Source organism: Pantoea sp. CFCC18177, assembly GCF_059412425.1.
This window is the reverse complement of sequence record NZ_JBNBPL010000009.1, coordinates 114,061-220,359: the sequence shown is the minus strand read 5'-3', so window position 1 is coordinate 220,359 and position 106,299 is coordinate 114,061. Positions and strand designations below refer to the sequence as shown.

Annotated in this window: 104 protein-coding genes, 1 tRNA gene, 1 pseudogene and 1 riboswitch; of the genes and pseudogenes, 36 read left to right on the top strand and 70 right to left on the bottom strand. The window is 52.9% G+C overall.

Annotation, left to right across the window (positions count from 1 at the left end):
• Window positions 1–108: 108 nt before the first annotated feature.
• Window positions 109–873: a transporter substrate-binding domain-containing protein gene (locus tag ACPUC8_RS12215; RefSeq protein WP_039328592.1), complete on the bottom strand. Its 765-nt coding sequence runs from the start codon at window positions 871–873 to the stop codon at window positions 109–111.
• Window positions 874–1,036: 163 nt separating this feature from the next.
• Between ACPUC8_RS12215 and ACPUC8_RS12210 the strand changes: the two genes are divergently transcribed.
• Complete coding sequence (locus ACPUC8_RS12210) at window positions 1,037–1,618, top strand: NAD(P)H-dependent oxidoreductase (RefSeq protein ID WP_039328590.1); 582 nt, start codon at window positions 1,037–1,039, stop codon at window positions 1,616–1,618.
• A gap of 31 nt (window positions 1,619–1,649) precedes the next feature.
• Window positions 1,650–1,958: a putative quinol monooxygenase gene (locus ACPUC8_RS12205; protein WP_039328588.1), complete on the top strand. Its 309-nt coding sequence runs from the start codon at window positions 1,650–1,652 to the stop codon at window positions 1,956–1,958.
• A 36-nt stretch (window positions 1,959–1,994) separates the two neighbouring features.
• Here the strand turns inward: ACPUC8_RS12205 and ACPUC8_RS12200 are convergent, their stop codons facing one another.
• The 3 genes from ACPUC8_RS12200 to ACPUC8_RS12190 form a co-directional block, all read right to left on the bottom strand.
• Window positions 1,995–2,894, bottom strand: a complete 900-nt coding sequence (locus ACPUC8_RS12200; protein WP_494926406.1) for a LysR substrate-binding domain-containing protein — start codon at window positions 2,892–2,894, stop codon at window positions 1,995–1,997.
• A 114-nt stretch (window positions 2,895–3,008) separates the two neighbouring features.
• Window positions 3,009–4,478, bottom strand: coding sequence for an amidase (locus tag ACPUC8_RS12195; protein WP_039328587.1), 1,470 nt, complete (start codon window positions 4,476–4,478; stop codon window positions 3,009–3,011).
• Between the two features lie 27 nt (window positions 4,479–4,505).
• Window positions 4,506–5,813 carry an MFS transporter gene (locus tag ACPUC8_RS12190; RefSeq protein WP_494926405.1) on the bottom strand — a complete coding sequence of 436 codons (1,308 nt, stop codon included), beginning with the start codon at window positions 5,811–5,813 and terminating at the stop codon, window positions 4,506–4,508.
• Between the two features lie 538 nt (window positions 5,814–6,351).
• Between ACPUC8_RS12190 and ACPUC8_RS12185 the strand changes: the two genes are divergently transcribed.
• On the top strand, window positions 6,352–7,251 hold the full coding sequence (locus tag ACPUC8_RS12185) for a LysR family transcriptional regulator (RefSeq protein ID WP_058968795.1): 900 nt from the start codon (window positions 6,352–6,354) through the stop codon (window positions 7,249–7,251).
• 39 nt (window positions 7,252–7,290) lie between these two features.
• On the opposite strand, the gene parE is transcribed toward ACPUC8_RS12185, so the two are convergent.
• The 5 genes from parE to nudF are packed head-to-tail and all read right to left on the bottom strand — an operon-like array spanning window position 7,291 to window position 11,734.
• Window positions 7,291–9,186, bottom strand: a complete 1,896-nt coding sequence (gene parE / locus ACPUC8_RS12180) for a DNA topoisomerase IV subunit B (RefSeq protein ID WP_039328580.1) — start codon at window positions 9,184–9,186, stop codon at window positions 7,291–7,293.
• Window positions 9,187–9,233: 47 nt separating this feature from the next.
• Complete coding sequence (yqiA, locus tag ACPUC8_RS12175) at window positions 9,234–9,815, bottom strand: esterase YqiA (protein WP_039328578.1); 582 nt, start codon at window positions 9,813–9,815, stop codon at window positions 9,234–9,236.
• A gap of 3 nt (window positions 9,816–9,818) precedes the next feature.
• Window positions 9,819–10,646 carry a 3',5'-cyclic-AMP phosphodiesterase gene (gene cpdA / locus ACPUC8_RS12170; protein WP_039328576.1) on the bottom strand — a complete coding sequence of 276 codons (828 nt, stop codon included), beginning with the start codon at window positions 10,644–10,646 and terminating at the stop codon, window positions 9,819–9,821.
• Window positions 10,647–10,676: 30 nt separating this feature from the next.
• Window positions 10,677–11,102 carry a DUF1249 family protein gene (locus ACPUC8_RS12165; protein ID WP_039328574.1) on the bottom strand — a complete coding sequence of 142 codons (426 nt, stop codon included), beginning with the start codon at window positions 11,100–11,102 and terminating at the stop codon, window positions 10,677–10,679.
• Complete coding sequence (gene nudF, locus ACPUC8_RS12160) at window positions 11,099–11,734, bottom strand: ADP-ribose diphosphatase (protein ID WP_039328573.1); 636 nt, start codon at window positions 11,732–11,734, stop codon at window positions 11,099–11,101. Before nudF ends, ACPUC8_RS12165 begins: the two co-directional genes overlap by 4 nt.
• A gap of 212 nt (window positions 11,735–11,946) precedes the next feature.
• On the opposite strand from nudF, the gene tolC reads away from it, so the two are divergent.
• From tolC to ACPUC8_RS12145, 3 genes are all read left to right on the top strand, one after another.
• Complete coding sequence (gene tolC, locus ACPUC8_RS12155) at window positions 11,947–13,419, top strand: outer membrane channel protein TolC (RefSeq protein WP_039328571.1); 1,473 nt, start codon at window positions 11,947–11,949, stop codon at window positions 13,417–13,419.
• A 267-nt stretch (window positions 13,420–13,686) separates the two neighbouring features.
• A complete protein-coding gene (locus ACPUC8_RS12150; RefSeq protein WP_058968804.1) occupies window positions 13,687–14,379 on the top strand; it encodes a DUF1190 family protein in 693 nt (230 codons plus the stop codon).
• Between the two features lie 8 nt (window positions 14,380–14,387).
• Window positions 14,388–15,551, top strand: a complete 1,164-nt coding sequence (locus tag ACPUC8_RS12145; RefSeq protein WP_494926404.1) for a glutathionylspermidine synthase family protein — start codon at window positions 14,388–14,390, stop codon at window positions 15,549–15,551.
• 37 nt (window positions 15,552–15,588) lie between these two features.
• Here the strand turns inward: ACPUC8_RS12145 and ygiD are convergent, their stop codons facing one another.
• Together ygiD and ribB are read right to left on the bottom strand one after the other, a co-directional pair.
• The gene (gene ygiD / locus ACPUC8_RS12140; RefSeq protein ID WP_039328566.1) at window positions 15,589–16,374 is read right to left on the bottom strand and encodes a 4,5-DOPA-extradiol-dioxygenase; all 786 of its coding nucleotides are present in this window, start codon (window positions 16,372–16,374) and stop codon (window positions 15,589–15,591) included.
• A gap of 314 nt (window positions 16,375–16,688) precedes the next feature.
• A complete protein-coding gene (gene ribB / locus ACPUC8_RS12135; RefSeq protein ID WP_039328563.1) occupies window positions 16,689–17,345 on the bottom strand; it encodes a 3,4-dihydroxy-2-butanone-4-phosphate synthase in 657 nt (218 codons plus the stop codon).
• A 110-nt stretch (window positions 17,346–17,455) separates the two neighbouring features.
• Window positions 17,456–17,605, bottom strand: a riboswitch (FMN riboswitch).
• Window positions 17,606–17,776: 171 nt separating this feature from the next.
• Between ribB and ubiK the strand changes: the two genes are divergently transcribed.
• On the top strand, window positions 17,777–18,082 hold the full coding sequence (gene ubiK, locus ACPUC8_RS12130) for a ubiquinone biosynthesis accessory factor UbiK (RefSeq protein ID WP_034828368.1): 306 nt from the start codon (window positions 17,777–17,779) through the stop codon (window positions 18,080–18,082).
• 197 nt (window positions 18,083–18,279) lie between these two features.
• On the opposite strand, the gene hldE is transcribed toward ubiK, so the two are convergent.
• The 3 genes from hldE to ACPUC8_RS12115 all read right to left on the bottom strand — a co-directional run bounded on the left by hldE (window position 18,280) and on the right by ACPUC8_RS12115 (window position 24,085).
• Window positions 18,280–19,704 carry a bifunctional D-glycero-beta-D-manno-heptose-7-phosphate kinase/D-glycero-beta-D-manno-heptose 1-phosphate adenylyltransferase HldE gene (hldE, locus tag ACPUC8_RS12125; RefSeq protein WP_039328559.1) on the bottom strand — a complete coding sequence of 475 codons (1,425 nt, stop codon included), beginning with the start codon at window positions 19,702–19,704 and terminating at the stop codon, window positions 18,280–18,282.
• A gap of 183 nt (window positions 19,705–19,887) precedes the next feature.
• Window positions 19,888–22,743: a bifunctional [glutamate--ammonia ligase]-adenylyl-L-tyrosine phosphorylase/[glutamate--ammonia-ligase] adenylyltransferase gene (gene glnE / locus ACPUC8_RS12120; RefSeq protein WP_039328557.1), complete on the bottom strand. Its 2,856-nt coding sequence runs from the start codon at window positions 22,741–22,743 to the stop codon at window positions 19,888–19,890.
• Between the two features lie 31 nt (window positions 22,744–22,774).
• Window positions 22,775–24,085 carry a CYTH domain-containing protein gene (locus tag ACPUC8_RS12115; protein WP_039328555.1) on the bottom strand — a complete coding sequence of 437 codons (1,311 nt, stop codon included), beginning with the start codon at window positions 24,083–24,085 and terminating at the stop codon, window positions 22,775–22,777.
• Between the two features lie 204 nt (window positions 24,086–24,289).
• Here ACPUC8_RS12115 and ACPUC8_RS12110 point away from each other — a divergent pair, with 204 nt between their 5' ends.
• Both ACPUC8_RS12110 and ACPUC8_RS12105 read left to right on the top strand, forming a co-directional pair.
• A complete protein-coding gene (locus tag ACPUC8_RS12110; protein WP_039328553.1) occupies window positions 24,290–24,913 on the top strand; it encodes a TIGR04211 family SH3 domain-containing protein in 624 nt (207 codons plus the stop codon).
• Window positions 24,914–25,054: 141 nt separating this feature from the next.
• Window positions 25,055–26,287, top strand: coding sequence for a multifunctional CCA addition/repair protein (locus ACPUC8_RS12105; protein WP_494926403.1), 1,233 nt, complete (start codon window positions 25,055–25,057; stop codon window positions 26,285–26,287).
• Window positions 26,288–26,304: 17 nt separating this feature from the next.
• Here ACPUC8_RS12105 and bacA read toward each other — a convergent pair whose 3' ends face one another.
• Complete coding sequence (gene bacA, locus ACPUC8_RS12100) at window positions 26,305–27,123, bottom strand: undecaprenyl-diphosphate phosphatase (RefSeq protein ID WP_038644661.1); 819 nt, start codon at window positions 27,121–27,123, stop codon at window positions 26,305–26,307.
• 191 nt (window positions 27,124–27,314) lie between these two features.
• On the bottom strand, window positions 27,315–27,674 hold the full coding sequence (gene folB, locus ACPUC8_RS12095; RefSeq protein ID WP_034828354.1) for a bifunctional dihydroneopterin aldolase/7,8-dihydroneopterin epimerase: 360 nt from the start codon (window positions 27,672–27,674) through the stop codon (window positions 27,315–27,317).
• Between the two features lie 107 nt (window positions 27,675–27,781).
• On the opposite strand from folB, the gene plsY reads away from it, so the two are divergent.
• Window positions 27,782–28,381, top strand: coding sequence for a glycerol-3-phosphate 1-O-acyltransferase PlsY (gene plsY / locus ACPUC8_RS12090; RefSeq protein WP_039328547.1), 600 nt, complete (start codon window positions 27,782–27,784; stop codon window positions 28,379–28,381).
• Between the two features lie 30 nt (window positions 28,382–28,411).
• Here plsY and tsaD read toward each other — a convergent pair whose 3' ends face one another.
• Window positions 28,412–29,425, bottom strand: coding sequence for a tRNA (adenosine(37)-N6)-threonylcarbamoyltransferase complex transferase subunit TsaD (tsaD, locus tag ACPUC8_RS12085; RefSeq protein WP_039328546.1), 1,014 nt, complete (start codon window positions 29,423–29,425; stop codon window positions 28,412–28,414).
• Window positions 29,426–29,704: 279 nt separating this feature from the next.
• On the opposite strand from tsaD, the gene rpsU reads away from it, so the two are divergent.
• The 3 genes from rpsU (at window position 29,705) to rpoD (ending at window position 33,989) form a co-directional block, all read left to right on the top strand.
• Window positions 29,705–29,920, top strand: coding sequence for a 30S ribosomal protein S21 (gene rpsU, locus ACPUC8_RS12080; protein WP_001144069.1), 216 nt, complete (start codon window positions 29,705–29,707; stop codon window positions 29,918–29,920).
• A gap of 118 nt (window positions 29,921–30,038) precedes the next feature.
• The gene (dnaG, locus tag ACPUC8_RS12075; protein ID WP_039328544.1) at window positions 30,039–31,784 is read left to right on the top strand and encodes a DNA primase; all 1,746 of its coding nucleotides are present in this window, start codon (window positions 30,039–30,041) and stop codon (window positions 31,782–31,784) included.
• 360 nt (window positions 31,785–32,144) lie between these two features.
• A complete protein-coding gene (gene rpoD / locus ACPUC8_RS12070) occupies window positions 32,145–33,989 on the top strand; it encodes an RNA polymerase sigma factor RpoD (RefSeq protein WP_039328543.1) in 1,845 nt (614 codons plus the stop codon).
• Between the two features lie 48 nt (window positions 33,990–34,037).
• On the opposite strand, the gene ACPUC8_RS12065 is transcribed toward rpoD, so the two are convergent.
• The 3 genes from ACPUC8_RS12065 to ACPUC8_RS12055 form a co-directional block, all read right to left on the bottom strand.
• Complete coding sequence (locus ACPUC8_RS12065) at window positions 34,038–34,796, bottom strand: substrate-binding domain-containing protein (protein ID WP_494926402.1); 759 nt, start codon at window positions 34,794–34,796, stop codon at window positions 34,038–34,040.
• An 87-nt stretch (window positions 34,797–34,883) separates the two neighbouring features.
• The gene (mug, locus tag ACPUC8_RS12060; protein ID WP_494926401.1) at window positions 34,884–35,399 is read right to left on the bottom strand and encodes a G/U mismatch-specific DNA glycosylase; all 516 of its coding nucleotides are present in this window, start codon (window positions 35,397–35,399) and stop codon (window positions 34,884–34,886) included.
• Window positions 35,396–35,983, bottom strand: a complete 588-nt coding sequence (locus tag ACPUC8_RS12055) for a TetR/AcrR family transcriptional regulator (RefSeq protein ID WP_494926400.1) — start codon at window positions 35,981–35,983, stop codon at window positions 35,396–35,398. The genes mug and ACPUC8_RS12055 overlap by 4 nt, the downstream gene beginning before the upstream one ends.
• A 135-nt stretch (window positions 35,984–36,118) precedes the next feature.
• Between ACPUC8_RS12055 and ACPUC8_RS12050 the strand changes: the two genes are divergently transcribed.
• The 3 genes from ACPUC8_RS12050 (at window position 36,119) to ACPUC8_RS12040 (ending at window position 37,740) form a co-directional block, all read left to right on the top strand.
• Entirely contained in the window at window positions 36,119–36,901 is a 783-nt protein-coding gene (locus ACPUC8_RS12050; RefSeq protein WP_494926399.1) for an SDR family NAD(P)-dependent oxidoreductase, read from the top strand.
• 198 nt (window positions 36,902–37,099) lie between these two features.
• Window positions 37,100–37,175: transfer RNA gene (locus ACPUC8_RS12045), tRNA-Ile, on the top strand.
• Between the two features lie 157 nt (window positions 37,176–37,332).
• Window positions 37,333–37,740, top strand: coding sequence for a hypothetical protein (locus ACPUC8_RS12040; RefSeq protein WP_494926398.1), 408 nt, complete (start codon window positions 37,333–37,335; stop codon window positions 37,738–37,740).
• Between the two features lie 48 nt (window positions 37,741–37,788).
• Here the strand turns inward: ACPUC8_RS12040 and ACPUC8_RS12035 are convergent, their stop codons facing one another.
• The 15 genes from ACPUC8_RS12035 to ACPUC8_RS11965 form a co-directional block, all read right to left on the bottom strand.
• The gene (locus ACPUC8_RS12035) at window positions 37,789–38,016 is read right to left on the bottom strand and encodes an ogr/Delta-like zinc finger family protein (RefSeq protein ID WP_071845589.1); all 228 of its coding nucleotides are present in this window, start codon (window positions 38,014–38,016) and stop codon (window positions 37,789–37,791) included.
• A gap of 68 nt (window positions 38,017–38,084) precedes the next feature.
• A complete protein-coding gene (locus ACPUC8_RS12030) occupies window positions 38,085–39,272 on the bottom strand; it encodes a phage late control D family protein (RefSeq protein ID WP_494926397.1) in 1,188 nt (395 codons plus the stop codon).
• Window positions 39,269–39,796 carry a phage tail protein gene (locus ACPUC8_RS12025; protein ID WP_494926396.1) on the bottom strand — a complete coding sequence of 176 codons (528 nt, stop codon included), beginning with the start codon at window positions 39,794–39,796 and terminating at the stop codon, window positions 39,269–39,271. The genes ACPUC8_RS12030 and ACPUC8_RS12025 overlap by 4 nt, the downstream gene beginning before the upstream one ends.
• 3 nt (window positions 39,797–39,799) lie before the next feature.
• The gene (locus tag ACPUC8_RS12020; protein ID WP_494926395.1) at window positions 39,800–42,262 is read right to left on the bottom strand and encodes a phage tail tape measure protein; all 2,463 of its coding nucleotides are present in this window, start codon (window positions 42,260–42,262) and stop codon (window positions 39,800–39,802) included.
• Window positions 42,252–42,377 carry a GpE family phage tail protein gene (locus tag ACPUC8_RS12015; RefSeq protein ID WP_494926394.1) on the bottom strand — a complete coding sequence of 42 codons (126 nt, stop codon included), beginning with the start codon at window positions 42,375–42,377 and terminating at the stop codon, window positions 42,252–42,254. The genes ACPUC8_RS12020 and ACPUC8_RS12015 overlap by 11 nt, the downstream gene beginning before the upstream one ends.
• 32 nt (window positions 42,378–42,409) lie before the next feature.
• Entirely contained in the window at window positions 42,410–42,688 is a 279-nt protein-coding gene (locus tag ACPUC8_RS12010) for a phage tail assembly protein (protein ID WP_039335354.1), read from the bottom strand.
• Window positions 42,689–42,752: 64 nt separating this feature from the next.
• Window positions 42,753–43,262: a phage major tail tube protein gene (locus tag ACPUC8_RS12005; protein WP_494926393.1), complete on the bottom strand. Its 510-nt coding sequence runs from the start codon at window positions 43,260–43,262 to the stop codon at window positions 42,753–42,755.
• Between the two features lie 12 nt (window positions 43,263–43,274).
• The gene (locus ACPUC8_RS12000) at window positions 43,275–44,444 is read right to left on the bottom strand and encodes a phage tail sheath protein (RefSeq protein WP_494926392.1); all 1,170 of its coding nucleotides are present in this window, start codon (window positions 44,442–44,444) and stop codon (window positions 43,275–43,277) included.
• A 137-nt stretch (window positions 44,445–44,581) separates the two neighbouring features.
• Window positions 44,582–44,872: a hypothetical protein gene (locus ACPUC8_RS11995; protein ID WP_494926391.1), complete on the bottom strand. Its 291-nt coding sequence runs from the start codon at window positions 44,870–44,872 to the stop codon at window positions 44,582–44,584.
• Entirely contained in the window at window positions 44,872–45,525 is a 654-nt protein-coding gene (locus ACPUC8_RS11990; protein ID WP_494926390.1) for a tail fiber assembly protein, read from the bottom strand. Before ACPUC8_RS11990 ends, ACPUC8_RS11995 begins: the two co-directional genes overlap by 1 nt.
• The gene (locus ACPUC8_RS11985) at window positions 45,525–47,546 is read right to left on the bottom strand and encodes a phage tail-collar fiber domain-containing protein (RefSeq protein WP_494926389.1); all 2,022 of its coding nucleotides are present in this window, start codon (window positions 47,544–47,546) and stop codon (window positions 45,525–45,527) included. Before ACPUC8_RS11985 ends, ACPUC8_RS11990 begins: the two co-directional genes overlap by 1 nt.
• Complete coding sequence (locus ACPUC8_RS11980) at window positions 47,543–48,151, bottom strand: phage tail protein I (protein WP_494926388.1); 609 nt, start codon at window positions 48,149–48,151, stop codon at window positions 47,543–47,545. Before ACPUC8_RS11980 ends, ACPUC8_RS11985 begins: the two co-directional genes overlap by 4 nt.
• Window positions 48,144–49,052: a baseplate assembly protein gene (locus ACPUC8_RS11975; protein ID WP_494926387.1), complete on the bottom strand. Its 909-nt coding sequence runs from the start codon at window positions 49,050–49,052 to the stop codon at window positions 48,144–48,146. The genes ACPUC8_RS11980 and ACPUC8_RS11975 overlap by 8 nt, the downstream gene beginning before the upstream one ends.
• A 4-nt stretch (window positions 49,053–49,056) precedes the next feature.
• Window positions 49,057–49,407: a GPW/gp25 family protein gene (locus tag ACPUC8_RS11970; RefSeq protein ID WP_494926386.1), complete on the bottom strand. Its 351-nt coding sequence runs from the start codon at window positions 49,405–49,407 to the stop codon at window positions 49,057–49,059.
• Complete coding sequence (locus ACPUC8_RS11965; protein ID WP_494926385.1) at window positions 49,404–49,994, bottom strand: phage baseplate assembly protein V; 591 nt, start codon at window positions 49,992–49,994, stop codon at window positions 49,404–49,406. Before ACPUC8_RS11965 ends, ACPUC8_RS11970 begins: the two co-directional genes overlap by 4 nt.
• Before the next feature lie 88 nt (window positions 49,995–50,082).
• Between ACPUC8_RS11965 and ACPUC8_RS11960 the strand changes: the two genes are divergently transcribed.
• Window positions 50,083–51,198 carry a hypothetical protein gene (locus tag ACPUC8_RS11960; protein WP_494926384.1) on the top strand — a complete coding sequence of 372 codons (1,116 nt, stop codon included), beginning with the start codon at window positions 50,083–50,085 and terminating at the stop codon, window positions 51,196–51,198.
• A gap of 5 nt (window positions 51,199–51,203) precedes the next feature.
• Here the strand turns inward: ACPUC8_RS11960 and ACPUC8_RS11955 are convergent, their stop codons facing one another.
• The 12 genes from ACPUC8_RS11955 to ACPUC8_RS11900 form a co-directional block, all read right to left on the bottom strand.
• Window positions 51,204–51,653: a phage virion morphogenesis protein gene (locus ACPUC8_RS11955; RefSeq protein WP_494926383.1), complete on the bottom strand. Its 450-nt coding sequence runs from the start codon at window positions 51,651–51,653 to the stop codon at window positions 51,204–51,206.
• Window positions 51,650–52,117 carry a phage tail protein gene (locus ACPUC8_RS11950; RefSeq protein WP_494926382.1) on the bottom strand — a complete coding sequence of 156 codons (468 nt, stop codon included), beginning with the start codon at window positions 52,115–52,117 and terminating at the stop codon, window positions 51,650–51,652. Before ACPUC8_RS11950 ends, ACPUC8_RS11955 begins: the two co-directional genes overlap by 4 nt.
• Window positions 52,050–52,322 (bottom strand): Rz1-like lysis system protein LysC, encoded by a 273-nt coding sequence (gene lysC, locus ACPUC8_RS11945; RefSeq protein WP_494926381.1) that lies wholly within the window; start codon window positions 52,320–52,322, stop codon window positions 52,050–52,052. The genes ACPUC8_RS11950 and lysC overlap by 68 nt, the downstream gene beginning before the upstream one ends.
• Window positions 52,219–52,641, bottom strand: coding sequence for an Rz-like lysis system protein LysB (gene lysB, locus ACPUC8_RS11940; RefSeq protein ID WP_494926380.1), 423 nt, complete (start codon window positions 52,639–52,641; stop codon window positions 52,219–52,221). The genes lysC and lysB overlap by 104 nt, the downstream gene beginning before the upstream one ends.
• Entirely contained in the window at window positions 52,638–53,021 is a 384-nt protein-coding gene (locus ACPUC8_RS11935) for a hypothetical protein (protein ID WP_494926379.1), read from the bottom strand. Before ACPUC8_RS11935 ends, lysB begins: the two co-directional genes overlap by 4 nt.
• Before the next feature lie 3 nt (window positions 53,022–53,024).
• Window positions 53,025–53,534, bottom strand: a complete 510-nt coding sequence (locus ACPUC8_RS11930; RefSeq protein WP_494926378.1) for a lysozyme — start codon at window positions 53,532–53,534, stop codon at window positions 53,025–53,027.
• Entirely contained in the window at window positions 53,515–53,727 is a 213-nt protein-coding gene (locus ACPUC8_RS11925; protein ID WP_038644610.1) for a hypothetical protein, read from the bottom strand. Before ACPUC8_RS11925 ends, ACPUC8_RS11930 begins: the two co-directional genes overlap by 20 nt.
• Window positions 53,728–53,730: 3 nt before the next feature.
• Window positions 53,731–53,928 carry a tail protein X gene (locus ACPUC8_RS11920; protein ID WP_494926410.1) on the bottom strand — a complete coding sequence of 66 codons (198 nt, stop codon included), beginning with the start codon at window positions 53,926–53,928 and terminating at the stop codon, window positions 53,731–53,733.
• Between the two features lie 5 nt (window positions 53,929–53,933).
• Window positions 53,934–54,401, bottom strand: a complete 468-nt coding sequence (locus ACPUC8_RS11915; protein ID WP_494926377.1) for a head completion/stabilization protein — start codon at window positions 54,399–54,401, stop codon at window positions 53,934–53,936.
• Window positions 54,402–54,491: 90 nt separating this feature from the next.
• Complete coding sequence (locus tag ACPUC8_RS11910) at window positions 54,492–55,160, bottom strand: phage terminase small subunit (protein WP_494926376.1); 669 nt, start codon at window positions 55,158–55,160, stop codon at window positions 54,492–54,494.
• 3 nt (window positions 55,161–55,163) lie between these two features.
• A complete protein-coding gene (locus ACPUC8_RS11905; protein WP_494926375.1) occupies window positions 55,164–56,234 on the bottom strand; it encodes a phage major capsid protein, P2 family in 1,071 nt (356 codons plus the stop codon).
• Window positions 56,235–56,281: 47 nt separating this feature from the next.
• On the bottom strand, window positions 56,282–57,136 hold the full coding sequence (locus tag ACPUC8_RS11900; protein ID WP_494926374.1) for a GPO family capsid scaffolding protein: 855 nt from the start codon (window positions 57,134–57,136) through the stop codon (window positions 56,282–56,284).
• Between the two features lie 145 nt (window positions 57,137–57,281).
• Here ACPUC8_RS11900 and ACPUC8_RS11895 point away from each other — a divergent pair, with 145 nt between their 5' ends.
• The 3 genes from ACPUC8_RS11895 (at window position 57,282) to ACPUC8_RS11885 (ending at window position 61,768) form a co-directional block, all read left to right on the top strand.
• Window positions 57,282–59,045 (top strand): terminase ATPase subunit family protein, encoded by a 1,764-nt coding sequence (locus ACPUC8_RS11895; RefSeq protein ID WP_494926373.1) that lies wholly within the window; start codon window positions 57,282–57,284, stop codon window positions 59,043–59,045.
• Complete coding sequence (locus tag ACPUC8_RS11890; protein WP_494926372.1) at window positions 59,045–60,082, top strand: phage portal protein; 1,038 nt, start codon at window positions 59,045–59,047, stop codon at window positions 60,080–60,082. Before ACPUC8_RS11895 ends, ACPUC8_RS11890 begins: the two co-directional genes overlap by 1 nt.
• A 78-nt stretch (window positions 60,083–60,160) precedes the next feature.
• Complete coding sequence (locus ACPUC8_RS11885) at window positions 60,161–61,768, top strand: hypothetical protein (RefSeq protein WP_494926371.1); 1,608 nt, start codon at window positions 60,161–60,163, stop codon at window positions 61,766–61,768.
• Window positions 61,769–62,284: 516 nt separating this feature from the next.
• On the opposite strand, the gene ACPUC8_RS11880 is transcribed toward ACPUC8_RS11885, so the two are convergent.
• The 12 genes from ACPUC8_RS11880 to ACPUC8_RS11825 all read right to left on the bottom strand — a co-directional run bounded on the left by ACPUC8_RS11880 (window position 62,285) and on the right by ACPUC8_RS11825 (window position 70,417).
• Entirely contained in the window at window positions 62,285–63,376 is a 1,092-nt protein-coding gene (locus tag ACPUC8_RS11880) for a hypothetical protein (RefSeq protein ID WP_494926370.1), read from the bottom strand.
• A complete protein-coding gene (locus tag ACPUC8_RS11875; protein WP_494926369.1) occupies window positions 63,373–63,888 on the bottom strand; it encodes a hypothetical protein in 516 nt (171 codons plus the stop codon). Before ACPUC8_RS11875 ends, ACPUC8_RS11880 begins: the two co-directional genes overlap by 4 nt.
• Before the next feature lie 458 nt (window positions 63,889–64,346).
• Entirely contained in the window at window positions 64,347–64,538 is a 192-nt protein-coding gene (locus ACPUC8_RS11870) for a hypothetical protein (protein WP_494926368.1), read from the bottom strand.
• A gap of 201 nt (window positions 64,539–64,739) precedes the next feature.
• A complete protein-coding gene (locus tag ACPUC8_RS11865) occupies window positions 64,740–67,004 on the bottom strand; it encodes a replication endonuclease (protein ID WP_494926367.1) in 2,265 nt (754 codons plus the stop codon).
• Window positions 67,001–67,753 carry a hypothetical protein gene (locus ACPUC8_RS11860; protein ID WP_494926366.1) on the bottom strand — a complete coding sequence of 251 codons (753 nt, stop codon included), beginning with the start codon at window positions 67,751–67,753 and terminating at the stop codon, window positions 67,001–67,003. The genes ACPUC8_RS11865 and ACPUC8_RS11860 overlap by 4 nt, the downstream gene beginning before the upstream one ends.
• Window positions 67,750–68,613, bottom strand: coding sequence for a DNA adenine methylase (locus tag ACPUC8_RS11855; protein WP_494926365.1), 864 nt, complete (start codon window positions 68,611–68,613; stop codon window positions 67,750–67,752). The genes ACPUC8_RS11860 and ACPUC8_RS11855 overlap by 4 nt, the downstream gene beginning before the upstream one ends.
• Window positions 68,610–68,837, bottom strand: a complete 228-nt coding sequence (locus ACPUC8_RS11850) for a TraR/DksA family transcriptional regulator (protein WP_494926364.1) — start codon at window positions 68,835–68,837, stop codon at window positions 68,610–68,612. The genes ACPUC8_RS11855 and ACPUC8_RS11850 overlap by 4 nt, the downstream gene beginning before the upstream one ends.
• Window positions 68,837–69,067 (bottom strand): DUF2732 family protein, encoded by a 231-nt coding sequence (locus ACPUC8_RS11845; protein ID WP_494926363.1) that lies wholly within the window; start codon window positions 69,065–69,067, stop codon window positions 68,837–68,839. The genes ACPUC8_RS11850 and ACPUC8_RS11845 overlap by 1 nt, the downstream gene beginning before the upstream one ends.
• Window positions 69,068–69,136: 69 nt before the next feature.
• Complete coding sequence (locus tag ACPUC8_RS11840; protein ID WP_494926362.1) at window positions 69,137–69,475, bottom strand: DUF5347 family protein; 339 nt, start codon at window positions 69,473–69,475, stop codon at window positions 69,137–69,139.
• Window positions 69,439–69,615 (bottom strand): phage filamentation protein Fil family protein, encoded by a 177-nt coding sequence (locus ACPUC8_RS11835; protein WP_494926361.1) that lies wholly within the window; start codon window positions 69,613–69,615, stop codon window positions 69,439–69,441. The genes ACPUC8_RS11840 and ACPUC8_RS11835 overlap by 37 nt, the downstream gene beginning before the upstream one ends.
• Before the next feature lie 10 nt (window positions 69,616–69,625).
• Window positions 69,626–70,135, bottom strand: coding sequence for a phage regulatory CII family protein (locus ACPUC8_RS11830; RefSeq protein WP_494926360.1), 510 nt, complete (start codon window positions 70,133–70,135; stop codon window positions 69,626–69,628).
• A 30-nt stretch (window positions 70,136–70,165) separates the two neighbouring features.
• Window positions 70,166–70,417 (bottom strand): hypothetical protein, encoded by a 252-nt coding sequence (locus ACPUC8_RS11825; RefSeq protein ID WP_400458261.1) that lies wholly within the window; start codon window positions 70,415–70,417, stop codon window positions 70,166–70,168.
• Between the two features lie 135 nt (window positions 70,418–70,552).
• Here ACPUC8_RS11825 and ACPUC8_RS11820 point away from each other — a divergent pair, with 135 nt between their 5' ends.
• Complete coding sequence (locus ACPUC8_RS11820) at window positions 70,553–71,164, top strand: phage repressor protein CI (RefSeq protein WP_494926359.1); 612 nt, start codon at window positions 70,553–70,555, stop codon at window positions 71,162–71,164.
• On the top strand, window positions 71,161–72,180 hold the full coding sequence (locus tag ACPUC8_RS11815; protein ID WP_494926358.1) for a phage integrase: 1,020 nt from the start codon (window positions 71,161–71,163) through the stop codon (window positions 72,178–72,180). The genes ACPUC8_RS11820 and ACPUC8_RS11815 overlap by 4 nt, the downstream gene beginning before the upstream one ends.
• Window positions 72,181–72,484: 304 nt before the next feature.
• Here the strand turns inward: ACPUC8_RS11815 and ACPUC8_RS11810 are convergent, their stop codons facing one another.
• The 3 genes from ACPUC8_RS11810 to ACPUC8_RS11800 form a co-directional block, all read right to left on the bottom strand.
• Window positions 72,485–72,823 (bottom strand): contact-dependent growth inhibition system immunity protein, encoded by a 339-nt coding sequence (locus ACPUC8_RS11810; RefSeq protein ID WP_494926357.1) that lies wholly within the window; start codon window positions 72,821–72,823, stop codon window positions 72,485–72,487.
• A gap of 8 nt (window positions 72,824–72,831) precedes the next feature.
• Window positions 72,832–73,647 carry an RNase A-like domain-containing protein gene (locus ACPUC8_RS11805; protein ID WP_494926356.1) on the bottom strand — a complete coding sequence of 272 codons (816 nt, stop codon included), beginning with the start codon at window positions 73,645–73,647 and terminating at the stop codon, window positions 72,832–72,834.
• Window positions 73,648–74,361: 714 nt separating this feature from the next.
• The gene (locus ACPUC8_RS11800; RefSeq protein ID WP_058968944.1) at window positions 74,362–75,066 is read right to left on the bottom strand and encodes an MgtC/SapB family protein; all 705 of its coding nucleotides are present in this window, start codon (window positions 75,064–75,066) and stop codon (window positions 74,362–74,364) included.
• Window positions 75,067–75,914: 848 nt separating this feature from the next.
• Here ACPUC8_RS11800 and ACPUC8_RS11795 point away from each other — a divergent pair.
• From ACPUC8_RS11795 to ddlA, 12 genes are all read left to right on the top strand, one after another.
• A complete protein-coding gene (locus tag ACPUC8_RS11795; protein WP_058968856.1) occupies window positions 75,915–76,655 on the top strand; it encodes a hypothetical protein in 741 nt (246 codons plus the stop codon).
• Window positions 76,656–76,746: 91 nt separating this feature from the next.
• Window positions 76,747–77,229, top strand: a complete 483-nt coding sequence (locus ACPUC8_RS11790) for a hypothetical protein (protein ID WP_058968858.1) — start codon at window positions 76,747–76,749, stop codon at window positions 77,227–77,229.
• Window positions 77,230–77,314: 85 nt separating this feature from the next.
• Window positions 77,315–78,454: a tellurite resistance domain protein gene (locus ACPUC8_RS11785; protein ID WP_058968860.1), complete on the top strand. Its 1,140-nt coding sequence runs from the start codon at window positions 77,315–77,317 to the stop codon at window positions 78,452–78,454.
• Between the two features lie 49 nt (window positions 78,455–78,503).
• Window positions 78,504–79,994 (top strand): SrfA family protein, encoded by a 1,491-nt coding sequence (locus ACPUC8_RS11780; RefSeq protein ID WP_494926355.1) that lies wholly within the window; start codon window positions 78,504–78,506, stop codon window positions 79,992–79,994.
• Between the two features lie 17 nt (window positions 79,995–80,011).
• Window positions 80,012–83,080 (top strand): virulence factor SrfB, encoded by a 3,069-nt coding sequence (locus ACPUC8_RS11775; RefSeq protein WP_494926354.1) that lies wholly within the window; start codon window positions 80,012–80,014, stop codon window positions 83,078–83,080.
• Entirely contained in the window at window positions 83,080–85,773 is a 2,694-nt protein-coding gene (locus tag ACPUC8_RS11770) for a putative virulence factor (RefSeq protein WP_494926353.1), read from the top strand. The genes ACPUC8_RS11775 and ACPUC8_RS11770 overlap by 1 nt, the downstream gene beginning before the upstream one ends.
• Window positions 85,767–86,753 (top strand): hypothetical protein, encoded by a 987-nt coding sequence (locus ACPUC8_RS11765; RefSeq protein ID WP_494926352.1) that lies wholly within the window; start codon window positions 85,767–85,769, stop codon window positions 86,751–86,753. Before ACPUC8_RS11770 ends, ACPUC8_RS11765 begins: the two co-directional genes overlap by 7 nt.
• Window positions 86,750–88,711, top strand: coding sequence for a vWA domain-containing protein (locus ACPUC8_RS11760; RefSeq protein ID WP_058968879.1), 1,962 nt, complete (start codon window positions 86,750–86,752; stop codon window positions 88,709–88,711). The genes ACPUC8_RS11765 and ACPUC8_RS11760 overlap by 4 nt, the downstream gene beginning before the upstream one ends.
• Window positions 88,711–89,439, top strand: a complete 729-nt coding sequence (locus ACPUC8_RS11755) for an ABC transporter ATP-binding protein (protein WP_494926351.1) — start codon at window positions 88,711–88,713, stop codon at window positions 89,437–89,439. The genes ACPUC8_RS11760 and ACPUC8_RS11755 overlap by 1 nt, the downstream gene beginning before the upstream one ends.
• Window positions 89,429–90,643, top strand: a complete 1,215-nt coding sequence (locus ACPUC8_RS11750; RefSeq protein ID WP_494926350.1) for an ABC transporter permease — start codon at window positions 89,429–89,431, stop codon at window positions 90,641–90,643. The genes ACPUC8_RS11755 and ACPUC8_RS11750 overlap by 11 nt, the downstream gene beginning before the upstream one ends.
• A gap of 34 nt (window positions 90,644–90,677) precedes the next feature.
• Window positions 90,678–92,264 (top strand): SUMF1/EgtB/PvdO family nonheme iron enzyme, encoded by a 1,587-nt coding sequence (locus ACPUC8_RS11745; RefSeq protein WP_494926349.1) that lies wholly within the window; start codon window positions 90,678–90,680, stop codon window positions 92,262–92,264.
• Window positions 92,265–92,357: 93 nt separating this feature from the next.
• Window positions 92,358–93,452 (top strand): D-alanine--D-alanine ligase, encoded by a 1,095-nt coding sequence (gene ddlA / locus ACPUC8_RS11740; protein WP_494926348.1) that lies wholly within the window; start codon window positions 92,358–92,360, stop codon window positions 93,450–93,452.
• Between the two features lie 450 nt (window positions 93,453–93,902).
• On the opposite strand, the gene ACPUC8_RS11735 is transcribed toward ddlA, so the two are convergent.
• From ACPUC8_RS11735 to ACPUC8_RS11720, 4 genes and pseudogenes are all read right to left on the bottom strand, one after another.
• Window positions 93,903–95,327 carry a GGDEF domain-containing protein gene (locus ACPUC8_RS11735; protein WP_039328501.1) on the bottom strand — a complete coding sequence of 475 codons (1,425 nt, stop codon included), beginning with the start codon at window positions 95,325–95,327 and terminating at the stop codon, window positions 93,903–93,905.
• 229 nt (window positions 95,328–95,556) lie between these two features.
• Window positions 95,557–97,032, bottom strand: a complete 1,476-nt coding sequence (locus ACPUC8_RS11730; protein WP_494926347.1) for a SulP family inorganic anion transporter — start codon at window positions 97,030–97,032, stop codon at window positions 95,557–95,559.
• A gap of 44 nt (window positions 97,033–97,076) precedes the next feature.
• Window positions 97,077–97,199, bottom strand: a pseudogene (locus ACPUC8_RS11725) (carbonic anhydrase); the annotation flags it as partial.
• A gap of 587 nt (window positions 97,200–97,786) precedes the next feature.
• Window positions 97,787–98,596 (bottom strand): 5'-nucleotidase, lipoprotein e(P4) family, encoded by an 810-nt coding sequence (locus ACPUC8_RS11720; protein ID WP_039328497.1) that lies wholly within the window; start codon window positions 98,594–98,596, stop codon window positions 97,787–97,789.
• A 109-nt stretch (window positions 98,597–98,705) separates the two neighbouring features.
• Here ACPUC8_RS11720 and ACPUC8_RS11715 point away from each other — a divergent pair, with 109 nt between their 5' ends.
• Window positions 98,706–99,416, top strand: a complete 711-nt coding sequence (locus ACPUC8_RS11715) for a purine nucleoside phosphorylase YfiH/LACC1 family protein (RefSeq protein ID WP_494926346.1) — start codon at window positions 98,706–98,708, stop codon at window positions 99,414–99,416.
• Window positions 99,417–99,445: 29 nt separating this feature from the next.
• On the opposite strand, the gene ACPUC8_RS11710 is transcribed toward ACPUC8_RS11715, so the two are convergent.
• The 3 genes from ACPUC8_RS11710 to idnD form a co-directional block, all read right to left on the bottom strand.
• Window positions 99,446–100,765 (bottom strand): gluconate:H+ symporter, encoded by a 1,320-nt coding sequence (locus ACPUC8_RS11710; protein ID WP_039328493.1) that lies wholly within the window; start codon window positions 100,763–100,765, stop codon window positions 99,446–99,448.
• Between the two features lie 79 nt (window positions 100,766–100,844).
• Window positions 100,845–101,609 (bottom strand): gluconate 5-dehydrogenase, encoded by a 765-nt coding sequence (gene idnO / locus ACPUC8_RS11705; protein ID WP_039328492.1) that lies wholly within the window; start codon window positions 101,607–101,609, stop codon window positions 100,845–100,847.
• A 9-nt stretch (window positions 101,610–101,618) separates the two neighbouring features.
• Window positions 101,619–102,650, bottom strand: coding sequence for an L-idonate 5-dehydrogenase (gene idnD, locus ACPUC8_RS11700; protein ID WP_494926345.1), 1,032 nt, complete (start codon window positions 102,648–102,650; stop codon window positions 101,619–101,621).
• A 471-nt stretch (window positions 102,651–103,121) separates the two neighbouring features.
• Here idnD and ACPUC8_RS11695 point away from each other — a divergent pair, with 471 nt between their 5' ends.
• On the top strand, window positions 103,122–105,125 hold the full coding sequence (locus ACPUC8_RS11695; RefSeq protein ID WP_494926344.1) for an FAD-dependent oxidoreductase: 2,004 nt from the start codon (window positions 103,122–103,124) through the stop codon (window positions 105,123–105,125).
• Here ACPUC8_RS11695 and rlmG read toward each other — a convergent pair whose 3' ends face one another.
• On the bottom strand, window positions 105,126–106,244 hold the full coding sequence (rlmG, locus tag ACPUC8_RS11690) for a 23S rRNA (guanine(1835)-N(2))-methyltransferase RlmG (RefSeq protein WP_039328489.1): 1,119 nt from the start codon (window positions 106,242–106,244) through the stop codon (window positions 105,126–105,128).
• Window positions 106,245–106,299 lie beyond the last annotated feature (55 nt).

Genomic DNA, 106,299 nt, shown 5'->3' with positions numbered 1-106,299 from the left:
GGGTCGCCCCCATCTCACCAGCAACTTCCCGATGATCAGTCGGGGATCATAGCACCCGGAGGAGAATGATCGAGATATAAGGGTCGCCATTTATGGCGACCTCGTTGTTTACTTGATCACACCCAACCACTGCTGCGCAATCTGCGCATATTCACCGGTCGCGGTGCTGAGATGCAGCCACTGATCGACATACAGCTTCCAGCTCATATCATCACGCGGGATCATATAAGCCTTCTCACCATACTGCATGGGCTTGTCCGGATTGATGGCGCACAGCGTCGGATAGTGCTTCATCTGGAACAGGGCTTCTGACGCATCGGTGATCATCACATCGGCTTTTTTATCCACCAGCTGCTGGAAAATGCCCACGTTGTCGGCCAGTTGCAGCGTCGAGTGTGGCAAATGGCTGTGCACAAAGGCTTCATTGGTGCCGCCAGCCGGTTCAATCACGCGGACGCTGGGTTGGTTAATCTGCTCAACGGTCTGGTATTTGTCTTTGTCATCGCAGCGTACCAGCGGGATTTTTCCATCCACACCCAACGGTTCGGCGAACCAGGCAATCTGCTGGCGCTTCAGCGTGACGGACACCCCACCGAGGGCGATATCGCACTGCTTCGCGACAAAATCGTCGCTCATGGTTTTCCACGTGGTGGGCACCCACTGCACTTTGGCCCCTAAGCTTGCCGCCAGTGACTGCGCCATGCTGATATCCAGCCCCTCATACTGACCGTCGCTGCGCAGATAGCTATAGGGTTTGTAGTCACCGGTGGTACAGACTTTCAGGGTTTTACTGCTACGAATTTCATCGAGGTGAGACTGCGCCGAAGCCGTGCCTGTCACCAGAAGTAATGCACTCAGTATCGCGGTTTTCATGGATTCTTCTTTATTGTGTTGATGTTGGTTTGCCTGCGGATTGTTTCATGAAGCGCCGCATTATTGCTTTATTAGCAAAAGTCTTGTGATCAATCACGCATTTTTCTGCTTCGCCTGCGCGCGTAGAGTGTGCGCCATTAACGGATAACGGAGCGAATCATCCATGAGCAACATTTTAATTATCGATGGCGGTAAAACTTTCGCCCACTCAAAAGGCGAGCTGAACCACACGCTGACGGACGTCGCCGCCAGCCAGTTGCGTGACCTCGGCCATAACGTTGTGGTGACGGTGGCTGACAGCGATTACAACGTGGCAGAAGAAGTGCAGAAATATCTCGACAGTGACGTGGTGATCTACCAGATGCCAGGCTGGTGGATGGGCGAACCCTGGACCGTGAAAAAGTACATCGATGATGTGTTTACCGAAGGCCACGGCGCACTGTATGCCAGCGATGGCCGCAGCCGCAGCGATGCCAGTAAAAAATACGGCTCAGGCGGCCTGATTCAGGGCAAAAAATATATGCTGTCGCTGACCTGGAACGCCCCGTTGGAAGCCTTTACCGATCCCGAGCAGTTCTTTGAAGGTGTCGGCGTTGACGGCCTGTACCTGCACTTCCACAAAGCCAATCAGTTCCTCGGTATGGAAGGCCTGCCCACCTTTATCTGTAACGATGTGATCAAAATGCCAGACGTGCCACGCGATATTGAGCGTTATCGGACTCATCTCAGCCAAATCTTTGCTTAACTTTAAGCACACCGGGAAAAGAGGAAGCGCTATGTTAACTGTCGTTGCAGAGATTTGTATCAAGCCAGGCCGTCGTCATGTGGTGCTGGAAGCCATCAACAAACTGATCCCTACCGTGCTGGAAGAGGAAGGTTGCCATCAGTACGATGCGCTGGTCGATCACCAGGCGCAGGTGCCGTGGAAGCACAATTCACCGGACTCGATCTTTATGCTGGAACAGTGGGAATCGTTGCGCCATCTGGAGCAACATCAACAGATGCCGCATATGGATGCGCATCGCGCCCTGATTAAAGATGATGTGGTGGATGTGAAGATCCTGGTGCTGGAGCCGGTTCGCTGATCCGCTCGCGCCTCTGCCCTGGCAGAGGCTTTTTTATTACAGTAGTTGGTTTTGCTCAATCTTCTCGCGCAGAAAATCAAGAAAACAGGTAATGCGTGAAGTGAGAGACTGATTACGGTAATACACCGCATGGATCGGCAGACGCAACTCACGCGTGTCACTCTCCAGTACCTGCACCAAATCACCGCGCGCACGATCCTCACGGGTGACAAAATCGGATAAGCGCGCAATGCCCTGCCCCGCTAACGCCAGTTGTCTCAGCGTCTCTCCGCTGGAAGCTAACAGCGTGGGTTTGACCTGTAAAAACTCCCCCTCCCGCTGCCACACCGGCCAGACATTGTGCGCATCTAACTGACTAAAACCGAGCCGCTGGTGGGCAGACAGTGCCTCCACATTGACCGGCGTGCCATGCTGTTGCAGATAGCCTGGACTGGCGACTAAGCGCGTCGCACTGCTGCCCAGCACGCGGGCGCGCAGCGTCGAATCACGCAGTTCCCCAACGCGAATCGCAATATCGGTCTGCTGTTCCAGCAGATCGATCATGATGTCGTCAGTGTTTAACTCCAACTGGATTTGCGGAAAACGCTGCCGAAACTCCGCCACCAGCGGCACAATCACATGCAGCATAAAGGGAGCGTTAGCATTCACCCGCAAGCGGCCAGAAGGGATATCGCGGCGTTGGGCAATCTGCTCTTCTGCCAGCTCCACCGATGAGAGGATCTGCCGCGCATGATCGAGGAAGATCAGCCCCTCCTCAGTCAGCGCCAGCCGCCGGGTGGTGCGATGCAGTAAGGTGGTTTGCAGCTTGGATTCCAGGCGGCTGAGCGCCCGACTGATGCCAGAACTGGTTTGTTCGAGATGATCGGCGGCTGCGGTGATCGATCCCGTATCCACCACCGCCACCCAGGCGCGTAACTCTTCCAGCGTGATTTTCAAAATTCCTGTCCTCAGAGCTATACCCAGCTTGGCATGCGCAACATTTGTCTGCGGCAGCATAGCACAATGCTTCGACTGCCACGGCCAGCGACGGGTTAAACACGGAGGACAGGCTCAACGTAAAACAGAAACAGCGGGAATGGACTGGCGATTGAAGCGTCCGCCCACAGCACGTTCAAGCTGTGCCGCCAACTGCAACAGTGCGCCATCATTTTCCTGACGCGTCTGGAAATGCATGCCAAGAGGAATACCGGATTCCTGCCAGGCCAAAGGAATCGAGATACCCGGCGTGCCCGTCAAGCTGGCCAACGGTGTGTAGGAGAACAATTCCCATAAGCCATAAAACCAGTCCAGAACATCTGGGTTGTCACTCAGAGTCAGATAACGTTTGTCTCCCAGCAAAGGTGTGGGGCCGGAGAAAGTAGGGGTCAAAATCATGTCCCACTCCTGATAAAACTGGCCAAGTTTGCGTGATGTGGTGTTGAACACATCCTGCATCAGCCAGCGCTGGTGGTAGGACATCTCGCGCCCTTTCTGCCAGATTTTGATGTTGATGGGCTCAAACTGATCCTCTGGCGGGGCTTGCAGACCTCTTTTCTCCAGCAAACGCTGAATAGATTCTGCGAAGTTGCTGATATAGCAGGTCGTTTGCGCCTCAAATGCAGCGGCAAAATCGATGTCAGGCGTCACCCACTCCACCTGATGCCCTAGCTCCTGCAATAGCCGCACCGTTTGTTCTAACTGCTGCACAAAGTGTGGAGCAGCATGATAATCGCCCCACTGATGTGAGACGGCAATTTTCAGCGGGGCGGGATCGCGCTGAATCAGGTCACCATAAGGGATATCGGGCTGCCAGTAAGGCATAAACTCACCGGGCGCGCCGCCACGGCAGCGGTCAATAAACAGCGCGGAGTCACGCACCGAGCGGCTTACGCAGCCCTGTGTCGACACATAGCCAGTTATATCTGACAGACCCGGCGCGATGGAAAACACCCCGCGCGTGCTTTTCAAACCAATCAAGCCATGTGAACCTGCCGGAATGCGAATCGATCCCCCGCCGTCAGTCGCATGCGCTAACGGCAACACACCTGCCGCCACGGATGACGCCGCTCCCGCCGAGGAACCAAAGGTGGTGTAATCGGTATTCCACGGGTTACGAACAACATAGATATCGGGATTTTCTGCCGAACCCGCCACACCAAACTCAGGCGTTGCTGAACGGCCAATCAGGTTCAACCCTGCGGCACGAATTTTTTCGGTGAGAAACGCATCCTCAGTTGCGCGGTTGCCCTGCATAAATTTCGAGCCCTGCTCTTGCAGCCGCCCTTTCAGCGTGGGGCCAAGATCTTTGATCAACATTGGCACGCCGCAAAACGGGCCATCAAGGTTCGTATTGTCGGCAGGATGGGCGATGGCATCATCAAACATCTCAACCACGGAACTGATGTGCGGATTCACTTTTTCGACGGCCGCTTTGGCCTGTGAAGCCAGCTCCTGTGCAGATACCTCGCCGCGTTTGACCAGGATGGCCAAGTCAGTGGCATCACAATCGACCCACTCTTCCCAACTCATGATGGTATTCATGTTGTTAGCTCCTTTCGCGTCTCTTAATCAGGTTTTCACCGTCACGGGGGTGGCATGACGCTGGCGTTCACGAATCAACAGCACCGAAGCAATACACAAGAGATTGGCGGCAATCAGGTAGTAACCCGGTGACACCGGATTGCCCGTGGCCTTAATCAGCCAGGAGAAGATGATTTGTGCCGTACCGCCAAACAGCGTAATGCCAAAGGCATAAGCGATGGAGAAACCGGTAGAACGCACATAGCGTGGGAAGTTTTCACACAGCACCACCAACACGCCAGAACCACTGATGCACTGCAAGGCGGCGAACACCGCAATCACACTGAAAAATACCGTATCGCTTCGCCAGGTGTTGATGAGTTCCAGACCCGGGAGCAGCAAGATGAGCAGTAACACGCGCGGCGCGATGATGGTGATCTTGCGGCCAAAGCGATCGGCCATCCAACCGCCAACCAGCGAGAAAATCACCACGCACACGCCTATCAACATGGTCGAGGCCATTGCCGTGCTGGAGGCAAAGTGCAACTCATTCAGCGCGTATGTGGTCATGTAATTGAGAAAATATTGGGTGATGGTGCTGCCTGACAGCATGAAGATACCGAGCAGGATCAAGCCACGATAATTTTTAACGACTTCAGACAGCAGGCTACCCGTGGTCTTGGTCACTGCGGTGTTGTCGCTGTTAAAGGTTTCGCGCAGATTGCGGCGCAGATAGAGCGCGATAGGCAGAATAATCAAACCAAAGGCGAAGGGAATGCGCCAGCCCCAACTGGCCAGTTGTTCCGGCGTCAGCAGTTGTGTCAGCAGATAGCCAATCAACCCAGCGGTAATGCCCGCGAGGCCCTGCGCCACAATCTGCCAGCTGGCGAAAAAGGCGCGCTTGCCGTGCGGTGCCGCTTCCATAATAAAGGTGGTCGCTGGGCCCGCTTCTCCCCCCCATGCCAGCCCCTGCAACAGGCGCACCAGAACCAGTAAAATCGGGGCGGCAATCCCGAGGGTTTCATAGCCCGGCAAAATAACCAATCCCCCGGTGCCGATCGTCATAAATACCATGGTCAGCAACATCGCGGGTTTACGCCCCACGCGGTCTGCGTAGCTGCCAATAAAGATCGCCCCCAGTGGCCGCACCACAAAACCGATGCCGAAGATGGAAACGGATAATAGCAAACTCAAAAAGGGATCGTGTGAAGGGAAAAACGCATTGCCAATTAACACAGCAAATGTCGCGTAGGCACTGAAATCAAAAAACTCGACCGCCGCACCCAGCACGACGGCCAACACTTCTTTTGGCGTTGCTCTTTTTTCACCCGTGTGGGTTTGAATATGATTCGACATTTCAGGCCATCCTCAATGTTGTACTCAAGCCAGCCACCAGAATTCCTTTGAGAACAAATTATCTCGCTCCCAAATGAAAGAATATTAATTACGGTCAGTAGGATGTGATGAGGTATTAACGTCGCCCTGTGCCATCACGGTTAATGCTTTAGGACTCATCTTGGTTACAGAGATATAACAAAGCGCAGAGGGCGCCACTATCACCAATCTGCGCTTTTAGTGTCTACTTAATGTGAGCACTGTTGCGGCTCTCTCATGCATAAGCAAAAAGTATCATAAACGCCATCCCTATGATTTATAGTATTTTCCAATCAACCCCTTCTGCAACACCGCTTTATCTGGCATCAGAAAAAAAACCATTTCGGCACTAAATGTGTGCACCAGATCAATATTCGACATTATTGGTGCAGAAAAAACAAAATCTATAGCGTTGATAAAAAACCATTTTTCTTATTTGAGAGCTAATGAAATGACATTTGCACAATAACAACGCCAGTGCGCCTGATTATGGAGCACCGCAAAGTGAATAAGAGGGAATATGCAGCTCAGAGCACTGAAATATTTTAGTCAAGTGGCGAAGTCAGCCTCACTCCGCGAAGCTGCCGATAAGCTGTTTGTCACCCCCACAGCGGTGACACGACAGATTGAATTACTGGAACATCATTATGGTGCCTCACTGATTGAGCGCAGCCCACGCGGAATAAAACTGACGCGTGAAGGGGAATACCTGGCGCAAGCCGTGCAGGCAACGCTGCGAGAATTAGAAGGGGTGAAAGAGAAAATCGCTTCATCACAAAGCATCGTGTCTGGCTGTATTCGCATCTGTTCAGCTGAAAGCCTGATTGCGCCTTTTATTGCTCCTACGATTAATGACTTCCAGCGGCTACATCCCGGCGTCTGTTTCGATATTGACGTCGGCAGTGCACCGCATATTGCCGAGGCGTTAATTACCGATAAAGCGGACGTTGCCCTGACTTTTTACATGCCCGTCAGTGCCGAATTGCAGGTGACGCACTCCTGTTCGCTCAAACACAAGATATTGATGGCACCCAGCCATCGTCTTTCCAGTAAGAACGTGCTGACACTGCGGGACATCGCACAACATCCTCTCGCCATTCCGCCCTCGAATTTTTCCGTCAGGCAGTTGCTGGAGTCGGCAGCCAAGCGAGAAAATCTGGTTTTGGATATGCGCTTCGTGACCAATTCGATTGAAGTACAGAAACGACTGGCGATGTTGGGTATGGCCCTGCTGATATTACCGCAGCTCAATGTGGGCGATATCAGCGATCAGGAAAAGCTCATCGCGGTCGCGCTGAGTGATAGCGTAATGGGAACGGTAAAAGTGGATCTGGGCTTGCCAAGACAGCGCACGCTATCAATGGCGACAAAGATTTTTCATGAGATGCTGGCGAAGCGGATTAATGCACAAAACGCTTAACAGGCGCTTGCCATCATGGTGATGGCAAGCGCACAGCAATTAAGCTTCCAGGTCGGCGAGGTCGCCTTTTTCCTGCAGCCAGTTACGACGATCTTCCGAACGTTTCTTCGCCAGCAGCATGTCCATGACACGCAGCGTTTGCTCTACATCGTCATCGCTGACCGTCAGTTGGACTAACCGGCGCGTGTTGGGATCGAGTGTGGTTTCACGCAGCTGCAACGGGTTCATTTCACCCAGACCTTTGAAGCGCTGAACGTTAGGCTTGCCCTTTTTACGCTTCAGCTGCTCCAGCACACCCTCTTTCTCATCTTCGTCCAGTGCGTAAAAGACTTCTTTACCGAGATCGATGCGATAAAGCGGCGGCATAGCGACGTAAACGTGACCATGTTGTACCAGCGTACGGAAGTGCTTCACAAACAGCGCGCATAACAAGGTGGCAATATGCAGGCCATCGGAGTCCGCATCCGCAAGAATACAGATCTTGCCGTATCGCAGTTGGCTCAGATCTTCACTGTCTGGATCGATACCGATCGCCACAGAAATATCGTGCACTTCCTGCGATGCCAGCACTTCATCGGACGACACTTCCCAGGTATTCAGGATCTTACCTTTGAGCGGCATGATCGCCTGATATTCACGATCGCGCGCCTGTTTGGCCGACCCACCCGCGGAATCCCCTTCCACCAGGAACAGTTCGGTTCGGTTCAGATCCTGCGCGGTACAGTCCGCCAGTTTGCCCGGCAGCGCTGGGCCGCTGGTCAGCTTTTTACGCACCACTTTCTTGGCGGCGCGCATGCGGCGCTGTGCGCTGGAGATCGCCAGCTCGGCCAGCATTTCTGCAGCCTGCACGTTCTGGTTCAGCCACAGGCTGAAGGCATCTTTAACCACCGCAGAAACAAAGGCCGCGCACTGGCGTGAAGACAGGCGCTCTTTGGTCTGACCGGCAAACTGCGGGTCCTGCATTTTCACCGACAAGACGTAGGCGCATCGATCCCAGATATCTTCCGCCGACAGTTTCACACCGCGTGGCAGAATGTTGCGGAATTCGCAGAACTCGCGCATCGCATCCAGCAGGCCCTGGCGTAAACCATTAACGTGGGTACCGCCTTGCATGGTGGGGATCAGGTTGACGTAGCTTTCCGTCAGCAGTTCACCACCTTCCGGCAGCCACAGCAGCGCCCAATCCACCGCTTCCACATCACCGGCAAAGCTACCGACAAAAGGCTTCTCTGGCAGCGTGGGCAGACCGTTGACCGCTTCGCCCAAATAATCGGTGAGGCCATCTTGGTAGAGCCAGGTCTGCTCGGTATCGTTGACTTTATCTTTGAAGACAATTTCCACGCCCGGACAGAGCACGGCTTTGGCTTTCAGCACATGTGTCAGACGAGAAACGGAAAAGCGTGGGCTGTCGAAGAAACTTTCATCTGGCCAGAAATGGACACGCGTGCCGGTGTTGCGCTTGCCTACCGTACCGGTAACGGTGAGATCCTGCACTTTATCGCCATTTTCAAAGGCGATGTCATACACTTCGCCATTACGACGCACCGTGACTTCTACGCGTTTTGACAGGGCGTTCACCACCGAGATCCCTACGCCGTGCAGGCCGCCTGAGAACTGGTAGTTTTTGTTGGAGAATTTACCGCCCGCATGTAAACGGCAGAGGATCAGCTCAACGGCGGGTACGCCTTCTTCTGGGTGGATATCCACCGGCATGCCACGGCCGTCGTCGATCACTTCCAGCGACTGGTCAGCATGAAGAATCACTTCCACGCGTTTAGCGTGACCGGCCAGCGCCTCATCGACGCTGTTATCGATCACTTCTTGTCCTAAATGGTTAGGACGCGTGGTATCGGTATACATCCCCGGACGACGACGCACCGGTTCAAGGCCGGTTAAGACCTCAATCGCATCGGCATTATAGCTTGATTGGCTCATCGTAACTGTCTGATTAGCAATATGAAAATGGGCCCATCCCGCAGCAATCAGGGAGCATTTAATCCCAGGAAATCAATCATCTGCGCAAAATGGCGTTCGAATCCGATATAGGCATGATTACCGCCTTCTTCGACCGTCTGGCGGCACGCGCTGTAATATTCCAGCGCCTGGCGGTAGTCGAGCACCTCATCGCCAGTTTGTTGCAGCAACCAGAGTAAATCGGGCGCTTCAAGCGGGTCAATCTGCATCACTTTCAGATCGTAAATGTGGCGAGACTCTAACACATATTGCTGGCCAGTGTAGGGATTCCGGTTTTCGCCGAGATAATCCACCAGCAGTTCAAACGGCCGCACGGCAGGATTGACCACGACCGCAGGCAACATAAAACATTGCGATAGCCAGGTGGCGAAGTAACCGCCGAGAGAGGATCCCACTAACCCCAGCGGTTCACCTGCATACTGCATCACCAACTCTTCCAGCATGCTGGCCGCTTCTGCCGGAAACGTGGGCAGTTGCGGCACCAGCACATTGAGGTGGGGATGGTGCTCATGTACCCACTGTTGCAGTTGCGTGGCTTTAGCCGATTGCGGTGAACTGTTGAATCCATGCAGATAGATCAGCGCCGCCATCGTTTAGTAGCCCTCGGAATCAAGGTCAGGGCGGAACATATCACTTTGCAGACGGTTCACTTCGGTTTCCAGCAAGCCATCCGCTTTCAGCGTTAACCAGCGCCAGCCCGGCGCGACATTATCAATGGTGAAGCTGGTGCAGTGCGGTTTGAACTGCACGCAGGTCGACGGTGAAGCCAGCACGCGGCGACCATGCCAGTCGAGATCCAGCTCCTGATGAATGTGACCACAAACCAGGTTTCGTGCACGCGGGAAGTGTTGCAACACCGCTTCTAACTGATGCGGATTACGCAGGCTATGCTGATCCAGCCAGGTGCATCCTGATGCCAGCGGATGATGGTGCAACAGCACCAGCGTGTGACGCTCCGGATGTTTGCGCAGCGCGATGTCCAGCCATTCCAGCTGGTATTCACTTAGCATGCCATGCGGTACGCCAAACACCTGGCTATCCAGCAACACCAACTGCCAGTGCTCCCCCAGCAAAACATGTTTGTCAGAGGCGATACCCGCTTCGGCCAGCGTATCGACCATGGCAGGTTGAAAATCGTGATTTCCCGGCAGCCAGACGCACGGCTTCGGCAGGCGTGTAATACCCGCTACGAAGTGTTGATAAGCTTCGACGGTGTGATCCTGGGCGAGATCGCCAGTGGCGATAATCAGATCGTAATCGTGCTGTTGCGCCGTGATGGCGTCCAGCACCGCATCAAAACTCGACCAGGTATTTACCCCAAGCAGCGATTGATGTTTTCCTGCAAAAAGATGGGTATCCGTGATTTGTAAAATCCTGATATCGGCCCCATTTGCCGCAGGAAGAGTGAGCAGGCTATCCAAAGCGTTTCCTTTATCTCCACGCCATTGTTATCAGCAAACCGGCACGGCCACAGCACCGTGCGCCAGACAATATCGCAACCAATCGGCAAGAAACTGGTTAATCTGATGTTTTTCATCGCGCTGATGCAGTTTTTTATTAGGATAATCATAGCGCGCTTTGAAACGATAGATCTGCTGAGTGGAACACACTTCAGCGACCATCGCGTCATGGTAGAGCCGCACCGACATCGATGGCAGGCTCCAGTAACTGACCGTAGGGGCCACCTGGCGAACCTCCACCAGCGTGGTATAACGCGTCGACTCTTGGATGGTGAGCTGATAACTGGCGCCGTTCACCTGATAGATCACCGACGCGCCTGCCTCGTCATTTCGCGGCAGCAGGCGACGCAACTGGGCGAAATTGGTTTCGCACAGACGCATCATTTCGGGAAAGTCAGGGGTATAGCGCTGTTTCATTTTAGCTTCCACTCTTGTCGTAGTTTCTCATGGTGCAACGCCAGCCATTGCAGGGCGATGACAGATGCCGCGTTATCAATAATCCCCTCTTCCACCCAACGGTAAGCCTGTTCACGGCTCACCACATGGACAAGAATATCCTCATTCTCTTCCTCCAGCCCGTGATTTCCTTCTGCCAGGCTGGCATCCACTTCGCCCACCAGCACCGACAAACGTTCAGACGTTCCGCCTGGGCTGGCTAAGTAATTCACTATCGGTTTAATGCGCCCCACCTTGAGGCCAGCTTCTTCTACCGCCTCACGACGCGCGACATCTTCTGGGGTTTCGCCCGGTTCAATGATACCGGCCACCATCTCCAGCAGCCAGGGCGTTCGGCTGGAATCAAAAGCCGGGATACGGATCTGTTCGATCAATACCACTTCATCGCGTTTGGGATCATAGGGTAACAGCACGGCGGCATGTCCGCGCTCAAAAACTTCGCGCACCACTTCACCACTCATATCGCCGTTAAAGCGGCGGTGACGGAAACGGTAGCTGACGATGGAAAAAAAACCATCGTAACGTGTTTCACGTGCAATAATTTCTACATCGTTTTTTGTGAAAGTCACAGGGGATTTTTTTTCACCCGCCATCATCTGGCTCCTTATGCAGATTGGGATGGAGCGAAGAAAAGCCAACCCTTGTGCTCCGTCCGAGTGGTTCTTTCTGAATTATTTACGTAAATTAGGGGAAGAAGGCACGTTCAGCCAACTTATCTCTGACGCCGCCTCTGTAGAATCGGCGATTATTTTTTGGCTTACCTGCAGCACTACCAGTGCAATTTGCTGCAACAAAAGGAATGCAAATGAAAAAACTGCTCCCACTTTTTATTGGGTTGAGCCTGGGCGGATTTAGCCTTGCCAGCCAGGCAGAAAACCTGTTGCAGGTTTACCAGCAGGCGCGCCTTAGCAACCCGGATCTGCGTGCTTCAGCCGCTGACCGCGATGCAGCCTTTGAGAAAATTAACGAAGCGCGTAGTCCTTTATTACCACAGCTGGGTTTAGGCGCAGATTACACCTATAACAACGGTTACCGTGACAGCAGCGGTCTCCATTCCAACACGACCAGCGCTTCTCTGCAATTAACTCAAACTATTTTCGACATGTCGAAATGGCGCGCTCTGTCGTTGCAGGAAAAAACAGCCGGGATTCAGGACGTCACCTATCAGGTTGCCCAACAGGATTTGATCCTGAACACTGCAACCGCGTATTTCAACGTGTTGAAGGCGATTGATACCCTTTCTTACACAGAAGCGCAGAAACAGTCTATCTACCGTGAACTGGATCAAACCACTCAGCGTTTTAACGTTGGACTGGTTGCCATCACCGATGTTCAGAACGCCCGAGCGCAATATGACAGCGTGCTGGCCAACGAAGTGACGGCGCGTAACAACCTCGATAACGCGGTGGAATCTCTGCGCCAGATCACCGGCATGGATTATCTGGCACTGGCATCACTGAACATCGATCGCTTCAAAACTGCCCGTCCAGATGCAGTAGCAACACTGCTGAAGCAGGCTGAAAGCCGTAACCTCAATCTGTTATCTGCTCGTTTGAGCCAGGATCTGGCGCGTGAACAGATTCGTTCTGCTGAATCTGGCCATATGCCAACGCTGGATCTGACCGCTTCAACGGGCATGTCTAACAGCAAATATGGCGGCAGCCGTGCGAATCAGAGTTCAGGTACCACCGATTCCATCACAGGATCCAACCAGGTTGGTCTGAGCTTCTCACTGCCGCTGTACAGCGGTGGTTCGGTGACCTCTCAGGTGAAGCAGGCGCAATATAACTTTGTCGCCGCCAGCGAACAGCTGGAAGGTGCGCACCGCAGCGCCATCCAGACCGTGCGTTCATCCTTCAATAACGTTAACGCCTCTATCAGTAGCATCGATGCTTACAAACAGGCCGTTGTGTCTGCCCAGAGCTCACTGGATGCGATGGAAGCCGGATACCAGGTCGGTACGCGTACTATCGTGGATGTGTTGGATGCAACCACCACACTGTTCAACGCCAAACAGCAGCTCTCTGATGCACGTTACAGCTATCTGATTAACCAGCTGAATATTAAATATGCGCTGGGTACGCTGAACGAGCAGGATTTGCAGGTGCTGAACAGCTCGCTGGGCAAAGAAGTGACCACCGCACCTGAAGTGGTTGCTCCGGAAAACAGCCAGCAGGCTTCACGCGTGGATAATGGTCCAAAAGCCACCACCGCTTCAGCCGCAGCGAAAACCCGTCCGGCAGCCGCTCACAGCAGTGGAAATCCATTCGGTAATTAATCTGTTAAGGGGTCGCTTACGGCCCCTTTCGCATTCAAACGTATATACACGTCATCATTCAAGCTACAGCGGCGTTGGCTGCTCTCGCTCACCCGAATCACTTACTTTTGTAAGCTCATCGGGACTCCCTCGTTTGCCGCCTTGCTGCACCGTAAATAATTTAGTGTATAACAACGTAAAGATCCCCCAGCCATCCGGCTTCTCGCTTCATTTTCCACCACTCATCACCTATCCTAAGCCACACCTTTGGGCACAGGATGAAACAAAATGAAACGGACTAAAAATATTCGTCATGCCGCTTTTCGTAAAAGCTGGCAGGCACGCCACCTAACGCCGGTTGCACTCGCGGTGACCGCAGTGTTTATGCTGGCTGGCTGCGAACAGAGCGATGAAACAGTCTCGCTGTATCAAAATGCGGATGATTGTGCGAAAGCCAATCCAAGCCAGAGCGCACAATGCACCACGGCGTATAACAACGCGGTGAAAGAAGCTGAACGTACCGCACCGAAATACGCTACTCGTGAAGATTGCGTGGCGGAATTTGGTGAGAACCAATGCCAGCAGACGCCAGCTCAGGCTGGCGTTGGCACCACCGCCAACAATGCTGAAGCACAGCAGAGCGGTAGCTTCTGGATGCCACTGATGGCCGGTTACATGATGGGCCGTATGATGGGCGGTGGCGCAGGCTTCGCGCAGCAGCCGCTGTTCTCACCGAAAACACCGAACAGCCCAGCCAACGGTCAGTTTGTTGATGCCTCAGGCAAAAACTACGGTGCTGCCACTTCAGGCCGTACCATGAACGTGCCGAAAACCGCCATGGCACCGAAACCCGCTACCACCTCCACGATTACCCGTGGTGGCTTTGGTGAAACGGTCGCGAAGCAAAACACCATGCAGCGCAGTAATGCTACCAGCACCAACCGCAGCAGCACCGGCAGTAGCCGTTCGATGGGAGGCTAAGCCGCAGTATGCAACGCATTGCCATCAGCGAACGCCCGGACTGGCGTGAAAAGGCCAACGAATACGGTTTCCAGTTTCACACCATGTACGGCGAGCCTTACTGGTGTGAAGAGGCTTACTACCAGTTCACGCTGGCGCAAGTTGAGCAGTTAGAAGAGACCACCGCCGAACTGCATCAAATGTGCCTGCAGGCCGTCGAGAAAGTGGTGAACAGTGATGAACTGCTCGCCCGCTTCTGCATCCCGAAACATACCTGGGATTTCGTACGTGATTCCTGGAAATTGCGCCAGCCTTCGCTCTACTCGCGCCTGGATTTAGCCTGGGATGGCAAAGGCGATGCCAAGCTGCTGGAGAATAACGCCGATACGCCCACCTCGCTGTATGAGGCGGCGTTTTTCCAGTGGATCTGGCTGGAAGATCAGGTGCGTGCAGGCAACCTGCCGCAAGGCAGTGACCAGTTCAACAGCCTGCAGGAAAAGCTGATTGAGCGCTTCGCTGTGCTGCATCAAGAGCATGGTTTTAACCTGCTGCACTTCGCCTGCTGCCAGGACACCGAAGAAGATCGTGCTACGGTGCAATATATGCAGGATTGTGCCACCGAAGCGGGCCTGCCAAACGAGTTCCTCTACATCGATGAGATTGGGTTGGGTGAGAGAGGTCAGTTCACCGATCCGCAGGATCAAGTGATCAGCAACCTGTTCAAACTCTATCCGTGGGAGTTCATGCTGCGCGAAGTGTTCTCCACTAAGCTCGCCGATGCGGGTGTGCGCTGGTTAGAGCCTGCGTGGAAGAGCATCATCTCAAATAAAGCGCTGCTGCCCCTGCTGTGGGAGATGTTCCCGAATCATCCTAACTTGCTGCCCGCCTATTTTGCTGATGACAAGAATGCCCCGCAGATGGACAAGTACGTGGTGAAACCGCTGTTTTCTCGTGAGGGTGCCAACATCCGCATCATCGAGAATGGTCAGGAAATCGCGCGTGCTGACGGCCCGTATGGCGAAGAAGGGATGATTATTCAGCAGTTCCATCCGCTGCCTAAATTTGGCGATAGCTACACGCTGATTGGTAGCTGGCTGATTGATGATCAACCTGCCGGTATCGGTATTCGTGAAGATCGCGCCCTGATCACTCAGGATCTGTCTCGCTTCTACCCGCACACCTTTATCGAATGATCGCTGAGCCGCCCGAAACATTCGGGCGGCCAGCGCGTTAACCGATCTGCACAGACATCATACTGATCGCGCCCATCTCCATTCCTTCGATCGGAATCGTAATAGACTCATCATCGGCACGCGCGCCGAGGATATACAGCAACGGCAGATAGTGCTCGGGTGTGGGGTTCGACAGCTCTGCGCCTTCGTGCTGCAGGTAATTCACCAATGGGTGATCTGCTACAGCGCCTTCAAAATTCAGGTTCTCACGCACAAATTCATTGAAGCTCTCGGCCCACGGATAGGCTGTCGCAGCGCCCTGCCAACGCAGCATACGCAAATTGTGCACCACGTTGCCGCTGGCAACGATCATCACACCTTCATCACGCAGCGTTGCCAGTTTGCGACCCAACTCGAAGTGCCACTCAGCTGGTTGGGTACCATCAATACTCAACTGCACCACTGGGATATCCGCGTCCGGGTACATTTTAGTTAAGACGCCCCATGAGCCGTGATCAAATCCCCAATCGTGATCGGCATGCACGTCAATTGGTGCCAGCATATCGATCACTTCTTGTGCCAGTTCGGGTGAACCTGGCGCTGGATAACGCACATCAAACAGAGCCTGTGGGAACCCCCCGAAATCGTGAATGGTGCGTGGATTATTCATCGCCGTTACCGAGGTACCGCGAGTGTACCAGTGCGCCGACACCGCCAGGATGGCACGCGGACGCGGCAAAGTTTCACCCAAATGCTGCCATGCGCGGGTATAAGGGTTGTCTTCCAGTACGTTCATCGGGCTGCCGTGACCTAAAAACAGTGCGGGCATACGGTTGTGGCTCATGAGGGTTCCTCTGACGAAGTGTCGCTTTATTAATCGCTACGATACGCGCTTTCGTGCCGGTAATAACGTTGATAACGGTGATGATGTCTGTCAGGGAATTTGAATAAGAATTTAGGGTGGGATGATGATGGACGGCGCAATTCATTGCGTATCTGTCAGCAGCATTGCCGCTTTAGACACGCACGATAAATCACGCCGCTACGGTTATTTGCCCGTCAGGGCGGCCTTGAAGGCCGCGCCCTACAGTCCGAGTCAAGGACGGGCGCACCCGCTCTTCGTTGGGGCGCGCCCGGCGGCGGCGGCCTCGACAAGGTTTAGCTTGCCTGGCGTGTCTCGCGCTCGCGGCGGTAAGCCACCAGGTCTTCGATGGTCACGACCGGCATATTGTGTTGCTTAGCAAACACAATGGCTTCCGGCGCATGCGCCATGCTGCCGTCGTCGTTGGTGAGTTCACACAGCACGCCAGCGGATTTGAATCCCGCCAGTGTGACCAGATCGATCGTGGCTTCCGTGTGACCACCACGAGAAAGCACACCGCCTTCGCGGGCGCGCAGTGGGAAGACGTGGCCTGGACGATTGAGATCGCTTGGTTTAGCACCATCGGCAATCGCAGCGCGAATGGTGGTGATACGGTCTGCTGCAGATACGCCGGTTGTCACACCGGTAGCCGCTTCGATGGTCACGGTGAAGCCGGTGCCATAAGAGCTGGTGTTGGTTTCGACCATCATGGGCAGATCCAACTGCTGGCGGCGTTCTTCAGTAATGCACAGGCAGACAATGCCGCTGCCGTGGCGAATGGTTAGCGCCATCTGCTCTACGGTCATGGTTTCGGCGGCAAAGATCATATCGCCTTCGTTTTCACGATTTTCATCGTCAAGCACCATTACACCGCGAGCGTTACGCAGCGCATCGATGGCGCGTTCTACACGCTGTTCAGGCGTGCCAAATTCAGAAAGAAGCGTCTGATTCATGGTAAAAAACCTTATAAAAAATATATGAGTTACCAGAACCAGGGCGTGCTTAGGAGTGCGCAAAAAAACACATGGCAAAAACGTGACGCGGGCATAAGCCCGGCTGATGTCGTTACCCTCTCCCATCCGGACTCTAACCGTCGGCCCCGGAATTACACCGGATCTGCTGACCTTTCACTGTAAAGCAAAAGCGCTCGCGGGCTTTCAGCCGAAGCTGATTTACCGCCGGTGGGGAATTTCGCCCCGCCCTGAGAATAAGCGAGGTCACTATAACGCCAATCATCTGGACGGGCAATCGCCAAAAGTGCAAATGCTTTTGCATTTCCTGCGTTGCGCAATTCAGGTTTAACCTTTTCGGTTCAGGCATTACACTTACCCTTTGTTGAGTAGGAACACGCGCTGTTATCAGCCACCGCAACCAGGAAATCACCATGATCGACACGAAAAAAATTGAACAACTGGCTCGCCAGGTACATGAAGCTATGCCGAAAGGCATTCGCGACTTTGGCGACGATGTCGAAAAGAAAATTCGTCAGGTATTGCAGGCGCAATTAACCCGCATGGATCTGGTTAATCGGGAAGAATTTGATGTGCAGACGCAGGTGTTACTGCGCACGCGTGAGAAGCTGGCCGCACTGGAACAGCGCCTGGCAAAACTGGAGAGTGAGAGCCCTGCCGCTCCGGCTCCTGCGGTGGTGACACCGGATCCAGCGGGTAAAATCGATACACCACAGTGATGTTGCGGCGTGCCTTAGCACGCGCGCAATAGCATCGGCCGGCCTGAATGCCCTAATGCCGCTTAGGGCATTTTCACACCGGTGCGCATAAATGCACACCCTACGTAACCGCGCACGATCATCGCAGGGTTGCCATTTATGGCGACCAATATGCGCCTGAATGACAAAAATCAGGCCTTAAGGTCGCCCCGACAGCATCAATGGCTGCGGATGGTTTTGATGATATTGGTGGTAGAGATACCGTCTTCAAAGTTAAGCACACGCACATCGCCGCCGTTGGCCCACACTTCTTTGCTGCCCGCGATATCTTCCGGTTTGTAATCCCCCCCTTTCACCAGCAGATCGGGGAGCACTTCAGCGATCAAACGCTGCGGCGTGTCCTCTTCAAACAACACCACCCAGTCCACTGCTTCCAGCGCGCCCAGCACGATCATGCGGTTTTCCTGTGGGTTAACCGGACGTGTTTCTCCTTTCAAACGTTTGGTGGAGGCATCACTGTTCACTGCAACGATCAAACGATCGCCCAGCTTGCGCGCATTCGCCAGATAGGAAACGTGGCCTGCGTGCAGGATGTCGAACACGCCATTAGTCATCACGACTTTTTCACCACGCTGACGCGCCTGGGCAACGGCCGCTTTAAGCTCAGATTCCGTCATCACGCCAAATCCGCTGTCCGGACGCGCGTGAATGGCATTTTCCAGCTCAACGGTGCTGACAGTCGAGGTGCCCAGCTTACCGACAACCACACCGGCTGCCGCATTGGCGAGGAAGCAGGCTTCTTCAAGGCTATCGCCCGCCGCCAGCACCGCGGCCAACACGCCAATCACCGTATCGCCCGCACCGGTGACGTCATACACTTCCTGCGCTTGTGTTGGCAGGTGTAATGGCGCTTTACCCGGTTGCAGCAATGTCATGCCGTTCTCTGAACGAGTAACCAACAGAGCAGAGAGGTCGTAGTCAGCGATTAACTGCATGCCACGGCTGACAATCTCTTCGACCGTTTTACACTTACCGACCACCGCCTCGAACTCAGACAGATTTGGAGTCAGTAAGGTTGCGCCACGATAGCGTTCAAAGTCGGTGCCTTTCGGGTCGATCAGCACCGGAACCTTGGCTTCACGTGCCAGCTGAATCATGGTTTCGACGCTGCTTAACGCGCCTTTGGCGTAGTCTGATAGCACCAGCGCACCGGCCTGCGCCAGCGACTGACGCATACGATCGTGGATCGGCTGTGGATCAACCTGTTCGAAACCTTCTTCGAAATCGAGGCGGATTAACTGCTGGTTACGTGATAACACACGCAGCTTAGTAATCGTCGGGTGGCTTTTCACCGCAACGAAATCGCAGTCAACCTTCACCTTCTGCAGCGTTTCACTCAGTACGCGTGCTGCGTCGTCTTCACCGGTCAGGCCAATCAAACGCGATACCGCACCCAGTGCAGCGATGTTCATGGCCACGTTTGCCGCGCCGCCCGGACGTTCTTCAATGGTGTCCACTTTCACCACCGGCACCGGAGCCTCAGGTGAAATACGGCTTGTAGGACCATACCAGTAGCGATCTAACATCACATCGCCGACAACCAGCACAGCGGCTTTGCCAAAAGCAGGCAGCGTTACTTTCATTCCAAAGACTCCAGACTTCGTACTTCAGTCAAAATATTGCGCGGATAGTAGCATAAAGCCAGCATACTTCGAGCCACTGGTGCGATGGCAACGCCTGTTTACCCCAGCCTTGTAAGCTCCTGGGGATTCACACACTTGCCGCCTGACTACAGCTCAAATTATCTCGGGTTAGCTTGTGAACGACTACTCCGCGCCATCAGATTCGGTGGCGGCCAGCCAACGCTGCCAGCTGTGATGAACAGCAGCGCGTTCGGCGGCAAAGGACTCTGGCGCAACATGCCCCGGAAGCTCCTGCAATGCCAAATGGTGCAGGGCATCTCGCAGTGCCATGTAGGCATGGGTAAGCGCCTGCGCTTCTTCTGCCTGCATGATGTCCTGACGCGCCATCAATTCAAAAATGCGCACATTGTCCGACCAGCGCGTCAACGCAGGCTGTTCGGCCGCGTAGCCTAAGACAAGATATTGCGCGATGAATTCAATATCGGTTATCCCGCCTTCATCGGTCTTAATTTCCCAGCGCCCTTTGTGCTTGTTGCTGAGATGCGCACGCATCTTCTCGCGCATCTCGCGCACTTCTTTTTGCAACGTACTGCGCTCACGCGGCAGGCAGAGAATGCCACGGCGGATCTCATTGAAGCGGTCGCACAGTGTGGTCTCACCAAACACAATCCGGGCGCGCACCAGCGCCTGATGTTCCCAGGTCCAGGCTTCATTGCGCTGATATTCATCGAAGGCGGAAAAGGTACTGACCAGCATTCCCGCTGCGCCAGAGGGACGCAGACGTGCATCGACTTCATACAAAATACCGGACGAGGTGCGCGTGCTAAACAGATGCATCACGCGCTGAGCCAGACGCAGGTAGAACTGGCGGCCATCGATGACGCGTTCGCCATCGGTTTCCGCATCATCCGGGCAGTCGTGCAGGAACACCAAATCCAGATCGGAACTGTAACCTAATTCCCAGCCGCCCAGTTTACCGTAGCCGACCACGGCAAAACCACGCTCGTTGTCACTGGTGAGATGCGAAGGGCGGCCATAACGCTGCACCATCATTTGCCAGGCTTGCTGTACCACTGACTCAATGATGGCTTCAGCGAGCCAGGTTAAGTGATCGCTCACTTTCATCACCGGCAGCGTTTCTGCGATATCAGCCGCGGCGATGCGCAGATGTTGCGCCTGCTTAAACTGACGCAGTGCTTCCAGCTGTTGCTCTTCATCATCGGTGGGAATACGCAGCAGATACTGACGCAGTTCATCACGATAGGCATCGGTCGCGGTGGGTTGATACAGCGTGGCGGGATCGAGTAATTCATCCAGCAGCAGCGGATAGCGCGCCAGCTGGCTGGCGATCATCGGCGAGGCGGCGCACAAGCGGATAAGATGACGCAACGCGCCATGATACTCCGTCAGCAGTTCCAGATAGGTACTGCGGGTTAAAACGCCCAGCAGCAGCGGTGTCAGACGTCCTAACACCACATCTGCATCTTCGCGCGGACACACTTCACTGAGCAAACGCGGCATCAGTTGATCAAGTGCGAGGCGGCCACGCGGGCCAATGGTGCGACGACCCACGTCCTGACGGAAGCTGTTCAGCGCGTTAAACAGCGCGTGGCGTTGCGCTTCATCCAACTGCGGCACCACAGGAATTAAATCACTCTCTTCCAGCGTGTCCTGCCACAAGCCGGCAAATTCCGCCAGCTGCGGTTGGTCGTCGACGTCTGGCGCATCATCGCCAATCAGTTCATCAAAGATACGGCGCACACCCGCCATTTGCTGCTCAAGTTGCTGCATCAGTGCATCCCAGTCCGCTGCCCCCATCGCCCACGCCAGGCGTTGACGGTCGAGTGGGTTTTCCGGCAGCGTTTGCGTCTGCTCGTCGTTGATGCTTTGCAGCAGGTTTTCCAGGCGACGTAGGAATAGATAAGCGTTATGCAAATGCTCGACCTGCTGTGAGGTCAATAATGCCAGTTCACCAATCGCCTTCAGCGTAGGTAACAGGGACCGGAGTTGTAGTGAGCGCTCACGTCCACCACGAATCAACTGGAACACCTGCACGATAAACTCGGTTTCGCGAATACCGCCTGCCCCGAGTTTGATGTTGTCTTTCAGGCCACGACGACGCACTTCACGCGCGATCATGCCTTTCATGTTACGCAGCGACTGAATCACGCTGAAATCGATGTAGCGGCGATAAACGAAGGGACGCAGCATTTGCTGCAGCTCCTGGCTCCAGTGGCCGTGATCGTCGCCCATCAGCCGCGCTTTCACCATCGCGTAGCGTTCCCAGTCGCGGCCTTGTTCCTGGTAATAATCTTCAAGTGCAGCAAAGCTCAGCACCAGTGGGCCGCTGTCACCAAAGGGGCGCAGGCGCATATCCACGCGATAAACAAAGCCATCCACGGTGGGCTGATCCAGCACTTTAATCAGGCGTTGGCCCATGCGAGTAAAGAACTGCGCGTTGTCGAGTTCACGCCGTCCACCCTGCGTTACGCCGTTTTCCGGCCAGGCAAAGATCAGATCGATATCAGAGGAGAAGTTGAGTTCGCCGCCACCCAGCTTGCCCATGCCCAGTATCAGCATCGGCTGCGCTTCGCCGGCGTCATTGGTCGGGGTGCCAAAATCGCGGCTGCAGTCCTGCCATACCCAGTCACGTGCGGTAGCGATAAGAATCTCCGCCAGGGTGCTGAGTTGCGTCAGGCTCTGTTCAGTATTGGCGTGTTGCAGCGCCTGCATCCATGCAATACGCACCAGCATATGACGACGGAACAGACGCAGTTCGCGCATCAGCGAGGCTTCATTCTCCACCGATTGCAGCGCACCCTTCAGCCAGGTCGAATAATTCTGCCACTCATCCGCCACCGGTGGTTGCTGCTGAAGTTGTTGCCACCATTCCGGGTGCTGCTGCAGGTTATCAACAATAAAGTCACTAAAGGTCAGCGCACCCGCCTGTTCTGGCGTAAAGGCCGAAGGCGGCACATTAAGGCGCTCGGCCACGATAGCTAACTGCGCCTGCATCAGCGCCGGTAACGGTAACAACATCTTCCCTCCCTGATGAGATAGTGCGTCGGGCTTAGCGTTTCACTCCGCTATTCAGCCAGAACGGCGCAGGCCGAATGGCCAGGTTAACCAGTTGCATCAAGCCGCGCTCCTGATGAGTGTTAATGGCATGCTGTAACTCTTGCCAACCCGCCAACCAGACACTCACCTCTTCCGCTGGATAAGCACCAGCCAGCAGATGCACGGCCAACAGCTGGCGATTCAAGCGCGTAGACTTGTCCTGAAATTCATTAAACAGCTGCACATCAACAAAGGTTTCACGCAGATCGGCGGCGATGCGGCTGAGCATAATGTCGCTGAAACGTTTGAACGACCCCTGCAGTTTGCTTTTGCTCTTATCATCCAGCCAGTTATGCCATTGTGACTCTACCAGCCAGTGAGTAAGTGCTAACTGGGCGGCAACGGAAACGGGAGAAAAACAGGCGCTTTCCGCATCAATATCAGCCTCTGCCAGCAACTCATCAAGGTGAGTCAGTTTTTGACGCAGATCGCTGTTGGCCTTACGCGGCACCAAAGCACCAAATAAAGAGAACGCCTGACGCAGTGTCTCCAGTGCTTCAACCACAGAATCTTTGGCATCGTGATTTCCGCTCAGCCACACTTCTTCGTGGTACTGCCACTGATTCAGTGCCGCTGTCATGGCGTTCACCATGCCCTGCTCCACTGTCGCTTTGGCGGCGATTTTTTGCAGCGCCAGCGCACGCAGTGGTCGCTCCGGATTGCCTTGCGCCAGCTGATAGCCGCGTGCGGCTTTGCTTAAACTGCCAAGGCGCAGGCCACCGGTGGAGATCAAGCTTTCAGCAAATTTCAGCATGTCCGCGCGCTGGCCACTCTTTAACTCCAGCTCAACTTCATACAGCGGTTCGCTTAACTCACCTGCAGCGACTTCACCGCGATCAAAAGCGACTTCGATTTCGCTGTCACCATACTGAACCAGCCAGACTTCACGCTGGAAATGGGTGCTGAAGAGCGGCTGTAAACGCTGCTGTAATGCCGCGATATCCGTGCCTTGCGGCCAGATTTCGCTTGGCAATTGGGCGATATCCAACTGCGGCTCGCTGAGATCAACGTTATATTCCGGGCGCTGATGCAGACCGCCAACCGTTTTACCGGCGGCTTTCAGCGTCATTTCGTAGCGCTGGTCAACACCACGAATGCGCAGGCCCATATCCCAACGACGCAATTGATTGTCATCGGTTTCATAATAGATGTTGGTCAATTCGCGTGCGGCGAAGTGCTGATGCGGCCATGCGGCAAGGATTTCCCCGAGTTTTTCGGCGGCTTGCGGTGTGGCAATGAACTTTAGTTCGATTTCAATGGTCATAATTTTTTATTCAATACGCTGCTGGCACTTACGAGTTTAATCTGGCGAAGAGTAATGCACCGGAAGCACGCTGTCTCTGCTTTCTTGTGCTTTTTAGACCCTTTTCGCACCGGATTGAGACCAGGATAGTTCTCATTCAGATTTTTGAGAAGCGTCCCCAGACTGTGCCAGTAATTTTACGCCATTAAGAAAAAACGATATCGAATGAAAAAAATCACACTTGCTGCCCTTTCTTTGCTGGCTTTTAGCGCCATCGCCCCCGTTCATGCTGCTGATGAAAAGCGTTATATCTCCGATGAATTATCCACTTGGGTACGCAGCGGTCCGGGCGATCAATATCGCCTGATTGGCAAGCTGAATGCCGGAGAGGAAGTCACCCTGTTGCAGGTCAACAACGATTCCCAATATGGCCAGATTCGCGATGCCGAAGGCAAAACTAACTGGATTCCGCTGTCACAGCTCAGCGCTCAACCTAGCCTGCGCACCCGCGTGCCGCAGCTTGAGCAGCAGGTCAAAGATCTGACGGATAAACTGGCGAATATCGACAATAGCTGGAACCAGCGCACCTCTGAAATGCAGAACAAGGTGGCGAACAGCGATGGCACCATTGATGGCCTGAAAGCCGAAAATCAGAAACTGAAAAATGAGCTGATCGTAGCGCAGAAGAAAGTCAGTGCCGCGAACGTCCAGTTAGATGACAAACAGCGCACCATCATCATGCAGTGGTTTATGTATGGCGGCGGCGTGCTGGGTGTCGGTCTGCTGCTGGGTCTTTTGCTGCCGCACATGCTGCCGCGCCGTAAGAAAAACGATCGCTGGATGAACTAAACCACCACGCCGATTTGTTCTTTTATTTCAGGGGATCGTAAGATGCCCCTTTTGGCATGCCCGATTTTTGGCCAAAGTATGCAACAATAACGCAACATGCGTGCCTGGCGCGCAGATTATCATTGCCTCTGGAGTGGTTGAGTGAAGACGTTTCTGGTCGGTGGCGCGGTGCGTGATGCCTTACTGCGCTTGCCGGTAAAAGATCGAGACTGGGTGGTGGTGGGAGCCACGCCCGAGAATATGCTCGAACAGGGTTATCAGCAGGTTGGCCGGGATTTTCCGGTTTTTTTGCATCCGCGTAGCCGTGAAGAGTATGCGCTAGCGCGCACCGAGCGCAAAAGCGGTAATGGCTACACTGGCTTTGTCACGCAATTCGCCCCGGACGTCACGCTGGAGCAGGATTTGCAGCGCCGCGACCTCACCATCAATGCTATTGCTCAAGCTGACGATGGCGCCTTGATTGACCCCTATAACGGTCAACAGGATTTAGCCCATCGCACTCTGCGCCATGTCTCTGCTGCCTTTAATGAAGATCCGTTGCGTGTACTGCGCGTGGCGCGTTTTGCCGCTCGCTTTGCCCATCTCAATTTCCGCGTGGCAGATGAAACCCAATTATTGATGCGTGAAATGGCCGAGAGCGGCGAACTGGCGCATCTCACCGCAGAGCGCGTCTGGAAAGAGACCGAAAAAGCGCTGTTGACCCGCAATCCGCAAGTCTATTTCCAGGTGCTGCGAGACTGTGGCGCACTTCAGGTGCTGTTCCCGGAACTGGATAATCTGTATGGCATTCCCGCGCCGATTAAATGGCATCCGGAAATTGATACCGGTGTGCATGCGTTGATGACGCTGACGATGTCCGCCGCACTTTCAGACGAGTTGGACGTACGCTTTGCCACCCTGTTCCACGATGTTGGTAAGGCGCTGACTCCGCCGGAAAAATGGCCGAGCCATCATGGCCATGGTTTAGCCGGTGTACCGCTGGTTGAAGCACTGTGTCAGCGTTTGCGCGTGCCGAATCAGGTACGCGATCTGGCGCTGATCGTGACCGAATTCCACGATGTGGTTCACACCATTGAGCGTCAGTCGGCGGGATCGTTGATTGCATTGTTTGATCGTATCGATGCGTGGCGTAAACCCGACCGCGTTGAGAAAATGGCGCTGACCAGTGAAGCCGATGCGCGCGGTCGTGCCGGGTTGGAGAGCATGGCGTATCCGCAAGGTGATTATTTGCGCCAGGCCTTTGCCTTGGCTCAATCGGTGCCAACTAAAGAAGTAGTGGCTGCAGGTTTTAAAGGGCCAGCCGTGCGTGAAGAGTTGACGCGTCGTCGTGTGATAGCCGTGCAGGAAGGGTTGATTAACGAGCGGCCAGCATAACTGGCCGCTCGCCGCGCTTACATGAAGATGGCGTAAACCGCCGCCGCAACAATAAAGCGATAGATAGCGAACGACACAAACGAGATACGCTTAATCAGTTCCAGGAACACTTTGATCGCCAGCAATGCAACGATAAAGGCGGTCACGAAGCCGACAGCGAACATGGGGAAGTCCTGCATCGTCAGGAAGCCCATGCTCTTGTAGAGATCCAATCCGGTGGCACCAATCATCATCGGTACGGCAAGGATGAACGAGAACTCTGAGGCAGCATAGCGGCTCACGCCCATCAGCATACCGCCTGAAATGGTCGCGCCCGAGCGCGAGAAGCCCGGCCACAGCGCCAGACACTGGAAGCAGCCAATCATAAACGCCTGACGATAGGTGATGTCATCGATACCTACCGCTTTTGGCTGTTTCGGCTTGAAGTATTCCGCCACCAGCAGCAGCACGCCACCCACCACCAAGGCATACATCACGTTGATTGGGTTAAACAGACTTTTGATTTGATCGTGCAATACCAGCCCAATCACCACCGCCGGAACCATGCCTAACAGGATATGGATCAGCGTCAGTTTGCCGGTTCCGGTACCTTCATGTGGCTCTTTACCGAAGTGAATACCAATCAATCCGAACAGGCGACGCCAGAACATCACCACCACCGCCAGAATTGAACCCAGCTGAATCACCACTTCAAAGGTTTCGGCTTTGTCGCCCTCGAAGCCAAGCAGATGGCCAACAATGATCATATGGCCAGTAGAAGAGACCGGCAGGAATTCCGTGAGGCCTTCCACAACCCCCAGGATTGCAGCGACCCATAGCTGATGAATATCTGCCATCAAAATTTTTCCTCTATCCGTTTTAAACAGTAAAAAGGCGGTCGCAAGGTGCTACCGCCTGAAATTATGCCCGCGCCACGCTGAAGGAAACCTTAAGAAAATCGGTCACTTCGCGCCCGTTAGCGCAACGGCCTCAAGTGAGACACACCATAATTTGGTTTGGTTTCATTGTGATGGCAATCACGGAGAGTTTATTTAGGAATAGTCCCGCGCTCGATACGCACGCCAACGGTCGCGGCTTGGGCAACGGCACCCGGTTTACCGACCTTGATACGCACTCCGGGAGTTTTGAAACGGTTCATCAACAGATCGGCAATTTCTTCCGCCACGCGTTCCACTAAGGCAAAGCGCTGGCCCTGCAAATGATTGAGGATCACTTCCGTGACATCGGCGTAGCTCAAACAGTCATTCACATCGTCGCTAACCGCCGCACGGCGGTTGTCCCACGCCATTTCGACATCGAGCACCAGCTTCTGCTGCATGCCCTGTTCCCAATCGTAAACGCCAATGGTGGTGAACACGGTGAGTTGTTCTATAAATACGATATCCATGATGTCAGTCTCTGTTTTTGGCTATGCCGGATACCACTTCCGGCGGATTATGCGTATTATCCACGCTTATCGAGAACAAAACGACCCAAAAGGAACGGTACGAGGCTATGAGTGCTATCGCGCTTGGTATGATTATTTTCGCGTATCTTTGCGGTTCGATTTCCAGTGCGATACTGGTTTGTAAACTCGCGCGTTTACCCGATCCGCGTACTGCCGGTTCCGGCAACCCTGGTGCCACCAACGTATTGCGCATTGGCGGCAAAGTCCCTGCAGCCGCAGTACTGATATTTGATGTAGCTAAGGGTATGCTGCCGGTATGGATTGCCTACCTGCTGCACGTCACACCGATGTATCTGGGCCTGACAGCCATAGCCGCCTGCCTCGGCCATATCTATCCGGTATTTTTCCGTTTTCGCGGTGGAAAAGGCGTCGCAACAGCGTTTGGCGCGATTGCGCCGATTGGCTGGGATTTAACGGGGTTGATGACCGGCACCTGGCTTTTAACCGTGTTGTTAAGCGGCTATTCATCACTTGGCGCGATTGTCAGCGCACTGATTGCCCCTTTCTACGTCTGGTGGTTCAAACCGCAGTTCACCTTCCCGGTTTCGATGCTGTCCTGTTTGATATTGTTACGTCACCACGACAACATCCAGCGCCTGTGGCGCGGCCAGGAAAATAAGATTTGGAAGCGGAAGAAGAAGAAATAAAAAAACCGGCGCGATGCCGGTTTTTTCGTTTTAGATGGCGGGTAATTCTGCCAGCGGCCAGCGCGGCCGCACGGTAACGCCGAGTTCACCACGTGTGCCGCCTTTCAGCCGCACCATGCCGGCATAGGCAATCATCGCGCCGTTATCGGTGCAAAACTCCGGACGGGCATAGAACACCTCGCCACCACGCTTTTGCATCATCTCGGCCATGCGTTCACGCAGCGTACGGTTGGCACTCACACCACCGGCAATCACCAGGCGTTTAAACCCGGTCTGCTCCAGCGCGCGTTTGCACTTGATCATCAGCGTATCCACCACCGCATCTTCAAACGCCCGGGCGATATCTGCGCGAGCCTGTTCGTCGCTGTTATGCTCACGAATGGTGTTCGCGGCAAAGGTTTTCAGACCCGAGAAGCTGAAATCCAGCCCTGGGCGATCGGTCATCGGGCGTGGGAACTTAAAACGGCCCGGTGTTCCTTGCTGCGCCATGCGTGAGAGCATGGGACCGCCGGGATAATCCAGACCGAGCAGTTTGGCGGTTTTATCGAAGGCTTCACCGGCGGCGTCGTCAATCGATTCGCCCAGTAAGGTGTATTCACCCACACCGGTAACGCTAATCAACTGCGTGTGACCGCCGGAAACCAGCAGCGCGACAAACGGGAATTCTGGCGGATTCTCTTCCAGCATCGGCGCTAACAAATGGCCTTCCATGTGATGGACAGGCACCGCCGGCACGTTCCAGGCAAACGCCAGCGCACGGCCAATGGTGGCGCCCACCAGCAATGCGCCCACCAGACCTGGGCCTGCGGTATAGGCTACTGCATCAATGTCTTTCGCTGCCAGTCCGGCCTCTTTAAGCGCGGCCTGAATCAGCGGCACGGTTTTACGCACATGGTCACGCGATGCCAGTTCGGGCACCACACCGCCGTAATCGGCGTGCAGTTTCACCTGGCTATATAGTTGATTCGCCAAAAGACCGGACGCATCGTCATAGATCGCGATGCCGGTTTCATCGCAGGACGTTTCAATACCCAGAACTCGCATAGCTTTTATCACCCTCTTCTTGCGGCGCGCAGTGTAGCACAGGCAAATCACACGCCGGAGCAGTTTGCCAGGAAAAAGTGTTTTTCTGTCGCACAAAGAGTGCGCTATACTCCACGGCCTGAAAAAACCGGCAGCCGCGATGACACATGTCTCTGTTGGTTCTAAATTGTTCATGGTGCTTTACAAGTCAGCCGCGGCTGAAGTAAAATGCTGCACCATTTTAAAAGTGCTGGCGCCGCAGTCAGCAGCAAAACCGAATTTTATCGAGGTAAGAGTTACATGCCGGTAATTAAAGTACGTGAAAACGAGCCTTTCGACGTAGCACTGCGTCGCTTCAAGCGTTCTTGCGAGAAAGCAGGCGTTCTGGCTGAAGTTCGTCGTCGTGAGTTTTATGAAAAACCAACGACTGAACGTAAGCGCGCTAAAGCGTCAGCTGTTAAGCGTCACGCCAAGAAACTGGCTCGCGAAAACGCACGCCGCACTCGTCTGTACTAATTTCTTTCGGAAGTTCGCTTCCGCCGCGTGTTAAACGCAGACAGAGTCAAGTAAGAGGCCGTGCTTTCCGAAAGGAAGCGCGGCTTGTTGCCGTTTATGAGCTGAAAAACCGGGGCTTATGGCTGGACGAATTCCACGCGTATTTATCAATGACTTACTGGCACGCACGGACATCGTGGATCTTATCGATGCCCGCGTTAAGCTCAAGAAGCAGGGTAAGAACTATCACGCGTGCTGTCCTTTTCATAACGAGAAAACCCCCTCTTTCACCGTAAGTGGTGAGAAGCAGTTCTATTACTGCTTCGGCTGTGGCGCCAAAGGGAACGCCATCGATTTCCTGATGAATCACGATCGTCTGGATTTCGTTGAGAGCGTTGAGGAGCTGGCTACGCAACACGGCTTAGAAGTGCCGTATGAAGCGGGTAATGGCCCTAGCCCAATGGAACGCCATCAGCGTCAAAGCCTTTATCAGCTGTTAGAAGGCCTTGACGGTTTCTATCAGCAAAGCCTGCGTAACCCGCAAGCGACATCTGCACAAAATTATCTCGCCACGCGCGGTCTCAGCCAGCAAGTGATCGACCACTTCGCTATTGGTTATGCACCCGCAGGATGGGATAACGCACTGAAACGGTTTGGTCAGCAAAAAGAAGACCGCGAATCCTTGATGGAAGCGGGCATGCTGGTCAGTAACGATTCAGGCCGGACTTACGATCGTTTTCGCGATCGCGTGATGTTCCCGATTCGCGATAAGCGTGGGCGCGTCATTGGCTTTGGTGGACGCGTACTGGGCAACGACACGCCTAAGTATCTCAACTCCCCTGAAACCCCGATTTTCCATAAAGGCCGTCAGTTGTATGGCCTGTATGAAGCATTAAAAAATCACCCGCAACCGGCGCGTTTACTGGTGGTGGAAGGCTATATGGACGTGGTGGCGTTGGCGCAATTCGGCATCGATTATGCCGTTGCTTCACTCGGCACCTCGACCACGGCGGAACACATTCAGTTGCTGTTCCGTTCGACCGACACAGTGATTTGTTGTTATGACGGCGACCGTGCCGGGCGCGAAGCCGCATGGCGGGCACTGGAAACCGCATTGCCTTACATGAATGACGGTCGTCAGCTACGCTTTATGTTTTTGCCTGATGGCGAGGATCCGGACACGCTGGTGCGAAAAGAGGGTAAAGACGCCTTCGAAGCGCGGATGGAGCAGGCACTGCCGCTCTCCACGTTTTTATTCGACAGCCTGATGCCGCAGGTCGATCTGAGCACGCGCGATGGTAAAACCAAGCTGGCCACGCTGGCGCTGCCATTGATTAGCCAGATCCCAGGTGAAACGTTGCGCATTTATATGCGTCAAACGTTGGGTAATAAACTCGGCATTCTTGACGATAACCAGTTAGACAAGCTGATGCCGAAGCTGGCAGAAAGCGGCGCGGCACCAACGGCACCACCGTTGAAGCGCACCACCATGCGCGTATTGATCGCGTTACTGGTGCAGAATCCGCAATTTGCCGCCATCGTCCCTACGCTGGACGGGCTTGAGCAGTCAAAGATGGCGGGTTTACCGCTGTTTGTGGAGTTAGTCAGTCGTTGTACGGAGAATCCTGGCCTGACGACCGGACAGCTACTAGAGTTATATCGCGGGACAGAATTTAGCCAGCCCCTTGAAACGCTGGCAACCTGGAACCACATGATAGTGGATGAAGAGGCGGAAGCCGTCTTCCATGATTCACTGGCGAGCATTTATGACTCTGCCCTTGAACAGCGCCTCGAAGCGCTTATCGCGCGTGACCGAACCGAAGGCCTGAGCGCCGCCGAACGCCGCGAGTTCTGGGCATTAAGCCAGGCATTAGCGAAAAAATAAGATTTATACCAGACCAGAACGCCGAAGGCTGTTAAAGCCCCGTTTTGGTTTGTTCGTTCGGTCTACGCAGTTAGCGCACCGGAGCGAGAGGCGTTAACGTCGCAGCCAGTTTTAACGCTGCCAGCGCACAGCAACCGGAGCGTACTGAAGTACGTGAGGATTGCGAGCACTGCCAGAGTTAAAAATGGCAAGTAAGTTAGCCTCGAAAGAAAGAATTCAAGCGGCTTAAGTGCCGATTTATGAAGGGCTGAAGCCCTGGCCGCGTTGAAGGCAGCGGCAAAAACACAACGCCTTCACTGTTATAGTTGGCTCGCTGCCGACCGACACCAATCTAATTAACAGAAGTGTGGATACCGTCTTATGGAGCAAAACCCGCAGTCACAGCTTAAGCTGCTTGTCACCCGTGGTAAGGAGCAGGGCTATCTGACCTATGCTGAGGTCAATGACCATCTGCCGGAAGATATCGTCGACTCCGACCAGATCGAAGACATCATCCAGATGATTAACGACATGGGTATTCAGGTTGTTGAAGAAGCGCCTGATGCCGATGATCTGATGCTGAATGAAAACAGTTCCGATACTGACGAAGATGCCGCAGAAGCTGCCGCTCAGGTGCTGTCCAGCGTTGAGTCTGAAATTGGCCGTACCACCGACCCGGTGCGCATGTACATGCGTGAAATGGGTACCGTTGAACTGCTGACGCGCGAAGGCGAAATCGACATCGCTAAGCGCATCGAAGACGGTATCAACCAGGTACAGTGCTCCGTTGCTGAATATCCGGAAGCCATCAACTATCTGCTCGATCAGTACGATCGCGTAGAAGCAGGCGAAGCGCGCCTGTCTGATATCATTACCGGCTTTGTTGATCCTAATGCCGAAGAAGATATCGCGCCAACTGCCACCCACGTGGGTTCTGAGTTGTCTGAAGAAGATCGTGATGACGACGAAGACGAAGACGAAGATGGCGATGACGACAGCTCTGACGACGATAACTCTATCGATCCAGAGCTGGCGCGCGAGAAATTCAACGACCTGCGCGTACAGTACGAAACCGCCCGTACTGTAATCAAAGCCAAAGGCCGCAGCCACGCTGATGCCATTGCAGAAATCAATAATCTGTCTGAAGTGTTCAAACAGTTCCGCCTGGTGCCGAAGCAGTTCGACTACCTGGTGAACAGTATGCGAGTGATGATGGAGCGCGTGCGTACGCAAGAGCGCCTGATCATGAAGCTGTGTATTGAACTGTGCAAAATGCCGAAGAAGAACTTCATCACTCTGTTTACCGGTAATGAAACCAACCCAAGCTGGTTCAAAGCCGCGCTGGCGATGAATAAGCCGTGGTCTGAAAAACTGCTGGAAGTTGAAGACGACGTTACGCGTTCACTGCAGAAATTGCAGCAGATTGAAGAAGAAACTGGCCTGACTATCGAGCAGGTTAAAGACATCAACCGTCGTATGTCGATCGGCGAAGCGAAAGCGCGTCGTGCGAAGAAAGAGATGGTTGAAGCAAACTTACGTCTGGTTATTTCGATCGCGAAGAAATACACCAACCGTGGTCTGCAGTTCCTCGATCTGATTCAGGAAGGTAACATCGGCCTGATGAAAGCGGTTGATAAGTTTGAATACCGTCGTGGTTATAAGTTCTCAACTTATGCGACCTGGTGGATCCGTCAGGCTATCACCCGTTCTATCGCTGACCAGGCGCGTACCATCCGTATTCCGGTGCATATGATTGAGACCATCAACAAGCTCAACCGTATTTCGCGCCAGATGCTGCAAGAGATGGGCCGTGAGCCGACGCCGGAAGAGCTGGCCGAGCGTATGCTGATGCCAGAAGATAAAATCCGTAAGGTGCTGAAAATCGCTAAAGAGCCGATCTCTATGGAGACGCCGATTGGTGATGATGAAGATTCACATCTGGGCGATTTTATCGAAGACACCACGCTGGAGCTGCCGCTGGATTCTGCGACCTCAGAGAGCCTGCGTTCAGCCACCCACGACGTGTTGGCAGGCCTGACCGCGCGTGAAGCGAAAGTTCTGCGTATGCGTTTCGGTATCGATATGAACACCGACCACACGCTGGAAGAGGTAGGCAAACAGTTTGACGTTACCCGTGAGCGTATTCGTCAGATCGAAGCCAAGGCGCTGCGTAAGCTGCGTCACCCAAGCCGCTCTGAAGTGCTGCGTAGCTTCCTTGACGATTAATCCTCGTTGAGACGAAAAACCCCGGCTTGCCGGGGTTTTTTATTGCCTTCAAAACGGCGTCAGCCCTTTCTCCTGCATCATTTTGCGCGCCTTGTCGCTCTGCAGATACTTCACGAACTGCGCTGCCGCCTTGGGTTGCTGCGTACTGCGGGTAATCACTGCGCCGTACAGGGTGTCCTGCTGCACCGCAGGCGGGATCAATCCTACGATGGTGATGCCTTTTACCGCCTGCAATTCACTGTTCTGCTGGAAGCCCAGCTCCGCTTTGCCCTGCGCCACCGCCTCGCCTACCGGTGTGGCTGGAATCACCGACACTTTACTCGCCGTCTTCGGCCCTAAGGCCAGTTTGTCCAGCATCTTACTTTGAATGTATTTGCCGCTGGCGCTGTCCGACACCGCAATGCTGGAGGCTTCAGTTAACACCTGTTTAAACTTGGCCACCGTGCTGATATCCGGCGGCGTCATGCCCTGCTTCACCGCCATCGCGATATAGGAGTGCGCCAGCACCTGATGGCTTTTACCCTCGACCCATTTCGCCTGCTCCAGCGGTTTGATGGCGTAATCGACCATCACCAGCACATCGGCATTGTCTTTACGTTTTAATCGATTGGGGATTGCCTGCGGCGTATCACCCATCGACGGTGCCGCTTCCAGCTGCAGGGTATTGCCGGTTTGCTGCTGATATTCCTGTTTTAAGCTCTCAATCACCGGGTACATGCCACCGGAGCTAAACACTTTTAACGTCTCTGCCTGCGCGCCCTGTTGCGCCAGCACCACGAGCGCCGCCAGCGCGAATATGCGTTTCATCATCCCTCTCCTTTTTGCCATAAAGAGTTGGGTTTAGTCAGAAACAGCAGATTGAACAACAACAGAGCCACGCTAAGTGGAGCCAGCTCACGCGTTAATCTGTAACCAATCATGAAGTTGGCGATAGGCCGCCGCCATTTCATCCAGCGAGGCGCGGTTCAAACCGCTGGGATTAGGCAGCACCCACAGGCTGGTTTCGCCCAACGTCTGTGGTTGCTCGCCCCACTCCACCTTGCGCTGACGAAATGCTTTCTGGAACGCATCCTTACCCAATACGGCCAGTGCGTGCGGTTGATAGCGTAAGATCTTCTCCTGCAGACGCGCCCCACCATCACGCAGCTCATCACCTGCCAGTTCGTTGGCCTGAATCGTCGGGCGTTCAACCAGCATGGTGATGCCACAGCCGGTTTCCAGTAGCCGCTGCTCCTGCTCTGGCTTCAACAACTCACGGGTAAATCCCGCCAGATGGATCACTTTCCAGAAACGATTGCCCGGATGGGCAAAGTGAAAGCCGGTATGCGCCGAGGATTTCCCCGGATTAATGCCGCAGAACAGTACCTCTAAATCAGGTGCAATGATGTCCTGAATATCGTGTTCACTCATATGCTCTCCAGTCCTGCCCGTTGTTTCACCGCACGACGACTGATCGCCAGCATCGTGCGGGCTTCCTCGTTATCCGGACAGGCTCGTGCCAGTGCCACGGCACCGACCATCTCAGCCAGTATGCTACTTGCCACTTCATCAGCCTGTGGATGCTTTAATTCACGCAGTGCCTGAGCCAGCCGTTGCTTCACGGCATCACGACGCTGCGAAAACAGCGTGCGCGTCTCGATGGGCAGATGGGCGATCTCACTGACCAACGCCGGCATCGGACAGCCCTCACCCGGCGTATTGCGATGATGCTCAGAGAGATAGTTGTCGATCAACTGCGTCAAACGCTCCGCCGGATCTTCCAGACTGACGATGGCCGCGAAACGCTGCGCCGAATCGGCAAACATCTCAGCTATCACCGCTTCAACCAGCGCTTCACGCGAGGCAAAGTGCGCATAAAACCCGCCGTGGGTCAGACCGGCGCGCTTCATCAGTGCCGCCACGCCAATGCCTTCGGTGCCGCATTCACGCATCACCACTGCGGCTTCATCCAGTATGCGCTGCCGCGTACGCGCTTTGTGGCTCAGCTTTTCCATCGTTCTCCGTCCTGCTCATCGTTGATGCCAATCAGTGTAATTATTACGATCATCATATTCCAGCTTGACGATAAATATGATGAACGTCATATTAAGTTTATCAAATATGACAACCATCATTTACAGGAACCGACCATGACACAACAACTGGCTTTGATTACCGGCGCGTCCAGCGGCATTGGCGCAACTTACGCAAAACAGCTGGCCACACGCGGTAGCAATCTGATTCTGGTGGCGCGCGATGCAGCACGTCTTGACGCACTGGCCGCATCACTTCGTGAAGCGCATGGCGTGGAGGTGAACGTGCTGGCGGCGGATCTCACTCAAACAGATGATCTGGCGAAAGTGGCGCGTGAGCTGCGCGAGAACCGCGACATCACGATGCTGGTGAACAATGCGGGAATGGTGGTGGAAGGTGAATTTACCGACGCCGACATCCAACCGATTCAAACCATGCTGTCTCTCAACATCATCACGCTGACCGAACTGGCCCACAGTGCGGCGCAGGGCTTCCGTGCACGCGGACAAGGCACCATCGTGAACATCGCGTCTGTGGTTGCGCTGGTGCATGAGATGATGAATGGCGCCTACAACGCCAGTAAAGCTTATGTGCTGTCGCTGACGCGCAATATGGATCGCGAGTTGGCGGGCAGCGGCGTGGTGCTGCAAGCGGTATTGCCAGGCTTCACGCGCACCGAGATCTTTGATCGTGCGGGGAAATCGATTAATGAGATCCCCGCCGAGAAGATGATGGAAGTTGAGGATCTGGTCGCCGCTGCGCTGCGTGGGCTGGATGCTGGTGAGCTGATTACCATCCCATCTGTGGAAGACATGGGCCTGTGGCAGAAGCTGGATGAAGCGCGTGGCGCGATGATTCCGTTTATCTCGCTGGATAAGCCTGCTTCACGTTATTTGTAAGAGTTAGGGTTTATGGGCAAGGCGCGTGGTGCGTCTTGTCTCAAAAACAGAACGGGGTTGGGTGGTTTGGGTGATCATTCGTTGTGGGAAGGGATTTTTGTTTGGAGATCAAGGACTCATGCATTGTTCTAATTTTCACCAACCGATTGGCGAACGCTGGATCACCTATCCGAGATACTTTATAATCCCCGCTCCGCTGGCCCCTTAGCTCAGTGGTTAGAGCAGGCGACTCATAATCGCTTGGTCGCTGGTTCAAACCCAGCAGGGGCCACCAAATTTAATCTTTATAAACAGTAAGTTAAGCCACCTTTCACGGTGGTTTTTTTGTTTGTGTGTTTTGCGGTGGCGATGAAATGGCGATGGATTTTTAACGCTACCCTCTTCAGGTCTGACGATAATTTCCCGGCTACCACACCTTAGAAGGATTCTAAATGAAACACTTGCCCATTATTTTGCTCTGCTCAACCTTGTTATTTGCATCCTCTGTTATGGCTAAGCTATCAGACACAGCCGTTCTTAAAGACAAACTAAAACCCTGGCAACCCATCGAAGTAGCACTGACCGGCGAGCAGATTACAATCGTCACACCCGGTGGAACTATCAACTCTGATATTTATTCATCTATCATCCATAGCGGGGTGTGCACTCCTATCTGGACAAAAGACGTTCCAGCGAACTACCTCAAGAGCGTCAAACAAATAAATGTTATCAATAAGTTTAAATCGGTTGGCTACTCGTTTGAAAACCCCCTTGTGGTATGTAAAGAGATGGGCAACCTCATGGACAAGCCCGCAACAGCTCTCATGCTAGGTAATACTCACAGCTACAATGGCAAATAGCAGCAATAAAAAACCCCGCTTAGCGGGGTTCTTTATGATTAATTCAAATTAATGAAGTAGTGATGGTTGGCTTTCATGCCCACCATTACTGGCAAATATTGGCACTCGGTTTACCTGCCCCGGCGTAACAATAATCATCGCCAGTGTCTCGTGAGTTTTGAACGAGCAACTGCAATTAATATTCTGACACTGGTGATAGCGTTCTTTAGTTTCTTTCGATATGTATCTGCTGCTTTTAGCGTGCGCGGCGGTCTGGCAAAGCGGACAATGCATCATAGGTGGCGTCTCCCTGTTGGCTTGTAGGTTTAATACGCCAAATTCACATAAAGAGCAACAAAATTCACTTATTGTGAATCATCATTATCTGAATCTTCCCCCTCGACCTCGGCCTGATACTCAACATCAGAAAGCAGCACCTCAAAATCAAGCTGCGTTGTGTAGCCCCCATTCGACAGGCTGTGCGTTACTTTGCTGATAAGCCACGGCTGTGCATCGATCACGGATTTGAATCCGCTCAATTTTACAGGTGTCTCTGGATACAGATCAGCCCGGCCCATTGCCAGCGTTAGCGAAAACTCAGCCACCCCGCGCTGTAACTTTTCCCACTTAGCTTTCGCAGCGCGCATCGCGGTTGCCTTACTGGAGTAAACCGTCGTCAGCGTAAACACGTTGTCTTCACTGCCTGCCAGATAATCACCCTCCCTTGCCTCTGGCGTTTTTACAACTTTTGCTTTGGTCTTTTTCACCGCCGGATGCTCAAGCGCACGCAGGTGACGCTCTTTTGGCTTGCGCTGTAACTTTACCTTTTTGGGTTTTGGATCTTTGGTGTGCAACCAACCTGCCGAAACGCCGGTATATGCCCCACGGTCTGCAATGCTGAAGCTGTGCCGGTCGCCGTCTTTGCGCGTGATAGTCATTTGCGGGATAGGCTTGCCGCTAATAGTTACGCCGTTCCCCGGATTGATGAATAACAGCCTGCCCGCTTTTACCGCCGCCACTGCGCCGTAAAGGGTGGCGAGCCGCGTAAGGAACTTCGCATCCGTTTCCTGCGTCTGGTCGATATGAGACACGGCAATCCCGGCAAATCCCTCTGCCAGCATGGGCTGTAGTTTGTTACGCGCCGCCACCTGCGTGACGATATCGCCAAGGGTAGTATCGTGATAGGACATCTCTCGGCGGGAATTAAGTGTGCCGCGAAAATCAGCGCTACGGGCACGTATGGTCATCGTATCAGGCGCTCCGTGGTGCTCTACTTCATCAACAGTGAAACTACCCTTGCCGATCAGTGCCTGGCCTACCCACCCAAGGAATAATGAAACCTCCGCGCCGCGAACCGGCATTGCCAGCTTGCCGTCGGAATCGTCCAGCTCAATATCAAGCTGATCGGCCTCAAAGCCTCGGTTATCTGTCAGCGTGAGCGAGATAAGCCGGTCCTTGATGTTGGTTGTCACGTCCTGAGAATTCACCTTCAACAAAAAATCAGGCGTCAGTCTGGCGCCCATCTGCACGGGTAGCCCGATGATGCCGGTCATCCTAATAACCCTCCCGCTGAAGAAATAATGCTACCCGCTGCTGACTTCACGCTGTCGATTGCTGAGGTGATTTGACCTGGCAGATTGCTCACGCCGCTGATTAACCCGCTGGCCTGTTTATTGAGATCACCAAACATTGACGTCAGTGATTCATCTACCCGCTTAAGGCTCAGAGTAAACATGATTTTGCTGGCTGCACCGTTTGGGAAAAACTCGCTGTGCGTATTCGAAATGTTCTCAATAACGTACATGCCGTAAATCATCCCGCTTCCACCAATCAAGGGCCACGCCATCCCCTGATCAGCCAACAGACGAACAGTCATCAGGGAAATTGCACCGCCCGTTATCTCAGGGCGCAACTCCCCTGACAGCGTGATTTTTTCATCACCCGGCCCGATAAACTGCGCCGCCGGTCGCATGCCAAACCGGTTATTCGAGGGCCAGCGGTAATCGATATTTTGCTGCAGTTCGCCATAAGGCAGCGTCTGTCGCATAAACGGCATCATGCCGTAAATCATCATCATCGGTTAATCCTCCCAGCCCATTTTGCTGCGGTTTTGCGCCTGGCGATTACGCTGCTCTTTCGCCTGATGTTGTGCCATCAGTGCCAGCGCATCGTCTTTAGTCATCCCCTCATGCATGTTGATTTCGTACTGATAGGTGTTCTGACTGCGGTCAACCATACCGCCGCCCGTTGATGGCGCTGTAACAGGTCGATAAGGCGCGCCACCTGTTGCAAGGCTGTATTGCAGCCCGCCCGTATCCACACCTGCGCCCCCCGTTGCTATAGGATCAGGGGACGGAACCTTGTCTTTTAGTCCATCTGACTTGGTATCGATGATGCCGAGCTTTTCCAATACCCAATCTATTCCGCTTCGCAACTGGTCCAGTGCCTGCCCCGGTATCTTCAGCGCTTCCGCAAGCATGTTGCCAAACTTCTTGCCCATGTCACCGGCTGCAGCCAGCTCAGTTTGAGTTGATTTTACAGGCTCCAGTAGTTTGCCGAACCAGTCCCACAACTCTTTGATTTTGTCACCCACTGCGGAAAAGATTGGCGTGAGTGAACTAAAAGCGTTGCCAATTGGCCCCATCGCAGCGGTAAACCCTTCTGCGAAACCACTGATAAAGGCGCTGATTGGCTCCCAATATTTCCGCACCAGTAGAGCACCGGCCACAATTGCTGCCGCCACGGCTACGACTGGCAGTGTTATAGCACCCAGCGCCGTAACAATCGCGCCACCTGCGATGCTGAACGCAGAGCCAAGCAGCCCCGCCCCGGCAATCAACGCATTAACGCCAGCAATAACGGGCCATGCAACCAAACCGACAGCACCTAATACACCAATGATAATTAGACCGGCGGCGGCAATTTTGCCCATCCCGCTCGCCAATACAGGGTTAGCTTTTATCCAGTTATCGATAGTTAGTAGAAAGGCCGCTGTACCCTGAGTCAGTTTCCGTAATCCGCTATCCTGCTGGTCAAAGAGATCGGTGCCGATAGCCTCATAGGCCGACTGCAGCTCTTTCAGGTCACCGCCGAGATTGTCCTGCATAACTTCAACCAATTCAGCGGTCTTTCCATCAGATGCTTTGAACGTCGCTGTAAGTCGGTCAAGCTTACCTGAATAAGCGGCAGACATAAGAACCGCCGCAGATGAACTGGCCTCTTCACCGAAGATAGTTTTCATATACTCAGCGCGCTGCCCGGTGCCGAGCTTATTACGGTCAAAACTCGCCTGCATTTCCTTCAGGATGGCAAAGATCGGGCGGGTATTACCTTTGCTGTCAGAAGTTTTTATTCCCAGCTCGGTGATAGCTTTGTAAGCCTGGCCAGTTGGTGCCTGCAATCGACTGAGCACAGCACGGCTACCCGTACCAGCCATTGAGCCGGTAATTTTGGCATCATGCAGCGCACCCACCATGGCGGCAGTTTCTTCAATGCTTACTCCAGCATTTTTAGCAACCGGCGCGGCGTAGGTAAGCGCATCACTCATCCCGTCAAAATCTGCAGCAGTTTTATTCATAGTCATCGAAAGGACGTCGCCTATATGTGCGACCTTGTCATTTGATAACTCAAACGCTGACTTCATTCCCATCAGTAGCCCGGCGTTTTCTTCCATGGTGCGCTTATTCGCCAGCGCCATGTTAAGTGTTACTGGCGTAGCCGCCTGAATAGCCGCAGCATCTCCACCACTTTTGGCGATGATGATCTGCGCGCCCGCAGCGTCGTCTGAAGACGCTGCAGTGGTGTCACCCAACTGACGAGCCTGCAAACGCAGTGCGGTCATTTCCGCCGAGTCTTTTGCCAGCCCCAGAACCGCCTGCAATTCTGAGTTCTTCTGCGCGAAATCAAAGCCGGGCGTCAGTAACGTTTTCGCCGCCATCACGCCAACAGTCGCAGTACCGATACCGGCAGCACCTGCGTTACGCACCTTAGCCGACAACTCCTGCCCGCGACGGTAACGCTCACTGGTCTGGTTGAGCCGTTCCTGTTGCATGTTCAGGCGCTGCAGCTCCTGCTTTTGGCGGCTCAGGCTGACGGTTGCCATTGCCGAGGCAGATTTAAGCCGCTGCTGCTCAGTGCTCAGGCTGCGCGTGGAAATGCCCGCCTGGGTCAGCGCCTCGCGCTGCTGCTGCACTGACAGGCGCAGTGCGTTGGATTTGGTCTGTAGTTCAGATGCGGCCTGCCGCGCCTTCTCCAGTGCACGGGCCTGCTGCGTGGTGGGTCGCTCGGTGTTTTTGAAGGCCACCGCCAGCGATTCTGCTTCGGTTTTGGCCTCTTTCAGTTTCTGACTGGTGACGGCGAGCTGCGCACTCGTCTTGCGGAAACCGTCAATTTTTGCCGACTGCGCATCCAGCTCTTTGATACTGGTCTGCGTCTGGCGGATTTCAGCGGTAAGCCCTTTAGTGGCTTTTTCGACGGTTTTAAACGGGCGCGTCGCTTTGTCTACCGCGTTCAGCAGCACCTGCACTTTGAGGTTATTGCTCATCGGGGTCTACTCCGCTACGGATTAAGGCTTTATGCCGCCAGTTAATCAACTCAACCAGCGGCATGTCGTACATCTCAGAAGGGGGCCAGTGAAAGATGGCGGCGATATCAGCCATCAGGTCGTTAACCGTCAGGCCTTTGGGCCACTCTATTCGTCCGACTTCGAGGATAAAAAACCAATCACCTTGCCCGCCAGCGCAATCAGGTCAACCGGATCGAGGCTGTTGCACTCGGCTTTGGTCAGCGACGGCATGGTGATGCGCGGCAGTACGACGATCAGCGAATCCACGTCAGAACCGGCGATATCGGACAGGCGCACGCCACGCAGTGAACCCGCGTTTGGCTTCATCAGCTCAACCTGTTTAATCTCGGTTTCGCCACGCTTGATCGGGAATTCCAGCACAACAATATTTTCATTCAGTTCCATAGCTGCTTATCTCTGTTCACTGTAGTCAGGGGATAACCAGCGCCGGTCGGCGCTGGCGTCAGGTTTATACGAGGCCGATGTTTTTGCGGCGTTCTGCCAGACGGTCAACACCATCGACGATTTCGACCATGTTCACGGTGTCGATTTCAATCAGCGCTTTGCCGTTAAACGTCAGCTTGTAGTACGTGTTCTTGCTGGTGATTTTGACTTCGGTGTCTTCACTCGGCTTTGATTCGCCAAAGTCGAAGGTCTGGTGCTTACCGCGCACCTCCACCTCTACCGCAATCTCTTCGCCGGTATCGTCACGCTGATAAGAGCCAGTGAAGCGCAGCGGGATGTCGGATGCGCCCCACTGCTTGAGCACCAACTCATCCATGCCGCCGATACTCCACTCAATATCAAGGGCGTCATCTTCCAGACCGTTGTCGATATGCGCAGCGCCGCTCATGCCGCCCGCACGGAACGGGTCAAGCTTGCGGGACAGCTTCGGCAGGGTGACGGCTGTCACCACGCCCTGATAGCTGTTGGCGTCGTTGAAAAGGTTCATCGCCTTTAGTTTGCGTGGCATTGCCATTTATCCGGCTCCTTAGCTGTTTACGGATGCGGCGAAGTTCGCCAGATAGCTGTCGGTAATACGCTGGCGTAACGTCAGGTCTTCCAGCGGTGGAACCGGCGTGTAGTCGTAATCGATAAAGAGTTTGCCCGCCTTGAGGGTGTCTTTATCGTTGGCGCTTTCGTCATACCAGGCTGATGCGCCAATTAGATAACCCGCGCTGCACAGCTCGCGAAACTTCGCGTTGATACCCGCGATAATTTCTTTGACCAGTACCGGCGTCAGCGGCTTATCGTTCGCCCACATGTGGGCTTCCGCCATCGTGTCAGCCAGCACCTGTGCGGTGCGGGTGTAGTTCTCAAACTGGAACAGCGGATCATCACTGCAGGTGCGGTTGCCCCAGAAGCGGAAACCGTCCTTGCGGATAAGCGTGGTAACGTCCGCTTCGTTGAGCAGGTCTGCGTCGGTGCCAACCTGCTGCAAATCCCAGAACACCGACGCCGAAATGCCAGTTACGCCGTTTACGCCAACGTTCGACAGGGTTTTATGCCAGCCGGTGTCGTTGTCGATTTTGGCGCGCAGGCCCAGTGCACGCGCGGTGGCGTAAGCGGTATCGGATGCATTGGTGGTGGTATTCCACGCGAGGAAGTCAGGCCAGATCACCATCAGCTCACGCTGGCTGAAGTTCTGACGATACAGGCGGGCTTCGGAAATGGTTTTACACTCCCACGCCGACACGTAGGCGAAGGCGCGCAACTGCTGCGCAATGCTGGCAAGCGCGGTTGATACTTCCAGCGAGTCGAGGCCGGGCACACCAAGGATACGGGGTTTCACATCGAGCTGAGTCTGCGCCGCTAGCAGCGCTTTCATGCCGGTGTACTGCCCGTTTGCATCGGTGCCGCCGATGATATTGGAAATGGTTTCGGCATCGTCTGCGCCTTCCGCCACGCGCACCACGACGGTGACGGGTTTTGACTGGTCAGCGATTGCCTGCAGGGATGAAGCGAGCGTGCCTTTCACGCCTGCCTTACCGACTGCGCCCTGCACGTTGGTGATAAGTACCGGCGTATTCAGCGGGAACGTAGCCGCGTCCGCATCTTCGGCGGTGCAGACCATGCCGACAATCGCGGTTGATACGGTGGAGATAGTGCGCGTGCCGTCGTTGATTTCGACGACGCGGACACCGTGATGATAATCTGCCATCTGTTGCACTCCTGGTTAAAGGTGTGCTCAGGGTGTCAGGTCAGTAAGGCAGGTGCATGCGGTTGCGGTTTGCTCATGGATCAGCGGACAAAAGAAAAGCCCCGCAGGGCTTATCTCAGTATGGTCATGGGATAACGCTAGGTCATTACCGCCACGTAAACCAGTGCGCAGGCAATCACAGGCACAAGCATATCCAGCAGGCTCGGGATATCCCACGCCCTCGATGCAAACCCTCCCCACCACGGCATATTCTCGCGGCGTCCGTTTCCGAACTCAGCGATCCAGCGATATTCGGCCTGCGTCTGCTCGCGGGCAATGAACCACAGACAGCCCAGCATCGCGCCGCTGTGCCAGTCTCCAAATAACAGACCAAAAATGCACTGTACCGCGACGGCGGCGCAGGCGTGGAACACTGGCGACAAATCCATTACACGGCCTCCGCATCTGGCCCAGCAGGCCACGTGATATCAGGAGCGGCTGACGTGTCCACCGCCTGCAGAGCCTGAATGTAGGTCATCCACTCAGTCAACGCGGCCTTGTCCGCATCGGTGATAATGCCAAGCATCAACTGCGTTTGCCATGCCTGCGAAGTGCTGTTGGCAACAGCAACGCGGCTGGCCTTTTCAGCATCAGCATTTTTAACCAGAGCCGCTTGCTGCGCGGCTTTATCGGTCACCCATTTTTTACCGTTCCACGCATCAAACGCGGTGGCGGGTTTGAGCAGCGTAGTGCCTGCCGGATACTCACCGGCCTGGCTGATTACCGTCGCGGTGCCGTTTTCAGTGCTGTATACCGTTTCACCGCGATGGTCTTCAACCAGTTGCCAGCCGCCATTAAAGATCAGGGCTTTGCCCTGCTCAGCATCGGGCGGTGCAATGCAGGTTGAATTAGCAGGGATACCAACACCAACTGAAACATACTCCTCGCTTGAGCCGGTAAACTCGCCTGTGGTGAGATCGTAACAGTGTACGGTCAATAAACCGGTTTCTTTCGCCAGCCCTGTTTCGTCCAGGCTGGTATAGATAATTACTGGCTCGGTGGGCAATACTTCCGTCGAAGTCTCTTCTTTTACGTCGGTCATTATGCTGCCCTCACGATATAGTTAAATGCAATGTTACGGGGACGGGTTTCGGTGGCAGTGTTGCCTGAAGCTCCGCTGGTTGTCACCGTCTGGGTATTATCAACGCTATAAGTTGAATCAAGGCTACCGCGATCGCTGTCCGTTGTTCTCAGCGGAACCGCCACAGTATGAGTGTGTTGCTGCAGGGCATGGCCCTGTGCACTCAGAAGCTCTCGACTGCTATCAACGCCGCGTCCGTCATCCCAGCCGCGAACAAACTCGCCACGAAGATCGGGCAATTTGAGGGACGGGTAAGCCTTCGCCAACTCCGGGTAAGTCGTCGCACTGAATGACGCGCCGTTGCATTTAAGCCAGCCCGACGGCGGTGTTTCTGCAGGCCAAGGCATAGGGATACCCACCGGCACGAGAAAGTTAGCGACTGAATCCGCACGGACTAACTCAACCCAGCCTGACCAGCCATTCTGGGCGGTATAAGTTCGGATAAAGCGGGTATTTGCTGTTGTGGCATGAGCAACCTGACGCACCACCCCGCCGCCGCCAGTCGCTGTGACGTCCAGCATACAGTAAGCATTACCTACTGGCCCATTACTCAGCTGTCCGTAGTAAATACCGCTTTCGGTCAGCGTATTAGCATCTGTTTGTGTGGTTAATTCGTTAGGACGCAATGTAATTTGTGTCCATGCCGTCCAGGATGAAACACCATTACTGACTGAGCCATAACGCACCCAGCGACGGTTAGTTGATGCTGCCGGGGCCTGTGCTGTAGCGAACTCCTGAACAAAACGCACATTGTTATAGTTAAGCTGAGTCAATATGCCAATGGCTCCCGGATATGGATTGTTGGGCGCATCACCGGCTACCGGATAAACTCCAGCCTCGGTTACATTGTTGAGATCGGTCGTGAGGACCGACAACAGACCCAGCGCACCAACTTCCTTAGCTGTCGGCGGTGTGGATTCGTCATACACCCTGCGCCATCCATAAGGGTTAACGGCTGTTGCACCAAATGAAAATTTACCTTCACCGCCAGACGCCGTTCGGATAAACATGGCTCCGCTCTGAAACATAATCTGCGTCAGTGAAGTACCCGCATCCCATACGCGGCGAATATTCAGCAGCGTTGCGGTGTACCCAACCGCACCCAGCGGGCCATCCTCCATCGTGCCTGATATGCTCACAAATTGTGTTTTCGAAGTGACCGAGGTGTCATCCAGCCGGGTAATGCCGGTATCCATTGAAAAGGCTTTGCCCGCTGCACCAAGGTTGCCCAGCAGGGTTTTACGCGTGGTGTCATTCAGTCCTGCAAACTCGGACAGCCAGTTGTTTGTTTCTAGATACTGCGTATGGGGATCTGCAGCATCTAAATGCGCCTTGATAAGAGTCTGTACAAATGCAGTGGTCGCAATCTGAGTGTCGTTTTTTGTTGCTGCAGGTGTCGGCGCTTTAGGCGTTCCGGTCAGCGTCGGACTGGCCTTTGGCGCATACTGCGTGTGCGGGTCAGTGGCGGCAACATGGTCTGCCATCAGTTTATCGGCATAGGCTTTCACCTCAATCACCGCGTTATCAACGGACTGGCGAGTCGCCAGCACAATCGACGGGTCGATTTTGAGCGTTACCGCATCGGTGCTGCTGACAATCAGGATCATGCGCACGGTCTGCGTGCGTCCGCTGCCCTCCTGTAGTTGCGGCTTGTAGGTCTCGGCGCAGTTAGCTACCGCAATCAGCACACCGTCGGCGTCAAACAGACCAATCTCACGAATCCAGAAACCGCCCTCCGTTTCAGGTATCACCTGTTCGGCGATAATCTGGCTGCTGTTCGCCGCATCGATGCTCAGCGAGTTCAGCGCCGCGCGGCGCTTCTCACCGACCAGCTTGGTTTGGGTGACATTGGGGGTCGGTAGCGTGCCGCCACCGTCGCCCACCGCCATTTGTGTAATCTGCAGTTTGGTACCCAGCGCGGCTGCGTTTGCCAGTTTGGATGCGCCGAGAGTCGTCAGCAGGGCATAATATTTTGTCGTCATGCGCGCACTTCCGTCAGGTCAATGATATGTAACGCCACGGCTGTATAGCCAGTGCCGCCCACGGTAATGGTTTCAGGGGTGTAGGGGTAAACCGTCAGCTCGTCGCCCAGATAGCAGGCTGCGCCAACGGTAAAAGGCCCGGACGAATCAAGGTTGATAGACAGGCCAATTAGGTGACGGCTTAACGGCTTGGCATCCGATATCATCCGCTCAAGCTCGTTATACATTTCCTCGGTAATGCCGGTATTGAGCACGCCCACGTCAAGCCGGAAAGTGCCAGGCGTCTCGTTAGTCTTCCACCACTCGATAACGCGTATCAGATAGCCGAGTGGCTCTACTACGCGACGGATTGCGCCGATGGTGCCTTTTCGCTGATGCACTGCGCGCGCCGCCGCCACAACAGACCGCTTGGTGGACTCATTCCAGCCGGTATCCCAGCGGTCTACCGACCACGCCCACGCCAGATAAGGCAGCAGGACTAACGGGCATGCGTAGGGATTCCAGAGCTGACGCAGCGGTATATTCATCGCACTCAGGTTTGACAGCGCTTCAGCCGCAGCCACCTCAAGCACAGACGAACCGGTGGGAAGCAGGCGATCACTCATCCGAACCCCCGACGCTCAGCGTGTAGCCGGTGCAGTATGCCGCCTGCGTTTTATCCAGCACGACGTCGTCAACCGGCTTAATCAGGTTGACGCGCTGCACGCCCTCAACGTGCATGGCGGCATAGAGTGCGGACAGGCGAATGTCGCGCCCGAGCCGCTTTTGCGTGCTGATATAGGCAACAAGCTTTGCCTCAGAAGCGGCACGAATTGGTTCCGCCTCCGGCCCCGGGTAGAGATACAACTCGGCTTCAATCTCGTAATTCACGATGACTGCAGACTGGACTGTTACCCGGTCAGCAACCGGGCGCACGTTCTCGTCATTCAGCGCGGTATCGACCACGGTCAGCAAATCAGCCGCCGCCGTGCCGTTCCCCTCGCGGGCCAGAATGGTAACAGTTACCACGGCAGGTGACGGGCTGATCGCTGATGCATCCGCCACGCGCCCGTCGGCGCTTCTGGCGTGGTACTCATATGCGCCAGACGGCCCGGCGACGCTCAGCCCCTCAAATGCACCCGCGATGCGCACGCGAAAATCGTCGTTGCTTTCCATGACCGCTGCCACTGGCGGAATGGCGGTATCATCTGCCGGTGTGATGGTCAGGCGGGTTACGCCGTTATTTGCACCAAGCTGGTCTAAGTCGTCATCAACGGCATAAGCCACCATGACGGCGCGTGCCGCCTCGTTGATGCGCTGGCGCAGGATCACTTCACGGTAGGCGTTTTCCTGCAGAACCTTAACGATGGGATCAGACTCCAGCGCCAGCACGCGGGCGACGGCCTCCTGCTGGTCTTCCGGGTAGAGCGAAATCAGCGTGGATTTTCGCTCAGCCAGTAGCGTTTCATAATCGAGCACTTCCACCACGTCGGGCGCAGGAAGCTGGCTCAGGTCAATGGTTGCCATGTTCTCAGCTCACAGGAATGGTTAAGGAAAAAGGTTGCAGGGTGTCTGCCCGGTTACCCGTCAGGTCGACCACCATCGCGCCGTTGAAATCCGACTCAAAGCTGATAGCGGTGAGCTTTACGCGCGGCTCCCAGCGCAGCAATGCCACATAGCAGGCCGACATAATCTGAAGGCGCAGTGACTCGTTTTGCGGCTGGTCAATCAGCGCCGAAAGCAACGAGCCGTATTCGCGGCGCATGATGCGGGTGCCAACCGGCGTCATCAGAATGTCGCGGATTGACTGGCGAATATGCTCGATATCCGCCAGCGCCTCACCGGTCTCCCGGTTCATGCCGATGTATTTTGCGGTTGTCATTCTGGCCCGTCCGTTCTGCTGCCGCCGCGCTCTACGCCGCCGTGGTCGTGGTCATCAACCACAACGCCATTTGAATCAAGCTTGCCGCCGCTATGGCTGACGTCTCCGGTCATCTTGCCGCCCCCTGAAAACTCAAATGTTTTGGCTTTTAAGTGCGCCGTGCATTCAACCTCTGGCGTGCTCAGCAGAATTTTTACCGCTGCCTCAATGGTGGCGGTCTTGATGCCGGTCGCCTTCAGCGCACTGGTTGCCGGTTCATATTCGATCACCGCCCCATCAGGGAAAGACCAGTACAGTGCATCCGCCGAGGCGGAGGGGGCGGGGTTTTTATCAGAGAAAACAGCCGGCAGCACAAAGCCGGTATCCGTCTCACCACCCAGACACAAAATGATTACCTGCTCGCCCACCGACGGCGCATTCCATGAGCGGGTTTTACCCGCGCGCGCGGTCAGCCAGTGAAGCCAGCCAGTCGTAAGATTCCCTGTATCGACGCGGCATAACCCGTCTTCCAGATTTACGGCGGACACGGTGCCAATGCGGATCAGGTTGCGCAGAAGGCGCAGGATTTCAGTGATTTGTTCGTTCATTTAGGCATAATGTGATCCTTGGATTCATTCAGCAATTTCCCAACGTTTGTTCATATGTGAGCGGACAAGCACTTAATGGAAGGTTTAAATGACGGTTATTTTCAATAACGAAAAATTCAAAGATGAAATTTCCACTTACCTTAAGGTTATTGACAGACAATCCACCTCGAATTCCGTTGAAGAACAAAGAAACAAATTCATTCAAATAATACTTAGACAGATGATTGCTGATGGTGAAAGCTGGGATGAAAAAACACCCTTTAACAAAGGGTATATTTCCAAAGCTTTAAAAACGAGGATCTCAGATGCTGAAATGTCAAAAGATTCTATTGATGCCATGTATACAATACTATTAAGGTTTTTTATTGAAGAGTATTTAAATAACCCTGTAGATGATAGCTCCCTCTATCAAGATATTCGCGACTTCTCTCTCGAAAATATGAGCTCATTCTCTAACACTGGACCAAGTCAGATTCGATATGCAATTTATGAGATGAGCACATCCATCTTTAGAGGCCTATTGAACAGTAAGGAACTGGCAACTTTAAAAAGTATTGCTGATGCAAAAGAATCTACTGAACAACTTCATGAAAAATGGCGTCTTGAGATTGACAAGCAAAAAGAAAAAATTGATGAAGCCAAGTTAGCATGGAGGTCTGATTTAAATGAGAGTGAAGAGCGTGTTAGACAACTTCAAGAGACATTGACACATCAAAAAAATGCATTCAATTTTGTCGGTTTGTATCGTGGATTTGAATCGTTAGCAGAGATAAAGCAAAATCAATTATTCTGGGCCAGATTAATACTCATAGCTCTAGGAAGTTTAATACCAGCATTAATTATTACCGAATCATTAGTGATTTACTTCAAAGAGCAAGACTTTAAAAACGCCTATGAATTAGTGTCACTCATACCCGGAATCTCTCTGGCGCTTATATTAATTTATTATTTCAGGGTTGCATTAGGAAATTATAACTCCATTCGCGCCCAGATAATGCAAATAGACTTAAGGAAAAGTTTGTGTCAATTCATACAAAGCTATGCTGAATATAGCAGTGGAATAAAGTTAAAAGATGGAAATCTTCTTGATAAATTCGAGGACGTGATTTTTTCGAACATTATGCCATCGGAGGATAAAATCCCATCCACTTTTGATGGGATTGAGCAAGTAGTTAAATTGGTTGCCGCATTAAAAGGAAAGTAACTCTGTTAATTTATGATAAATTTTAAGATGATTTGTTCGATTAAATACTGATCTCTATTAGAGAGACCCATTAGAGGCCTCTCTTCATATTTTAAATCTTTCCCATATCGTGAAGGTCGGTCACGTAGCCCGTAATGATGTACGCGGGCCATACGCTGCACACGCCCGGTAAACTCAATAATCGCCTCATTAGAGGTTGCCTGTGTTTTCATGTATTTTGCAGTGCGGAGTTTGGCGAACATCTCGCGTTTTACCCGGCCCTTTTTATTACGAATGGGCTGCGCCTTGCGGGGCTTGAACGGCGTGCCGTCGGGGGCCTGCTGGTTTTTAATGTTCTTCTGCTGGCTGGCGCGCAATTTCTTCGCGATATTGCGCGCCATCTCTTTGCGGGCGGGGGCGGATAGGTTGCCAATCAGTGCATTCAGCCGGTCATTAACCTGTTGCAAATCGTTCATGGCTGGTACTCACTGACAAGTACGCCGTGTGCATACACCTGCAGTGGTCGATAGTCATTTTCCGGCAGTGGGTTTTCATTCAGGTGCGTGACGTGCAGATCGCCGTCAAGCTCTTTGACGATCACCCGCTCACTCAGCAGCAGGTCGATACTGATATCACTGGCGGTGTCGCTGATCACATCGGCCTTGAAGGTAAAGCCGGTCTGCTGCTTCTCTTTGGTCGCCATCATGTCAGGCTCATTCACGCGCAGCCACGCCAGCATGGGAACAATCAGCACATCGATATCACCCATATAATCGGTAATCACCATGTTCAGCCGGTACTGATATTCAAACGACAGCGAGTTGGCCAGCGTGGAGACAATGCGCCCGCTGTCGATAAATACGTTCAGGCTGTCAGGGTTTCGCTGCAGCAGCGGCACGCTGTCGGTCAGTGCCTTGCGCAGTTGCTGTGGTTTCAACATCGTGTTGCTCCTGACAGTCTTTGATGGTTTCGACCTGCAGCCCGCAGGATGCGAGCGCCGCCTCAAGCTGGCGATTGTCCGCCGCCAGATCGCCCGCCGTTTTAAGGCTGTTTTCCGGTATCGGGCAGCTTGTCACGCGCGGACAGCCAATCCAGATAATCTCGGGCGCTGGCGAAGGCCGGTCGGGTGTGCAGCCGGATAACATCGTCAGGCAGAGCAGCAGCAGACCAGTCACGTAATATCGGGTTCGCATCGGTTTCTCTCTGTATTTGTGCCTCACGGGTCAGCGCACCGGCACTGGCCCTCCCCTGCATCAGCCGCAGCTCGGCTTCACGCTTCTGGCCTTGCAGGTTTTCACTGTTCAGCCTGGCTATCGCCTTGTCGCGACTCTCAATACCCGCTGACAGCGTGCCGATAATTTTTTGTGCGCTGACCAGTTCACCGGCAGCAACTGACCAGCGCCAGCCGGTCAGCCCCAGCGCAACCAGTGCCGCTGCCAGCAGTGCACCAATGATGCGCGTCATGCTTTACTGCACCTGAACAGGTAGCGGGCAATCAGCCAGTAAAAGATGGCAATCTTTATGCCGCACGCAATGACAGGAAGGATCACACCGATTAAAACGGTGACATAGATGGCGATGGAGCAAACAAAAAACACAATCAGGCTTCGGCCCAAAGGTGGTATCTGAATCATCGATGCCGCCAGCGCGACGCGGGAATTCTCACCACTGAGGCGCACTAAAACGAACAGCGTAGAAATGAAACGGACGTGCTCCCGTAAAATGCTCTCAGCAATGCCAGCCGCAGAGCCTGTTGCCGCCCCCGGCAGCATCACTTCAACCGGCGCGATAAACACCAGTGCCACAAATAACCAGTAACCCATTGCACTCATCCAGCTTTTCATTTCTCACGCTCCCTTTAAGCACCAGACCAGTTCACGCCCACGGCGGTTATCCAGCCCCTGATTGAATACACCTTTCACATACACCCAGCGCGGCAACTGCATACACGCCTCTTGCCAGCGCTCCTGATTCAGCAGCTTCACCAGCGTTGAGCCGCAGGCGTTGCCCGTTCCGACGTTGAAGGCAAACGACACCACGGCGTCATAAACCTTTTGCGGTAGCTGCGTGAACACGCAGCGGGACAGAGCCTTTTCGGTGCGCAAGACGTTCGCAATAAACGTGCCCGCCGCCTGCCGCTCGGTGATGGTTTTACCCGGTACCACGCCAACCGTGTTGCCAATGCCGTCGGTCCATTTGTCCGCGTCGCACTTGTAAGGACTCAGGCGGCACCCTTCGTAATCGGCGATAAGCTTCATACCTTCGACAGAGGTGTGCAGCGTCTGGAATCCCGGCAGCGTGGCGGCGATAGCCAGCACCACACCCACAGAGCAATGCTTAACGATTTGCAGATTCATACTCCTCCTGGCTGATGCGCCCGCGTGCCAGTAGCAGGTAGGTTTTCCGCTTGTAGTACCAGCTGATGAACGCCATCAGCAGGCCAATCACCACCCCTGCTAAGGTAGAAAAATCTTTAACCGACATATCACCCAGCCACGCCATGCCAAGCGCGATAAACCAGACGATTGCTGTGCGAATGTTTTCCCACATAGTTCAGTCCCAAAGGTTTACGGTGTCGCTCGTTGACGACGCCGACAACTCAGGCAGATCAACCGGATAACCGTGCGGCAGAATTGGCCCGGCTTCGGCGAGGCCATGATTTGCCTCGTAGACCAACTCCGTGACCTGCTCCGTTCGCCCGTAATGGCGGTAGCAGATATCGTCAACGGTATCGCCCTGCAGGGCATACACCCGCGTCACAGCAGACTCACAATGCAGCCGGGGCGCTCAGCGACGCGGCTGATACTGAATCGTGCGTCGCGCCAGTATTCGTCGGCGCTGACTTCGATCTCCGTTGCTTTTTTGGTACCGCTGGCGTCATAGCCACGATAGCGCTCGGCAATAGTGGCGGCAGTCATTGACGCAACGGCGGCGATGTAGTGCGTCACTTTTTCGCTTACGCCATCCAGCGTTTCCGCCGGTACGGTTTCCAGTGTTTTAAATCCTGCCGCCATCTGCCCGGCGCGCCAGTCGTAAAGCTCGGCGTTGACTTCGGAAATTGCGGTCAGCACCGCCTGCCGCAGTCGCTGTGCGGTAACAGTGCCCTCATAGCGAAGCGAGTCACGCAGCAGTTGCAAATCGATGTCAGGCCAGAAAAACGTGTTCTTTACTGGCGGCTCGGCAGCGTCTGCCGGTCGCGGTGCGGATATAACTACCGTGCTCATAATTGGCCCTTAAATAGGTGGGCGGTGGAGGACGGCGCTGACACTGAAAGTGCGTTGCCGTCCTGCCGCCCTGCGCGGGGTCGCGTCCGGTCAGCGACTGACCTGTGCCTGCTTTTTCATCACAGTTGCCAGCCGCTCAATGTCCTTTTTGACGCCGCAGCCCTCATGGAGCTGCAGCGCTCGTTTCAGGTGGTTCATCGCCTCAAGAGTCCCGCCCATATCGCGATACACATACCCGACGATTTTGTGCAACTTGGCGCGCACCTGATCGGGCATGTCCTCGGATTCCGTCAGCCGGATGGTTTCAAGAAGCGGCTCGATATCCACCGCCTCTTTTGCCGTCCAGGCGCGTGTCGCGGTGCTGGCAACTTCTTCCGCCAGCAGGTACGGCAGGCTGTCACGTTTAAAACCGTCGGGCGGCACCAGACCATGCTTCAGGGCATAACGGGCGATTTCGAGTGCGCCGATTACGTCGCCTGTGTCCAGTCGCCAGATCATGACGGTCATCACGATGGCATCCTGCGCTCCGCGCCCGCCGTTCATCACGCCAGCAATCCACGGCAGGTAGTCGGGCAACATCTGGCGTTTAAGCTCAGCTTTGCGCTCTACCGAGTGGACCTTCTTCAGGCGGCGCTTGTCCTCGTTGAGCTTCACGAGCATCTGCTCATAGCCGGTGGCGTGGCGCAGCGGGTTCGCATCCCGCTGCATATCGGTTTCGGCCTGGACGCGCATCCGGTGACGGCGGGCGGGACTCAGCATGCGTTACTCTCCCGTTGCCGGGGCTTCAGCCGGTACGCTGAAATCACCGAGCTGGATGTTTTCGATCACGCAGCCCGCCGCGTAGTCTTCCACCACGTAATCTTCGTTAGCCGATTCGTAGTTCTCGATGCGGTCACGCTTCGGCACCTCTTCGATATGGCGGCGCTGCGTGCCTTCCTGCCAGTAAATCGACAGGTTATCGAGGCGGGTCACCATCATGGCGTTAGCCGGGAAGTACGGCACGCGCACCGCCGGCAGGTTGCCGATACGCTTCTGACTGATGATGATGTCAGCCGCAAGCTGCTCGGTGTTCGGCTGGCTCTGGTTCACGATCGGGAAATACTTGTCAGCCAGTAGCTGACGGCCCACGATGACAACCAGCTCCGGATCTTCCTGGTACCACGGTTCGATCAGGTTATTGGTGGCATCCATCACCAGCGCGTCGAGGTTGGCGTAATCACCCTCTTTACCCACGCGGATTTTTGCCGAAATCACCGCACCTTCTTCATCAGTGACCTTGCTCATTACGCGGTCTGGCGCTTCGTTGCGGTACTTCTGCAGCCAGCCCACCGCCACGTCCTGCAGCATCGGGTTCGCTGCACGGTTTGACGTTTTGGCGCGGTGCGTACCGTTGAAACCGATCATGATGCGATCAAGCGCCTGTCGCTGAATGATGGCGTCACGTAAGCGGGTCTGGAAATCTTCGTAGCGCGCCCACAGGTCGAGAGTGTTGTAGCGGATGTGGAAATCAAAGTTGACCTGCACGCACTCATAGCCGCGACTGTCCAACGCAGAGAAATCAGCAGTTTCGCGCTCGTCACCGCCAGCGGTGTCGGTGGTGCTCGCAATCGAACCGGACACGCCGACGCCGATTTTTTCGCCCTTCATCTCCGGCACCGGCACGATATTGATGCGGGTCAGAAACGCGGATGACTCCTGTACGCGGGTCATCAGCTTTTGCGCGACGGACGGCTCAACGCTGAATTTCTTGTTCATGTCGCCGGTTTCGACGCCGTTCAGCTCGGCAACGCGTGACATGTAGGCATTAAATTTAAAACGGGTTTGCTGGCGCATTGGCGCTCCTGTTAATCAGTGTTCGGGTTTACTCAGACCGGGCTTTATCAGCAGTCGGTCTGCACGCTGCCTTTGTTATCGCCGCCGGTCGCTGGCGGGCGACGGTTAAAGCCGCCGTCGGTATTAGCGAGCGAGTTCTGCAGCGCGTTCAGCGCCTCGCGGTCTTTGCCTGCTGCCGTTTCCAACGCTTCCAGACGTGAGGAATATTTCTGCTCAACGCTGGCGAGCTGTTGCGCAAAGCTTTCGCCGTTCTGCTGTACCTGCTCCGCTACCGCAGTGACAGCCGCGCTCACGTCGTTAAAACGCTCGTCGTCGGTTTTCTCTTTACGGGTAAACAGCTCTTTCACGCGGTTCAGCAGCGACGGGCCCTGTTCAGCTTCTTCGTAAAACTCGATGTGAGTTTCTTCGGCGGCGGTAAACAAGTTGTCTTTGTGCAACTTACGTGAGGCCAGCGGGTTAGCTTTGGCGGAGGCGCTGAAGCTCAGGTATTCAGTGCCGAGGCTTGCCGGGTCGTCAGTTACCGCAAGGCCAACCAGATAGGCTTCGCCGGTATCTGAGAAATTCGGGTTCACTTCAATGGAGGTGTAAACCTTCTGGCGCGCCTTGGTCAGGTCAACGAGATCAGGCGTCGGGTCGATATAACCAAACAGCGCGAGCTTGCCCGCCAGCGGGCCTTCGGTGATTTCTTCGGCTTCGACTTTCGTCACGTCACCAAAGCGGCGGAAAGTGCTGTCAGCGGCGTAACCCTTGATGTGCTCCATATTGATGCGGGCACCGTACACGGTCGGGTCATAGTTCTTCGCCATCTGCGAAATCCAGTCGCGGGAAATCTCGCGACCATCGGTAGTAGCGCCCTGGACCGCGATGCGGAAACGCTTTGCTTTAGTTGCCTTAGTTGCCATTTAACAGGCTCCGGTCAGTGGATTGGTTCGGTTCGGGGCCAGTTTCCCCGCCGTCACCCAATCCCTCAACGAATGCCCGCCCGCTCATGTACCAGCAAACAGCGAGTGCAGGCGCACGTTTTTCGCCGTCGGTAGCCTTATCGCCATGAACATGACACCCGGCACCATCATCACCGATCCGCGCCGTCAGGCCGCGCTGCTTTACTGGCAGGGATTCTCTGTGCGCCAGATTGCGGAGACGCTCGGACAAAAAACGCCAACCGTGCAGAGCTGGAAGACGCGCGACGAGTGGGAAAGCGTTGCGCCCATCAGTCGCGTGGAAAACAGCCTGGAAGCCCGGTTGATTCAGCTCATCATGAAAGAGGTCAAGGGAAATGGTGATTACAAGGAAATAGACGCGCTCGGGCGTCAGATTGAAAGACTGGCCCGCGTTGAGCGCTATCGCGGTAGCGGCAACGAGGCTGATTTAAATCCCAACGTGCGCAACCGCAACAAGGGCGAGCGCCAGCCGCCGAGTAAAAACGTATTCAGCGACGAACAGACCGAAAAGCTTACCGACCTGTTTATGGAAGGCAGCTTTGATTATCAGCTCAACTGGCACAAGGCCGGGCTGACGCACCGTATCCGTAACATCCTCAAATCCCGCCAGATAGGTGCGACTTTCTATTTTGCCCGCGAAGCGCTGATAGATGCGCTCACCACCGGGCGAAACCAGATTTTCCTGTCGGCGAGCAAGGCACAGGCCCACGTTTTTAAAAACTACATCATTAATTTCGCCCGCCTCGTTGACGTTGACCTGAAAGGCGATCCGATAGTGCTGCCCAACGGCGCAAGCCTGATATTTCTCGGTACCAACGTTCGCACCGCGCAGAGCTACACCGGCAATCTTTACCTGGATGAATATTTCTGGATACCGAAGTTTCAAGAGCTACGAAAAGTCGCCAGCGGCATGTCGCTGCACAAGAAGTGGCGCACCACCTACTTTTCCACGCCGTCGAGCCTGTCACACAGCGCTTACCCGTTCTGGTCGGGCGAGCTGTTTAACAAAGGGCGTCGCAACCGGGATGACCGTATTGAGATTGACCTGTCTCACTCTCACCTGGCGAAAGGCGTGTTGTGTGGTGATAACCAGTGGCGGCAGATTGTCACGGTTGAAGATGCACTGTCTGGCGGGTGTGACCTGTTCGACATCGATCAGCTGCAGCTCGAATATAGCCCGGCGGAATATCAGAACCTGCTGATGTGTGAATTTGTTGATGACGAGGCCAGCGTGTTCCCCTTTGCCGAGTTGCAGACCTGCATGGTCGACAGCCTGGAGGAGTGGAACGACTTTAATCCTTACGCGCTGCGACCGTTTGATTATCGCCCGGTGTGGATTGGTTACGATCCCTCGCATACCGGTGATAGTGCTGGGTGCGCCGTCATTGCTCCACCGCTGGTTAAGGGTGGCAAGTTCCGCGTGCTGGAGCGCCACCAGTGGCGCGGCATGGACTTTGCTGCGCAGGCACAGTCGATTAAACAGCTCACCGAAAAATACATCGTGGAATACATCGGCGTGGATGCGACCGGCATCGGGCAAGGCGTCTTCCAGTTGGTGCGCCAGTTCTTCCCGGCAGCGCGGGAAATCAAATACTCGCCCGAGGTGAAAACCGCCATGGTGCTGAAGGCGAAAGACACCATCACCAGCGGGCGACTGGAGTACGACGCGGGCCAGACGGATATCACACAGTCATTTATGGCTATTCGCAAAACCATGACCGCCAGCGGCAACCGCTCCACCTACGAAGCCAGCCGCAGCGAAGAAGCCAGCCACGCCGACGTCGCCTGGGCAATCATGCACGCACTCTTAAACGAACCGCTTACCGCTGCCAGCGGCGGCGAATCATCCTCATTCCTGGAATTTAACTGATGACAAAACATAAAGGCCGCAAGGCTTTCGCCGCCAGAGCACAGACAGAACAGAGCACACAGCAGAGTCAGCAGCCTTTCGAGGCTTTCAGCTTCGGCGAACCGACTGCCGTACTCGATAAGCGCGACATCATGGATTATGCCGAGTGCATCCATAACGGGCGCTGGTATGAACCGCCAGTCAGCTTTCACGGCCTGGCGAAAAGCCTGCGCTCAGCAGTGCATCACAGCTCGCCGCTCTATGTGAAACGCAACATCCTGGCCTCGACGTTCATCCCTCACCCGCTAATGAGTCAACAGGAGTTCAGCAAATTTGCGCTGGATTATCTGGTGTTTGGCAATGCCTTTGCCGAGTTGCGCCGCAACGCGCTGGGTAAACCGCTGCGACTGGAAACCTCACCGGCGAAGTACACGCGCCGTGGCGTGCAGGATGGTGTTTACTGGTTTGTGAATGAGTGGAAAGAGGCGCACCAGTTTGAAGCGGATCAGGTTTTTCACCTTATCGAACCGGATATCAATCAGGAGCTTTACGGCCTGCCGGAATATCTCAGCGCGCTTAACTCAGCCTGGCTGAATGAGTCAGCTACGCTGTTCCGCCGCAAGTATTACCAGAATGGCGCACACGCGGGTTACATCCTGTATATGACCGACGCCGCACAAAGCAGCAGCGATATCGAGCGCATGCGTCAGGCCATGCGGGACACCAAAGGGATCGGCAACTTCCGCAACCTTTTCATGTACGCGCCGAACGGCAAGCCCGACGGCATCAAGATTTTGCCGCTTAGTGAAGTAGCGACGAAGGACGATTTCTTTAACATCAAGAAGGCCAGCCGGGATGACCTGTTGAGTGCGCACCGAGTGCCTCCGCAGATGATGGGTATCATCCCCGACAACACTGGCGGATTTGGTGACGCAGTGAAAGCGGCACAGGTTTTTGTACGCAATGAACTGACGCCGCTGCAGGAACGAATGAAAGAGATTAATGCTTGGATTGGGATTAAGGTAATTGATTTCAAAAATTACCAACTTGAGCCGTAGCCATACAGATAAAATTTCATTTCCAAAATTGGACCCCATATGAAAAGATAAAGAAAACCTTTAAATGTGGAGCCCTACTTGAATATTCAAAAAGGTACCGTATGGCATACTTACACAATGCAGTGCCCAAATATAAAACTATCCAGAAGGATGATTAAGGATGTAATGCATAGCCGAATTTTTCTCAGTGCATTTGATTACACCAAAAACCTTTACTATTTTGATGGAGACAAACTAAAAACAAGTCGTTTAGATTTTGAATTCAACGCAGATGTAACGGGTTTAAGAGTGACTGGCTTACCAATTGATAAGAAACACTCAGCCTGTGATTTCACACTTTACTCCACTCACTTATTAATCAACAAGATTTTATCGCAAAATAAAATCTTGCAAGCAGACGGTACTTTTTATAGTGACTATGTGTTTTTTGCGTTGAAGCCATTTTTTTTAGGCCCTGATGATAATCAAAAGGCCATAATTCCAGTATTGAGCATATACGAAAATGGCATAGCTCAGGTGAACTTTATTGATTTAATTGACTACTCCAACACACTTGACGAATTCGTGCGTGATAATGTTAATTATCCATTTAAAAAATTAAACTCCATAATCTGCCCAATTGAATATGCAATAAAATACCTTTACTTTGACAATAGAATCTCGCCATTATTCAGGCGACTAAGAGATTACAGATACCACCGAGAGGTTAAAAAAACCTTACTAAATAATTCTGAGCCACTTGAATATGGGGAGCTAAACATCAATGGAAACTATGTAGATTACATGAAACTTAGCAATGTTAAACACGGTCTAAGTGACATAGCCAGAACCATAGTAGCTTTAGTTTACTCTCATATTATCAAAATAAGCCCTCGCGAGTTTTTTCTAGGTCTTGACGTTAATAAATATTATTCGGGATGGCAAGGCAAGCCGAATATATTCATTCTTGAACACGACAATCAGAAAACAAAATCGTCGCTAAACTGGCTGGCAAATAAGAGAATGATAAATGCCTTGCTGTCAAAGACTATGGGTCTATATCAAGATACCATCCCACTGCGTTATGAAGATTATCGTATGTTTGATGATTTCAATTATTTTTCTGCGCAAGGTGTTTCTTTGAGTATCCTTACTAGTAAATCCCTGAAACAAATAAACTTAAGCAGTGGATTTACCGTTGATAATTTCAAGTGGGATAACCTCGTAAAAAGCGACCTGCGCGAAATAGTCAGCTTCTTCTATGAAGGAACAATATACAAAATAAATAACATTAGTAAAAACATTGAGCTAGCGCAAATTAAAAAAGAAATATTCGAATTCGAAGAATGGCTACGACATACTTCACGCAGATCGGGAGAGATTCATAACTATGCCCTATCATTATTCGAACACAACGATATAAAACAAAGTCGAAAAAGCATAGATAGTTTAATAAAATCAAAAATGGAATTGATAAAGATTCAAGAAACCGAGTCCAGTGATAAAGCTAACAACAATTTAACACTTATATTTGGCTTGATTGCCACAACATCAATTTCACCTATATTGGTAAAGCCCGCACTTGAGCATTTCAAGTTCAATGATTATTTAAAAGGAACAGTATTTTTTGATTTTATAGATGCTATATATTTTTTGATATCGATTCTATTGACATACTTATTAATTAAGATCATTAACAGAAAATGAGAGGCTGCTTACAAAGCTGCCAATGGATTTTTCAATAAATGTGTCGGGGTAGAGGCAATCAGATTTTCCCCCTTACATTCCGGATATTGAAAAGGGGTTTAGATGGCGCAGCGCTGCCACCACGTTGCTTGCGAAAGATCGCGCCCGTGCTGGCGAGGCTTTCAGCACGGGGTTCAGGCACCTCTAAATGCAAAGTGAACTCCTACCTAGAAACCCTGAAATACCTACCCGAATAACCCCCCGCCAGACGCAATGAGACGCGTTTTGCGGGGGTTTGCCGTTTCGCCACCACGCCCCTTGCGCGATAATTTGCGCACGCCTCCGTGCGGCAGGCGCAGCCTGCGCATACATGTTTGCTCCCCTCGCGCGCAATGCTTTCCCCGCCACGCCTGCCCGCTTTATGATGCGGTTTTCATGCACCTGCATGACATAAACGAAAGCCCGCCAGAACTGGCGGGCTGAGGGTAAAACCATCATTTGCGGATCATGCAAATTCATGCAGCGTAACGCATGAACTCACAAATCTGGAGGGGGCGCATTTTCTATTAACGGTAATACACGAGACTGCCCCACAAAAAGCTTCTCGGAGACAATATATTCACGTAAAATTTTCAGCCGCCTGTAATAGGCCATTACAGCACGTAACTGTTGCAGGGGATGGGCACCAATCATATCAAACTGAGCCTGATAACTTGACCACCCCAAACATCTGAAAAATATTCTAACTCGCTTACGAAGATTATCAGTAGTTTCCCTATCAATGTTTCTAATCTCGATACCACCATCTTCATCAAAGCCTGAAAGTCCATTCTCCTTAAAGTAGGCATATGTGTTTTTATACATACTTTCTAAACGGTAATAAATCAGGTCATTTTCCACACGAGCAGACGCATCTTGAACATTACGAGCTAAATCAGAGAGCAAATTTAACTCAATATGTCCTGGCGAATTATATTGAAGAGAGCTAATTTCTGGCCGATGTAAAACCGGAATAATATTTTTTAACCCAGAAAATATATTTACTGCCGATATACCACCAGTCCAACTTCCCATTAGGCGTAACATAGTGTTTCTAATCGATAATCTTCCAAGATGAGCTAAGCCATAATGAAAAGAGTATAGCTGTTCAAACACCTTTGGTATTACAGACAAGTCATTTATAAACAATTGATTGTCTAATCCGAGCATATAGCTTGATGTACGTTCTTGCTTTAAAACCAATGCATCATCAGTACATATTTCCTCATAAAGATAAGAGTCATCATCAGGCATATATTCATCTGGAAAGCTATTAGTGTGAAGAATGTTGTAATTCTTTCTTCCAGTTTCTGCATAATGATTACAGATAAAGGTATATTCACAAGACTGTATAATCTCCTTCAAACTCAATCTTTGGTTAAGATAAGAGTCTAAGGTAGACCTTGACACAGGAATTAAGCACCAACGATTGGCGCGTTCTGAATTATCAAGCCATACATAAAGAGCATCCTTATATCCACTACCTCTAAACAGACATACAAGGGGACCATCAAAATATACTAAATCAGAGTACCAAGAATAATCCCCGACACTTGACGCATTTATCCTTTTAGCATCTAACTTTATCATGGCAATTCTCTTACTACATGGAATCCATCAGCGAAATTCGCATCAACATAAGGGTGAAAATCAAAGTGGCCTTTTCTATTAGCAGGCATACATTTTCCATCAGTACACTGTACTTCCCCCATTGCAAGATGATCACCAATAGTTTTCTTAATATTTTTTATTTTTTTTGATAGCAGTGTATAGGCCAAGACCGCTTGCCGTTCTGACTCATACATTGATAACGCCCACATTGAACATTCTTGCGACTCGTCAGAAGCAATTCTTTGGGGAGATCTTTTTTTAGGAGGCCAAAAGCATGAATTAGTCATAGGATTAAGTGTAAAACGCCAGCATTCCTTATCACACTCAGTCGCTTCAGCAGGCGGGCATTGCGGTATGAGTGCACTGATGTGCTGACTATATTGATATTCGACAGCTGCGAGCTGTTCTATCTCTTCTTCGCCAGGCTCGGCTTGATTATCCAATTCAATTTCATCAACTTGATTTTGCTGGGTATTTTCTAAATCTGGCATCGGTTAAGCTCCTTTTCTACCTAATCAGTAATATGTTTTATAAAAGACGTTGCATATTGATTTACAAGAATTTAAGCCCACGGCTTTAGAGCTTAACATATCAAAAGGCAAACCTTTCAGCTATAGAATTGTATAAAATGCATACTAGCTTTGATTACATCAACCACATGGGGCGCTGCGTCAAGTTGTAGAATGAATTTAAATTAACACTTAACGCAGGCTTTCATCCTCCCAGACATACTGGAGAAGACCATTCAGTCGGCACTAATCGTCTTTATGGCTAAAACCTTACATTTCAGTAAATGTATAGCCGCCCCGGCAAACCCGTACGATTGTTTCAGGAAGCAGCGCGCAAAACCGCTTGCTGACTTCTTCATGGAATGTATCCATCACCTACTGGCTTATGTTTTGGTTCTTATCGAGCATGATTTCAATGCGCATCGCAGTAACCTAAAGGATTATTTATCAAGAGGAAAAGCCGAAAATACGACTGAAAATTGTTTGTTTGCCATCGCGGTGTTGCTTGCAATCTCAGCTATCAAGCTTAGTGCTATTTCCCTGTCCCTTTCCTTGCAGATCCCTTCAGTTGTTAGCCTTGCTATTAACTCAACCCGCTCAAGCATAACCCGCTCTTGTAATTCGTTATCCACGCGCCCTCCCCATCGAAATAACTGTACATCCATACAGTATCATAGCAACTGAAGTTATCGAAAGAAAAATGTTGCAGCAGAAACATGTTTTTATCTGCATGATATGAAACACCTTTTTTCGGCATAACCACAGCGGCAAATAAACTGCATAACCACAGTGGTTTAGCTATAAGTTGCCCTGTTTATGATAACTTTAGTCGATTACTGAACGTTTTTTGCTCTAACTTGCTCTGCCAATCGGTTAAATCGTTCTAATACGCCGATAGTTTTGCGCTCAATTTTTGGTCGGAATAGGTCGCCATAAGCCGAGCTGTAGAACATGCGGCCTGCAATTTCCGTTTGCGTACCACCAATAAGGCGCACAGCCAGTCCGCGGCTGATCGTTTCGCCGCATAAATCTCTCACCTGTCTAATAACGTTGTCACAAGCCGCCTCGATTTTGTCCGATCGCCGTAACTTCTTATGCCGTTTTTTGGGTTGCTCTGCCCTTATCCGAGTAAGAAGCTGGCGCCGTTCTTTCTTACTCATGCCATTCAGGTCGATTTTGTAGAAACTTTCCGGGGGGTTCAAATCCTCAGATCTCAAACCCCCCGTACAGTTATTGACAGAACTCCAAGAGGACGCGGACGCGTCCTGAAGGTCAAAATCAAAAGCAACGGCACGCTTCGGAACGATCTTCCACTGTGCCAGACGGGTCAGGATTGGCGTGTCTTCTCCAACTTCAGTGGCAAACACACCCTTAATACGCACTGTTTCTTCGCCGTATTCGTTTACTTCATCACTGGCCTGATACCAGGTGCGAACCGCCAGATCATCACGACGGACAAACGGCCCCCCCTGCGCATTAACGTATCCGGCCCAATCGCCAGCGTCGGCAGCATCATGCGCAGCAGCAAACTCAACACTCAGACCGTGGGCTGTTTCGCTGTCTGCCATGCGGCGCAACTCGCGATATACGGTGACAGGTGCACCACCGACAAACTGGAACTGACGGATGTGCCAGCGAGCGGCCCATGCGGAAACCGCTGGCGCAGTCTCTTTCAGCTCTTTACCGCTTTCATCATCCAGCTCACCATCGAGCGCATAGCCATCAATGTTTTTGGAAATGTATTTCGCCACGTAGCCGGTAGCACTACCTTTTTCTGGATCAATAGCTTCAGCGTGAAAGCGGGCTTTACGGGCTTTATCAGTAGTCAGCTCGCCGCTGTCTTCGTGATATGCGTAATCGCGGATTATCTGGCGCACCTGATCCACATTCTCAGGAAGCATGAACATCAACATGTGCCAGTGCGGAGTGCCGTCATGATGCGGCTCAGCAACGCGGATGCCGAAAATACGGATATCTTCGCGATGCAGTTTGGCGCGGATTTTTTGCCATACCGTGCAGAGATAGCGCTGCGTGTCTGAGGGACTTGAGCCGTTCCACTTACGGTTACGGTGGCCTGATTTGATAGTGGCGTGATAGCGGGCTGGCGCCGTCAGGGTATAAAACTCACCCACAAAGCCCATCTCGATGCAGATGTTTTCAAATCCGCGGATGCGGGTCATCAGTTCGCAACGACGGATCGCCGGATTAGCCACGCTGCCGTCGTATTTATCGATCAGGCTGATACGGTTGCCTTCTTCGTCTTCCAACTCCAGCGACTTCAGAAACTCGCGCGTGCGGCGCTTTTGCTCGCGCCATTCAGCAACGGTCATATTGCTGGCGTAGGGGGTGTGCTTTTTACTGACATTCGCCAACGCAATCTGAAGATGTTCACGCCATGAAGCAGCTACGCGGCGCAGTCTGCCTTTCCACCATTTTTCCGTCTGCATGCGCATGATTGCCGGGGTAACTTCTTCCGGGTCAAACAGGCGCGATGTGACTTTTTCCCACAACGGCGGAGTCTGGTTCAGCTCCCGCGTGATAGCAGCAGCGGTCATATAAACGCGGTGTGTGTACTTATAATCTGACTCATCGCTGGCCTGATGATGCGCCTGCACCAGTTCAGCCAGGATGAAATTTGCAACATCGCCAGCCAGCAAATCAACATCCGCTCTTGCCATATCTGGCAGGCGATTAAAGCGGCGCATTAACTCCCACAGCGCACCTACAGGTCTGGCAGCTCCGGTGTTTTGCGGTGCGTTATCAGTGAAAATATTGATTGTGCCGGCACTCATATCACCGAGGCGATACTGAGCGCTGACTACCTCAACGCGTGGCAATGTGCGCTCTACGAAAGTCTTCGTAAAGTACGCATTGGCACGGGCTGTACCCTGTGTTTTTTCCAGATCACTAATACGACGATTAACGTCGAGTTGCACCAGTGTTGGCTGCTTTTCAAGTAGCTCCTGTGCATGCGCTAAAGCCGCAATCATCTGGTTGCGGCTGTGCATTTCCTCATAAGTAGGATATGGGCTGGCGATGGCGCTTTTAGGTTTATTCCAGTCGTACGCCCAATCTGACAGGATTACAGACTCCATCATATTTCGAAGGCCAACTGCGGCATAAACAGATCACGCTCAGCGTCATAATTGAGTGAACTGGCGCTGTTCATAGATTCAATGCGCTCAACCAGCACAGCAGCTCTGGTCTCTTTACTCGCAGGCGCATAAGCGCTTTTGTTCCAGGCTTTGTCTATTCCGATATTTCGAGCAACGTTGGTGCTGTCTGCCGATGAGAGCGGCACACGCTTGAACAGGTCTTTGTTAAGCATCCGAAGCCCGTGCAACTTCGTGATCGGATATCCATTTTCATCGACTACATGACGGATAAGATCACGCAAACGTGCAGCACACTGCTTTGGCCTACTGGCGTCATACTCACCCATAGATCCCAGCGCCACGCGTGGAAACTCGTTGCACAGACGAATAAAACGCTCGTCTGATTCGTTCATATGCCACACGGGAACCCCGGTTACTTTCCCGTGGGGCCATTCAGTTATCAGCGCGTCGTTTTCTTCACCACTACCGCCAATCACGTCGGGAATAATGGCAAATGCAAATCGAGGGTGATTCGACCAGCGAGCCACAAAGTCGTAATAGCTCCCCCAATTCACGGCGCGCTTTTTAGTCCAGAAACTAAACGCGCCATTATCCAGCGCAAAACTCTGGCAAACCTCAGAGGCCAGCAAAAGCTGACCTGGGTTGGCAAAACTGATAAACGCATGCCTGCCTTTCCATGCTTTCAGTGCGCATGTCTCTGGCGTGATAGGCCCACCGTGGAAATGAATCATTGCGGCACCCCTGCTTCAACAGAGATGTCTGGCCCGGACGCCATATCCCAGCCAATTACAGCAAATTCATTCTGCGGTTTGAGCACTGCGATAATTTCCGCACCGCGCTTTGCATCACCGGCTTTGCTGCCAATGCTGCGAGGGGCTATCACTGAAGATGTGTTGAACCGGCTGTATAGCTGGCGAGTGAACTCGTTATCGCTGTTTGAACAAACCACCGCATTCGTATCAGCAATACCGGCTAACATTGATGCAAGTTGGCTATGCTGCTCTTTGCCAAACCCATCACCGAAATACTGACTGAATGTGCCGTCATATGGCGGATCGCAATAAACAACATCCCCGCCTTCAACCATCTGCAGGGTTTCTTTGAAGTCAGCACAGATGAAAGTCGCTCGCTGTGCTTTTTCGGCAAACGCTTCAATTTCAGCCAGTGGAAAATATGCGGTGTCGTTTTTGGCGAACGGGGTATTAAATCCGCCTTTCTGGTTATAACGACAGAGGCCGCGATATCCGTGACGATTCAGGTACAGGAAATAAACTGCACGCTGCAAAAGCGTCAGTGAAAGACAAAGATTAAACTCACCACGGATGCGGTAATAATCCTCAAAATTTGCGTTCTGGTTAAACATCTGCGCCGCCATAATAATAAACGGGCGCGTATGCTCTTTAACCTGACGATAAAGATTAATCAGATCGGGGTTAATATCAGCGACTAAATACTGAGGATAATCCGTGTTCATCATTACTGCACATGAACCCGCGAAAGGTTCAACCAGGCGCTTACCCTCCGGCAGATGAACAGAAAGAGCGGGCATAATGCCCGCCTTGCTTCCAGCCCATTTCAGAATGGTGCTCATACTGCACCCCCTGAATAATGGGCGCTCTTGAGTTCGCCGATTGACTTACAGGTCACGCAAAGCTGGACGCCCGGCAACGCACGGCGACGGGCTTCAGGAATTTCAGCGTCACATGACAGGCAGAAAAACTCACTCGCACCAGCAGGGTGCTGTTTTGCGTTCGCCAAATTGCGCGCCAGCTCTTCTTCAACTCGCTGTTGTACCAAGTCCATTGAGTCAGCCATTAGTGCACCGCCTCACGCGCTTCGTTCTCAAAACGTTCAGCTTCCTGACGAAGCAACTCAGCAGCTTCTGCACTGTTAAGCCCTTTCTGCTGAATGCGCATAGCCAGATCAGTTAAACGGCGAGCCGCCTGCAGGCCGCGCTCGGCGCGTTCTTCTGTGCGGGCCTGTGTAATGATCGTGGAAAGCTGCTCCACCTCGGCTTCGAACTTACGGGTTTCAATATTTCGCATATCTCTTTCTCCAGAATTTGGGCAAAAGAATGCCCGGCGGGTTTACGCCATTTATTTGTTTGGGGTTAATTAATTAGACAGAGCCAATCTTTTTGGAAATAAACTCACGACTGCTTTTAATTGATTCATCGCACGAATAAGCGCCGTTTTTTCATCAGTAGTCAGTTCACTAAAATCAACATCGTGTCTGTCTTTACCGATGCTCGCTAAAAAAAGAATCGCACTTAAAGCCCTCTTGTTTTCCTGATAATTGCCGTCTCTTACATCGCGCATATCAGAAAAGAACCGAGACAACTCTTTTTCACTATTACCGCCAAACTGAGAGCGAATTGCGGAAAGGTGATTTAAAGCTGAAACCCTCTGGCCTGCTGTCAGCTCGCCCAGCATTGCATTACCTTTGATAGCCATGATTTACCTCTCTGCTTTACTTCTTTACCCTGGCTGCACAACACCGGATGCCATGGCTTGCCGTTCTCACCCATAATCCAGCCGTTGCCGTATGACATTGACGGGCTTTGCTTCTTAAGACGTGCCGCTAATGAGATCATCGCGCCGCCCTTAACTCATGCCGATTGAAGCACCCAACCCGCTAATTGCATCAACGGTTGAGGCTAAAGTCGGATTGGAATGGATACGCGTTTGAACTGCTAGCGCTGCCAGCATCATGCAGCGGATGCCAGTGTTAGCAGCCTCTACGATCCCACGACGGCAAGTAGCCGATACCTTCCCGGAACCAAACGCACTTGCTGCCAGCACGCCCACTTCAGCAGTTGCCTTCAATACATAAGCAGGGTAATTCTCTTTTGCTAATTCGTTGACTGGTACACATGGCAGGCACTGCAACTGCGCCAACATGCCATCAACCAGTGTGGCGTCTTCTGTCAGGTCGGTAAGAAGCAACACTTCATCTGCGGTCAGTTTGTGAACCTGCTCAGGGTTCAGCTTATTGCGCAGGGTTTGCACCTTCATCCCCGCTCGTTGGGCCAACTCAGTAAGGTTATGAGTGGCAGCAAATTTGCGGCAGGCCTCGTCAAAGTGTGTTTGGGTGGAAGTCTTAAAATCAAACATATACCAATCCTTTGATTCACTTATAGTGAATTAACCAATTACTATTTCGAAACGAGAATGTCCCAAATTGGCGCGAACTTGCTTCTCTTTGTAGCGTGCGTAAAGAATGCGGGTCTTACCCCCAACGCGCTTCTTACCAGGCTGAAGGCATTTAGGCTCAGCCTCGAGCTGTCCGCGCTGGGTCATTTTTCTAACCGTATCAACAGCATATCCCTCAAGGCGGGCAAACTCAGATGTTGATACGGTTGCACTTGGGATGCGGATTGTAATAACTGGATTCATGTTGCAAAATCTCCTGTTGGATTATGAGTAGCGTTTAGTCTTTCTTGGCGCTAATCAGCTTCAATAGGTATTTAGCTTGAAGCTACAGGACGCACTTTATACTCACCCACATCTACATATCAAGAGGTTTATAGCTTGAAGCTACAAATTAACTTTGAGACCGGCGCTAAAGAAGTTCTTGATCGTGTAATCGAGGCGTACGGTTTTAAAACAAAGCTGGCCTTAGCTGACCACTTAGGTATCGCTAGCAGTAGCCTCGCAAACCGCTATACAAGGGGTTACTTCCCATCTGACATAGTTGTGAAATGTATGGCTGAAACCGGAGCTACTCTGGAATGGCTTGCAACTGGAAGGGGAAAAGCTAACGAAGATTCACAAAAAGTGAACTTCCTCGACCGTGCCTTACTGGAAAGGAAAGTTTTGAGTGGTGGAAGCTTAAGGGTTCTGGATACCGTCTCGGTGGATTCATCGCTCTTGACTTACTTCAGCGTGCCCTTGGTGAATCCATCGATCATTATAGAAGGTTCGACCCAATACGTTGCCGACTTTGGCGCAAGCGATCTGTTCGACGGACTTTGGTTAATAAGCATTGAAGGCTCACATTCAATCAAGAAAATTACCCGACTGCCTGGCTCACGCCTGAAAGTTTCAACCGGTAGTGAAAGCTTTGAGTGCGCCCAATCCGATATTGAAATTGTCGCGTTTCTTCCGATTTCATTAAGCTTGACTGGATCATTTTCTTTATGACCGTGAGAAAGGAATCGACAGGTAAGTGGCTTGCAGAGGTTTACCCCAACGGTGCGAATGGCAAGCGCATCCGGCGAAGGTTTGCCACAAAAGGAGAAGCGCTAGCGTTCGAAAATCATGAGATCGAAAAAGCAAATGCCAAACCTTGGCTTGGTGAGAAAGAAGACAACAGCACACTAAAAGAGCTGGTCGATATTTGGTATTCACGACACGGGATTACATTGAAAGATGGGGAAAAAAGACAAAAAGCTATGCATCACGCATGTGAGAGCATGCGTGAACCCCTAGCAAAGGATTTCAGTGCGCAAGGATTTTCAGATTATCGTGAAAAACGCCTAAATGGCTCCTTCGCTCGATCGTCTCGTGTCAAAGAGGTGTCACCTAGGACGCTGAACCTTGAGCTGGCTTATTTTCGGGCTGTATTTAATGAACTGTCTAGGCTTGGCGTCTGGAAGGGGGAAAACCCTCTAAAGCATGTACGCCCGTTTCGCACCGAAGAAAGCGAAATGGCATTTCTGAGTAAACAGCAGATCACTAGCCTTTTAGACGAATGCGAAAGAAGCAGCGTTGCAGAACTGAAAGTGGTAGTAAAAATTTGCCTTGTCACTGGCGCTAGATGGTCTGAGGCCGAATCGCTGAAATCATCTCAGGTAACAGCCAATAAAATTACTTTTATAAAGACCAAAGGTAAAAAGAACAGAACAATCCCCATTAGTGAATCCATCGTCAAAGAATTACCGCGCAATGACAAAGGCGAGTTGCGAACTGGTTCACTTTTTCCCTCTTGCTATGGGGCGTTTAGAGCGGCATTAAATAAAACGGGAATTGAACTTCCCGACGGACAATTAACTCATGTTTTACGCCATACCTTCGCAAGTCACTTTATGATGAACGGCGGAAATATTTTAGTATTGCAAAGAATCTTAGGTCACACTGATATCAAAATGACAATGCGATACGCCCATTTCTCTCCCGATCACTTTGAGGATGCGGTAAAGCTAAACCCCCTCGCTTAGTGGCGATGAATTGGCGATAGAGATTTCCTAGAGATACATATTGATGCGAATAGAAACCAACTAAGGCACTGATATTTATAGCAAGTTATTGTTTTTTAGTTGCTATACAACTTTCTCATAATCGCTTGGTCGCTGGTTCAAACCCAGCAGGGGCCACCAAAATTCAAAGGCTTGCGTACAATACGTGAGCCTTAGTCATTTCTTACGAATGAGATTGATGTATTTCCCCATTAGTCAGCACACAGCGATGCTCATAAAGTCTTCATTAGCAAAGTACCGCCCTCTCTCCCCCCACCCATCATCATCAAAATGCCGATAACTCTGACGAATCGCCATTAGCATGAAGGTGGTCAACAACTCTTTTTTTCACAACACTTAACCATTCTATCGCGGTCATATCCCATCTATCTGGCGCAAAATCATACTTATAGCGTTCAGAAAAAATCTGAAGATCGTCAGATTCTTGTTCAAATTCTTGTATGTTCGCTAGCAGCATTCTTAAATTGAAAACTGTTGAGGTGGAGAGATAATCATTTAAGAGGTTATCAAAATCACAATCAGGATCAATAAGATCGCAATCTTGGCCAAAGTAAGCGACGACGAGCGTATCCATCTCGCAGGATTTTGTCATATCAGTATCCATGTGGCTCCTTATGGCGTAGGGAATGCGGTGACAAGATAGTACTGTTTGCCATTGAAAGTGGTTGGCCTGATGACAATACGGACGCTGTAGGCTTTCTTAACCTCAGTTGCCCCTCGCTCAATGTAAGTGCCAATCGGGAAATTAAACTTGTGAGCATAAACAAGCGTAGTGCGAGCATGTGAATACTTTAAAGCATATTCCATCTGCTTACTCTTAACTGACAGCACCTCAGAAATAACCAACTCAGCTTGCCTAAGACTCCCAAAACTGCTGGAAATATGGGGTGCACGAGATTCAGAGAAACGAGCGATAAGCTGTTCTGGAGTCCTGCCAACATGGCGGGAAATCGTATGCCCTAAAGACCCACCCTCATGTTCCATCAACCTGATGCGACCCGAATAGATAGATGCGACTCGTGATGCTCCTGCCAGCGAAGCGAAGCCAATGGGTACAATTAAATCAACCGTCGCACCTATCTTGTAAGCCATCTCAGGATTCGCACCAAATTGGCTTGCTGCTTTTTCTGCAAGCTGTGCCGTTGCCGTTTCCATGCGGCGCCCTGTCCAAAGCTGTTTAATTGAGGTATTGAGCGTATCTAGACTATGAGAGCCCACCACCACACATCCAGCTTTCGTTAACATAGTTGGCTCAGGTACGACACACAAAACGCCTGCGCCAAAAATTTCAGCGACACCTCCCAAAACCCCCATCCCGCCCCAAAGTCGGTTACTGAGTGTTTCACCTTCACTCACGGTTCCTCTGCGTAAAATGGCCGCAAGCTGCACAGGCGAAAGTGCTACTGTTAAGCCGTCATCATCAGTCATTTTCAATCCTTTATCGGACGAAGTTATGAATATCGGATTACATTCAGATTAGGCATGAGGAAATTTTGTACAATAGTAAATATCTTAATAATCCCATGAGGATTAATGTTGCCAATAGGGATTATAACAGCTGTAAACTATTGAGTTATCGACATTGAATTCGTAAGATAAACATTCATGGTGAAATTAACATTCAGTACATTTTGATGCATCCCTAATACACAAACACCACGGTCAAACCAAAATAGTTTTATTATGAAATAACTTCTACTCGGCACCAATAATACTTACTTAAATATAGAATCACTCTAAGTATAGCCATTTTATGTATTATCAATTATTATCGAAGCAGGTGACATTCAGATTTCTAAAAAGAAAAAATAAAAATAATCAATAAATGAGATTCTAAATTGAAGACGCGAAAAATTAAGAAAGCCATCCTGTGGTTAATTCAGTCATTTATCTCATTCCCCTCGCAGCCATTGTGGCAGGCATCTACATATTCATACGATTCATTCCAAATTATGCTGCGTTTCTGAGTCTATCTTGGGTGATCTTTATTTCCTTCATATACATCAAATACAACAGATGGTATTGAATATTTTCAATACCATCTGTCATCACTCGATTTTAATTTCCGAACCAAGTCATCAATGATAGAGCTTCCCCCACATCTAGAGGAGAGGAGAGGAAACGAAATCGTATCGCAACCCATCACTCCCCTTCCATCCCACAAACCTGCCACCGCACCGAACTCACGCCCTTCTCCAGACTGATCCTGCCCACCAGATTCTCCAGCTGATCTGTCATGCTCGGTTTCCCCAATACTTCCGCGTTCACCTCCATACGGTGTGGCGGATCCATATCCTCGCTGTGCAGTGATTGCAGACGCAAACCGCTGCCGCCGAGGCTGTGCAGCATCAGGCTGCGCACCTGCACTTCATCCTGCGCCAGACAGATGATCTGCACTTTGTAGTGCTGTACCACCTCTTCAGCAGGCACCAGGCTCTGGCGATTGATCCCCTGCGCCAGATCCCGCAACAAAATGTTGGCACAGAGGATCACCATGCAGCCGATTGCCGCTTCCAGTAGCAATCCCATGCTGCACAACACGCCCACGGCGGCGGTGCACCACAGGGTTGCGGCGGTATTCAGTCCACGTACGTTGAGCCCATCACGCATGATTACGCCGCCGCCAAGAAAGCCGATACCGGAGACCACATAGGCCGCGACGCGAGAGGCATCGGTGGCGATGCCGGGTACGCTTTGCGTCATCAATACAAATAAACACGCGCCAGTGCTGACCAGCGCATTAGTGCGCAAACCGGTCATACGTTGGCGAAGCTGGCGTTCGCTGCCAATCAGCGCGCCCAGAACCAGCGCGACAGTGACGCGCAGTAAAAAGATTTTCCAATCCATCATAAACCTCACTCCGCCGCTTCAGGCTGGCGGAACATCAGGGGGTAATAAATGGATTACAGCCGGTGCCATTACCGCTGAAATTCAGCAGCATCACGCCAACAAAGAGGGGGAGATTCAGGAAGGAAATCCACCGTCTTAACGCACGGTTAAGACAGCGTAGAGGGCTATCTTACCGCAGGGACCTTTTGTAATCGTTCGGGACAGGTGTCCAAGGCTTTTATCCTCATGGGTAAAAATTCGCCGGGATTGTATCCCTCATACTGGTGGAATGCTACCCAGTTGCGCTTTTATTGATTAATGGTTTATGCAATAGCGCCAGCGGCACCCAGAGCGCTGAGCTGGCCTCCCCTTTATGAAGCTGATCCAGTGGCAAGATAGATTCCACACCTTTCAAGGGGATGAACCCCACTAAAGTTAAGAAAAATTAATGATTTTGTCATGTATTTATTAGTGTCAATCGGATAGCTTAAGGCGCGGAATAATGGATATGGCATTTAACTTTTTACAGATTTAGCTACAGAAATTGCGCTTATGCGATGATCAGCGATCCGGTCAGGTGATTTCTTGTTCCAAAGCCATAAATTTCACTCTTTCGCACTAAATATTTGATTCAGTCTGCCGATGTCTATTAAGACTCGTTAAAACCCGTGGTTTCCACATCGATTTGATGATTTAAAGCAGGAACAGGTTCAACAACCTGCTGCGATTTATGGTAGTGGTTTTTTATTAAGATTTATGCTGGGAAGCAATAACCAGTCCTAACGTTAAAATTAATAACAGCAATAGTGTCGATGGACAGCACACTGACTTCGCTCTGCTCCATTCGATATTTTAAGGATAAAATAATGGCGAATACGTTTAAACGCAGTACAACCTGTCTCCTTGTTTCTCTCACCCTGCTGTTAGGTGGTTGTGCCAATACCGGGAGCTCTCTCTTGTCAGGTACCAAACCTGATCCACGACTGACCAGCGGTGAACAATCCCAATTATTTAGCAGTTCAGCCGCGCAGGGTTGTGGTATGGGAGCCTTGGCGGGCGCAGGGTTAGGTGCTTTGACCGGTGCCCTGGCAGGAAATGGTAAAAAAGCCCTGGTGGGTGCTGCTGTGGGCGGTGCTGCAGGATGCGCTGCCGGTGTAGCGGCAAACTACTACCTGGATAATCTGAAAAAAGATTACGCCACCACTGCCGATCGCTTGCAGGCAATGGATAAAGACATCAACAAAGATACGGCCGATATTGCGAAAACCACCGCAGCCATGAAGGCAGTCATCCATGATAACAGTGCAACATTAACCCAAATTAGCATCCAGAAAGACAAGGCTGGGTTTGATAAAGCCAGTGCTAAAAAAGAACTGGCCCAGGTTGACGCCAACGTCAGTGTGATGAAAGACAAAATTAAAGTCATGAAAGAAAAAAGCGACGGTTATAAAGTCGCAATCGGTGGCCAAACCACCAACAATGCGAATGACAAAGCTCAGCTGGCCAAACTTAAGACTGAATATAACGATCTCAATAATCAGATTACCGTACTGGAATCTGAGACGGATGGTTTATACAGCCAACGTCAGGCTATTTCACTGGGTTAATAATGACGGGCCGATACTATTATCGGCCCTGTTTTAACATCTTAGCTGCATACAACATTCTGTTCAGCTTTATGAATACATGGATGCCTTCATGAGACGTTACGTTTTACTTGCTTCACTGCTCCTGGCCGGATGCGCCACCTCTCCCCAAGACTGTGATTTGCATGCTCAAGACCCCAGCTTTCTCACCAAATTGAGTTGCACCACCTCTGGTGGCTACAGACAAAAAGTCGACGATCAAGAACGCCATGTGCTGCAAAGCCAGCGTGACAATAAAATTGCTCAACAAAATCTGGCAGATACCGAAATCAGGGAACAAGCATCCAGTCAGAAACTGGCAGATGAACAAACGCGATTAAAAGCAGCACGTTCTGATCTGGCGCAGACCCTGAAAAAGCTTAAATCGGGCAAATTCAATAATCAGCAGCGCCAGCAAGAAATTACGCAACTGGAACAGCTCCAGAAACAGTCGCAACAAGCTAGCAGTGCCAACGACGTTGCCGATATTGAGAAGAAAATCGCTGCCGCCAAAGACAGGATTAAAGTGCTGGAGCAGGCTAACTCAATTCAATAAACCGTTTCTGAGGTGGCGGGATTCTGCGCTCGCCACATAGCCAATCAGCGTTTACAGCTAATAAAACCAAAAATGAATCTGGGCCATGCAACGATTAACAAGATCAGCGCCAATTGATGAGGCAACGCTCACCAACTACGAAGAAACGGTTGCCCTTATCCACCGTTATCTTCCCCCTGCTCTCGCACTGTTGTATGCAACAGCGCGTCGCAGCGCAGAAGGGAATCTGGAATGGTGGACAGCACGCCAGGGTCTTGCCACGCCGCTGTCAGCGCTGAGCGATGCTGAACAAACCCAGATTCAGTTCAAGCGTCAGCAGTATCAAGATACGGTTGCCAGCTTGATTGAACAACTTGCCGCGCGTGGAGAAACAAAGCCAGCGCAAGCACTGCAAACGTTGCTCACCCATTCCCAGACTTTGGCGTGCTATGGCGTTGGCGGGGAACCAGTATTAATCAATTGGGCTATTCCAGTCCAGCACACACCCGCAGAGATAACACCGGCCGCACAAGGGCGGAGATTACTGCCATGGCTGCTCTTGCTGCTGTTATTGCTATTACTGGCTGTGGCATGGTGGTGGTATCACAACCGCGTACCAGCCAGTCTGCCCACGCAACGCGAAATACCTGCTGCGGTGACCGACACCCCGCCGAAAAAGACCCAATTAACGCAGGAAAACCCCAGCGTTAATCTGGCCAAAACCAAGGATTTTGGCCAAATCAAAGTCAATTTAACCTGGCAACAGGGCCCAAATAAACAGCCGGTTGACCTGGATGTCGCCGCTTTCGTTCGATTGAAAAATGGCAAAAACGGTGGCGTAGAAGCACTCAGTAAATTCCTTGGTGACTACGACAAGCCCCCGTTCATGCTATTGCAAGCAGATCTACGCGACGGCGGCAATAAAGATGGGGAATGGCTCTTCATCAACGGCAGTCAATGGCAGGAGATTGATGAAGTGCTGATTTATAGCTTCATCTATGGCGGCGCGAATAACTGGCAGGGACTCAATGCCACCATCACCCTGTCTGTTCCAGACCAGCCGCCAATCACCTCAACGTTAGTGAATGGTGATGAACGTCAAGAAGTAGCGGCAATTGCACGATTAAAGAACGTTGACGGTGACCTCCATGTCGAGCGGCTCAACAGCTTCTTCCCCGATCGTAAGTCATTGGCTAAGCATTACGGCTGGAATTTTGAATGGACGCCGGGTGCCAGCAAAAATTAATCACCGCCCAATGACTCACGTTAATTAGCAGCCCTAAAAGGTTTAGACAATGCGAAATTCGATTCAGGGACCACTGTTACGCACCGGGAACAACTCTTCGTTTAAAGCGCTGGGTGAAACCGGTTATCCCGTATTCAAAATGGCCTTTCAATTGCGTGAGGCCATCTATCGTCTTGATGCAGGCCGTGATTTAGCCCGTCATCTTGCCATTCCGCAAAATGAACAAGGTGGCGATCGTACGGACTGGTACAGCAGTTTTGCTGGCGATGTGATTCCTTGGAGCGGAGCGACGGAAAGTGAGCGTGCCTCAGCCCGTCAGCAATTCACCGAATTCCAGATGTCAGTGCAAGCTTTAAGCGAAAAGATGTTGAATACCGAAAGCAGCAATGCGGGCGGTGACCGGCAGGTATTTGCGCAGTTATTAACATCAGCTGTTAGCTTTCCAGATAATGAGTTCCTCTATTTAGTGAATGGGACATTGGTGATCACGTTCTGGGGTTTTGTTCACCCCACTGGCGAGCAGCGCAACCCGATGCATTGGTTGCAACCCGGCTCAGTGCCAGCGTCTGTGCACACGCAGGTGGCTCCTGTCACCCACCCCGTCACTCAACCTTTGGCTCAGCCGCTATCCACGCCGACTCATACCATTGAAACGGTGACACACACCCAGCGCAGGAGATGGAGCTGGCGTTGGTTACTCTGGCTGTTAGTCGCTTTACTCTCACTCGCGCTGATTCTGGGATTGCTGCGTGGCTGTGTTCCGTCACTTTCACTTCCAGGTTTGCCTAAATTATCGGGGGATGGTCATCACAGCCTAACCGTCAACGATGCAGGGAATAGCCCGGCGGTGGCGGTCAATCCTTCTGCCGCTACAGCCGTTAATACCCCGGTTAAAACCGGTGAAGTAGACCCTGCCAACAGGGCTCCCGCCGCAGGTTCTGCTGAAACACCTCCGGCTCTGGACAGTACGGGCTCGCAGATTGAAGAAGGACCGGCGGCGACTGACACCGCAGGCGCCAACGCGCAGCCAGAAGCGCCTGTTAACCCTGCCCTGCCCGCAACGGAACCTGCAGCGGATACTGTGCCCGCCACCGTACCAGAGGCACCCAACAGTGAACCGCAGAACCCAGCAGTAGCCGCTCCGCCGGTCAAGGCTGTGCAGGGTGATCCACTGACGCTTCCTGCCGCGTTACCTGATGGCCCCGCGCAGTTTCTTAATGGGCAATGGCGGGTTAACGGAGGCATCCAGGATAAATTCACCGGTAAACCTCTGCAGTTGCAATACAACTTTGACCAAGGCAAGGGGACCGTCAGTGTTCGTCAGTCCAATGGCGTAGTCTGCACCGGCGCAGCGGCAGGGAGTGTGCAAAAAGGCGCGCTCAGCATTACCAATCCTGAGCAGATGAAATGTAGCGATGACTCAAACTTTATCGGCCCGACCATAGCGTGCAAATCTCCCGCTTCTGGCCACACCGATTGTGTCGGTAGCAATGACGGGGATAAAACGTTCCCCATCCGTATGCTGCAACCCCATTCTTAAACAGGGACGAATAAATTATGTTGCCTGAGATTGTTTCTTTTGATCGCCAGATCACCCTGGTCGGAGACTCCGGAATTCAGTTTATGGATTTCGGGTTAAACCTCAAACGTCTGCCCGCTGGGGAGTTTGTCAAACTCGCCAATGGCGTTCTTACCCGTTTGATCTATAACGAGCCGCGCGATTACTACTTCTATCAGCCGACGCCTGACAATATTGAGAAAGCCAAAAGCCAATACGATATTCCCGTTGAGCAGAGCCTGAAAATGCTGGACAGCGTATGGTTGCCGCTTCCCCTGTTCCGCTTTAGTTTGCCCAATATCTATCAGGAAGGGCCGCTCAACTGGGCCCGGTTCCGCATCGTTAAGCTGCCTGAACCTGATATGGATGGCCATAGTCACCGTATGACGGTAGCCATTGATACCCGCATCATGGCCAAACAACAGTCAGCAGCTGATCTCAGCCCGAATCATGAGGATGTCAATGCGGGCGCGACCTTTGCGGTGGCCACGGCCACTTACGCACTCAACTGGTATTTAACTCAGGATTGGGTCAAAGACTGGCTGGTCGATATCTTTAAAGAGGCCAGCAAGGGCAAAGATATCGACGAGCGTGAGGATGAGATCGCCCAGCAGTATCCGCTGGCGCATTATCTCAATCTGCTCTCCTTGATGGCGGTTCCGCTGGAAGGTTTGCAGACCGAAACGGAACCGGTCATCGCACTACCGCAGTTTAAGGTCATCGCCAATCGGGAAGTGAATGCCATTAAACCGATCCCTGTCGATCTGATTCTTGATGTCGGTAATTCCCGTACCTGCGGCATCTTAATTGAAGATCACGGGCAGTCAGGATCCGGGTTGATGCACAACTATGTGCTCAAACTTCGGGATCTGAGTTCGCCTGAACACATCTATACCGAACCCTTTGAAAGCAAGGTCGAATTTGCGCAGGCGTTTTTTGGCAAAGATCTTTACTCAGTACGCAGTGGCCGCCACGACGCGTTTCAGTGGCCAACCATCGCCCGTATTGGCGGCGAAGCCAGCCGTTTAGCGTCACGCCGTCGTGGAAGTGAAGGTTCCACTGGCTTATCCAGCCCAAAACGGTATCTGTGGGACGAAAAGTTCTATGGTCAGGGCTGGCGCTTCAATAACAGCTCGGCGCAGGAGAGCAACCCGCTTGCCACTGCCGCCCCGTTTGCGAATCTCATCGATGAGAAAGGCGAAGCGCTTCACACCATTGAAGATGAGATGGATCGCATCCCGGTCTTCACGCCTCGCTACTCACGCAGTTCCCTGATGACCTTCATGTTAGCCGAGGTCTTGACCCAGGCCATCAGCCAGATCAACAGCCCTGAGCAGCGCATTCGTGAAGGCCATGCCGGTCTCCCGCGCCAGCTTCGTCATATCATTTTGACGGTTCCGCCAGGCATGCCGATGGCGGAACGCTGCATCCTTGATACTCGAATGCGCCAGGCCGTCGGTTTAGTGTGGAAATCTCTGCGCTGGCACACGGGTGAGAATGATCCCTATGAAGATGAGCAGGCAGAGCACAGCAAAAGCAGCATCAGGATCCCGCTGCCTAAAATCCGCGTAGAGTGGGATGAAGCCTCCTGTGCTCAACTGGTTTATCTCTACACGGAGATCAATCAGAACTTTGCCGGCCACCCTGAAGTATTTTTCAATACGCTAGGACGTCCAGATCGCCAGGATCGCGAGACGCTCACGATTGCGTCTATTGATATTGGTGGCGGCACAACCGACTTGGTCATTACTGACTATCGTCTGGATCGTAATGGTGTGTCCGGCGGTGGCGCAAACGTGCATATCATCCCCCACCAGCGTTTTCGCGACAGCTTCAAAATCGCTGGCGATGACATTCTGCTTGATGTGATTCAGTGCTACGTCCTACCGGCTTTTGAGCTGTCGCTGCGTGAAGCAGGTGTTCGCTCGGTCGAAACACTGATGTCTCACTTGTGCGGTTCACAAAATATCAGTGCCGCAGAAGCAGTATTGCGCCAGCAACTCAGTTTGCAGCTGTTTGTGCCTTTGGCACTGCATATCCTGGCCTGCTATGAGCAGTATGATCCACAAGATGAACACACCCATCTGGTGATCAATCAGCGTGTCAGTGAACTACTGCCTAAAGGCAGTATCAGTAGCGAAGTTGAGAATTTTGTCATGCGAGAAGTGAAAAAGGCAGGAGGCCCAGAGGGCTTCACGCTGGCTGACATCACTCTCAATATTACGCTGGCGAAAATGCACAACGATGTGTGCTCAGGTAAATTCAACATCGATAAAGTGCTTACTGCACTGTGCGAAGTTTTATCCTGCTACCACTGTGATCTGCTGCTGCTAACAGGGCGTCCGTCGCAATTACCGGGTATCCAGGCCATTATCCGCCGCAATCTGCCGCTACCGCCGGGACGCATTCTGGCCCTGCACGGCTATCAGACCGGCACCTGGTATCCCTTCCATAAAAACGGCCATATCCACGATCCTAAAAGCACCGCATCGGTTGGCGCAATGCTGTCGCAGCTGTGTGCGAACCATAGCATTCCAAACTTCCACTTCCATATTTCGGCGCTGAAACCTTACTCCACCATTCGCCATATCGGCACCATTGATATGGATAGCCTGATCCACGATGCCGACATTATCTATCGTCATATCAAATCTGAAGATGGGCAAATCATCTTGCCGGAGTTCATGAACGAGGAAGGAGAAGCAACAACGGCAAGCATCGTGATGCGTGGCGACCTGCGCTTGGGTTATCGGCAACTCGACGCGGAGCGCTGGTCTGCTTCACCTTTATACACACTGCGTTTCAGTGAGTCAGGACGTGAAAAATTCTCGAAAGCGGCCTCCACAGACAGTGGTTCCCCCTATCTCAAGGTCCGGCTGACAATTGATAAAGGTAAAGCTGCTCGCAAATTGGGGCTCATTAGCGATCGTCTCACCATCGCTGAGGTGAGCAGCAACACCGATAAATCCTTTGGAAAGAATGATGTTGAGCTGGAGCTGAATACCCTGCCCGACACAGGACTGATTGATAGCCGTCACTGGCTCGATAGCGGGAGCGTGAAAAAATAATGAATAACGAACAAAAAGCAATGCAATATGGTTGGGCTGCTATCGCTCAGGGCAGTCAGGATGCATTGAGTTGGGTGGAAGCGGTGCGCACCGGTTCTCGCCGCCTGGATAACGAAGCCGACCAGCTTAACCTCAGTCTGTTACGTACCCGTAATCTGGCAAACAGCCTTTCACAGGTCTCTACCACGCCAATGACCGTGGGCTTCTTTGGCATCTCGCAAGCGGGTAAGTCCTACCTTATCTCGGCGCTTGCGGCCGGTAGCAATGGCGAGCTGGAAGCGCGATATGGCACCCGGGTGGTGGACTTTATTAAAGAAGTTAACCCGGTTGGCGGCGGAAAAGAGGCCACCGGTCTGGTGACGCGCTTTACCCGCCATGCACCTGAAGCGCCGCAGGGTTACCCGATTCCTTTACGCCTGTTCAGTGAAATAGATCTGGCCAAGATTCTCGCGAATACCTGGTTCAATGACTTTAACCATGAGCATCTCAATGACCAGCTTGATGAAAACCGCATTGAAGCATCCCTGCGCCCTTTCTTGCAGCGTGCTGTCCAGTCTGATGCCAAAAATGGTGTCAGCCGTGAGGACGTTGTTGCGCTGTGGGATTATCTCAATGCGTCATTCAAAAAATCGGTAGAAAAGCTTGAGCATGCCTGGTGGCCGCAAGTGCTGAAAATCGCACCCGCGCTCAACCCGCACGAGCGTGCAGATCTGTTCTCTCTACTATGGGGGGAGCAGCCAGAGCTGACTGAGACATATCGTTCATTGGCCCATGTGCTGACAAAACTCAACCACGCAAAAATGGTGTTTGCCCCGCTAGAAACGCTTATTGATCATAGCAACGGCAGCATTATGAATGTTGATAGTTTGAATCGTCTCGGTTCAAGCCAGGATCGTCCCGTTGAAATACGCTTCTGGAACGAGGATAAACAAACCGGCAGCGCGCATTTGTCACAAGCCGAGCTCGCGGCACTGACCTCTGAACTCATCTTCCCACTGGCGGAAGTCACCCCAAACAGTGTGATGGAGCAGGTCGATTTACTCGACTTCCCTGGCTATCGCGGCCGTCTCAAACTCCTCGCTTTAAAAGATGCGGCTCAGGCTGGTCAAAATCCAGTATCGCAACTTCTGCTACGCGGTAAGGTCGCCTATCTTTTTGAACGCTATACCGACAACCAGGAGATGAACGCCCTGGTGGTGTGCGCCAGCTCGTTTAAACAGAGTGATGTGTCCGATGTCGGTCCGGTACTGACGCGTTGGGTCGAGAAGACGCAGGGCAAAACCGCCGAAGAACGCGGCAACAGCAAAGCCGGCCTGTTCTGGGCAATTACCATGTGTGATATGCGCATCAATGACAATCTGAAGAAAACAGAGAGTCAGTTAAATGAAGCCTGGGAAGGCATGATGCACATGACGCTACTGGAGCGTTTTGCTCAATATGACTGGTTAAAAGAGTGGTCGCCTGGCAAGCCGTTTGATAACTGTTTTCTGGTGCGCAAACCCGGCATGGATACGCCGTTCCTGACGCTCGACACTGTGCCTGGACAGGAAACCCTTAAAGAGGTGGCGATCACTGAACGTTATCATGATGTGATCGATACCATGGGTCGTGCCTTCGTCACCCGTAATAATGTGCATCTTCACGTTGCCGCTCCTAACGAAGCATGGCAGGAGATGCTTAAGCTGAATGATGGTGGGATCTCCCGGCTGACCAAAGCGCTACATGGCGTTGCCCATCTCGACTTCAAACTGGAACGTCTGCGTGAGCAGTTAAAGCAGTGCCGCATCGAAACCGCGGAAAAACGTCTCGGTCGCTGGTACCAGCATGATGGCGATGGCCAGCTCAGTAAAAAGCAAGCCATTGCCAAAGATCTGTGGCAGGGCCTGTCCGCCAGACCACAGAATTTAGGGGCGCTGATTAGCCGTTTAGACCTGCCCTCTCATGAATTACACAACATCTATCTGAGCATTCGCGATCAGGAGCAAGAGCCGCAAACAGGGGTTGAGTCACGCCCGCAGAATGCTTTTGCAACCCACCCCTTTGGCAGCAATCCTTTTGCCAGTAATCCTTTTGGAGATACCCCCACGGAAGAGCCGCTCGCCGCTGTTGCGCCCGTAGTGGAACGCATTGGTCGGGACGACGAATTCGCTCATCAGGCATTTAAAGCCTGGGTAGCTCATCTGCGAGAGTTGTCGCAGCAAACTGCCTACTGGCAACAGCTGGCGATCAACCCTGAAACAGTCAATCAGTTGTGTGAAGAGTTGGTGACCGCTGCTACGCGTCTGGATCTGGAAGGCACACTCAAACGTGCGCTGGCCGGTCAGGAGCAGGCGGGCACGCTGCGCCAGCAGCTACTGGCACGCCAGACACAGCGTGCCCAGCTGGCAATACGTGACTTTATTGCCTGGTTTGGCTACCTCACACTCCCTGAATCGCAAATCCCTAATAGCTATGTCGGCGAGAAGAAAAAGGTGTTTGCCCGCCAGGTTTCTCTTGCCAGCGATGAACTGCCGCAATTGCCAGCAGTCGCCCCTCAGCCAGGCGTTGCCTATATGGGAGACTGGCTATCAGCACTGATGAGTATCACTTTGGATAATGCGGGCCACAGTGCCACGCGCGATATCTCCATTGAACAAAACCAGCAACTTGGCCAGATCATCGGTCAAATGAAACAAGAGAATCTGCCATGCTAGCTAAAATTTTCCCCTGCGATCCGGCGGAACCGGGTTATGCGCAACTGATGGTTCGCCTGCGTGGCCAGGACGACCTACTGTCAACTCTCAACTTTACGTTGTGCAACAACGAGCAGAACTATCTGCAGCCCAGCGGCACCTGGAGCCCTGCGCCGCATGTGTTTACCGTCACGGGCGGTTATCCATTAGATAAGGGTAGCGCGTTCCGTATTGGCCCGGACTTACTTGACCCTCTGCTGGCTAGCCCTAGTCAGGTGCAAATTCAGGGGCAGTTAGCATCCGGTGAATCCCGTAGCACTACCCTGCAACTGGCGCGCGATACGCTATTATCCTCTGATGCCCGCGGCCAGACGGCCCATTACGGCGGAAGAAGTGTGCTGAACACCGAGGGCCCCTCCACAGAACCTCCTGTGGTCACTGAACCCAAACCCGAACCCGAACCCGAATCCGCGCCGAAAATAGCACGCCCCAAACGCAAGACCTCATTGGTACCGATCATCGTTGCCATCTTTTTGTTGCTGTTGATCGCCGCCGGTGCGCTCTGGTGGTTTATGGGCCGCGGCAACGACACCGCGCCAGCCACCGAGAAACAGCCAGAGCCACAGGCAGCTACGGCGAATGCCCCAGCGAATGCCAGTGAGTGTTCTCCTGCAAACCTGAAGAGCCAAAGTGAGCTCGATTTTGTGCAAAACTGCGTGCAACAGAAACTCGACAGTGACAAGTTGCTGACCATCATTCAGGCGGCCAAAGACGCTAAGAAATGCGGTGTGGCTCAGCGCCTGTATGCGCACAGTGCCCAGGCGGGGGATGCCAAAATCGCCCTCGCTTATGCCGGTGAATATGATCCGCAGGATCACCAATCCAGCGAATGTTTTAAAACACCAGACGCCGATACCGCCGCTTACTGGTACGACACCGTGCTGCAAGCCGATCCCGAAAACCAGAGAGCGAAGCAACGTCTTGCGGAGTTGAGAAAATGATAACAAAGCATCTTCTTCGGCTCTTATTGCCAATTTGCGGCCTGTTACTCACCAGCCATAGCTTTGCCGCAGAGGGAGACAAACCTCTTCTTCAAGAAGGGAAAAAAACCTTATTCCAACGCGTACTGACGACACCCGGTTGCAAACTGGGTAGCGCTGCAGGTGATGAGAAAGGCGAATTTCAACCCGCGTTTAGTAGCTTTTATGTTTATCAAAAAGCAGAAGTCAACGGTCAGAGTTGGGTCAAAGTGGGGCCAGACAGCTATGGCAAAACCATTGGCTGGCTGCCGCAGTCCTGCACCGTTGACTGGAAAATGCAGCTGACACTGGCGTTTACCAACCCGGCGAACCGTGACCGTTTAGTGTTCTTCAAAGACAAAAAAAACCTGGAGGATATCCTCAACGCGCCCGATCCCGTCTCGATCGTTGCGCCGCTGCGCGCCCATCTGAAACGCGATGGCCAGGCTGAGGGTGTGCTGGCGCAGGAGCCGGAATACTTTGTCGATCTGCAAAAGCAGTTCTACTTGTTGCCCATCCTCAGCGGTGAAGAGGTGATGACGGAGAGTGGCTTTTATACTCGCTTGCTAAACGTCGCGTCAGTGAGTAAGGCGGATCCTAAAGAGCAACAAGCCGATGATGTTAAGCAGTTGAAAGGTTTTAATGCATCGGTGGTTTTTGTTATCGACTCGACCCTCTCAATGGGCCCGTATATCGATCGCACCAAAGAAGCGGTTAACAAAATCTATGACAAGATTAAGCAGGAACATCTGCAAGACCAGGTGAAATTTGGTCTGGTTTCCTTCCGCTCCAACACCAAAGCGGTGCCGGGTCTGGAGTTCACATCAAAAATCTTCGCCGATCCTAACCAGGTGAAGGATGGAGAGGACTTCCTAAAGAAAGTTGCCGGACTCAAAGAGGCCAAAGTATCCAGCTCGTTATACGATGAAGATGCATACTCCGGTGTCATGTCAGCGATAGATAACATCGACTGGAGCCCATTTGGTGCGCGTTACATCGTCTTAATTACCGACGCCGGTGCCATCGATGGTAGCAACAAACTTTCTGCCACGGGGCTTGATGCCAAACAGCTGCGTCTGGAGGCGGGGAATAAAGGGATTGCGATTTATACCCTGCATCTCAAAACGCCGTCGGGTAAAGAGGACCATGCGAAGGCAGAAGGCCAGTACCGGGATCTCTCCAATTTCGACAGTACTCAGTCCAACCTTTACCAGTCCGTTGATGCCGGTGACTTAAAAACCTTTGGGCAACAGGTCGATACACTTGCAGGCGCGATAACAGAACAGGTGAAAGCTGCCTACATGGGCGATCCGGCTATCGGCAGTGCACTCTATTCTAAAGATGATGGCAAGAAGCCAACGCCAGAAAATAAATTGCTGGAAGACACGGCGCTGATTGGACACGCCATGCAATTGGCCTGGCTGGGTAAAAAGAATGACACTCAGGCCCCCCTGGTGTTTAAGGCCTGGATCAGCGATCGCGATCTTATCAAACAAAATATCCCCACGACCGACGTGCGTGTGCTGTTGACCAAAGGGCAATTGAGCGATTTAAGCGATGTTGTAAGCCAGATCCTGCAAGCGGCCAACGAAGGCATGATCTCACCCAACAAGATGTTTGAACGCTTGCGCACCGTAGCGGCCACCATGGGGGCGGATCCTAACCAGTTGAAACAGCAGGACAACGCCAAAATCAACGATCTCGGCGTTTTAGGGGAGTATCTTGCTGACCTCCCCTATAAGAGCGACGTGCTTAACCTCGATGAAGAGACATGGAAAAGCTGGGATGGTTTGTCGCAAGAGAAATTCATTCGTACGCTGTCGACGAAACTACGCTATTACCAGAAATACAATGCCGATGTTGATCGCTGGGTAGAACTCGCCAAAGGGAGTGACCCGCGCGACCGCGTCTATCCAGTACCGCTGGAAATGATGCCCTGATGCTACATATCGACGACTTGTGCGTTATCCGTGGCGAGGGGGATCACGCTCACCCTGTTTACCTGCCGCAGCTAAGCCTGCGGCCAGGCCAGGTGATGGCGGTAACCGGAGAAAGTGGTTGTGGCAAAAGCACCCTGCTTGAGGCTATTGGCTTACTACTCAGCCCTGCGAGCATTAGCCGTTTCACACTTCAGGGTAAGACATCGCTCGATATTGCCTCGCTGCTTACTCACAATCAGCAAGCGGAACTGGCCGAGATCCGCGCACGCCATCTCGGATTTGTGCTGCAAAATGGCGGCCTGCTCCCTTTTCTGAGCGTGCAGGACAACATCACACTGCCGTGCCAACTGCTTGGTATGACGCCGGATAAGGCCATGCTGAGCAGAGTGATTGATGCGCTGAAACTGGCCCCTCTGTTGAGCAAGTACCCGGCGCAATTGTCCTTTGGTGAAAGACAGCGAACCGCATTTGCCCGCGCCATTCTACATCGCCCCGCATTGGTGCTGGCCGATGAACCCACCGCGGCTCTCGACCCACATAATGCGCAGCAACTGTTTAGCCTGTTTATTGATCTGGTTGCTCAGGAAAATATGATGGCGCTGGTTGTGTGCCACGATTGGCCACTGGTGCAACGTTTCAATTTATCCTGCCTCGTTGCACGCCCTGGCTCAGGAGCCTCAGATCGGTCAGGGGTACTACCCCAAAGGGGAACTCACTTTGTCCTGTAACCGTACCCTGCTGTTAGGGCGTCTGGCACTGCAAGATCTCTGGCACGACCGCATGATCTCTTTTTGTATTGCTTCATCCTTGGTTGCGGTGATTGCCCCACTTCTGCTGCTATTCGGCCTGCGTTTTGGCATCGTCAGCCAGTTACAAGATGAGCTCGCCAACGATCCTCGTAACCTGGAAATCAGGATGTTAAGCAGCGGCAATTATGATCCCGAGTGGATAGCCAAGCTGCGCCAGCGTCCCGACGTGGGTTTTGCTATTGGTCAGACACGTTCACTCAACACCCTTGCTGACCTGCAGGTGGATAGTACCCATTTCATCGAAAATGCCGAGGTGATCCCCACCGATGTGGGTGATCCGCTGTTGGGCAAGCTCAAGGTTCAGCAGGAAAATGAGGTGGTATTAACGCAAGAAGCTGCGCGTAAATTGGCGGTGAAAGCGGGTGATACCGTGACGCTACGCGTCAGTCGCCAGCTGGATGGGCGTCAGGAGTGGGGACGAAAAAGCCTGTTGGTCGTTGGCATATTACCTGCCACCTATTTCAACCGGTCAGCGATGTTTACGTCCTCTTCCTTGCTGTTGATGCTGGAGCACTTCAGAGACGGTTACGCCATCCCGGCGCTCGGGGTGAGTACCGGGCAGCCATTAAGCCCTCAACCAACCCGTTATGCACGCGCCAGATTATATGCCAAAAGCATTGACCATGTGGCTAGCCTGGAACGCGACCTGCGTGTGCAACGCATCGAAACCTCCAGCCGACTTGCCGATATCGAGAATGTGAAAAGTATCAACCGGGTGTTGGGGTTGATTTTTAACATTATTGCCGGCACTGCGCTGATTGGCTGCATTGCCTCTCTGGTTGGATCGTTTATCGCTAACGTCGATCGCAAGCGCAAACACATTGCCGTACTGCGGCTGCTGGGCTTTACCGGCCCGGCGGTAGGCGGGTACGTCATTATGCAGGGTTGCTTACTGAGCCTGTTGGCTTATGTGGGCGGCTACGGCATCTATCTTATCGCCAGCCAGATATTTAACCGAGCACTAGCCGGGAGCCAGGCGACCGACCAAATGTTGTGCAAAATAACCCTGACCCACAGCCTGATGGCCATGGTCATGACCGTGGTGGTCGCACTGATTGTTGCCAGCATTGGGGCTTACCGGGCCATTAACATTGAACCTGCGCAAAGCCTGCGTGAAGTGTGATTTTTTACTCATTGATGATTAGCGGAGACTTTTCGTGACCTTAACGCCTGCTTCACTGCCGTACTGGTTAGTTTTTGGCCTACTTGCCAACGTCTCTTCTGCTCTGGCAGAGCCGTGGACGGAAAATAGCTGGAATCCCAAACCGGATAGCGAAGATATCGTCTTGCCAATGCCCTGCGAAGGCTCAATGGTGTTCCGTCGAGTCGAGATCCCAATGGCAGGTCCACTGGATGATCTGCCGATTACGCTGGGCCAGGACAGTGGGGATTGGGGCGTGATAGAACACACTTACCCCGCATTCATCGCCGGCAGCTTCACGGATAAAAAAGCCAAGGGGCGCTATTACCTGATGGCGAAATATGAACTGACGACTTTGCAGTATCAGGCATTAACAGAAGGCACTTGCCCGACGCCTTCGCGCAAGCTCAGTTTACCCATCACGGGGATCAGTTGGTTTGATGCCGTCAGCGCCGCCGATAAATACAACCAGTGGCTACGCACCCATGCCATGGATAAGTTGCCACAAGAAGATGGTGATGCAGGATTCTTACGCTTGCCGACAGAAGTCGAATGGGAATTCGCCGCGCGCGGTGGCCTGAAAGTTAATAGCGCCGAATTCCGCGATCAGCATTACCCGATGGACGATATGAAGAACTATGAGTGGTATTCCGGCGCGCAGTCTTCAAATGGCCGCGTACAACTCATTGGGCTATTGCAGCCTAATCCACTGGGTTTGTATGACATGCTGGGCAACGTGTCAGAGATGATGTTCAATCCATTTTATCTCAATAAGCTTAATCGCCTGCATGGACAAGCCGGAGGCTTCGTAGTACGGGGTGGCAATTTCCTCTCTGGCCCAACAGAAATTCGCAGCGCGACCCGCAAAGAAGTGAATTACTACGATCAGGCCACGCCTTCCATCAGTAAAACGATCGGCATGCGCTTGGTTCTGGTGGCACCAACCATTACCTCACCGGACAAAGTTAAACTGCTGGAAAAAAGCTGGGAAAACCTTGGGGCTGAAAATCAGGCTGACACTACAAAAGGCGAAGCGGCAAAAGACACGGCTAAAGCACTGGGCAGTCTTGCGTCGAATGTCGACGATGCCGCCCTGAAGCAGAAGCTGAAAGACCTAGAAAATCAGCTGCGTGCCAGTAATCAGAAACAACAGGAAGAGCGCGACCAGTCTATCCGCGCCAGCCTGAATTTAGGCTCTTTCCTCTGCACCAAGTTGCAGGATGATGGCCGTTTCCTTGATTTCCTGAACCATAACTACGAACTGCTGTGTAAGAACAAAGACGCCAGCGATACCAGTTGCGCCATCCGTAAAACTAAACTGGGCGAGCAATCGGACAGGCTGCAACAGCTGACAGGGTATTACGCCAGCAGCCTTGTCGATGCGGCCACCCTGTATGGGAAAGAGGGGTTGCAACACGAAGTCACGGTGTTTGATCAAATGCTCACGTTGAACAAACGTCTTTCAGGGCTGAAGCCTTTCCTCGCAGCCCACTGGCAGAACCAGCAGAAGTATCTGGAGAACGGCAAGATTGATACCGCAGGCTGGCTGGACAGCTGCAAAAAGATCAACGCCGCTCCACAGGCTATCGCTCAGGAAAAGTAGCTGAAGACCGGGAGTGGCCCTACCCGCACTGTTGATGCCTTTTATCGCCGTGCTATCTTACCCACTCGCTCTACCGCAACCGGATCAACAGCAATGGCAAAACAACGTGTAGGAATCGTGTTTGGCGGCAAGTCTGCTGAGCATGAAGTGTCGTTACAATCAGCGAAAAACATCCTCGAAGCGATTGATAAGAGCAAATATGAGGTGATGTTGCTGGGCATTGATAAACAGGGCGAGTGGCATCTGAATGAGGCATCAGGCTTTCTGCTGAATGCCGATAACCCAGCGTTGATTGCCCTGAACCGATCAGGCGAAAACGTGGCGCTGGTGCCGGGTAGTGCCTCGCAGCAGCTGATTAGCCGCCAGCAGGCACAACCGCTGTCACAGCTGGATGTGATCTTCCCGATCGTTCACGGCACCCTGGGTGAAGATGGATCGCTGCAGGGCTTGCTGCGCATGGCGAATCTGCCGTTTGTCGGTTCGGATGTGCTGGGATCGGCGGTGAGCATGGACAAAGACTTCACCAAGCGCTTGCTGCGTGATGCGGGATTGAAAGTGGCACCCTGGATCAGCGTCACTCAGGCGCAGCGTGCTCGTCTGGATGCGCAAGCCGTGGTCGATCAGTTTGGATTACCGCTGTTTATCAAGCCAGCCAATCAGGGTTCGTCCGTCGGCGTGAGTAAAGTGGATCGCGTTGAAGATTTGGCGACAGCGCTTGATCTGGCCTTTACCTTCGATCGCAAAGTGCTGATCGAACAAGGCATCAAAGGTCGCGAGATTGAGTGTGCGGTGCTGGGTAATGATGAACCAGAAGCCAGCCCGTGCGGTGAAGTGGTGGTGCATGATGCCTTTTACTCCTACGACACCAAATATATCAGCGCAGACGGCGCACAAATCGTGGTGCCTGCTGCCATCACTGAGCAAGAAAGCACCGCGATTCGTGAGGTGGCGATCCGCGCTTTCCAGGCGCTGGAGTGCTTCGGCATGGCGCGCGTGGATGTGTTCCTGACGGAGCGTGGCGAGATTGTGGTGAACGAGGTGAATACCTTGCCGGGCTTCACCAATATCAGCATGTATCCGAAGTTATGGCAGGCGGCAGGATTGAGTTACAGCGATTTGATTACGCGGTTGATTGAGCTGGCGCAGGCGCGCCATCAGCAGAGCAGCCAGTTAAAAAGCAGCGTTTAATCAGTAAGATTTGAGCCGTTTCCTGGTGCGCATGAGGGTACAACCGAGCACGTGGGTAACAGACCAGACCGGGCACATAGGTAACACTTTTTGCTGGTCTGGCTTAGGTTGCTGTGGGTATCGTGCACGGCCCCATAAAGGCCAGCCCGATCGCAAAGGAATCACGCATCCATGCAGATCGGCCGCCGCTCCCGGCGGCGGACGCTTTGCTCTTCGGGCTGGCCTTTACGGGGCTTTTAGCATGGTCATTGCTGTGGCCGGTGTTCGCATCAATATGCTCCCCAACCGTCGCGGCACAATTTATTGCGCATTTGCGCTGCAGCCAGTGATGACATCAATATGCTCACCAACCGTAGCGGCGCTATTTATTGCGCATTTGCGCTGCAGCCAGTGATGGCATCAACATGCTCCCCAACCGTCGCGGTGCAATTTATTGCGCATTTGCGTACCTCAGGCTACGTCATTCACCATGCTGCGGGGTTCCATCGCCGGAGAGGTTTGATTGCGGCCATTGCGTTTCGAGAGATAGAGATTCTTATCCGCCGCTGACACCAGGCGATTGATCAAGCTTGGCCACTCGCGTTCGTTGATGCCACTGCCGCGCGCCAGACCTAAACTGGCAGTCACGGTCACGGTGTTGCCCTGAATCCAGAACTTCTCTTTGACCATCGCCTGACGGATGGCTTCCGCCAGTTGATACAGTTGCAGGTGGCTGTAGTCGAACACTACCACCACAAACTCCTCGCCGCCAAAGCGACACACCATGCCGCGATTCCCCACCACTTTCTGGATGCGGCGCGCAATCTCCTCCAATACGCCATCACCGGCATCATGGCCGAAGTTGTCGTTAATCGCTTTGAAATAGTCGACATCCAGCATCACAACACCCGCTTCACGCTGCAGGGAGAAAGGCTCCTGCTTCAGACTTTCATATAAACCTGAACGCGACAGTAACTGGGTAAGAAAATCAAAGTTAGCGCGTAGCGCCAGGCGATGGTTGAGCTGGCGGACTGCATCCATGCTCACCGCCACCAACAGTGGGCTTAAGGCCACGGTGGCAACGCCCAAGCGCGCTGAAGTCAGGTGGCTGATAGGCAGCAGTGCGTCATCGCCCTGAATATTCATCACACCATGTGAAACGAGAACGATCTCAGTGATGCCGGTAATCAGGATCACCAAGCTTGTAACAGGAATCGGTAACACGATGGCGCACCAGATCAATGCCGGCACCGGGAAAGTCAGGCTGCCTGCGCCACCAATCAACGCGCCCATGGTTAATGAGAGCACCACCGCCGCCAGCGGTAACAGCTTGCCGGGATGCAGCAAGGCACGCGGGGAAACGCTGCGCAGCGAACGCGCCAGCATCACCGGTAACAGCATTAATGAGGTGGAGAACTGCTCGCTAAACCAGTCACCCCAGGCCACCACAAAGCGTGCATTGAAATCGATATCCTGCGCCCATGCGCCCCAGGTCGCACAGGCTGCGGCCCCGAGAAAACAGGCCGGGAAGATGCGCATCGCATTGAACACCTGGCTGTTAGCCGAAGGCGGTTGCAGATGCTTAATCAGCATACTGACTGAAACAAGGATAAACAGGATATTGGCGAAGTTGACCGTGACGGCGGGCAGCGCCCAGCCTGAGAACACCGTGTCGTTAAAAATCATCGCAGCAAAACACACCAGATAACTGGAGGTGGTATGCAGGAATGGATTACGCACCATCAAACCGGCAATCAGTGCGTTCACCGGCCAAAACAGTGAAAATTCCTCAGGAACACGCAAATGGCTGCCAATAAAGCAGAAGAAAAGCGTAATGAGGAACAGCGAGAGTGCATTCTTTTTTAAATTATTCTCAGCAAACAGCTTAACGCGCATACGTCTGAACCCTGTAACCTGGAAATCGCTGCTCTCTGCCCACGGGCATCAGCAAGCATTAAACCTGAAATACCCGTGTGATGATTCGGCAATTAAGCGGGTGTTCGTCAACCTACTCTGCGACTGGGGGTGCTCAATCGCTGCAATTATGCCCTGCAAATAAAAAAATCGGATATCCGAGATATCCGATTTTTACCTTAAAAACCCGTTATTAAGCAAAGTGATATTGCTATTTCACCGCAACTGGCCACTGACTCAGACGAATACCACGCTGAGGGGCGTTTTCACCGAAATCCTTCAGAACCGCTTTGACGTCCGGGTCCATGTAGCTGGCGTTATCGTGGTCGACAATCACCGTGCTGTTTTCTGGGATCTCCGCCAGCAAACCCTGCAATTTCGGGTTGTGCATAAAGGTCAGATTCTGCTGGAAGCGGAGGACGTAATGATCGTCATGACGGGTTAACTGCAACGCATTACGATGGCTCTTATAAATGCTGTAGAGGATCTGCGTGGCGATCCCGATGCCAATGCCCGCCAACATGCCAAACACGATAATGCCGCCAATGGTGGCGAGAAAAGGAACGTACTGCTGCGCCCCCATGCGGAATTGCTCAACGAACAGGCGCGGCGTCGCCAGCTTGTAGCCGGTGTACAACAGCACGGCCGCGAGGCTGGCTAACGGAATGGTATTTAGCAGATCGCTGAACCACAGCCCGCAAATCAACAACAGCGCGCCGTGGATCAAGATGGAGAGCTTGCTTTGCGCCCCGACGCTGACGTTCACCGAGCTGCGGACAATCACGGCAGTGATCGGCATCGCACCCAGCAAGCCAGCCGTCAGGTTGCCAACGCCTTGGGCGAACATCTCTTTGTTAGGTGACGGTGCCGGATGCTGAGAACGCAACTTTTTCAATGCCTCCTGGCTCAGCAAAGTTTCCAGGCTTGCCACCAACGCCAGCGTCACGGCGACCACCCAAACCGACGGATTTTGCCATGCCAGCCAGTCCGGCGTTTCCAGTTCAGCCGCCAGTGCCGACAGGCTGTCAAAGGCCGGCAAGACAATGCGGGGTAGCCCGCCCGCCAGGCTTGGGAACAGGCGATCGCCAAACAGCGTCGCCATACAACCGAACAGCACCGCGACTAACGGCCCCGGGATCCAGCCCAGCGCCTTAACCGACTTCACTACGGGAGTGGTCCACAGCCACAAAATCGCCAGGCCGATGCCTGCAACCAGCATCGCACTGAGAGAAAACTGGAAATCGCCCTGCACCAGCGAGACCAGCTCGGCATCCCCCGCTGCACCGAGTGCGACAGGGATCTGCTGCATAATCAACAGAATACCGATGGCCGCCAACATCCCTTTTATCACGCTGCTTGGCACCAGGGAAATAAAGCGACCGGCGCGCAGCACGCCGAACAGGCACTGCAACACGCCCGCCAGAATCAATGCGGTGAGAAAAGCGGAGAAGCTGCCGAGTGTCTCGATCGACGCGACCACAATGGTGACCAGACCCGCTGCCGGGCCACTGACCGCAAAGCGTGATGGACTCAGCGAGGTGACCAGCAGGCCACCGATCACGCCGGTAAGCAGTCCGGCAAAGGGCGGCAGACCGCTGGCCTGCGCAATGCCTAAACAGAGTGGCAACGCCACCAAAAACACCACCAGCCCGGCGGGCACATCCTGACGCAGTGTATTTAGATTCATGGCACAGGTCCCTCGGTAAATGGCTGGGCCAGCTGTTTCAGCTGACCGATCCACAACGAATGTGGTTTCTGCTGATGCAGATATTGCGCAAAATAATCTGGATTGTGCTCAAGGCGTTGTAATGCCACGCTGCGATTTTTCGCTAATAAGGGTTTTAGTGTCGTCATAATTATCTTTTCTCTACTGCCAGAAATAGGATTTTCAGGCTGAGCCACAGGAGTTTAAAAGCCGCAAGGACAGGCGATGGAAGGCAAAATCCGTGCTCCTTCACAGAAATTGTTTATAGCTGCTAATGCTTGGTGTTGCATGCTGAATATTTCCATGCGCCATAAAACAACACGCTCTGTAAAATTAACGTCAAAAAATGTCATTCGAACGTAATTTAGTGCAAGCGAGAGAGTTGGCTTGAAAATCAGCATATTAAATAAATATCAACCAATTAAGACGAGATTTAAATCATTCATTTCAAATGAAATGACAAAAATATACACGCACTCTCTTTATGCCTATGTACTGGTATGGTGATATAAACATTTTGGGGTGAGAAAAATCTTAATTATAAAATTTATGATTAGAGTGATTCACTGGACGAATATTAAATTAGCGGCATTTTTCTCTAAAATACTACCAACAACAAAGCAAGATATCAGGAAAATAATGAGGGAAGTAATAATGACGAAGAAAAGTAAATATGACTGGCCCTGAATAAAGGATTAATAGCGCCTGCCAGACAGGCGCTATTTCGCTTGACGAATTATTTACCGTTCCACGCTTTCAGGCGAGCTTCACGGACCTGCAGCTGCTGTTCCGGCGTCAGCTTGTTGTAGTTTTCCGCCATGCCGCTCTCCCAGTCACCGTACAGCGGATTAGGCAGCACGATAAACTGGGTGCCAAAACGCTGGTGATTAAGGCTGACAAACTGCTGGCGTTGCGCATTGCCCTGATGCCAGGTTCCACCGCCGAAGTCATTCAGATTATCGCCCACATACAGCACCACGTTGTAGCCCGCATTTTTGATGGCATCAAAACGATCCTGTTTGTTGGAATTTCCGGTGCTGAGGCGCACGGTTTGGTCGCTGACACCGCTGAAGCCCAGCTTGTTGAGGTTATCCACTGTCGCCGCGTAATCCTTTTGGTCGCGGTTAGAAACGTAGAACATGGTGCCGCCATGACTGTTCACGTAGTTGGCAAACTCTACTGCGCCCGGCACCGCAGTGGCCTGACGCGCCTGAGTCCAGGCGGACCAGGTTTTACCGGAGAACGGCTGACCGTTTTTCGCCTGCCATGCGCTGTAGGCGCTGTTATCGATCATGGTTTCATCCAGATCGACAATCACCGCTTTAGGCTTGCCCGCCAGCGAAGGGGCGGCATCAAATGCCATACGGGCGCTGTTGAATGCCTGCCAGCTTAACGCCTGATATTCCCCAGACTGCTGGAACCAGTTCACCGCCAATACCGATTGCTGGCTGAGTTGCTGCTGAGCCTGCTGTTTGGCGGGTTGTGCGCATCCTGTCAGCAGCAGCGCAAGCATGCCGGACGCCGCCAGCAATGTGGTGTTTTTCATCATTTCATCCTTAAGTGATTATGGTCAGTTTGTGTAAAGCTTTAAAAATGTAGCAGTTAACGTAAGCTGTGGGCAGAAGAAAGCTGCCGCCCAGTCAAAGGAGACACTTATGTCACATGCCGGACCGCGCTCAACCCTGCTTGATGCTCTGCCATGGCTTGATTATGCCTTTCAGCCTGCGGGCCAACCGGTGCCCACCAATGCCGCTTACGGCCAGCAGCGCCATACCGCCACCGTGGTGCTGGCGACGCAGAATCAGCCGCCGAAAAGCTGTGAATCGGATGGCGTAATCAGTGAGGATCACCTGCCCGTGGCGGTCTATACCGCAGACTGCCTGCCGGTGCTGTTTGCCGATACCCAGCACCATCTGGTTGCGGCGGTGCACGCCGGATTAAAAGGGACGCTGGCAGGCGTGCTGAACAGCGCGATTGATGGCCTGCTGGCGCGCGGCGCTCGCCCTGACACGCTGCGTGTCGCCATCGGCCCGGCGATTGGGCCATGCTGCTATGAGTTGGGTAAGGATTTAGTGGCAGAGATGCAGCAGCGTGATGATTTGCCTGAATTAAAATGGGCCAACCAGCAACCGCAAAATAGCGCGGCGATCCGTCCGCAGGCCCGCGCGCATCATCAGGGTGTCTGGTTTGATTTGCCGCATCTGGCACGGGGATTGTTGTTACAGCGCGGTATGGCGGCGCAACACATTGAGCTGCTGAATGTGTGCACCTATTGCATGGCAGAGTCGGGATCGAGCTATCGCTTCAACACCCATTTTGACAGCGGCTTCCAGTCACGTTTTTCGTGGATTCGCCGCCGGGACTGATGGCTTCACGTCCCTGTGAAGCCGTGACCTCAGTGGATGATGGCGTTGAGCGCCAGTACTCCCGCCAGGCCGAGGATAGAGATCAGCGTCTCCATCACTGTCCAGGTTTTCAGGGTTTCCACCACGCTGAGGTTGAAGTAACCCTTGAACAGCCAGAAACCAGGATCGTTAACGTGTGAGGCGATCACACTGCCCGATCCCACCGCCAGCACCATCAATGCCGGATCGGCATGGGTCGCAGCAATGATCGGCGTGACGATCCCCGCCGTAGTGATCGCCGCCACGGTTGCCGATCCCAGTGCGATACGCAGCATGGCGGCCACGGTCCAGCACATCAACAGCGGAGAGAGCGACGATCCTTTCATCATGTCGGCAATGTAGTTACCGACGCCGCTGTCCACCAGCACCTGCTTAAAGGCACCGCCGCCAGCAATAATGAACACGATCATGGCGATGGCGGCAATCGACTCGCCGCACATATCCATCACCTCTTCCATCTTGCGTCCATTGCGCAGGCCCAACGTCAGCACCGCAATCACCACCGCGATAAACAGCGCCACCGCTGGGTTGCCGATGAACTCAAAGAACTGGCGCAGCGGGTTCTCTTTCGGCGTGGTCAGCTCAAAGACTGCGGCAATCGCCATCAGCACCACGGGGATCACCGCCGCAAAGATACTGATGCCGAAGCCTGGCATCTCCTCTTCACTGAAGATTTTAGGGTTGTACAACCCTTCCGGCGGCGACTTCTCAAAGCTCTTGAGGAATTTCGAGAAGATCGGCCCAGCCACGATCACCGTAGGAATGGTGATGATCATGCCGTACAGCAAGGTAGTACCGAGATTCGCTCCAAAGATGGTGGCGATAGCGGTTGGGCCGGGATGCGGCGGCAGGAAGCAGTGCGTCACGGAGAGCGCAGCCACCATCGGTACGCCGACGTACAGCAGGGGCAAACCGGCCGCGGCGACGATGGTGAACACCAGCGGCAGCAGCAACACGAAGCCCACTTCGTAGAACATCGCCAGGCCGACGATCAAGCCGGTGACCACCAGCGCCCACTGCAGCCGTTCCTTACCAAAGGCCGCAATCAAGGTGGTGGCAACACGCTGTGCCGCACCGGTATCCGATACCAGCCGCCCGAGCATGGCACCGAAGCCGAGGATCATCGCTAATCCGCCGAGCGTCGAACCGATACCTTTCTGGATCGAGGCCATCACGTTAAGCGGCGTCATGCCTTCGGCAATCCCGACCACCGCGGAGACAAACACCAACGCAATGAAGCCGTTGACCTTAAATACAATCATTAACACCAGCAGCAGTATCACACCCAGCACAATAATGGTTATTGGCATTTTTTATTATCCTTAGAAATACAGAGGGGTGATTAAGGTTTAGGCGCGGCCCGGCAATAATGCCAGCCGCGCCATGGCATTACACGGCGACGCGCATACCGCCATCAACAAACAGCAGATGACCATTCACAAAATTAGAGGCACCAGAAGCGAGGAACACAGCCGCACCAATCAGCTCTTCCGGTTTACCCCAACGAGCAGCTGGAGTGCGTTTGGTGAGCCAGCCGGTGAAGGCCGGATCGTCGGCCAGCGCCTGCGTCATTTCAGTGACAAAGTAGCCCGGTGCGATGGCGTTCACCTGGATATTATGGCGTGCCAGCTCGACGCACATGCCGCGCGTCAACATGGTCACCGCCCCTTTTGAGGCAGCATAAGGCGTGATAGTGTCGCGGCCCAATTCGCTCTGCATCGAACCAATATTGATGATCTTGCCGCGTTGACGATCGACCATTTTCTTCGCCACGGTTTGTGACACCAAAAATACCGCGGTCTGGTTAACGGCAATCACGTCATTCCAGTCCTGCTCCGGGAATTCCAGGAATGGACGACGACGCTGAATACCGGCATTGTTGACCAGAATATCGATCGGCCCCCACTCCGCTTCAATCTCATCCACCGCTTGTTGCACCTGGGCAGACTGCGTCACATCAAAGGCTTTGGCGTGCGCGCGCAGGCCCAACTCGCGTAATTTCTCTGCGCCCTTCTCTGCGCCCTCAGCGGTGGTGGCGTTAATAATCACTTCCGCGCCGGCTTCACCTAAACCCCGTGCCAGCAGAAAGCCGATGCCGCGCGCAGAACCGGTGAGCAATACACGTTTGCCTTCGAGGGAAAATAACTGACTCATCACTGCTCCTTAAAAGGTTAACTGAACTTTCGCTGCACGGGTTTTGTCCCCGGCAAACTGCAATGCTGCATCGATGTCCTGCAAATCATATTCACCGCTGAACAACGGCAGTGGTTGTACTACGCCGGTCGCCAGCCACTCCACGGCGATGTTGAACTCGTGCGTGAAGCGGAAAGAGCCGACCAGCTGAATCTCTTTAGCAATCAGCGCCATAATCGGGAAGTTCGGGATGGTGCCGCCCATGCCGACCTGCACCAGCGTGCCTTTGGCGCACACCACATCCAGACAGCGCTGCAGTGAAGACGGATGGCCAGACGCTTCAAACGCCACATCGAAATAGCCTTTGTCCGCCAGATACGGCGTGAAATCGCCGTCGGCGGCATGGATCACCTCGCTCGCGCCCATCTGCAATGCCATGTTCAGTGAACGCTCACTGATATCGCTGCACACCACTGAAGCGGCACCGCGCGCTTTGGCGGCGGCGGCAATCAAGCAGCCAATCGGCCCCACGCCAGAGATAAATACGTGCATGCCGGTGAGATCGCCCGCCTGATGCGTAGCATGAATGCACACCGCCAGCGGCTCGGCAAACACCATCACCGTTTCATCAGCGTCCTGTGGGAAGGGAACACACTGCTTGCTGTCCACCACTTTGTATTGGGTGAAACCGCCATCCACATGCGGTACATACATGGCGCTGCCGAAGAAGCGCATGGAGGTGCACTGGTTTTCCTGGTCGCGCTGGCAGTATTTGCACTCGCCACAGGGTTTGGAAGGGTTGACCGCCACTTTCTGATCCTGCTTGAGGTTAGGATCATCACTTTCGACCACCTGACCGATGACTTCATGGCCGAGGATCATCGGCATTTTGACTTCAAAATTGCCGACCTTGCCTTCCTGGTAGTAGTGCAGATCAGAACCGCAGATGCCGCCGCGCGTAATCCGCACCAGCGTGCCTTTACCCTCCCACTTCACCTGCTGCTGCGCGACGCTGACCTGTTTTTTACCGGTGATCACGCAGGATTGTGTTTCGATATTCATGATTTCCCCATTTGGTGCTGTTGCAATGGCGCCATAACAACGGGATCCGCACGACAAAACTGTGAACCAGATCACTCAAAATCATGTTACGAAAAAGCTGTTACCTGGAACGTGAACTACTCGTGCTGAAGATGGAAGCTGGATCACTTTTTTCTGGCGAAAACCAAGAACGGTCTGGGGGATTAAGCGGGAACGGTTGTGCCATTATCGCCACACCCTCACCCGGGAATGTTGTTTAGATTGAATCTGACAGGAGTCATAACTATAGAGCTAATTCATTAGCCCGCATCTTCATGTTATTACAGGGCGCGCAGGTTTCTTCCCGTGCCTGGCGAAGGAGTCCGAACCTTTCGCTTGCGACTTGCCGCCCTGCTTTTTTTGAGGTTTCTCACAGCCTGAACGCCGCGAATTTCCATCCCGCCCTTTTCCCGCTACAGTTCACTCATCCGACCACTTTCTGAGACTGTGATCATGACTGAGCATTACGCCCACTTGTTTACCCCGCTTGATCTGGGATTTACCCAACTGAAAAACCGTTTTTTGATGGGCTCAATGCACACCGGGCTGGAAGAGCATACCGATGGTACTGAGCGCCTGGCGGCGTTTTATGCCGAGCGGGCGCGTGAAGGGGTGGCACTGATCGTGACGGGCGGTATCGCGCCGAATCCGCAAGGGGTGGGTGCGCAAGGGGGTGCCGTCCTTAACCTGGAAAGCCAGTGCGACTGGCACCGCACGCTCACCGATGCGGTGCATGCGGAAGGCGGTAAAATTGCCCTGCAAATTCTTCATACCGGACGCTACAGCTATCAACGCGATCTCGTGGCGCCTTCGGCGTTACAAGCCCCGATTAACCCCTTTACCCCGCGTGAACTCAGCGATGCGGAGATTCGGCAAACCATTGCGGACTTCGCGCACTGCGCCCGCTTAGCTCAGCAGGCCGGTTATGACGGCGTGGAGATCATGGGCTCGGAAGGCTATCTGATTAATCAGTTTTTGGTCGCGCACACCAACCATCGCGATGATCACTGGGGTGGCGATGTCGTGCGCCGTCGTCACTTTGCGCTGGCGGTGACCCAGGCGGTACGTGAAGCAGTGGGTAACGAGTTTATTATTATCTTCCGCCTGTCGATGCTCGACCTGGTGAATAACGGCAGCTCGCTGGAAGAGACGCTGACGCTGGCAAAAATGCTGGAACAGTGCGGCGTGACGCTGTTCAACAGCGGCATTGGCTGGCATGAAGCGCGCATTCCTACCATCGCCACCTGCGTGCCGCGCGCTGGATTCGCCTGGGTGACACAACACTTACGCGAAGCTGTGTCGGTACCGGTTATCGCCACCAACCGTATTAACCATCCGCAGGTGGCGGAAACGCTACTGCGCGATGGCGTCGCCGATATGGTGTCGATGGCCCGCCCCTTCCTCGCCGATGCGGCTTTTGTGCGCAAAGCACAAGCCGGGCAGCCCGATGCCATTAATACCTGCATTGCCTGTAATCAGGCCTGTCTCGACCAGATTTTTGTCGGCAAGGTCACCTCTTGCCTGGTCAACCCTCGCGCCTGCCATGAAACGCTGATGCCGATTGAGCCTACACAGCACCGCAAACAGATCGCGGTGGTGGGTGCTGGCCCCGCAGGCATGGCGTTTGCACTGCAGGCGGCGCAGCGCGGGCATCAGGTTACGCTGTATGAAGCCGATGCGCAGATTGGTGGGCAGTTTAATATCGCCCGGCAGATCCCCGGCAAACAGGAGTTCAGCGAAACGCTGCGCTATTTCCGCCATCAGTTGGAAGCCGCAGGCGTGGCGATCCATACGCAGCATCGTGTCTGTGCAGATGAACTGGAAAGCGCAGATGAGGTGGTGATTGCCACCGGTATTACGCCGCGCCAGTTGAGCATTCCGGGCATCGATCACCCCAGCGTGCTCAGCTATCTCGAGGTGATCCGCGATAAAAAACCGGTGGGACAACGCGTGGCGATTATTGGTGCCGGCGGTATTGGTTTCGATACCGCCGAGTTTTTGCTGCATCGAAATGAACATGAGGACTTCTACCAAAGCTGGGGCATCGATCGCAGCATGCAGGCGCGCGGCGGATTAGTTCGCCCGCAGCCGCTGGCAGCCGATCGGCAAATCTGGCTGTTACAGCGTAAGTCGGGTAAACCCGGTGCCGGACTGGCAAAAACCACCGGCTGGATCCACCGCGCCAGTTTGCAGGCACACGGTGTGCAGCTGTGGGGCGATGTGGAATATCTGAAGATTGATGATGAAGGACTGCATCTGCGCCATCAGGGCGAGGCGATCACGCTGGCGGTGGATAACGTGGTGATTTGTGCCGGTCAGGAACCGATGCGCCAGTTGGCGGATGAACTGGCCGCACGCGGTAAAGCAGTGCGGCTGATTGGTGGCGCGGATGTGGCGCAGGAGCTGGATGCTCGCCGCGCCATCGCTCAGGCGACTGAACTGGCGCTCAGCGTGTGATTAACGCAGTTTAACCGAGCGCAGCACCACAAATTTGGCATTGGACGCCACCAGCTCACAGTTGCCAAACAGCTTTTTCATTTTGACGTGATAACCGAGGTGACGGTTGCCAACAATGCGCAATTCGCCGCCATATTGCAGGCAACGTTTGGCATCGCGCAGCATTTGCCAGGCCAGATGATCGGTCACCGCGTGCTGCTGGTGGAACGGTGGATTACACAGCACGGCGTGCAGACGATCCGACGGGAAGCCACTCAGCACGTTGTTAACGCGGAACTGGCAGCGCGCCAGATCCTGCGGACGGTTCACTTCCACATTGAGCTGGCTGGACGCCACCGCCATGTAGGATTCGTCATAGAACAGCACCTCAGCGTTCGGGTTCTGCTCCAGCGCCAGTAAACCAATCACGCCGTTACCGCAGCCCAGATCGAGGATTTCACCTTCAATATCTGATGGCAGATGCTGCATAAAGAAGCGTGCGCCGACATCCAGCGAACCGCGTGAGAAGACGTTGGCGTGGTTATGGATCTGGTAAGACGAATCATCCAGTGGCCAAACCGTTGTGTCTGATACCTCCGGCAATTTCGGTTCCGTGAAGGTGCAATAAATCAGACGGGCTTTCTTCCACGCCAGTGACGTTTTGCTCTCACCGAGGATACGGTCAAACAGCTGTTGCGTGGAATTATGAATGTCTTTGGCTTTTGCCGCGCCGATGATCAGCGTATCAGGCGTGACCACTTTGCGCAGCGCACGCAGTTGATGCTCTAACAGCGCCAGCGCTTTCGGGATTTTGATCAGTACGGCGGCAGGCGCGGCCGGCAGTGGCGCCAGGCTATCGATAAAGTGCACCTGATCTTCATCCATTTCATTCAGACGCAGGTTCTGTTTTGCCGCCATCTGGCTGAGCCAGGAATCGCTCACGTGCCAGACTTCACGGTTGCCCAATCCACAGGTCAAGGCGCCAAAATTGTCGTTGAACACCAACACCGGTCCTTCTGGCAGGGCTTGCTGCAACAGGTATTCATCGGCGGAATCCCACGCCTGTAACGGGCTTTCTTCACGCATTGGCGGGAAGCGCTGCAACGTCAGCGTGCGATCGGTCAGTTCAAATTGGCTCATGGAATCTCCGGCGTGGTACACTTTGCGCGATTTTCGCCCTAAAAAGGGGGCGCAG

What these genes read in the sequence shown, in the direction of transcription:
- ACPUC8_RS11855 (WP_494926365.1), bottom strand. Translation starts at nt 68,613, where the DNA reads ATGAGCACCATTCTGAAATGGGCTGGAAGCAAGGCGGGCATTATGCCC.
- ACPUC8_RS11775 (WP_494926354.1), top strand. Translation starts at nt 80,012, where the DNA reads ATGTTGCCTGAGATTGTTTCTTTTGATCGCCAGATCACCCTGGTCGGA.
- ACPUC8_RS12190 (WP_494926405.1), bottom strand. Translation starts at nt 5,813, where the DNA reads ATGTCGAATCATATTCAAACCCACACGGGTGAAAAAAGAGCAACGCCA.
- ACPUC8_RS11805 (WP_494926356.1), bottom strand. Translation starts at nt 73,647, where the DNA reads ATGACTGATGATGACGGCTTAACAGTAGCACTTTCGCCTGTGCAGCTT.
- ACPUC8_RS11875 (WP_494926369.1), bottom strand. Translation starts at nt 63,888, where the DNA reads ATGCCAGATTTAGAAAATACCCAGCAAAATCAAGTTGATGAAATTGAA.
- lysC (WP_494926381.1), bottom strand. Translation starts at nt 52,322, where the DNA reads ATGTTATCCGGCTGCACACCCGACCGGCCTTCGCCAGCGCCCGAGATT.
- yqiA (WP_039328578.1), bottom strand. Translation starts at nt 9,815, where the DNA reads ATGGCGGCGCTGATCTATCTGCATGGATTCAACAGTTCACCGCAATCG.
- ACPUC8_RS11950 (WP_494926382.1), bottom strand. Translation starts at nt 52,117, where the DNA reads ATGTTGAAACCACAGCAACTGCGCAAGGCACTGACCGACAGCGTGCCG.
- mug (WP_494926401.1), bottom strand. Translation starts at nt 35,399, where the DNA reads ATGAGTGAACACGATATTCAGGACATCATTGCACCTGATTTAGAGGTA.
- ACPUC8_RS11980 (WP_494926388.1), bottom strand. Translation starts at nt 48,151, where the DNA reads ATGAGTGATCGCCTGCTTCCCACCGGTTCGTCTGTGCTTGAGGTGGCT.
- ACPUC8_RS12065 (WP_494926402.1), bottom strand. Translation starts at nt 34,796, where the DNA reads ATGAAACGCATATTCGCGCTGGCGGCGCTCGTGGTGCTGGCGCAACAG.
- folB (WP_034828354.1), bottom strand. Translation starts at nt 27,674, where the DNA reads ATGGATATCGTATTTATAGAACAACTCACCGTGTTCACCACCATTGGC.
- ACPUC8_RS11925 (WP_038644610.1), bottom strand. Translation starts at nt 53,727, where the DNA reads ATGTGGGAAAACATTCGCACAGCAATCGTCTGGTTTATCGCGCTTGGC.
- ACPUC8_RS11795 (WP_058968856.1), top strand. Translation starts at nt 75,915, where the DNA reads ATGGCGAATACGTTTAAACGCAGTACAACCTGTCTCCTTGTTTCTCTC.
- ACPUC8_RS11715 (WP_494926346.1), top strand. Translation starts at nt 98,706, where the DNA reads ATGTCACATGCCGGACCGCGCTCAACCCTGCTTGATGCTCTGCCATGG.
- ACPUC8_RS11995 (WP_494926391.1), bottom strand. Translation starts at nt 44,872, where the DNA reads ATGGATTTGTCGCCAGTGTTCCACGCCTGCGCCGCCGTCGCGGTACAG.
- ACPUC8_RS12035 (WP_071845589.1), bottom strand. Translation starts at nt 38,016, where the DNA reads ATGATGCATTGTCCGCTTTGCCAGACCGCCGCGCACGCTAAAAGCAGC.
- ACPUC8_RS11830 (WP_494926360.1), bottom strand. Translation starts at nt 70,135, where the DNA reads ATGTTTGATTTTAAGACTTCCACCCAAACACACTTTGACGAGGCCTGC.
- ACPUC8_RS11955 (WP_494926383.1), bottom strand. Translation starts at nt 51,653, where the DNA reads ATGAACGATTTGCAACAGGTTAATGACCGGCTGAATGCACTGATTGGC.
- ACPUC8_RS11930 (WP_494926378.1), bottom strand. Translation starts at nt 53,534, where the DNA reads ATGAATCTGCAAATCGTTAAGCATTGCTCTGTGGGTGTGGTGCTGGCT.
- ACPUC8_RS11960 (WP_494926384.1), top strand. Translation starts at nt 50,083, where the DNA reads ATGACGGTTATTTTCAATAACGAAAAATTCAAAGATGAAATTTCCACT.
- ACPUC8_RS12110 (WP_039328553.1), top strand. Translation starts at nt 24,290, where the DNA reads ATGAAAAAAATCACACTTGCTGCCCTTTCTTTGCTGGCTTTTAGCGCC.
- ACPUC8_RS12050 (WP_494926399.1), top strand. Translation starts at nt 36,119, where the DNA reads ATGACACAACAACTGGCTTTGATTACCGGCGCGTCCAGCGGCATTGGC.
- ACPUC8_RS11710 (WP_039328493.1), bottom strand. Translation starts at nt 100,765, where the DNA reads ATGCCAATAACCATTATTGTGCTGGGTGTGATACTGCTGCTGGTGTTA.
- ACPUC8_RS12020 (WP_494926395.1), bottom strand. Translation starts at nt 42,262, where the DNA reads ATGAGCAATAACCTCAAAGTGCAGGTGCTGCTGAACGCGGTAGACAAA.
- hldE (WP_039328559.1), bottom strand. Translation starts at nt 19,704, where the DNA reads ATGAAAGTAACGCTGCCTGCTTTTGGCAAAGCCGCTGTGCTGGTTGTC.
- ACPUC8_RS11790 (WP_058968858.1), top strand. Translation starts at nt 76,747, where the DNA reads ATGAGACGTTACGTTTTACTTGCTTCACTGCTCCTGGCCGGATGCGCC.
- lysB (WP_494926380.1), bottom strand. Translation starts at nt 52,641, where the DNA reads ATGACGCGCATCATTGGTGCACTGCTGGCAGCGGCACTGGTTGCGCTG.
- ACPUC8_RS12010 (WP_039335354.1), bottom strand. Translation starts at nt 42,688, where the DNA reads ATGGAACTGAATGAAAATATTGTTGTGCTGGAATTCCCGATCAAGCGT.
- ACPUC8_RS11800 (WP_058968944.1), bottom strand. Translation starts at nt 75,066, where the DNA reads ATGGATTGGAAAATCTTTTTACTGCGCGTCACTGTCGCGCTGGTTCTG.
- ACPUC8_RS11970 (WP_494926386.1), bottom strand. Translation starts at nt 49,407, where the DNA reads ATGACAACCGCAAAATACATCGGCATGAACCGGGAGACCGGTGAGGCG.
- ACPUC8_RS11895 (WP_494926373.1), top strand. Translation starts at nt 57,282, where the DNA reads ATGAACATGACACCCGGCACCATCATCACCGATCCGCGCCGTCAGGCC.
- ribB (WP_039328563.1), bottom strand. Translation starts at nt 17,345, where the DNA reads ATGAATCAGACGCTTCTTTCTGAATTTGGCACGCCTGAACAGCGTGTA.
- ACPUC8_RS11910 (WP_494926376.1), bottom strand. Translation starts at nt 55,160, where the DNA reads ATGCTGAGTCCCGCCCGCCGTCACCGGATGCGCGTCCAGGCCGAAACC.
- bacA (WP_038644661.1), bottom strand. Translation starts at nt 27,123, where the DNA reads ATGGCAGATATTCATCAGCTATGGGTCGCTGCAATCCTGGGGGTTGTG.
- glnE (WP_039328557.1), bottom strand. Translation starts at nt 22,743, where the DNA reads ATGTTGTTACCGTTACCGGCGCTGATGCAGGCGCAGTTAGCTATCGTG.
- ACPUC8_RS12215 (WP_039328592.1), bottom strand. Translation starts at nt 873, where the DNA reads ATGAAAACCGCGATACTGAGTGCATTACTTCTGGTGACAGGCACGGCT.
- ubiK (WP_034828368.1), top strand. Translation starts at nt 17,777, where the DNA reads ATGATCGACACGAAAAAAATTGAACAACTGGCTCGCCAGGTACATGAA.
- ACPUC8_RS12015 (WP_494926394.1), bottom strand. Translation starts at nt 42,377, where the DNA reads ATGGCTGATATCGCCGCCATCTTTCACTGGCCCCCTTCTGAGATGTAC.
- ACPUC8_RS12195 (WP_039328587.1), bottom strand. Translation starts at nt 4,478, where the DNA reads ATGAATACCATCATGAGTTGGGAAGAGTGGGTCGATTGTGATGCCACT.
- ACPUC8_RS11720 (WP_039328497.1), bottom strand. Translation starts at nt 98,596, where the DNA reads ATGAAAAACACCACATTGCTGGCGGCGTCCGGCATGCTTGCGCTGCTG.
- ACPUC8_RS11985 (WP_494926389.1), bottom strand. Translation starts at nt 47,546, where the DNA reads ATGACGACAAAATATTATGCCCTGCTGACGACTCTCGGCGCATCCAAA.
- ACPUC8_RS12055 (WP_494926400.1), bottom strand. Translation starts at nt 35,983, where the DNA reads ATGGAAAAGCTGAGCCACAAAGCGCGTACGCGGCAGCGCATACTGGAT.
- ACPUC8_RS11695 (WP_494926344.1), top strand. Translation starts at nt 103,122, where the DNA reads ATGACTGAGCATTACGCCCACTTGTTTACCCCGCTTGATCTGGGATTT.
- idnO (WP_039328492.1), bottom strand. Translation starts at nt 101,609, where the DNA reads ATGAGTCAGTTATTTTCCCTCGAAGGCAAACGTGTATTGCTCACCGGT.
- ACPUC8_RS12165 (WP_039328574.1), bottom strand. Translation starts at nt 11,102, where the DNA reads ATGAAACAGCGCTATACCCCTGACTTTCCCGAAATGATGCGTCTGTGC.
- ACPUC8_RS12185 (WP_058968795.1), top strand. Translation starts at nt 6,352, where the DNA reads ATGCAGCTCAGAGCACTGAAATATTTTAGTCAAGTGGCGAAGTCAGCC.
- ACPUC8_RS11860 (WP_494926366.1), bottom strand. Translation starts at nt 67,753, where the DNA reads ATGATTCATTTCCACGGTGGGCCTATCACGCCAGAGACATGCGCACTG.
- ACPUC8_RS12040 (WP_494926398.1), top strand. Translation starts at nt 37,333, where the DNA reads ATGAAACACTTGCCCATTATTTTGCTCTGCTCAACCTTGTTATTTGCA.
- dnaG (WP_039328544.1), top strand. Translation starts at nt 30,039, where the DNA reads ATGGCTGGACGAATTCCACGCGTATTTATCAATGACTTACTGGCACGC.
- idnD (WP_494926345.1), bottom strand. Translation starts at nt 102,650, where the DNA reads ATGAATATCGAAACACAATCCTGCGTGATCACCGGTAAAAAACAGGTC.
- ACPUC8_RS11865 (WP_494926367.1), bottom strand. Translation starts at nt 67,004, where the DNA reads ATGATGGAGTCTGTAATCCTGTCAGATTGGGCGTACGACTGGAATAAA.
- ACPUC8_RS11975 (WP_494926387.1), bottom strand. Translation starts at nt 49,052, where the DNA reads ATGGCAACCATTGACCTGAGCCAGCTTCCTGCGCCCGACGTGGTGGAA.
- ACPUC8_RS11845 (WP_494926363.1), bottom strand. Translation starts at nt 69,067, where the DNA reads ATGCGAAATATTGAAACCCGTAAGTTCGAAGCCGAGGTGGAGCAGCTT.
- ACPUC8_RS11965 (WP_494926385.1), bottom strand. Translation starts at nt 49,994, where the DNA reads ATGAACGAACAAATCACTGAAATCCTGCGCCTTCTGCGCAACCTGATC.
- ACPUC8_RS12205 (WP_039328588.1), top strand. Translation starts at nt 1,650, where the DNA reads ATGTTAACTGTCGTTGCAGAGATTTGTATCAAGCCAGGCCGTCGTCAT.
- rpoD (WP_039328543.1), top strand. Translation starts at nt 32,145, where the DNA reads ATGGAGCAAAACCCGCAGTCACAGCTTAAGCTGCTTGTCACCCGTGGT.
- rlmG (WP_039328489.1), bottom strand. Translation starts at nt 106,244, where the DNA reads ATGAGCCAATTTGAACTGACCGATCGCACGCTGACGTTGCAGCGCTTC.
- ACPUC8_RS11990 (WP_494926390.1), bottom strand. Translation starts at nt 45,525, where the DNA reads ATGACCGACGTAAAAGAAGAGACTTCGACGGAAGTATTGCCCACCGAG.
- ACPUC8_RS12210 (WP_039328590.1), top strand. Translation starts at nt 1,037, where the DNA reads ATGAGCAACATTTTAATTATCGATGGCGGTAAAACTTTCGCCCACTCA.
- ddlA (WP_494926348.1), top strand. Translation starts at nt 92,358, where the DNA reads ATGGCAAAACAACGTGTAGGAATCGTGTTTGGCGGCAAGTCTGCTGAG.
- ACPUC8_RS12030 (WP_494926397.1), bottom strand. Translation starts at nt 39,272, where the DNA reads ATGACCGGCATCATCGGGCTACCCGTGCAGATGGGCGCCAGACTGACG.
- ACPUC8_RS11760 (WP_058968879.1), top strand. Translation starts at nt 86,750, where the DNA reads ATGATAACAAAGCATCTTCTTCGGCTCTTATTGCCAATTTGCGGCCTG.
- ACPUC8_RS11735 (WP_039328501.1), bottom strand. Translation starts at nt 95,327, where the DNA reads ATGCGCGTTAAGCTGTTTGCTGAGAATAATTTAAAAAAGAATGCACTC.
- nudF (WP_039328573.1), bottom strand. Translation starts at nt 11,734, where the DNA reads ATGGCGGGTGAAAAAAAATCCCCTGTGACTTTCACAAAAAACGATGTA.
- ACPUC8_RS11915 (WP_494926377.1), bottom strand. Translation starts at nt 54,401, where the DNA reads ATGAGCACGGTAGTTATATCCGCACCGCGACCGGCAGACGCTGCCGAG.
- ACPUC8_RS11840 (WP_494926362.1), bottom strand. Translation starts at nt 69,475, where the DNA reads ATGGCTATCAAAGGTAATGCAATGCTGGGCGAGCTGACAGCAGGCCAG.
- plsY (WP_039328547.1), top strand. Translation starts at nt 27,782, where the DNA reads ATGAGTGCTATCGCGCTTGGTATGATTATTTTCGCGTATCTTTGCGGT.
- ACPUC8_RS11900 (WP_494926374.1), bottom strand. Translation starts at nt 57,136, where the DNA reads ATGGCAACTAAGGCAACTAAAGCAAAGCGTTTCCGCATCGCGGTCCAG.
- ACPUC8_RS11810 (WP_494926357.1), bottom strand. Translation starts at nt 72,823, where the DNA reads ATGGATACTGATATGACAAAATCCTGCGAGATGGATACGCTCGTCGTC.
- parE (WP_039328580.1), bottom strand. Translation starts at nt 9,186, where the DNA reads ATGAGCCAATCAAGCTATAATGCCGATGCGATTGAGGTCTTAACCGGC.
- ACPUC8_RS12145 (WP_494926404.1), top strand. Translation starts at nt 14,388, where the DNA reads ATGCAACGCATTGCCATCAGCGAACGCCCGGACTGGCGTGAAAAGGCC.
- ACPUC8_RS11755 (WP_494926351.1), top strand. Translation starts at nt 88,711, where the DNA reads ATGCTACATATCGACGACTTGTGCGTTATCCGTGGCGAGGGGGATCAC.
- ACPUC8_RS12025 (WP_494926396.1), bottom strand. Translation starts at nt 39,796, where the DNA reads ATGATGATGATTTACGGCATGATGCCGTTTATGCGACAGACGCTGCCT.
- ACPUC8_RS11780 (WP_494926355.1), top strand. Translation starts at nt 78,504, where the DNA reads ATGCGAAATTCGATTCAGGGACCACTGTTACGCACCGGGAACAACTCT.
- ACPUC8_RS11825 (WP_400458261.1), bottom strand. Translation starts at nt 70,417, where the DNA reads ATGAATCCAGTTATTACAATCCGCATCCCAAGTGCAACCGTATCAACA.
- ACPUC8_RS11770 (WP_494926353.1), top strand. Translation starts at nt 83,080, where the DNA reads ATGAATAACGAACAAAAAGCAATGCAATATGGTTGGGCTGCTATCGCT.
- ACPUC8_RS11905 (WP_494926375.1), bottom strand. Translation starts at nt 56,234, where the DNA reads ATGCGCCAGCAAACCCGTTTTAAATTTAATGCCTACATGTCACGCGTT.
- ygiD (WP_039328566.1), bottom strand. Translation starts at nt 16,374, where the DNA reads ATGAGCCACAACCGTATGCCCGCACTGTTTTTAGGTCACGGCAGCCCG.
- rpsU (WP_001144069.1), top strand. Translation starts at nt 29,705, where the DNA reads ATGCCGGTAATTAAAGTACGTGAAAACGAGCCTTTCGACGTAGCACTG.
- ACPUC8_RS11785 (WP_058968860.1), top strand. Translation starts at nt 77,315, where the DNA reads ATGCAACGATTAACAAGATCAGCGCCAATTGATGAGGCAACGCTCACC.
- ACPUC8_RS12005 (WP_494926393.1), bottom strand. Translation starts at nt 43,262, where the DNA reads ATGGCAATGCCACGCAAACTAAAGGCGATGAACCTTTTCAACGACGCC.
- ACPUC8_RS11850 (WP_494926364.1), bottom strand. Translation starts at nt 68,837, where the DNA reads ATGGCTGACTCAATGGACTTGGTACAACAGCGAGTTGAAGAAGAGCTG.
- ACPUC8_RS11835 (WP_494926361.1), bottom strand. Translation starts at nt 69,615, where the DNA reads ATGATCTCATTAGCGGCACGTCTTAAGAAGCAAAGCCCGTCAATGTCA.
- ACPUC8_RS11935 (WP_494926379.1), bottom strand. Translation starts at nt 53,021, where the DNA reads ATGAAAAGCTGGATGAGTGCAATGGGTTACTGGTTATTTGTGGCACTG.
- tsaD (WP_039328546.1), bottom strand. Translation starts at nt 29,425, where the DNA reads ATGCGAGTTCTGGGTATTGAAACGTCCTGCGATGAAACCGGCATCGCG.
- ACPUC8_RS11765 (WP_494926352.1), top strand. Translation starts at nt 85,767, where the DNA reads ATGCTAGCTAAAATTTTCCCCTGCGATCCGGCGGAACCGGGTTATGCG.
- ACPUC8_RS11815 (WP_494926358.1), top strand. Translation starts at nt 71,161, where the DNA reads ATGACCGTGAGAAAGGAATCGACAGGTAAGTGGCTTGCAGAGGTTTAC.
- tolC (WP_039328571.1), top strand. Translation starts at nt 11,947, where the DNA reads ATGAAAAAACTGCTCCCACTTTTTATTGGGTTGAGCCTGGGCGGATTT.
- ACPUC8_RS12000 (WP_494926392.1), bottom strand. Translation starts at nt 44,444, where the DNA reads ATGGCAGATTATCATCACGGTGTCCGCGTCGTCGAAATCAACGACGGC.
- ACPUC8_RS12115 (WP_039328555.1), bottom strand. Translation starts at nt 24,085, where the DNA reads ATGACCATTGAAATCGAACTAAAGTTCATTGCCACACCGCAAGCCGCC.
- ACPUC8_RS11890 (WP_494926372.1), top strand. Translation starts at nt 59,045, where the DNA reads ATGACAAAACATAAAGGCCGCAAGGCTTTCGCCGCCAGAGCACAGACA.
- ACPUC8_RS11880 (WP_494926370.1), bottom strand. Translation starts at nt 63,376, where the DNA reads ATGATAAAGTTAGATGCTAAAAGGATAAATGCGTCAAGTGTCGGGGAT.
- ACPUC8_RS11730 (WP_494926347.1), bottom strand. Translation starts at nt 97,032, where the DNA reads ATGAATCTAAATACACTGCGTCAGGATGTGCCCGCCGGGCTGGTGGTG.
- ACPUC8_RS12150 (WP_058968804.1), top strand. Translation starts at nt 13,687, where the DNA reads ATGAAACGGACTAAAAATATTCGTCATGCCGCTTTTCGTAAAAGCTGG.